Genomic DNA, 115,343 nt, shown 5'->3' on the forward strand with positions numbered 1-115,343 from the left:
ATTCCTATAGTAATGTTAGCAACAACAGGGCTAATTGCTAAAAAGTTTAATGGAGATTCTGTCAAACAAAACTTTGCTAAGTTCGGATATGCTATTATACCACTAGATATGGCTGCCCATATAGCTCATAACCTTTTCCATCTACTAGCAGAAGGGAAATCAATTCTCTATGCTTTTGTGGGGTTATTTGGAATTGAAATGCAAGGTTCAACAGCAATATTGGATACTCCAACAATACAAACTCTTCAATATATCCTAATTGTTCTTGGAACTATAGGTTCAATATACACTGCATATAGACTTGCTAAAAATAATTATGGTGGTAAGAGTAGTAAGTCCCTAGGAACTTCAATAGTATATGGCATTTTAATACTGATATTAGGTATTATAAACATAATACTATTCATGCTTCCAATGGCAATGCGTATGTAACTTAGATGCTGTCAGAAAACATTTTTCTGATAGCATTTTCTTCATAAAATCTACATATTAATTTTGTAAAATATGATTAAGTTATTACCTTAATAAGAGTTAAATTTTATAAGGTCACAGAACCTTTTAGCCATTTTTCACACTTTTAAAAAACAAAAGAAACCATACATTCTATAAAATGAGAATGTACAGTCTCAATATTTTTGTAATTTACATACCATACTTCTCCTAATATAGTATTGCCTTTTATATTATTTTAATTTAACTTTTTTTCAAACGATACGACTTTTTTTAAAGTTTCACAATGTGAGTTATAATTAATATTGTCATAAAATACTGGTTAAAATATATGTTTTTATATTTTGAAGCTGTCACAATTTATAAGTATCTTTGCCACAATCCTATTAATTATAAGATAAAATGCCCTATTCTGTATTTAGCAATTTCACAATATACAATTAATCAATCCTTACAGGCTTATAATTATAAGGATATCAGTATAAATACTTATGTGAATAAATAAAAATGGCAAATCAATGCCCTTAAAAATACTAAAAAAGTTATTGCGTTTAATAAGAAGATTCCAACTTAACTTTGCCTCAAATCGGGTACATATCACCATGTCAACAATCATAAAATTGTTGATATTATTTGAAGCCCATATGATTTACAATAAAATGTGACATAAATGAGCTTAGAAGTGAAGTTAGATTAATTATATTTAAGATGAAATAATCCTACTAATACTTAATGGGGCGTAATTTCACTTTTTACAAAGTTACTATTTGTGCTAAATTTACTTACAGGCAGATTTAACTTATATATTAGTGATAAAATTCTTATAATAAATATAATTGCACAACAAATATATAAAGATATTATCTCTGGAAAATATCTATGGATATAATAGAAACATAAAGCCCCTGTTATTGACGCCATGGCATAAATTTCTTTTTTAAAAATGAATGGAACATTTTTAGCAAAAACATCCCTTAACATCCCTCCCCCAACTCCTGTTATCAGCCCCATAGCAATTACTATAAAAGCACTATTTGCACCATGTACAATTGCAGTATTACAACCAACCAATGTAAAAATTCCAAGCCCTAAGGCATCTGATATTATTATTATGTTTTTAAACTTGTTTATTTTTTCATAAAATAAAAACACTATAAGTGCAGTTACAATACTTATTATACAAGATGTGGGATCTACAAAGGCATCTGGAGGCGTTCGTCCTATTATTATATCTCTAAATATTCCACCTCCTACAGCTGTTGTAATAGCCAAAAAAATAATACCGAATAAATCAAGCTTTTTTTCAATTCCAGTTAAAGCACCTGAAATAGCAAAGGCAATAGTGCCTATTATTTCAAAAGAATTTATTAAAAACATCTGCACACCTCTTTTATTGTCTTATTTGTAAAAATTATATTTTAGGAATTAAAAGTTAAAAAAATCTATACAAAATTGGACACTAAAATCCAATCTTGTATGGCATAAAAGGAATATAACTTATATAAAGTCTGATGATCATATATGATGTCACCAAACTTTATATAAGTTATATTTTTAATCTTAAATAAAACAGCTAATATCTTTTTGAATTTATCCCCCTTCTATCAAGAGGGCCTATAGAGTAATTATTAATTAGACTTGATTATAGAAGCAAAATGCAATAATTCAAGCCATATGCTAACAAACAAAATCTCTTAACAATTATTTAAAAGCACCTTAAATTTAGGTGGCTATTCGAAAAACTTATTTTGAGATAACTGTCATATAAGAATCCGCATATACTAAAACGAATTATTTGTTACAGGCTTACTACATCTTAAATTATTATATCCGGATCCGGATCACTTTTTAAACGTTCTGAAACGTCTACATATTTTTCATCAGAATAAATTTTTAGCATTTTAAAATTTGTTATTGCATAGCCTATTATAATTATAGGTGTAATGTACAAAAGTATAAGGTATGGAATGAATGCTCCCGCAGAAACTCCCAGAACTGATGCAGCAAAGACCGTATTAGAATTCCATGGAAAAAATAATGCTCCATATGTTCCTCCAGCCTCTACATCTCTGCAACAACATAATACTTGAAGATTATATCTTTTATATATCGGAGCCATTAAAGTTCCTGTCATTACAATTGCGAAGTTCTGACTTAAAGCAATGGCGTTTCCAAGGAATCCCAATAAAAGGGTAATAAATGTTAGTCCTACAGTAGTATGTACTCGTTTTACCATTGCCTCGGCAATCGTTTCCAGTACCTTCATATGTTGTAGCATCCCAGCAACCGCAAAGCCAAACAAGGTGATTCCTGCCAACGACCACATGCTGTCAATTCCTCCGCGATTTAAGAGAGTTTGCATAACTTTACTTTGAGTTTCCAAACTATATCCGCTATAAAATATATTAAATGCTCTTGCAACTGGAACCCCTTGATAAAAAATAGAAACAAAGATTGCTGAAACTGAACCTGACAATATTGCTATTAAAGCAGGTTGCTTTTTCGCCAACAAAATACCTGTTATAACCAACGGAGTAAGTGTAATAATTCCAAGATGAAAATTTGATTGCAGCCCTGTCACAATCTCTCTTGTTGTACCTGGATCTATACTTCCCCCATACCTGAAACCAATTACTAGAAAGAAAATGACTGTAATCAGATAAGCTGGCACTTGATCGTTCAATGCAAATTTAATATATTTAAAAATATTTATTCCTGTAGTTGTAGATGCAAGAATTGTGGTATCCGCCATTGGAGATAATCTATTCCCAAAATAAGCTCCGCAAATAACTGCACCAGCAGTGATTGCAGGTGGAACATTAAGACCAGAACCAATACCCATCATTGCAACTCCAACTGTTCCCATTGTTCCATAGGCAGACCCAGTAAACATGGAGAGAGCTGAGGACAATAGCAATGTCGTAACAAGGAAAACTTTTGGATTAATTATTTTAATACCATAATAGATAACTGCGGGAGTTGTACCAGCCGCAATCCAAGTTCCTATAAGCGATCCAGCTGCCAGCAAGATAAAAATGGCAGGAATAGCTTTTTGTATAAAATTGAAAGAAGACTTAGTAAGTTCATTACTGTCATATCCAAAGAATACTCCAATTGGTATTAGGAATAACCAACAAATAAAAAACATGGATCCCATGTCACCTTGAAACACGGCCTTTTGTACAGCAATTGCTCCAGCCACTAATACGAATATTAAAACTGCCACACCAACGGACATTTCGCGTTTTTTATTCTGATTTTTTTTTCCTTCCATAAAGTTGACACCCACCTTTTATTTAATTATAAATACTACATAATATCATTTTAAAGAGTTATATCATACTTTTTCTGCAAAAGTTTGCTGAACTCTTCCATGTTTGCTTCACACTCAGGTACTTCACCCACATATTTAGAAGTATTTGCCGTATCTTTTACTCCGCTTGCTGTTATCAGCATCACAACTTTATCCCCACTCTTTATTTGTCCAGATGCAAGTAACTTCTTTACACCAACCAAAGTTGTCGCAGATGCAGATTCACAGTAAAGTCCTTCCTTTTGGGCAAGCTCTAACTGAGCTGAAGAAATTTGTTCATTGTTATCCATAACAGCTGTTAATCCATTGTAATTGCGCACGGTATAAAGAGAATGATAAGTTCCATAAACAGTTGACATAGATGATGCAATACTTCCCCATCCTTTAATAGGTTTAATGATTTTAGAGTTTTCTTTAATCGCATTATGGATTGGTCCATAATCTTCTACAGCAACCATCTGTGGCATTTTTTGAATAAATCCCATGTTCATTAATTCTTCAAAACCTTTATTTATACCAAATAATGCATCTCCATAACAAATAGGTACTACAATTTTATCTGGTAGTTCTTCCATATCAAGAAAGAGTTCATAAGCAATAATTTTGTAACCTTCAATAGCCCAAGGATTACTACCTACGATTGGAACTGTATAATTAGTTGCAGGATACCATCCAAACTTATCAACACATTCTTTTAAGATGTTCCATCGATCTGAAGTAGTTTTTACTCCAACCACACAAGCTCCATATGCCTGCATAAAAGTATCCAACGTCTTATTAACACCTTTTACAGTTAAAATAATGCATGGCAAGCCTGCTTTTGCTGCATAAGCTGAGCCAGATGCTCCGTTATTGCCAGTAGATGCATAAATTACCCCCGGAGCCTTCTTTTCTAGTGCTTTATTAATAAGAATTACATTTAGTCTATCCTTGTGTCCCCAAGTTGGATTTCTCGTTTCATCTTTCGCATATAACTTTATATTCAATTCGTTGCTGATTGAATTTAAATATGTAAGAGGTGTATTCCCTTCATTTAAAGAAACTAAATTTGTACCGGCCTTAAATGGTAGAACAGGAATATATTTTTCGATTCCTTTACCAGAAAAAATATTATTAAATTCCTGCTTTGTTCCATTAGTTTTAGGGAGATCATAAATAGGTGTTATATTAGAAACAAAAGAGTCAGTTTTACAGAATGGGCATCCCTCAAATATTGATTCATCTTCAAAAATGTGCCCGCAATTTAAGCACTTTGATTTTCCTGTATACATAAAAATTCCTCCTAAGTATAATAATGATATAGCCACTAAGGACTATTCTTTTCTTAATAAATTTCTAAAATAAATAACGGAAGAAGGATTTCTTCCTTTAATCAGATGTTATTTGTATAATTTAATATGTCTGACGGTTCATGATAGACTCCATACTTTTCATAAAGTATAATCTTCAAGGTGAACTTCGAATGGTATTTTCCTAATATTCGAAAAGCTTTTCAAAAATTGCTGAAAAAGTCATTCACTCCATGGCCTTAATCAGTATTAGTAAAAGTAACGATGGTTCTACCAAAAATTCTATACTTCGAGACTACTATCTTTTAAAATGTAAGAGCAAGCCTAAAATGGTGGCTCCTAGAGCTGTTATCCATAAAGTTTGCTATATTGTATTTGCCATTCTCTGTGATGAAAAAGCATTTGAAATCATCACCCCAGAAGAACACCAAAGGAATTATCGCAAAGCGAAATATGGCTTCGCTGCTTAGTATAATTCCATAAAAATAACTTTTTTGATAGTTAGTCAAAAGGCTTATTAAAGTTACCCTTTTTTAGGCTCATAAAAACAACAATTATTTTTTATTGACATTTGTTAGTTGGACTTGATATTTTCTATACCTACTTTCTAGCAATTGCCTCTATCTCTATACGTGCTCCCTTCGGAAGTGCTGCTACTTGAACACAAGATCGTGCTGGCGATACATTTTCAAAAAATGTAGCGTATTCTTCATTCACTTCTGCAAAATCATTTAAATCTGCTACAAAAATAGTGGTTTTTACGATTTTATTTATATCACTTTGGGCTTCTTTTAAAATAGCTGAAATATTGTCCATGCATTGTCTTGTCATATCCCTAATATTACCTTCTAATAAATTCCCCGTTGTTGGATTAATTGGAAGTTGTCCAGATACGAAAATTAAATCTCCATGGATGATCCCCTGTGAATAAGGTCCAATTGCTGCTGGTGCGTTCTTTGTTATGATATTATTCATGATATTCCTCCTCTTTATTTAACTATTGTTTAGTTTATGATATATCACTCACTAAAAAAATAGAGCAATATCCATGCCAATAGATATTGCTCTATTTTTTATGTATTTTGCAAAGTATTTTCTAAAAAAGCCCTTCGAAGGTCTCAATTTAAGAACTTTAAATCTTAACTTGAGAATTAGTTCGCATTTTGAGATTTTATATTATATTCTTTAAGTTTTCTATATAATGTGGCTCTACTGATACCTAATGCTTTTGCAGCATCAGTCTTTCCTTCTTTTGTATGTCCATATTTGGCTAATGCTTTCTTTATTTCTCTCTTTTCCAAATCTTTAATAGTCATGACTTCTTCATTTTCCAGTACATGTTCATTTAATTTATTTACCTCAGTAGCTTTTTTTGAATTTTTTATATTTTCATTACCATTGACTTGTATTTTCCCTTTGACATCATTAAAAGATATTATTTCATTTGAACTAATGCAGCACAAATATTCAATAGTGTTTTCAAGTTCTCTAACGTTGCCCTTCCATTCATAATTGATTAACGCTGTCATTGCTTCATCTTCTATCTTCTTTTCAGTAATTTGCAGTTTATCACAGTACTTAGCAATAAAGTGATTAACCAAAAGAGGTATGTCATCTTTTCTTTCTCTTAAAGGTGGAATAGTTATTTCAAAAACATTTAGTCTGTAATATAAATCTTCCCTAAACTCCTTATTCTCTATCATCTTTTTTAGATTTTTATTTGTTGCTGAAATTACTCTTGCTTTTATTGGGATTGCTCTTATTCCTCCTATTCTTTCTACTACCTGTTCTTGCAAAACTCTTAGCAGCTTAGCTTGAAGATGAAGAGGCATATCCCCTATTTCATCAAGAAAAATCGTTCCTCCATTTGCAAGTTCAAATTTCCCTGGTTTTCCTGACTGCTTAGCGCCTGTGAAAGCACCTTCCTCATATCCGAATAATTCCGATTCAAGTAATGCTTCAGGAATTGCAGCACAATTTATAGCTATAAATTGTGATCTATTTTCCCCAATATTGTAATGTATAGCTCTAGCAAATAGCTCTTTTCCAGTACCGCTTTCTCCTAATATTAATACATTTGAGTCAAAACCAGCTATTTTCTTTCCAAGATTGACAGATTCGCAAAATGCTTGAGATTGACCTATCATATCATCAAATTTAAATATTCTCTGTTCATGGATTCTTCTATAGATTGCAGTTTCAATATTTTTAGGCTCCATCAAAAGAATAATTTTGCCATTAACCGCATTATTAGCCTCTATTTGGCTTATTGAGCACAATAGGATTTCTTTCCTATTCTTAAGTTTAATTTCGTTTAACTTTGTGGTCTTTTGCTTTTCATTTGTGTATTTCATATCAAATTTTTCAAAAACATCTTTAACATTTTGTCCTATCAGAGTTTTTTTTGACACTTTTACTAATTTAAATATAGAATCACTGCAGTTCACAATATTACCATCAACGTCTGTAATTAATATACCATCATTAATAGATGAGAAGATTGCATTTAATTGACTATTATTAAGTTCTAATCTTCTTACAATCTCATATTCCTTAATCTTAGAAGCCAATAATTCGGCTATATTTCTAACAAACTTAATTAAAGACTCTCTCTTACTAATAAAAGTTTCTAACTGCTTCTCTGTAATAAAAGTTAGCCCTATACCACCCAACAAATTTTTTTCATCCATTATCGGTACGCCAATATTCACTTTTTCTTTACATATATTCTTCTCAGGGCATTCAGCGCATACTTCACTTTTGGAGGTCTCTTGTACAAATTCTTTTCCTGTTCTAATCATTTCAGATAAATGATAGTATGATGGTATTTTTGTTCTAGCTCTACTTTTGTATTTACCAGCGGCCGCAATTCTAATTAATTCTCTGTTTACAATAACAGTATCAACTTCCAAAGCATTAGATATTGCTTCTGCGCACTGTTGGGCAAATTCATAAAAATCATTCACCAAACTATTTCACCTCAATCAAAATTCAATTTTCGATGTTTGTAAAAACGCATACTCTTACAAATATAGGATCTTTGTTACAAGAACAAATTATTTCTCACAGCTTATGTTAGCATTTAATTGTAAAAAAATACTTAAGCACTCCACTAAAAAAGGATTTACATCTCTATGATATCATACAAACAGCTTTCATTTACAAATATTTTGTCAATAACTATGGAGACTTATTCGCATGTTACCAATAAATTAAAACAGGATAGTGTGGATAGATTTAAAGTAATCATTTCTTCTACAAAATAAACTTCCGCCGTAAATACTCCTTATAAATTTAGCACAAATTATCGTCATCATTTACTACATTGTTGACACTTTTCTATCAGGCTATTTAGTATATTTTCATTTGCTTTTGGATATTATCTTTCCAAAGTGACTCTAAAATTGTCATTTTAATAAAACCTGTTTGTGAATAATAATTTACCTTTGCGAATTAACTTATGAGTAGATTATATCATTTTATACAATATCTTGTATCTATTGATTTTCAAAAAATTCATGATTTCACCATATAAAATAAGAACTTGATATACTTAATTCTTGAGTATATCAAGTTCTATATTTAAATATTCTCTATACTAACTATAAATAATACTTAATTTAAAATTTTTAAATATCATCAACACTATTATTGTTAAACATTTAGCACTATTTTAGTTTCCAACTTTATTTATAGTTCCCGATATTATTTATAGTTTCAAACATTTTTTATACAAAACACCCCTATAGAGTAAAAACTCAATATACTTAACTTTCTAAGTATATTGAGTTCTACATCCTAATGTTCCATATTTAATATTTTAATGACATTATATCTAGTTTAAAACTTTTTTAGAAAATCTATTCTTGATCAGTTTAAGACTTTTTTAATCAATACATAACTTTTTTAGACAACTACAAAATATCTTTTCACTACCTAATTATCTATTCTACCGTAACTGACTTGGCCAAGTTCCTAGGCTTATCCACATCGCAGCCTTTCTTTATAGAAATATAATATGCTAAAAGCTGCAGAGGAATTACGGAAAGTACTGGTGCAAATATATCATTTACCTTTGGAAGATATATTATAGAATCAACTGCTTTGCTAACTTCGTCACTGCCTTCAAAAGCAAAAGCCAATACGTTAGCTCCCCTTGTAGTTACTTCCTTAATATTACTTATCATCTTCTCAACTAAATATCCTTGAGTAGCTCCTACAATTACTACAGTTCCATCCTCAATAAGAGCTATAGGTCCATGCTTTAATTCTCCACCAGCATAAGCTTCAGAATGAATATAAGATATTTCTTTAAGCTTTAAAGAACCTTCTAATGCAACGGCATAATCCAATCCTCTTCCAAGGAAAAATACGTCCTGCTCTTTATAAATCTTTTCTGCGGCTTCCTGTATAATGTCCTTATTTGAAAGAACTTTTTCTGCCTTAATAGGAAGTGTAAGCATCTCATTTTTTAGTTCTTCCATCTTTTCTTCACTTATAGTTCCCTTGCTTTGCGCAAAGAACAATGCAATTATATACATTGCAATAAGCTGAGTTACATAAGCTTTTGTGGATGCAACTGCTATTTCAGGTCCAGCCCAAGTGTAAAGCACGTCATCTGCTTCTCTGGATACAGAACTTCCCACTACATTTGTTACAGCTATTACTCTAGCACCTTGTGCTTTTGCTTCTCTCAAAGCTGCTAAAGTATCTGCTGTTTCTCCAGACTGGCTTATAATTATCATAAGTGTTTTTTCGTCTATTATAGGATTCCTATATCTAAACTCTGAAGCAATATCTACTTCTACAGGCATTCTAACCAATTTTTCTATTACATATTTTCCAACTATTCCTGCATGGTAAGCAGTTCCACAAGCTACTATATATATTTTATTTATATTTTTAATTTGCTCTTTAGTTATCTTTATATCATCTAACGTTATAGGCTTTCCCGGCATAATTCTTGATGTCATTGTATCTTTAATTGCCTTTGGCTGTTCGTGTATTTCCTTCATCATGAAATGGTCAAATCCACCCTTTTCAGCTGCATTTGCGCTCCATGTAACGTGGTATACATCCCTCTTTATTTCTTTTTTATCTTCTGATAAAAGTTTTACACCATCTTTAGTTATGACAACAAATTCATTGTCATTTAAAAGGTATATATCTCTAGTATGATTTAATACAGCAGGTATATCTGATGCTATATAATACTCATCTTTTCCAAGTCCTACTATAAGAGGGCTGTCCTTTCTTACTGCTACTAATTTTCCAGGTTCTTTTGAGCAGATAACTCCTACAGCATAACTTCCCTTTATCTTAGATATTGCACGCATAACTGCTTCAACTATATCCCCTTTGTAAAAATATTCTATGAGCTGTGGAATAACTTCAGTATCAGTTTCAGATACAAATTTGTATCCCTTTGAAGTGAGCCATTCTCTAAGTTGTACATAATTTTCTATTATACCATTGTGAACTACGCTTATAGTTCCATCCTGGCTGTTATGGGGATGAGCATTTAGATCAGATGGTTTTCCATGAGTTGCCCACCTTGTGTGACCTATACCTACTATTCCTTTTAGAGGATGTTCTGACAATTTATTTTCAAGGTTTTTAAGCCTTCCTTTACATTTTACTACATTGATATGATCATTATCTATTATGGCAACACCTGCAGAGTCATAACCTCTGTACTCAAGTTTGCTCAATCCTTCAACCAAAATAGATGATGCTTGTTTCTTTCCAACAAATCCAACAATTCCGCACATAATCAATTCTTCCTTTCACATTTTAATATAATAAATTATAATCTACCTATAAAACACTGCAACTTTATTGATAAAAAATTTCATAAGCAAATAAAACCTGCATTGTTATTAAAATTTTACAGGTAAATATATTTTTGGAATCATATATTTTGATTCCTATTAAAGGTTTTAACACCAAACTGATGTTGTATCAGAAATCACTTCCTGGTTTTATCAGTTGTTAACGGTAGTGCGATACCGTGGGGCACCCGCCGAAGATTCGATACTCCCCATCCTCGTCAGCTCAAAGTGTTGTTTAAGTTAAGCCTTGAGCTCTGGCGCTTTATATTCACATTTTTCTTAAATTCAACCACCTTCTTTTTAAAATATAACAGTATTAAAAACCTGTCAATCTATTATATTCTTTAATCTTATTTTATGTCAACTAGATAGCTAAAATTAACTTTTTGTTCTTATTTTCATATTATGGAATTGAGATTGAAATGTGCTATATACCCTCAAAATTGCAAATATATAATAAGCCGCCTTTAAATTTTACTTTAAAGGCGGCTTTTTTTAACTGTGTTTTTTAAACACTATTAAATCATCTTCTAATTTATCTTGATTTCCAAGTGTAGCATAATGTCTTTGTAAAACTCCTGTAAGTTCCCAATCTTCCTTACCATACTTATTTAATTTTTCTTCTAAGTTTAAATTATCAGTTGAATTTAAAAAACGCTCCACTGTAAATATTCTATATTGCCACGACATTGGACTCACTCCTCTAATAATTTATATCTCAATTATTAGAGTGTCCAATTTCTAATATATTTAAAACATTTAATTTTTACAAATAAGAAATGCACTGTTAAATTCAATTACAGTGCACTTTTATATTTTTAATTCACTTTTGATTCAATAAGTTCAGCCAATTTATGCGCAATTTTATCTATTTCACTTTGATTTTGACCTTCTAACATAACTCTTACTAATGGTTCCGTTCCCGAAGGTCTTATAAGCACTCTTCCACAACCATCTAATTTTTCTTCTATCTTCTTTATCTCAGATATTATTTCTTCATCTTCTGCATATATATTCTTTTTATCATTTGGAACATTAGCATTTGCAAGTACTTGAGGTAAATTTTTCATCATAGAAGCACATTCAGATAACTTCTTTCCAGTCTTTTTTACTATAGAAGCTATTTGCAGTGCTGTTACAAGCCCATCTCCTGTAGTATTGTAATCCAGCATAATTATATGACCTGACTGTTCCCCACCTAATTTATAGCCTTGTTTTTTCATTTCTTCAAGCACATACCTGTCTCCAACTTTAGTCTTTACAGTACTCATTTGCTCTTTTTTGAGTGCTATATCAAGTCCAAGATTACTCATTACAGTAACTACTACCACATTTTTATAAAGTTTTCCTTCATCTTTTAAATGTTTTCCTATTATAGCCATTATAAAATCTCCATTTATGAGATTTCCCTTTTCATCCACTGCAAGACATCTATCTGCATCTCCATCAAAGGCAAGTCCTAAATCATAACCTTCTTTTACTACAGTTTGCATAAGTTCTTCAGGGTGAGTTGAACCACATTTTCTATTTATATTTATTCCATCAGGCTCATTATTTATAACTTTCACTTCAGCTCCCAATTCCTCAAAAGCCTTCACAGAAGTTACGTAGGATGCTCCATTTGCACAATCTAAAACTACCTTTAATCCTTTTAAATCTATATCTATAGTGGATTTTGTAAATTCTACATAGTCTTTTAGTGCTTCTCCTGTTTCCACTACCTTTCTTCCAATTTCAGCTCCAATAGGCATAGATACATCTTTAAAATTACTTTCAATTACTTTCTGTATCCTATCTTCTAATTCATCTGAGAGTTTATATCCCTCACTATTAAAAAATTTTATTCCATTATACTCTACAGGATTGTGTGAAGCAGATATAACTACCCCTGCATCCATTTTATATTTTCTAGTCAAATAAGCAACTGCTGGAGTTGGTATTACACCTACACAAACAGCTTCTGCTCCTACAGAAAGTATACCCGAAACCAGGGCACTTTCTAGCATATCTCCAGATATTCTTGTATCCATTCCAACTAATATCTTTGGTTTATGTGCCGTTTCTGTAAGCACATATGCTCCTGCCCGTCCTAATTTATATGCTAGTTCTGCAGTTAACTCCTTGTTTGCAATTCCTCTTACTCCATCAGTTCCAAACATTCTCTGCATATTATTAATACCTCTCTTATTAAAAGTTAATTTTTCTATAGGTTATCACACTAAATCTAAAATCTGTGCTCCTCTCTTACTTTGAAAATATTCATCTTTTATTATATTACATTAAAAATTTTTCCACAACGCAATTTTTAGCGATGTTTTGCTTTAGCAAAACAAGCTTAAAAATAAATTAGTTTTCTGACGTAGGGAGGAAAACTCACCTTCATTGTCCTCTGTCCTCTGTCAATTGTCCTCTGAAAAATTATTTTGCAAAGTTTTCATATTAAGTCAAGTATATATGCAAAAGTTGAGTTAATTATATTTATAAAAGTGGACTGTATTTTTGTATTATACTCTCTGCAGTTTTTAATCCATCTACTGCCGCTGATATTATACCTCCTGCAAAACCTGCACCTTCTCCACAAGGATATAACCCTTCTAAAGATACACTCTCAAAGTTGCTGTTTCTCATCATTCTTATTGGAGATGAGGTTCTACTTTCAATGGCTGTCATTACACCATCCCCTTTAGAAAACCCTTTTATCTTTTTTTCGAAATCAATAAATCCTTCTTTTAATGCAGATGAAACAGCGGATGGCAAACACTTTCTAAGATCTCTAAATTCATATCCAGGTTTGTAAGTAGGTTTTACTTCTCCAACTTTATTTGAAACTGTATCATTTAAAAAATCTTTAATTAACTGTACTGGAGCAGCATAATTGCCTCCTCCTAACTTATAGGCCAGGTTCTCATAATGCCTCTGAAATTCCATTCCTTTTAAAGGGGAATTTCCTTCAAAATCCTTTTCTCCTACAGTTACAACTACTGCAGAATTTGCATTTTCAAAATCTCTTTTATAGTAACTCATTCCATTTGTTACAAGCCTATTTTCCTCTGAAGCTGCCGCAATTACTTCCCCTCCGGGGCACATGCAAAAACTGTAGACTCCTCTTCCCTCTTTACTATTATAAGCTAGCCTATAATCTGCAGTTTTTAATTTAGGATGGTCTGCAAATTTCCCATATTGATTTACATTTATCATATGCTGGGAATGTTCTACTCTAACTCCTATAGCAAATGCCTTAGGTTCTACCACAACATCTTTTTTTAATATCATTTCATAGGTATCTCTTGCACTATGTCCTATAGCTAATATTAAATTGTCACAGCCTATCTCATTTCCATTTACTAATACTGCCTTTAATTTTTTATGCTCTATTATTAAATTATCCAACTTACTATCAAATAGTATATCTCCGCCCAGTTCAAGTATTCTATTTCTTATATTCTTTACGATTATTTTCAAATTATCCGTTCCCAAATGGGGCTTTCCATTATAAATAATCTCTTCTGGAGCTCCATACTTTGCAAAAACTTTCAATATAAATTGGCATCTCTCATCTTTTATCCTGGTAGTTAATTTTCCATCTGAAAATGTCCCTGCTCCACCTTCTCCAAACTGTATATTGGATTCTAAATTTAACTTTCCACTTTTCCAGAATTCATCTACAGTTTTTGTTCTATCTTCAACTTTTTGTCCCCGTTCTATTATGATTGGCCTATAACCATTTTCCGCCAGCAAGAGACCTGCAAACATACCTGCAGGTCCCATGCCAACAACTATAGGTCGGTATTTCATTTTTTTTGTACCTAAAACTAATTTTTCTTCTACTACCTCTTCTTCTATCTTTATATTCCCATCTCTAATTTTTGATACAATTTTTCTTTCTCCATCACAGGTTAATTCAACAGAGTAGTTAAACCTTATATTGTTTTTCCTTCTGGCATCCAGAGATTCTCGAAGTATTTTAAACCTCTTAATATCCTTCTCACTTATTTTAAGCTTTTTTGCAGCTTTATTTTTTAATTCATCTATACTTTCATCTATGTTTATGCTTAAATTATTTATTCTAATTGCCATTTTGTCCCTCCGACGTTTTTTTCTTAATTTCTATGCTAATTTTTTGTGGGTCTTGTGATACTAAAGACACTCCCTGAGGCATAGATACAACTACATTTACCGTATGAGTGCCTTCTGATAAAGAACTTGCATCCACAAAACAACTTATATTATTTCCATTTAGACTATTTATATTATTAGTAGGTCCATTAAATACTGCAGATACACTGTTACTGCCTAAGCTAGCCGTATACCCGGCATTTAAATTTCTAACCTGTATATTAAGATTCATTGTCTTTTGGCCACTTTTATCGGAAGAAGCCGCAGCCTCATTATTTATATTTACCCTCAATTCTACCGTTCCTGCGTTATTAACTAATTTTACCCCTTTAGGTACTACTAACTTAACTTCTATACTACTTGAACTACCAATTTTACTTAAATCAACTGGCTCTGTATCTAAACTACTTATACCCTTTATTACATTTTCATCCCCAGATACATCTACTTTATCTGGATTACTTACTATTGAATTAGGAACTGATCCATTTCCTGTATTTCCTTGAATTTTTACGTTTATAGGTACAGTCTTTACTTTTCCTATTGGTACAGTAACTTTAATAGGAGAGGGACTTATTGTAACATCCTTTACCACATTTCCAAATGAGTCCTGAGCCTGAAGTTTAACAGATGTATTTACATCACTTCCAGCATATTTTACATCACATGTGGCTGCAGCATACTTTACACTATTTACCGCATCTGCTGCTCCGCTTATTTCCACTTTATCTGTATTTAAGACAGGATCTAATGCATAGTATCCTTCTTTTGGTTTACCTACTACTCCTATTCTTACAGGCACACTTTTCTGTTTTAATTCATCAAGTTGTACCTTTATCCACAAATTTTCATTATTTAATATACTTATGTTATCAGGGCTTTTCTTTACTTCTACAGGTATATTATTTTCCCCTTTTTTCATAACATAAGCATTTAAATCTGATTGTAATTTAAAATCTGATGGTTTTACTGAATATACATTGGAAGCATTGCCCTTTATTAAAAGAGATATACTAGCGGATTGATTATCTATTTGTACAAGTTTCGATTGAGCAAGTGCATCTTTATTCACTATAGTAACAGGTACCACAATCTTTCTTTCCCTCATAGGATCTTCTACGTTGAATATGTACAGCCATAGAATAAATGACGCTATTACACAGCATATTTTTACTAGGATTTGGTTCCTTTTATTTTTTCTTTCCACCCAATCACCCTCTCTCTCCATGTACTCTTTTTCTGAAATCTATTTTTCATTATATTTATAAGAACTTTTTTCAACCTATCCTTTGTATAATTCCTTGTAATTTTTCCATTCATGGCAAGAGAAATAGTACCAGTCTCTTCTGAAACCACTATGATAAGTGCATCGGAATTCTCTGATATACCAATTGCAGCCCTATGTCTTGTGCCTAACTTTTTGTTTAAATCGTTATTACTAGTAAGCGGCAAAAAACATCCTGCTGAAACTATTCTATTATTTCTTATTACAGTTGCCCCATCATGCAGTGGAGTATTTACTACAAATATGTTTTCTAGAAGAGCAGATGATACCAAAGCATCTATCTTAGTACCGGTATTTATTATATCTCCGAGTCCAGTAACTTGTTCTATTACAATAAGTGCCCCTGTTTTGCTTTCAGATAAATTGCCTACTGAATTTGTAATTTCTGTTATAACCTTTTCCATAGTCTCTTCGTCTTCTAAAATATGCTTATCATTAAAAGCGGTTCTTCCTAACTGCTCCAGTGCCCGACGAATTTCCGGTTGAAATATAATAACAATAGAAAGGACGCCTATGGTCAAAGTCTTGGTAAGTATCCAATTGAGCATAGTTAAATTAAAAAAGCTGCTTATTGGTATAAGAAATATTATAAGAATAATTCCCTTTAAAAGCTGTTCAGCTCTAGTTTCTTTTATAAGCATGTATCCTTTATAGAGTATATATGATACTACTAGTATATCCATAACGGAGGATATACTTATATTTCTTATTGAATTAGCTGTCATTTGCAATAATTCCACCCATCTCACCACCTGTCAATAAATATATATTTAAATTATACACTATTTGATATTGTTTATATCACGTAATAAATTATTTTATAAAATTTTAATAAAATACATTTTTATCGTATTTTATTTTTTTATATGGGTACAATATCATTAGCCTAAGTTTTACTAAAAACGCGGGGAAACCAGTAACATTGGGGTGAATCGTATTTACGTAGGTTATGCCTTTACCGAACCCGTCAGCTAACCCCGTCGGTAATAAGGAGAGGATTAGATTGAAAAAAATTTTTTGTTTAATACTGTTTTCTTTACTGTTACTTATTCCTTTTTCTAAAGTAACTGCAAAGAATTTAGACAGTACCAGTTCCAATTTATTTAATGGTCAAGAAGAAGTCGTGCAAGTGTTTAATTACTCTGATCAAAAGATATATATAACTCAAAATGATGTTGATTTAATGGCTAAAGTTGTTTATGCTGAAAGCAATTCAGAACCATTTGAAGGGCAGGTAGCAGTAGCTTCCGTAATACTAAACAGATTAAAATACCCTGAGTTTCCAAAGACAGTAGAAGGTGTTATAAAACAGAGGGGTGCTTTTTCCTGTGTCAAAAATGGTACTATAAATGTATCTCCAAATGAAAGCAGTTATAGTGCAGTTTCTCAGGCTCTAAAAGGTATAGATCCTTCAGGTAAATCTATTTTCTTTTATAATCCCCAAATAGCCACATCTCAATGGATGAAAAACATAGATAAAAGAAATATGAGAACTATAGGGCATCATGTATTTTTTGTAGCTAATTAAAAAAATCCCCCTCATCTTTTTTTAAGATGAGGGGGATTTTTTAATTAATTTTTATCAATGTAAAAGACAGCATTTAGTGCTGCTACCTGTCCCTGTCCTGCGGCTTTCATATACTGATAAGGTCTCCCCACACAATCTCCTGCTGCAAAACAACCTTCAATATTAGTCTTCATATCCATATCTACTTTTATATGTCCATTTTCCATAATAAGTCCCGGTACCAATTTATCTGGTGCTATGCTATCTTTTAAAACAAACACTCCATCTGTAACTATTTCCTTACTTTTCAAAATTACCTTTTCTACTTTATTTCCTCCAGATATCTCTACGACCTTATCTCTTACTACTTCTATATTTTCACTTAAATTTAAGCTTTCTTTATACATTGGTATATAGTATGTTTTTTTAGACAGTTCATTTACATAATTGGCTTCTGCTTCAGCTTCTTTATTATACCCTATTATAGTAACAACCTTTCCTCTATAAAGAGGCGCATCACAGGTAGCACAATATCCGACTCCTCTCCCTAGGAATTCTTCTTCCCCCTTTAATGCTTTTGTATATTCAATGCCAGTTGCCAATATAACTGCACTTGCTTCATACATTTTTTCATTTACAGCAACACCAAAATACTGTCCCATAGCATATATAGTATTTATTCTTTCATAAGTTATATTTATCCCCATGTTTGCCACATGCTGCTGAAATCTATCTTTTAACTGTATTCCTGTTATACCAGGAAGCCCTAGGTAATTATCTATTTTAGGTGCTTTTATTAATTTGCCACTGAGCTCGCTGCTTCCAAAAACAATTATATTTTTATTTCTTATTTTTGCATTAATTGCTGCTGACAGTCCCGCAGGGCCACTGCCTACTATAGCAATATCATATCTAGTGTCCATGCTACCACCTCCAATTTTTATTTTCTAATTTCATAGTTAAAATGACAAATCAACTAAATTGTCAATTTGTCATTTTAACAAATAAATATAATTTAAACTATATATGTTTTTTCAAAGCATCTTTTATTGCATCCTTTGGTCTGAATCCAACAAATTTATCTACCATATTTCCGTTTTTAAATACCATTACAGTTGGAATACTTGCAATTTTAAATTGTGCTGCTGTAACAGGATTCTCATCTACATTTAACTTAAAGAATTTTGCCTTTTCCCCCAACTCATCTGAAACTTCTTCTATTATAGGAGAAAGCATTTTACATGGTCCACACCATGAAGCCCAGAAATCTACAACTACAGGAGTAGGTGCATTTTCAATTGATTGTGAAAAATCTTGATCTTTTATTTCCTCTACCATTATTTGCCCTCCTTATACCCCGTAGGGGTATTATCTTTAATTATATTTTATAATATATTATCTACTAGGTCAACGTTTTTAGTCTATAAATTTAATGAAAAATAAAAATTTTAGTCATTTATCAAATTACTTATTATAGAATTATTGTAAATTGAATTAGGATATTTATCTACCAAGCTTTGAGCATATTTTTTTGCTTGTGACTTATCCGTATCTTTATATATAACGGCAAGTCTGTACAGTACAGTTTCTTCATAATCTCCATCAGAGAAGCCTTTATCATATTGGATATAATAATTTATAGCATTTTTTGTATCTCCTGAGGAATCTAAGGTTGTGGCAAGCATATATATTATGTCCGCATAAAGATAATTTTCACTTCCAAACTCATAAGCTTTTGTCAGATAAGCTTTGGCATTATTATAATCTTTACTATTTAAATAATTGGTTCCTAACTTATAAAAATAGGCAGATCCGTCTTGCTTTAAGAGATTTGAACCTTCTGAAAGAAGTGCTCCTTCATCAGTACTTAATTGTTTATCTTTCCACTTTTTAACCTCTATATATATAGAATCATAATCTTTATTTTGTATATAACCTTTAAACTTTTCCTGTGGGAAAACTTCTTTAGTGGTTTCGACTTTCGGTTTAGCCTTATTACTTACACCTGAAGCCTTTTGTCCACTATTTTTAATAGTAGAAGTTTTTATCTTTGCAAAATTTTTATTAAGCAAACTTTTATTTTTAATACCATTAAAAATTAATACAATTAAAACTACCGAACATATTACACCTGCTGAAATGCAAGCTACCTTTTTAAGTGGGAACTTTTTCTTTACTACATTTAAATCTTCAAGCATCTTCATGGTCTTTTTAGCTTCATCATTGTTTACATCAACTCTTAATACATTATTTAATTTTTCCAATGCACTTTTATACTCTCCCTTTTTTATATAACAAAGGGCACTGTAATTATTTACTTTAATATAATTAAAATCGCTTTCAGCACATTGTTCCAGTAACTTAAGTGCTTCATTTATTTTTAATTCTCTAATTAACCTTAAAGCCTTTACATACAAACTGAATCGAACATCATCTTCCTTTAAAGAACCGAGATATTTTTCTGAAACCCCATCTCCATTAACTTGATGGTTCATCTTCCAAAGTTTTTGAGCTTTATCTAAATCACCCTTAAGATAAAATAAAAGTCCCTTAAGATTAATAGATGCCCTATTTTTTATATTTAAAGATATACTTTCTTCACAAAGTTCTATTGCTTTATCTATATACCCATCATTATATTTTTTTAGAGCTTTATTGTATATTTTCTGAGACTTATCCATTTATCGTATATACCACTTTCCCATTAGAATTTTTAACTTCCATCTTATTATTTAAATTTGTGCTAAAAGAATTTATAGTCCAATTTTCTACATGACATTTATTATACACATCATCATCATATACATTGACTTTTAAATTTACAATATCTCCATTTTTCTCTGCAGACACTATCTGTTGTTTTTTACTTGGCATCTTTATTAATATTTCATTATCCCCTGTATCTACATTTAGCATATAAAGATCTCCACCTTTTGAAATGGATCCATTTGAATATCCTATAACCACCAATAAATTTTTATCATCAGCCCATTCCAAGTATTTCGGAGATAATTTAGTGTTGTTTTCAATTTGAAAGCTATAAACTTTCTGAGAACCTTTTATGATTATTTTCCCTGTACCCTCTTCTAATGCTTCACTGCCTTTTCCTTCTATACAGGCATTATAAGTTCCATTTTTGTTACTTTTCCAGGTAGTGTTAAAACTAACTGTAGAATTATTATTCATTTCTTGCTTTATAAATTTTATTTCACTTGAACTTTTAACAGCAGTAGAAGAAGTTTTCATTTTCTCCTTTGGCTTTTGAGTTTCTTTATTATTATTTGCATTGCTTGAGTCTATTTTTTTACTATTAGTACTACCGCTGCTTTGAGTGGAAGTAGAATTGCCTTTGCTGCCAAAACAGGCTGTAAGTCCTAAAGTAAAAATAACTAATAATGAACACATTATAAAACTCAATCTATTATTTTTCATGTATAATATATTCCTCCTTGTATAAAATTATATTGTTATTTTTGGGGCTATGCAGTCTTAGGCATTTTCAAATTAATAATCAATCAGTACGTTAGCCTATTTTTTATCATACTAACTTAATATTTAATTAAATTATACCATAATAATTCTATGCTAAAAACTACTGGTATGCTATTCTACCAGTAGTTTTTAATGTTACTTTTTCATTATAAGTTCTTTTGCCTTTAATATAGAGGAAGCACTCATAGAGAATTCATCTAATCCATATTCTACTAAAGTTTCAACAGCATTTTCATCTCCAGCCATTTCTCCACACATTCCACATATTTTTCCCTGTTTATGTGCAGCTTCTATGGTCATCTTTATAAGTTTCAAAACTGCTGGATGCATTGGATTGTAAATATAAGCTACTTTTTCATTCATCCTATCTGCTGCTAAAGTATATTGTATTAAATCATTAGTTCCAATACTGAAAAAGTCCACATACTTTGCAAGTTCATCTGAATTTACTGCGGCTGCAGGTATTTCTACCATTATTCCTGTTTGTAAATCTTTATTAAAACTCTTTCCCTCTTTAGTAAGTTCATCCATACACTCTTTCAATATTTCCTTGGCCTTTAAAAATTCTTCCAAAGAACTTATCATTGGAAACATTATTCTTAAATTTCCGAAAACAGATGCTCTCAAAAGAGCTCTTAGCTGGACTTTAAATATATCCGTTCTATCCAAACAAAGCCTTATAGCCCTATACCCTAAGAAAGGATTCATTTCCTCCGGTACAGGTAAATAGGAAAGCTTTTTATCTCCTCCTATATCTAATGTTCTTATAATTACAGGTCTTTTACCCATTTTCTCCACTACAGTTTTATAAGCATTAAATTGTTCCTCTTCTCCAGGCATACTATCCCTATCCATATATAAAAATTCGGTTCTAAAAAGTCCTATACCCTCTCCCCCATTTTTTAGAACCTGATCTACATCTTCTGGCTTACCTATGTTTCCAAAAACCTCTACTCTGTTTCCATACTTTGTAAATGTTTCTACATCTATTAAAGCTTTAAGTTTCTCTCTTTCTTTATTATAATTTTCTTTTTTTATCTTATAAGTATTTAAAGTATTTTTATCCGGGTTTATTATAACTTCACCTTCTACTCCATCTACTATAATAAGGTCTCCATCTTTAACTGAATCTGTTATATCGTTTAGGCCAACTACTGCTGGTATTTCAAGGGTTCTAGCCATAATTGCACTGTGAGAAGTTCTTCCTCCAATGTCTGTAACAAAGGCTATTACTTTACTCTTATCCAGCTGTGCTGTATCTGAAGGAGTTAAGTCATGAGCTACAACTACCGTATTATTTTCCATGTCAATTATGGAAGAGTTATTTCCTGTAAGGTTTGCAAGTATTCTACTACCTACATCCTTTATATCTGCTCCACGTTCTCTCATATACTCGTCTTCCATAGCCTGAAAGGTTTTCATATATAAATCTACTATATCATAAAGTGCACTTTCTGCATTCACATGATCATTTACTATCTTTACTGTTACTGCACCTGCAAATTCTACATCATCTAAAAGCATAATATGACTTTCAAATACTTCTGCCTTATCTTTACCTACTTCTTTTTCAGCTTTTGCCTTAATTTTCTCCAATTGACTTTTTGATAATTCAAGGGCTTTTTGAAACCTTTCTTTTTCCTGTATCACATCATCTATATGCCTTTTTTCTATACTTATTTCAGTTTTCATTTTTACAACTACTTTTCCTATTGCATAACCTTTAGAAGCCGATATACCTTTTTTCATTTATTTTCCTCCTAAAATCGTATATTTATACAAAGTTATATATAAATGTTGCTATAAATATTTATTTTTTACATAATTATATCTCATATTCAAAAATTTTTAAATATATGTACTGTAAATTAATCATTTTAATATAAAATATTACAATTTAGAAAATAACTGTCTAAGTTATGCATAAATAGTATCTATTTAATTAAATCCTGAAATTGACTTGAATCTTTTACAGGATCAAAATCTTTCTCTTCTCTAGCAATAGATTTAATATCTGGTGACATATTTACGGCTATTTTTAAAAATTTAACTGTATTTTCAACATCTCCACGTCTTCCATATATGCTAGCCTTTCCATAATAACTCCAAATATAATTTTCTATCTCCAAATCTTTATCATACCAATTAAGTGCATCATCGTATTTGGCATAAAGTTCATAAGCCAGAGCTTTATTGAACCTGGCATATCCAAAATTAGGGTTAATTTCAAGTGCTTTATCTATATTTTTCATACCTTCTTCATAGTTATTACTGTAACATAATGCTATACCCTTTATATTATAAGCTTTATAAAATTCCTTATCCTCATTTATAATTTCATCCGCTTTAGCAATAGCATCAGAGTACTTTTTATTGCTAAAAAGCTTTTGTGCTTCATCATATTTTTTCTCTTCATCCTTTTTTCCATCTGCAGGTTTTATAACTGAATTTTTTTCTACATTATTATTAGATTTTTGTATAACGTTTTCATTTTTTTTATTCATATAGATGTCTTTTCCTATAAGTGCTATGGAAAATATACAAAGAACACAAAATATTATCACTTTAGTCTTTAAAGAAAATTTCCCGAATAATCTGGAGCCCATTCTTTTTCTATTTTTAAAAGCCATCTATTTCTCCCCCTAAAAAGCCTTATGAAGTTTATTCTTTACAATGTCTCTTCCTCTATCAGAATTTAAAAATTGCCAGGTAGATTGTGGAACAATTTTCTCTATTACATCCATTCTACCTGCACATAAAAGCTTCCTTACCTTGGAAGCACTTATATATTCTTCATTATACTTTTCTCTTTCAATTTCTACAACCTCTACATTATAGATAGGCATAATTTTTTTCAAGGTTTCATTATAAGTGCTAGTAACATCACAATAAGGTTCCTTTCCTACAAATCTTTTTTTTATATTAAACCTCTTACAAATATACTTCCCAAATATGCCGCTGTCTATTTCTTCATAAGCCTGTAATCTTTCATCTGTTTTTTTTATGAAATAATTGGGGAATGTAGCTTGAGATATAATGTATTCTCCTGCTGGAATTACTTTAACATTTTTTAAATCTTGTGTTCCTGTTTTCACCATAGTATATCTATCAGAAAATGGGAAGTCAGATCTATCCTCCTCCACCAAAAACAATAAAACTTGATTACAGTTTTTTGCAGCTTCTTCTACCAAATACCTGTGTCCTTTTGTAAAAGGATTGCAATTCATCACTAAAGCAGTACTTTCTATATTATTGTCTATAGAATATTTTTCACTTATACTATCTAAAAATTTATCTATATTATATATACCATACTCTAAAAGGGCAGCTTTTTCTGCTCTATATAAAAGTTTAAAGTTCAAAGAAGTAAACACATTGATTCTATCTGGTTTTGTAAATATAAAATTATGAAATATTCCTTCATTAAAACTCTTGTCAATTAAATGGGATATAAGTGATGAAGTTAAATTTTCCCCTCTCATGTCTTCTGACACTGCAAAACATTTGAATATGTTGCCTGCCTTAGAACAAGTTGCCTTTATGCTTCTATTATTGTCTCTAAGTACTACAGTGTAGTCTACATCTTCGTCCAGTGTTAAATCAAACTTTTGTAAAAAACAAATTACCTCATCTTTTTCCTGCTCCGAACTCAAATCTATACTTTCAAGGGATAAATCGTACATAACTTCATCCTTCCTTCCCATCTTTTTGTAAAATTAAGATATAACTTTTCTAACTACATCAATTACAGTTCCATCTCTATACTCAACTACTGCTACTATTTCATCAGAAGTTTTTATAGCCTCTGGTTTTCCTGTCATCTTCTCAGCTGTTTCCTTTAATTCTTCTATAGTCATAACTGGCAAATTAGCTTTCTTTAATTTTTCTATTAAATCTTCTCTTTTTGGATTTACTGCTATTCCTCTATCTGTTACAACTACATCTATACTTTCTCCTGGTGTGGTTACTGTAGTTACCTTGTCCTTTATTATTGGTAGTCTACCTTTTATAAGATTTGTAACAACTATGGCAAGCTTTGCTCCTGCTGCAGTATCGCTGTGTCCACCTGAACCACCCATTATCATACCATCTGATCCTGTTGTTACATTTACATTAAAATCTGTATCTATTTCTGTAGCTCCTAGTATCATCACATCTAGATTATTTACTACTGAGCCTCTGTTATGTGGGTTTCCATACATAGAACCTGACATTGTCTGGTGTTTTGGATTGTCTCTATAAGATTCCACTGCTTTTAAGTCAAAACACTGTACATCAAAAATGTTTCTAAACAGTCCTTCTTGAAGCATATCAACTATATATCCTGTTATTCCTCCTGCTGCAAAACTGCCTGTAACTTCTTTTTTCTTCATTATATCTTTCAATTCCATAGCTACTGCAAGAGAAGTTCCTCCTGCTCCTGTCTGAAAAGACATTCCTTCTTTTACAAGTCCTGATGCTTCTATTACCTTTGAAGCCATCTTTGCTATTTTAAGTCCTACAGGATCTTTTGTTATCCTGGTAGTTCCTGATACTATTCCTTCAGGGTTCCCTATGGAATCCATTTTTACTACATAATCTACATATTCCTGACTTATTTCTATTGGACATGCAGGATAAGGTACTAAGTTATCTGTAACTGCTACAACTGTATCTGCATACTGGGCATCTGCTATTGCATATCCGAGAGATCCACAAGCAGATTTTCCATATACTCCATTTATATTTCCATAGGTATCTGCTGTAGGTGCACCAATAAATGCCACATCTATATGAAGATCACCACTTTCAATTGCCCTTGGTCTTCCACCATGAGTCATCATGATTGAAGGTTTCTTTGAATACCCTTTTGATATTGCTTCTGCTACTGGCCCTGATATATAATCCGCTATAATCTGGGTAACTACTCCATTTTTCATATGCTCTACCAGCGGTTCATGTATTGGAAATATACTACTTGCTGCTACAGTTATATCCTTTATTCCTCTTTTGGCAAGTGCATATATTACATTGTTAAGTACAAAATCTCCATTTCTCAAATGGTGGTGAAATGACACAGTCATCCCATCCTTTAATTCTATCTTATCAAGTACTTCATCTATACTATTTAATACCTTATCTTCTCCAGGTTTTACACTTTTTATTTTTACTCCTGCCTTTTCTCTTAATCCATAGTTTGCAAAGGCACCTTCAAAAGGCTTTACCTTGCCATAACCTTCTATGTAATCAGGAATTTCTCTTCCAACTGAATTTTTCACTGTAATCCCTCATTTCTACTTATTATTCTCAATTTATCTAATTAAATAAACAGAATTTTTGGCATCAGATAAATCCAAGTAATTTTGCTAGTTCTACAGTAGTTACTGCTCTGCTTATTACTGGGGCATCTACCATTTTCCCATCTAACGAAAATACTCCAAGTCCTTTTTGTTGTGCTTCATCTCTTGCTTTTAGCACTCTAACAGCATGGTCTATTTCTTCTTTTGCAGGTGCAAATACTTCATGTATACTGTCAATTTGCCTTGGATTTATAGCTGCCTTTCCTGTAAATCCTAACTTTTTCGCTGTTGTTGTATCTTTTTTCAATCCTTCATAATCATTTGTATCTGTAAATGGTGTATCTATAGCATCTACCCTAGCTGCCCTACAAGCTGTAGAAACTCTATTTCTTGCGTAGAATATTTCCTGACCTTCCTTTGTTCTCTTTATTCCAAAATCAGAAGTCAAATCCTCTGCTCCTAAGAGTACAGCTGCCACTCTTTTTGATGAGTTTATTATGTTATATACGTTTTCAAGTCCATAAGCAGTTTCAACTATAGGTATTAATTTTATTGAACCTTTTTCAAATGATTCTTCTTCCTCTATGCCAGTTAATATTTTATCTATTTCTTCTAATTGTTTTTCAGTTGCCTTTGGAATCATTAGCGAATCAGGTTTAACTCTAGCTATAGTATCTATATCCTTTGGTCCATATTCTGTATCTAAAGGATTTACCCTAACTACAAGTTCTACCTTAGAATAATCTACATTGCAAATGGCTTCTTTTACAAGCAATCTTGCACTATCTTTTTCTGTAAGACTTACTGCATCTTCCAAATCAAGTATGACAGAATCTGCTCCAAGTATAGGTGCATTTTGAAGCATACCTGGATTGTTTCCTGGCATAAAAAGCATTGTTCTTCTCAATTTTTTCATTACAATCACCTCTCTATAATGCTCTTCTCAAAGCTGTTTCAACTCTTGCTTTAATAGTATAGTCCAGTGCTCCCTTGTCCTGAGCTTTTATCACTGCACTTTTTACTCCCAGTTCATTTACTTTATCTAATATGGTCTTTTTTATTTGTTTTCCAAATTGTTTCATAACTACACTCTCAAGTTCAAGTTCTATACCATCCTTGTCATTTGGCATTACCATAATGAGTATATCATTTGACTCAAGAGTGCCTGCCTTTGCTGGTTTATTTATTTTCATAAAATGCTACCTCCTTAAAATATGGATTATCCTGCATAATTGCAACATAATCCACATCAATTGTTTGCTTCTAAAATCTATCAATGAATCCTACTTAGACTGGTCCACAGAGTCCAAGTACTCTTTTCGTCCTGATTCATATAAATTATTGCCCTCTGAATCTATTACTACAATTACAGGTAAGTCTTTTACTTCTAATTTTCTTATAGCTTCAGAATCCAAATCTTCATAAGCTACTACTTCTGCTTTCTTTATGGATTTTGCTACAAGTGCTGCAGCCCCGCCTATTGCAGCAAAGTAAACAGCTTTATTTTTCTTCATGGATTCTATAACTTCTTTTGAACGAAGGCCTTTTCCTATCATTCCCTTTAAACCTATATCAAGCAGTCTTGGTGCAAATGGATCCATTCTATAACTACTTGTTGGTCCTGCTGAACCTATTACATGGCCTGGTTTTGCAGGACTTGGTCCTGCGTAATATATTATTTCATCTTTTACATTTATAGGAAGTGATTTACCTTCATCTAATAATTCAACTAATCTCTTATGAGCAGCATCTCTAGCAGTATATATTGTCCCTGATATTAAAACACTATCCCCTGCTTTTAAAGTTTTAACCTTTTCTTCCGTTAACGGAGTAGTTATCTTTTTTTCCATATACATGCCGTTAAATAAAACGGCTTTTCAACTCCTCTCTGAATTTCAACTTGAAATTTAATATTACAATTCTATTTCCTTATGTCTTGTAACGTGACAATTTATATTTACGGCTACAGGTAATCCTGCTATATGGGTAGGATAAGTTTCTATATTTACTGCAAGAGCTGTAGTCTTTCCCCCTAGTCCTTGAGGTCCTATACCAAGGAGATTTATTTTGTCTAAAAGTTCATTTTCTAAATCTGAATAAAACTTATTTTTATTTCTTTCAGATAATGGTCTTACAAGAGCTTTCTTTGCAAGATTTGCAGCCTTGTCAAAAGTTCCTCCTATACCTACTCCTACAACCATAGGAGGACATGGATTTGGTCCTGCGTCCTTTACTACTTTTATTACAAAATCTTTAACACCCTTAAGACCATCTGCTGGTTTAAGCATTTTTATCTGACTCATATTTTCTGATCCAAATCCTTTAGGAGCCACTTTTATGTTAAGTTTATCTCCTGGAACTATTTCATAATATATTACTGCAGGAGTATTGTCCTTAGTATTAACTCTATTTATAGGATCAGAGACTACAGATTTTCTTAAATACCCTTCTACATACCCCTGGCCTACTCCCTTATTTATTGCGTCTTCTAAACTTCCTCCTACTATATGAACATCCTGGCCAATTGTTATAAATACACAAGCCATTCCTGTATCTTGACACATAGGCACATCTTCATTTTTAGATATATCTATATTTTCAAGTATTTTACCTAAAATGTCTTTTGCAGTAGGCCATTTTTCGTCCTCTTCACATTCTTTTATCTTTTTCTTAACATCCTCCGAAAGATAATAATTGGCATCTATACAGAGATTTCTAACAGCTTTAGTTATAGTGGATACATCTACTTCTCTCATAATTTAACACCATTCTCCTTAATTGTATTTTTAATGTATAACAAGCTCATTATATAAGGTTTTAAAGCAAAAAATCAACTCGTTTTACGTATACTAATTTTTAATTACTAAAATATATCTAAAAGTTAATAAAACATATTTTAGGTCCAATAAAGTATATATGAAAAGGCAGTTTAAAAAACCGCCTTTTCATATATTTTCTATTTTCTTCTATTTACTAATGCAACTACTCTATTCATTTCATTATTAACTATCATATATCCTTCATCTACACCCATACCTGGTTTTGCAAGAACTTGTTTTGCACCGCAAGCCATTCCTATGTTAGTTGTAACTTCTGCGGATCTGTTTGTTTCATTACAAGTTCCTCCACAATAAGCTCCCATATCATGATCTTTACAATACATGATAGCATCAGCTATATTGTTAACTCCACCTAAATCCGGAGTTTTTATTTGAACCATATGACCTGCTTTATTATCTGTAAAGAATTTAACATCATCTACTGTATTACACCATTCATCTGCTACTAATTCTGCATCTATTTTTCTACTATCTATCTCTGCTCTCAAATCCCTTAGAGCTTCCATCTGTTTTTGTCTATCTTCTACATCCATTGGTCCTTCAATTCTCAAATGGAATGGATTTGCTGCTTCTGCAAGTGAAGCTATATAGTCAGCCATAGCTTTTGTATCATATTTAAAGGCAATACCTATAGTTCCATATACATCAATGTGGAATATTGGGCTGTAATCTTTAGAAGTTCTAAGTTCTATTACTCTATTTCTAAGCCACTTAACATATTCTAAAAGTTTTTCTCCATGCATTCCAAGTTTTTCTTCTACATTGTTTATAAGGGCATGTGGCATAACATCTGCACCTTTTATTATCATCTTGTCTACATTATCATATCTATCATCACCGGATTGTGTAAATATTGGAACTCTCTTTATTTCACCTTTTGGATTATATTCATTTCTTATAACTTCTGCCATTGTTATTTTCTTTGATTTTGCTACAGCATCTAATATAGCTTGTGTTATACCATATCTTATAGCTGTATGAAGTCTCTTACCATTTACCTTCATACTATCAAATTCTTCTGCTAATGACTTAAACTCGTTTAATTCTCTTCCTATTAATTTGGGAGCTATTTCCTTTTCTATAACTGGTATAAAATCTTTAGCTAAAAATAATGGATCTCTTCCACCTGCACCTGAATATTGAACAGCAGCACAATCACCATAAGCTACCTGTCCATCTTCTAGTACTAGCATTACGGATATAGCTTCTCCTGCCTGTCTAACTTTAGCAAATCCATCTGTTACAGGTTCGCCCACATAAGTAAATCCATTATGTTTAGCTCCTTTTTTTATAGCTCTCTGATCATCAAAATAAAATCCTGTTTTTCCTTCTGAGCAAATTACGTCAACTATTTTCATTTTAAGTCCTCCTTGAAAATTAAACTGTTTTTTAATTATTTTTCTTTTGGTCTTCCTATAAGTACTCCCTGTCCAACTGCAAATATATCATCTATAGTCATTTGAAAGCTTACTTCTCTATTTTCAAATTTTCCTCTTTCCTGTAACTTTCTCTGATTAAAGTCTTTTAATTCCTGACTAAAAGGAACATTTCCAAAGTGCAAATATCTAACTGCTCCTGTATTATCTCTTGCTGGCATCATCTTGCCTGCATTATATTTACTTGGTGCAAATGGTACATCTATAACTCCAGTTTCAAATGCTTTTACTGTTCCTACAGCTAAATCTCCCTTTCCAAGTTCAAATACTTTATCCAATATGCATTTTACTTCTGCTTTAATTACTGATATTTCATCTTCCAGATCTTTTGACATAGGAAGTCTCTGTCCACTTAACATATTTAAAGCCATTTTTGTAGCTTTTATTCCTGCTGCATTAGCTTCTTTGGTAGGGATTCCTATAGCTTCATGAGGTGTCTTAACTATAACTTTTGTTGCTCCTGCAAGGGCTGCTGTAGCCGCTCCTGTAGATATAACTCCAAAAGCTTTTGCTTCATCTGCAGGGAATCCTCCCATCCACTGATGAAATACTGTAGTTATATAAACATCATTGTATCCGTACTTTTTCAAATATTCATCTATCTGCTGCTCTAATGCTTTCATAGCTGCTACATCCTGAATTACATTACCACACTCACCATATCCTACAGTTATATTCTTAACACCCTGTTCTGCTGCAAGTAACCCCTCTATTATAGCTACTGCATTTGAAGTACTTGGTGGTACTAATGTTCCTGTAAGCGGTCCAAACGGTTCTCTATTTATGGATACTCCATTTTCTTCATAGAACCCAACTAATCTATCACAATACTGCCAATCTACAAGTGACTTAGCTATTGAAACATTCTTTGCATAAGGCACATTATAGGATATACATCCTCCTTCATTTGAAGTAAATCCACCTGCATGAATTATTTCTGCTAAAAGTCTTGAATCTGGAGTACCATGTCTAGCCTGTACTGGTAAATCCAATGCTTCTACTACTTGTCTGCATCCCTTGACTCCGTGATTTACTCCTGGGAATCCATTTAAAAGTGACCTTCCCTGAGATTTACTTTCTTTTATACCTACTTCACATTCATCATATCTATTTTGTCTCGTATAACTATCTATAGTTGTTGGAAGGAGATCAGCTCCTCCTTCATCTTGTAAATGTTTTAATAATTTAATATGATCATCTATAAGTGCAACTCCAGCTCTTGGTTGAGCTAAAGTAATTCCCTGTTCTTTTGCCTTTATTAACTTTTTAGGGAAGCTTTTATGCTCAGGCAATTTCTTTAAATAATCTACTGCTTCCTTAAGATCAACTTCCTTACCTGTTGGCCATTGACTTAAAACTTCTTCTCTAACTTTAAAAAATTGTTCTTCTGACCATTTTTTATTTTTAAGTTCCATATCTTTACCCCCTTATATTTTCTATTTTGTTATACAACATATTTTTTTAGTGTTAACTAAATATTTTTTCATTATTCTAACTGCTATATCCGGATACTCTTCTGAAAGCAGTCCCATAGCAGATAATATATAACTTCTATCTATTAAATACTCTGGATTCTTTGGCTTCAAATGCATAGGATCTTCTGTAGTAAAAATTCCCGCTTTTAATATTTCTTCAGGATTCTCACTATGAACCAATACTCCACCTGTTCCTATGAGGTATTTGGTATTCAAAAGATCTTTTCCTATCTGAGAATATACAACTCCACAAGGGGTATACACACTAGTTAAAACTCCAACATGTCTTTCCATAGCCATTTCCGTAGCTACCTTTGCCATTGCTTCATCAAATTTTATATCTCTTTCATTATCAGGAATCATTTTTATATTTTCACTTCTATATTTACAGCCAGCCTCTATATCTATGCTTTTATCATCTAAATATTTGAGTACCCGTTTAGTACTGGCAGCTTCCCACAAGGACACTGCGGAATATCTCATTCCCAGATCTCCTTCTACAGTTCTCTTTGCAAAAGGCTCCTGTAATCCTCTTAAAGTCACTGCTGGTTTTGTAGGCTCTCCGTCAGCCAAAGAATGTACATCCGTAGTAGCTCCACCTATATCCACTACTACTAAATCACCTATACCCTCTTCTTTATCACTTCCAAGGCTCAAAGTTTTAGCAGCTTTCAATACAGCAGCTGGTGTAGGCATAAGGATGCCATTTATATAGTTTTCAGCATTTTTCATACCTTTGGCTTCAACTATTTTTTCCATGAATATTTTTCTTATTTCTTCCCTAGCTGGTTCAACATTCAAAGTATTTAGCTTAGGCATTACATTTTCAGCTACTTTATAAAACATTCCTGCATCTTCTAATATTTTTGATATTTCATCTTCTGCTACTTTATTTCCTGCTACAACTATAGGAATGTCCATTCCACTTTTAGCTAGCAATTTAGCATTGCCAATTATGCACTCTTTATTTCCACCATCTGTTCCACCGGCTAAAAGTATCATGTCTGGCTTTGAATTTTTTATCTCTTCCATTTCTTTTGAACTCAAATCATAACTATAAACATGCATAACTCTTGCTCCAGCACCAAGTGCTGCTCTTTTAGCAGCTTCAGCAGTAAGCTCTGGTACAAGGCCTATAGCAACCATTTTTAGTCCACCTGCAGCAGACGAGCATGCTAGTTTTTTTACAAAATCAACTTTTTTATCTTTTAATTTACTTTGTAATTCTGCATAGGCTTTGTTAAAACCTATCATTATGTCATCTTCCACTGTAGTTATAGCTTTAGCTGTGCCTAAAATCACTTCATTTTCTATATCTACAGCTGTCAACTTTGTATAGGTACTTCCAAAATCTATAAGCAAATATCCTTTCATAATTAACCACCTCTGTTCTCATAAAGAGGATTCAATAATTAGATTACTTTTATACATTTAAATCTTTTTTCAAATCATTAATTGTAACTTCAGGTAATGTTCCTGGTGGATATATTCTATCAAATCCCATACTCTTAAACTTATTATATACATCTTCCCACTTTTGTTTTCCAACTACTAAATTTCCGCCTGCATAAATTAGTATACCTTTAAGACCTGATTCATCACATTTTTCTCTAAGTCCCCTGCAGTCCATTTCTCCATGTCCATAAAGTGATGATACTAAAATAGCATCTGCTTTAGTTTCAATTGCAGCATTTATAAAATCTTCTTGTGGTGAAAGAACTCCTATATTTATTACGTTAAATCCAGCTTCTGTAATGGCATGATCTAATATTTTATTTCCAACTGCATGACAATCAGATCCAATTACCCCTAAAACTATGGTTTTCATTATAAAACACCTCCAAATTGCATAAATACCAATTAATTAAAATCTTTATTAGCATATATTAATCATATATTAAAAAATAAATAATATTATTTATTTTCAATCTTATTAAATGTCAATTTGCATACTCTAGTTTAATTATTTTGATTGAGTTCAACTATTTTCGATTTTAAATCTTTAATTGAATTATCATCCAGATTATATAAAAATCTCATTATATGCTTCTTGTCCACATTATGTGACTCAACATCTTTATATCTTCCTGGTGAAACTATCAATATATCTACATTATTTATAACTCTTTCAAGTTCCTGATCATTAAAAGTATTAGTAAACTGAATATCAATATCCCCAAGCCCTGCTCTTTCAAGTGCTCCTCTTGCTTTAAACATAAACTCCTTAGAAATACATACAAAAGCAAATTTAGTATTACTAGGATATCTAGCAATCTTAACTATTGTTGCCAAATCTACATTTATGGCTACACCTATTACTTCTTTGTGTAATCCTTCCGTTAGTTTAATTACTTCATTCACATGGTTAAAAGTTGCTATTATAACTTGGCTTTTTTCTATAATCTCCCTAGTCTCGCTGCTTATATTCCTTATGTCATCAAGGGTAAAAGGCACTATATTCATGTCTGTGCTTTCCATAAGCTGTTTACTAAACATTCTAGATTGCTCTATGTTACATTCCACATATACTGCACTAATTTTACTTATAAGTTCTTTCTTTTCCCTTATTCTTTGAGTGACAATTTCTAAAAATACATCTGGATCTATACCCGATTCAATAGCTTCTTCAAACGCAAGATCTATAAACTTTGTTATTTTTTCCTTTGTATTTTGAACTTTCCAAGGATTTGCTTCTTCTGCTACAAAAGTTCCTCGTCCCTGGTAAGATTTTAAAACGCCATCCTGTTCCAATTCATTATAAGCTGTGCTTATAGTATTTCTACTTACATTAAGTTTTTCAGATAATTCTCTTTCTGTAGGCATTTTTTCGCCTACCTTAATGAGGTTACTTTTAACTAAATCCATTATTTGGCTTTTTACTTGTAAATATAATGGTACTCCACTATCTTTATTTATTTTAATGTTTATGGCAATCACCTCAAATTATTGGATTAATGGATTAATCCATTACTTTACCTAAAGGGTACCATAATGCAGGATTAAAATCAATAGCTTTTTGTAAACTTTCAATTTTCAGAAAATTCTTATGAAATTGTTTTCAAAATGTGTTTTTAAAGGATTAGAGACTAAACAAACTCCTTCTTCAATTAGTCTAAATTCAAGGATGGCTACCATTAATTAGTCCAATTTTACTTGGCCCAACCTTAAAGTCCAATTTTGAGAAATGTATCCTAAAATAAGATATCTGAACAATTCCCCTTTAAGAATTGCATATCCCTATGCAATTCTTAAAATTATCTCCCTATAAGGGTTATTTTATTGTAAATATTGGGGAACAAAATTTTTTCCAATATAGATATGCTAAATTTTTTATTTAATTATGATTTTCCTTAACAACACTATTCTTTTTTTTAGTTACATTTTTATTAATGCCAAATACATAATAACAGATAATTAAACCTGCTATCCAAATAGGTCCTAACACAACTGCTATTACAGTATCTGGGTTAAATGCCATCATTATAAATACAAATACTAGATATGCTAAACTAATATAACTTACATAAGGATACCCTTTAGCTGGAAATTTTAATTTTCTTATTTGTTCATGTGTAAGAGTCTTTCTAAATTTCATTTGTCCAAGTACAATCATAAACCAGGCAAAAAGTCCTGCAAAAGTTGCAACAGATGCAATATATGTAAATACTCGTGCTGGAAGAAAATAATTAAGTATAACACCTATAAGCATACATGCTGCAGAACCTAATATTGCATTTTTAGGTACTTTTGTACTACTAAGCTTGCTAAATATTTTAGGTGCCCCACCTTGAAGAGATAAATTGTATACCATACGTCCTGTCGTATAAATACCACTATTACATGAAGATAGTGCTGCAGTAAGTACAACAAAATTTATAATTCCAGCTGCAGCTTTAATTCCTATTTTATTAAATGTTAAAACAAAAGGACTTCCCATTGTTCCTATTTTATCCCAAGGATAAAGTGACATAATTACTGTTAATGATCCAATATAAAATATGCAAATTCTCCAAAAAACCTTATTAATGGCTGACGGTATGGTTTTTTCAGGATTTTTTGCTTCTCCTGCCGTAATTCCTATAAGTTCAGTTGCGAAGAAAGCAAAAGTAACTAGTGGAAGTGCTTTTAGTAAACCTTTTATTCCATTGGGAAAAAATCCTCCATTACTCCATAAATTTTTAAATCCTACTATCTTTCCTCCATTTCCTATCCCAGTAAATACCACAATTAAACCTAAAATTATCATGGCAATAATAGCAACAACTTTTATAATTGCAAACCAAAATTCAAATTCTCCATAAGCTTTTACATTAATTAAGTTTATAGTTATCATTAAAGCAAGTGCTACAAAAGCAGATACCCACCTTGGAACTGATGGAAACCAAAAATTTATGTAAATACCAATAGCCGTAATTTCTGCCATACAACATGAAATCCAATTCAACCAATAAGTCCATCCTGTTAAATAACCCGCAAGTGGTCCTATATACTCATTAGCATAAGCACTAAAAGAACCTGCAAGCGGCTGTTCCACTGACATTTCACCAAGTGCTCGCATGATAAAAAATAAAATCATTCCACCTATGGCATAATCCAGTAGAATTGAAGGCCCTGCCATATTAATAGTACTTGCAGATCCTAGAAATAGTCCAACTCCAATGGCACCACCCAGTGCTATTAACTGAATATGCCTTTCTTCCAATCCACGATTGAGATCTTCATGTAAACCAGAATTTTCATTGCCCATGTAAAATCCTCCCTTTATTTTTATATTTATAAGTCATATCTTCTTATATCTCTATATAATGTAGACACACTTATTCCTAACTCTTTTGCAATCTTTTGTTTTGCTAAAAAGGTATTACCATATTTAAGTAATAACTCTTTAATAGAATTTTTTCTCATTAGTTTCAAACTACTAAACTGATTATTTTCTTTATTACTGTTTAGATTATTGTTAAGCTTTGCTGGAATACAATCTGGCATCAATATATTAGTACTGGCCATATTAACTGAGTATTCGATAACATTTTCTAATTCTCTTACATTTCCCGGCCAATTATATAATAGTAAATGTTTTTTTACTTCTTCTGATATACTAACAATATTTTTTTTAAATTTTTCGTTATATTTCCCCAGGAAATATTCAGCTAACAATATGATATCCTCAGGACGTTTTCTAAGAGGTGGTATCATTATCGGTATTACACATAATCTGTAGAAAAGATCTTCTCTAAATTCACCATTTTTCATCATCTCTTCAAGGTCTTTATTGGTTGCTGCAATTATTCTTACATCTAATCTTATTGATTTTACACCTCCAACCCTTTCTAATTCACCCCGTTCAATAACTCTAAGTAATTTAGGTTGTAAATGCAAAGACAAATCTCCAACTTCATCAAGAAAAATGGTTCCACCATTGGCAAGTTCAAATTTACCCGGTTTTCCTCCCTTATTAGCTCCTGTAAACGCACCCTTTTCATATCCAAAGAGTTCGCTTTCGAGAAGGTTTTCAGGTATAGCGGCACAGTTTATTGCTATAAAAGGTTCATTTTTTCTTCTACTCATCTTACAAATTGCCCTAGCAAATACTTCTTTTCCTGTACCACTCTCACCTAAAATTAAAATGTTAGATTCACATCCTGCAGCTTTTGTAGCAAGGCTTTTAGCCTCATTGATAAGTTTGCTATTTCCCTTTATGCTGTCAAAGTTTATATTCAAATGTGAAGCATCTGCTAAAAGTTTATAAGCTATATTTCCTAATTCTTTCTTTTTCTTAAATACAAAGAGAATATCTATTTTTTCATTACTGTTATTAATAAACTTTACGCTTAAAAACATTCTATTATTAGGAATTGGATATTTTAAAACTACCTCAAATTCCTTATCATATTCTTTTGCATCTTTCATAACATATTCAAAATAATTTTCCGAGAAAATATTCTGAATATTTTTCTCATTTTTTAACATTCCCTTCATAACACTGTTATAAATAAGTATATTCCCTGAAGAATCAGTTAATACAACACCCTCACTTATAGAATTTAAAACTGTCAATAACCTATCTTTTGTCTCTTTTTCTTTTATTTTAATTAAAATGGTTTCTCCTAATTTTTTAGCAAATATACTCAGCTTATCTCTCATTTTAATTTGTTTTTCTTTAAGCTTTGGTGTAAGAGATAAAATAGTAATAGCTCCTATACACTTTACATCATTTTTTATAGGATAATATATGGAATATTCATTAAAGCACTTCCCATATGCACTAATGGGGCAAGTTTTACAAATGTCACTTCCATTGGGGCTGTCAATAACTAGAGGTTTACCATTTTTAATAACATAGTCATTGGCACATCCCTTAGGAAGAGCTTGACCAATCGATTTTTTGAATAATCCGCTTGCTGCAACTCTTACTAAATGGCTGTCTACAACATAGATATCAAATTCAATAACTGAACTCGTTGTCTCTATTAAATTTTGTATAAATTCTCTTATCTCATACATTGAACTATACATATTATTTCACTATCCTGACTAAAACTGTATGTTGTTTGATATTAATTAGCATACCATAGTAATAACTAAGAACTTTCCACCATAATGATTAACAATATATCATAAATATAGTTTATACTTAAATATAGTTAAAACTACATAATTATACTTAAATATACTTTATGCATAAAATATACAATTAGGCTATAGTAACCTTACCTTTTCTAGAAACCTTATTTTTTCTACATGCCTCTATAAATGCCTTAAAAATAAGGAGCTGTTCACCATGTTTTTCTTCTAACATTTCAGGATGCCATTGCGTTCCTAATATAAACCTATCTTCTTTCATTTCAATAGCCTCTACTACTCCATCTGGTGACATTGCAGCAACATTAAAAATACTAGCAACATCTTTTATTGCTTGATGATGATAGGAATTTACTTCTAGTGTATTTCTATTTAAAATTTTATGCAATTTGCTCTTTTCATTAACTAAAACTTTGTGTACAGTATTATACTTTGGCGAACCTATTACAGAATGATTTATAGTAGAATTGTTTTTTAAGTTCGATGAAACTTGGCACAAATCCTGATAAAGTGTTCCCCCACAAGCGACATTTAATAGTTGATATCCCCTACAAACACCCAAAATAGGAACATTACTTTTATTAATAATTTTTTTTGCCAAATATAGCTCCTGTGCATCCCTTTCTGGAATAACTTCTCCTATTTCAGGTCCTATTTCTTCTCCATAATACTTTGGTTCAATATCAGCTCCTCCTGCAAAAATTACGCCATCTACAATATCTATAGCATTTTCAATGTTACCCCTATTGGTGAATACAGGAATAATTAAAGGAACTCCTCCGACTTCTTCTACTACCTTAACAAAATCATTTGCTGCAATTTGCCAGTTCAACTTACTACCAAGACCATTATAAATTTCATCCAACCCATAGCAATAATCTGCACATATACCTATAATTGTTTTCATACTTTATTTCCTCCTATAAAAAATATTAATATATTTTAAATATGACAATTTAATTTATTCATTAAATGTAATTCCTCTCCTTTAGTCATTTTATTAACTAACCTCATAAACAAGCAATAATTATACCAACAATAAATCCTACACTATATAAGGCATATGAGCATACTATAAAAATACTATTGTCATAATGAGAAATCATTATGACAATAGTATTTTTATGATTTTTTCAGTACACTGTTCACTTTTATTTTAGAAATAAAACTCATTTTGACAGTATATTTGTCAAAATGAAAATTACTTCTAATTTGGCAAAAATAAAGTAGACTTTGCTCTTATCACAAAATCTACTTTATTTTAGTTGATATTTAATTAGAAGAATAATATTCTTTCACTGATCTAGCTATAGAATCTGCTATTTTACTCTGATACTCATCCGTAACCAATTTACTTTTTTCCTGGGCATTAGATAGGAATCCACATTCTATCAACACAGAAGGCCTAGTATCTTCACATCTAAGTACCTTATAAGAATTTTTTGCTGCTTTTTCTTTTCTATTATTGTTCTTGTCAAGATCATTAACTAAATTTTTTTGAAGAATATAAGCTAACTTTTTACTATTATCATTTTTAGAGTACCACACCTGGGCTCCATAGTATTTAGTCTGAGGGAACATATTTAAGTGTATACTTATAAACATATTACACTTTGTACTTTTTTTCAATTCACACCTATTATTTAAATCTTCAACTTTCTTTTTTCTTATTCTACCATCATCTGTATACAGACCCTCATCTTTTTCTCTAGTCATAACAACTTTAAACTTCTCTTTTAGTAACTTGTCCTTAAGTTTATTACTTATTTTTAAATTTATTTCCTTTTCCATTATTCCATCTTTTGATATTGCTCCACTATCTATCCCTCCATGACCAGGATCTATAAGTATAGTACTACTTTCTTTAGTAACATTTTCATTACCTAATACTAGAAATGGACATACCATATTTATGCTACATATTGCCAATATCAACAATATAACTCTTGCTTTTTTTATGTTCAATATACACTCACTCCTTATAATTATTTAGAGCCTTAATATATATTTACCCAAAACATAAAAAGTTATTAAATTATTTTCAATAATAAAAAAATAGCTTATACATACACAAATTTTGTATGTATAAGCTATTTTGAACTCTGACATTATCTCTTTGAAAATTGTGGAGCTCTTCTTGCTTTTTTAAGACCATATTTCTTTCTTTCTTTCATTCTTGGATCTCTTGTTAAGAAACCAGCTTTTTTAAGTTCCGGTCTTAAATTTTCATCTGCTTTTAAGAGAGCTCTTGATATTCCATGTCTTATAGCTCCAGCCTGACCTGTAAATCCTCCTCCATGAACATTTACAAGTACATTAAACTTTCCTTTAGTTGAAGTCAATTCCAATGGTTGGTTAACTATAACCTTTAAAGTATCCAATCCAAAGTAATCATCCATATCTCTCTTATTTATAGTTACTTTACCTTCTCCAGGTACAAGTCTAACTCTTGCTATTGACTTTTTTCTTCTTCCTGTTCCAAAATACTGAACCTTAGCCATTTTTTATCCTCCCTCCAGCTCTAACCTAATATTTTAATTCTAATACTTCTGGCTTTTGAGCTTCATGATTGTGCTCAGCACCTCTGTATACTTTTAACTTTTTGAACATTTGTCTTCCTAGTGGACCATCTGGAAGCATTCTTCTTACAGCTTCCTGGAATACAAATTCTGGTTTCTTTGCTAAAGCATCTCTATAAGAAATTTCCTTTAATCCACCTGGATATAAAGAATGATGTCTCAACATCTTTTGATCTAATTTTTTACCAGTTAAAACTACTTTTTCTGCATTTATTACTATTACAAAATCTCCTGTATCAACATGTGGTGTATATATTGGTTTATTTTTACCTCTTAATATTGAAGCAATTTGACTTGCTACTCTTCCAAGGGGCTTTCCTGCAGCATCAACAATGTACCATTTTCTTTCAATTTGTTCAGGTTTTGCTATATATGATTTCATGGCTTTCCCGTTATACAACTAACGGTTTTCAACTCCTCTCTTATTCTAGTTTCTTCTAATCTATAAAAAGAAACTTCTAAATTTTCATAAACGATTCTCTATATAAAGACCCGGGGCTGGTGGGTCCTTTATATCCAAAATACAAACAATTTATATTATAATACAATGTGCCTGGTGTGTCAATCTAGTAAAATATTTTTTCCAAACAAAGGCCTAAGGCTGGTACAGGCTTCCCGGCTTTTGACCTATCCTTAGAGTCTAAGATGTCTTTCACATATTCCGGTGTAAACCTTCCTAACCCTACTTCTAACAAAGTGCCTACTATTATCCTTACCATATTGTACAAGAATCCATCTCCAACTATACTAAATTTAATCAAATTGTCTTCTTGTGCAATAGTTAACTCTTTCACTGTTCTAACAGAAGATTTAGCAGAACTTCCTTTTTTCTTAAAAGCAGAAAAATCATGAGTACCTATAAAGTACTTACATGCATTTTTCATTTTATCAATATCCAATTTTCTCCTAAAGTAATAAACATATTGTCTTCCAATAACAGGCCTATTATTTCCCGTTACTATTGTATAAACATATTTTTTACCTAAGCTGTGATACCTAGAATGAAAACTATTATCAACTTCTCTGGCGTTTAATACAACTATATCTTTAGGTAATACTCCATTTAACGCCATTTTAAAATTAGGACTTGGCATTTTACTATTAGTAAAAAAGTTGCATACAAATCCTCTCGCATGAACTCCTGCATCAGTTCTGCTTGCACCTATAACTTCAGAAAAATTCCCTGTAATTTTTTTAATAGCTTCCTCTAATCTTTGCTGAATTGTCATAGCATTATTCTGTCTCTGCCATCCCGAATAATTTGTACCATCATATTCTATTGTAAGCATTACATTCTTCATTAATGCCACCATACTCTACTGAATATGGACACACACACCAATGCAAAAACACACACTGATGCCGTAAAGTCTTTATTAGTTAACTTAAGCTGTTTCATTCTAGTCCTACCTTCTCCACCTGTGTAACATCTAGCTTCCATCGCCATTGCTAGTTCATCTGCACGCCTAAAAGAACTTATAAAAAGTGGCACAAGGATTGGGATAAGATTCTTAGCTCTCTGAATTATGTTTCCAGATTGAAAATCCGCTCCTCTTGCCATTTGAGCTTTCATTATTTTATCTGTTTCATCCATTAATGTTGGTATAAATCTAAGTGCTATAGTCATCATCATAGCCAATTCATGAGCAGGTACCCCTATTTTTTTCATTGGATTTAAAAGTTTTTCTATTGCATCTGTGAGTTCAATAGGAGATGTAGTTAATGTTAGTAATGAGGTTCCTATAATTAAAAATACAAGTCTAACTGCCATAAATGCAGCCATAACTAATCCTTCTTTGTAGACAACTAAAAACTTCCACTTAAATAAAGGTGGATTAACTCCTGTTGTCATAAATATATTTAACACTGCAGTTATAATAACTAATATGAATATTGGCTTAAGTCCTTTATAAATATATGAAAACTGTATCTTAGATATAAGTATTGAAATTATAGTGAATAATACTATAAATATATAGCCTTTAAAGCTGTTTACTATAAATAAATCTACAATATATATTAAAGATATCAATATCTTAACTCTCGGATCCAACTTATGAACAAAAGAATTCCCAGGTACATATTGACCTATTGTAATATCTTTAATCATTTACTAGCTCTCCTAACTTTTATTTAATATCTTAAGTATTTCTTCTTTTGCCTGCTTTACTGTAAATACATCTTTTGATATATTTATACCCTTTTCCCTAAGCTTTTTTACCATATATGTTACTTGAGGTACTGCAAGTCCTACACTTTCCAAAGTGTCAACCTCATTAAAAACTTTTTCAGGAGGGCCATCAAGTATGCATTTTCCCTGATGCATTACAATTATTCTACCAGCCAGCTTAGCTACATCTTCCATACTGTGAGATACAAATATTATAGTCATATTGTATTCTCTATGTAAATTTTTTATTTCTGAAAAGATGTCATCTCTTCCCTTGGGATCAAGACCTGCTGTTGGTTCATCTAATATGAGTACTTTAGGTTCCATAGCAACCACTCCTGCTATAGCAACTCTCCTCTTTTGTCCTCCGCTTAATTCAAAAGGAGATTTATCTTTGTAATCTTCATATTTTAACCCCACCATATTCATGGCTCTCTTTACTCTTTTATTTATATCATCATCACTCAATCCCAAATTTTTGGGACCAAAAGCAATGTCTTTTTCTATAGTTTCCTCAAATAACTGATATTCAGGATATTGAAATACGAGCCCTACTTTTTTTCTTATAAAATTCAAATTTATTTTTTTATCAGTAATATCTACTCCGTCTACTATTATCTTGCCTGAACTTGGCTTTAAGAGTCCATTTATATGTTGAATAAGTGTTGATTTTCCAGAACCAGTGTGCCCTATCAAAGCAACAAATTCTCCATCTTCTATTTCAATATTTATATCATCTAGTGCTTTTTTTTCAAAGGGTGAACCTTTCATATATATATGAGTTAAATTTTCTATTTTAATCGGCATAATTCATTCACCATCTCATCTATAGTTAATATATCAGGTTTAATATCTACACCACTATTCTTAAGTTCATAGGCTAATTCTGTCATTTGAGGTACATCAAGTCCTATTTTTTTCATCTTAGATACCTGACTAAATATGTTTCTAGGAGATCCTTCCATTATAATTTTACCTTCATCCATAACAATTATTCTATCTGCTTCTACTGCTTCTTCCATATAATGTGTAATTAGAATTACTGTCATATTGTACTTGCTGTTTATATCTTTTATTGTACTCATTACTTCACGCCTACCAGACGGATCAAGCATTGCAGTTGATTCATCAAATATTATACAATCAGGTCTCATAGCAAGTACTCCCGCTATAGCTACCCTTTGCTTTTGTCCACCTGAAAGTAAATGAGGTGCATGTCTCCTATATTCATACATATTTACTCTTTTTAAACACTCATCAACTCTTGCTCTTATTTCTTCTGATGGAACTCCTAGGTTTTCTGGTCCAAAAGCAACATCTTCTTCTACTATAGTAGCAACTATTTGGTTATCTGGATTTTGAAAAACCATTCCTGCCTTATTTCTTATCTTCCAGGTATTTTTTTCATCTGAAGTATCTATATCTTCTACATATACTTTTCCATCAGTTGGAACTAAAAGAGCATTTATATGTTTAGCCATAGTAGATTTTCCAGATCCATTTCTTCCAAGCACTACAAGGAATTCTCCCTTTTTTACTTGAAAATTCACATGATCTACAGCTAATTTTTCATTTCCATTATCATTGTCCTTATATTTATAGCTTACATTATCACATAATATCATATCTTTTTCCATAGAAACACCTCACTAATTTGATGAGCAACAAAATTGAAACAGCATTTTATAGAAAAACAGGGATTAAGCTAGTCTTTACTTAATCCCCTTAATTTTATACTAACTCTAGTATAACTAATTCGGCTCCATCGCCTCTTCTTGGACCCATTTTATACATTCTAGTGTATCCACCATTTCTTTCAGCATATTTAGGAGCTATATCTGTAAATAAATTTTTTACAACTTCTTCTTCAGTTACAAAAGAAAGTACCTGTCTTCTAGCATGAAGATCTCCTCTCTTTGCAAGAGTAATCATCTTTTCTGCTAAACTTCTTGTTTCCTTTGCTCTAGTTACAGTTGTTTGTATTTTACCATGCTTCAAAAAGTTAGTAACAAGACTTCTAAGCATTGCTCTTCTTTGGTCAGATGGACGTCCTAATTTACGATACTGTGCCATTTATATCCCTCCTTACTGTAGGTAATAAGTTTATCCGTTCGTTATTTTAACAAATTCTATTCTTCACTTTGCTTTAATGATAATCCTAAGGCATCAAGCTTTTGCTCAACTTCTTCTAAGGATTTTTTACCTAAATTTCTTACCTTCATCATATCATCCATTGTTCTTTCTGTTAACTCTTGAACTGTATTTATTCCAGCCCTCTTTAGACAATTATAACTTCTCACTGAAAGGTCTAATTCTTCTATTGTCATCTCAAGAACTTTTTCCTTTTTATCCTCTTCCTTTTCAACCATTATTTCTACATTATTAGCATGATCAGTAAGAGTCATAAATAGTTTGAAATGTTCTATGAGAATTTTAGCTGATAAACTTACAGCTTCATCTGGTAATATAGTTCCATTAGTCCATACTTCTAATGATAATTTATCATAATCAGTTATTTGACCAACTCTTGTATTCTCTACAGCAAAATTAACTCTTTTAATAGGAGTATATATTGAATCTACAGGAATAGTACCTATTGGCATGTCTTCAGACTTATTCTTTCTTTGAGAAACATATCCTCTTCCTCCGTTGACTGCAATCTCCATATAGAGTTTGCCATCATCATCTAAGGTAGCTATATGTAAGTCTTTATTAATTATTTCAACATCACCATCTGTTTTTATGTCTCCTGCAACAACTTCTCCTGGTCCTTGTGCATCTATATATATAGTTTTAGGACCTTCTCCATTCATCTTTAAAGCTAATTCTTTTATATTTAGAATTAGCTCTGCAACATCCTCTTTTACTCCACGAATAGTTGAAAATTCATGAAGTACACCATCTATTTTTATATGATTAGCAGCAACTCCTGGAAGGGAAGAAAGAAGAATCCTTCTAAGTGCATTACCAAGAGTAATACCATAGCCTCTTTCAAGGGGCTCCACTACAAACTTTCCATAGTTACCATCTTCACTAGTTTCAACACATTCTATTTTGGGTTTTTCTATTTCTAACATGAATATAACCCTCCTTCTATTTATCTAATAATGTATTCTGAGGGCAACTGATTCTATATTAACTACTTGCTGTATAACTCTACGATTAATGTTTCGTTAACAGGAACATCTATATCCTCTCTTGTTGGCTGTCTAAGAACTTTTGCTTGAAAATTTTCTACATTTCCTTCTAACCAACTTGGTAAAGTTTTTGGGTTTTCTGCAAAAGTTTTAAATTTCTCTGATGACTTGCTTTTATCACTTACAGTTATATTATCATTAACTGATACCTTAAAAGAAGGTATATCCACTTTTCTTCCATTAACTAAAAAATGGCCATGAGTTACCAATTGTCTAGCTTCTGCTCTTGACTGTCCATATCCTAATCTATAAATTACATTGTCAAGTCTTGTTTCAAGTAAAACTAACAAATTTTCACCTGTTATTCCCTTTTTCCTATCAGCTGTTTCATAGTATTTTCTAAATTGTCCTTCTAATAGTCCATATATTCTCTTAGCCTTCTGCTTTTCTCTCAATTGTAAACCATAGTTTGATACTTTTTTTCTTCTTTGACCATGTTGTCCTGGTGCATATCCTCTTCTTGAAAATGCACACTTATCTGTATAACATCTATCCCCTTTAAGGAATAATTTTAAGCCTTCTCTTCTGCAAAGTCTGCATACTGATCCAGTATATCTTGCCATTAAAACTTACACCTCCCGTTACTAAACTCTTCTTCTTTTTGGTGGTCTGCATCCATTATGTGGAATTGGAGTAACATCTTTGATCAATGTAACTTCAAGTCCTGCTGCCTGTAATGACCTTATTGCGGCTTCTCTACCAGCACCAGGTCCCTTAACATATACTTCGATGCTTTTTAATCCATGTTCCATAGCTGCTTTAGCTGATGTTTCAGCTGCCATTTGTGCAGCAAATGGTGTGCTCTTTCTAGAGCCTCTGAACCCTAAACCACCTGCACTAGCCCAGGATAAAGTATTTCCCGCAGCATCGGTAATTGTAACTATAGAATTATTAAAAGTTGATCTTATATGTGCACAACCATGCTCAACATTTTTTCTTTCTTTTTTTCTCTTAGTTGTCTTTCTAACTTTTCCAGCTGCCATCTTTTTACCTCCTTATATTATTTTCCTACTACTTTCTTCTTGCCTGCTACCATTTTCTTAGGTCCTTTTCTTGTTCTTGCATTTGTCTTTGTTTTCTGTCCTCTGACTGGCAGACCTCTTCTATGTCTTATTCCTCTATATGAACCTATCTCTATCAATCTTTTTATATTAAGAGCAATTTCTCTTCTCAAGTCACCCTCAATTGTTACATTTTTTACGTAATTTCTCAAAGAGTTAACTTCTTCTTCTGTTAGGTCTTTAACTCTAGTGTCTGGATTTACTCCAGCTTCTTTTAGAATTTTTTGAGAAGTTGATAACCCTATGCCATATATATAAGTTAGACCTATTTCAACTCTTTTTTCCTTTGGTAGGTCAATACCTGCTATTCTTGCCATTAAAATTTACACCTCCTAAAATCTGATTGGTAAGGATTAATTTACTTTATTTATATTATATTAAGCTTTAAAGCCAGCAAAGTAAATAACTTTACATTGCTGCAGCCGCACCTTAAAACGTTATTAACTCATAAATCATACGTTAAGTATTAGTAACGTGTTTTACTAATACTTACTTTTTATTAGTTTAGCCTTGTTTTTGTTTGTGCTTAGGATTTTCACAGATAACCATTACTCTTCCTTTTCGCTTTATGATCTTACACTTTTCACACATAGGCTTAACTGATGGCCTTACTTTCATAGCTAACCCTCCTTATTACTTCGCTCTCCAAGTTATTCTCCCACGAGTCAAATCGTAAGGAGAAAGCTCTACTGTAACTTTATCACCTGGTAATATTCTTATAAAATTCATTCTTAATTTACCAGATATATGTGCTAATATCTTATGTCCGCTTTCTAATTCTACCTGAAACATAGCATTTGGTAAAGCTTCTAAAACAGTACCCTGAATTTCAATAACATCATCTTTTGACATAAGGTATAATCAAACCTCCTTGTTATTGCTGACTGCAAAAATCTGTTTAGCACCGAGCTTATAATCACTTTCAACGTAGCAGTAAATTATGCTTCATATACTTACAGTCCATATTAATCCATAATACTAACACTTTAAATTAAAGTCAATATTTCCGGAGTATTTTTTAAAACACTGTTGTCTTAATATGTACTCCTCTGAAATTCTATCCAATTATTCAGTAGTTATTCTAGATTTTACTGTATCATCAGCTTTTGCTTGGTTTTCAACTTACAGGTTCCAGCATATCTATCTCTATTTGTGTCAAATTATTTACAAATAGATTTTAAACTTTCTTTTACTCTTTGAAAGACCTCATTTATTTCTCCAGTTCCGTCTACTATAGAAAGTGCTTTCTGCTTTTTATAGTACCCAATCAGAGGTTGAGTTTGCTTATCATATACATCTAATCTATCTTTAACAGTTGACTCAGTATCATCTTTTCTTTGTATAACATCATTATGACACACATCACACTTGCCCTCAACTTTAGTAGGATTAAATTTTACATGATAACTTGCGCCGCAAGATGGACAAACTCTTCTACCTGTCATTCTTTCAAGAATTAATTCTTTAGGAACATCTATAAGGAGAGCTGTATCTATCTTTTGCCCTTTATTATTTAAAAATAAGTCTAGAGCTTCAGCTTGATTTACGGTTCTAGGAAATCCATCTAATAAAAATCCTTCTTTGCAATCATCCTTGCCTAATCTATCTTTAACTATATTTATAGTAACCTCATCTGGTACTAATTGTCCGTTATCTAAATACTTTTTTGCCTCAACTCCAAGTGGAGTCTTCTCTGAAATATTTTTTCTAAAAATATCTCCAGTTGATATATGAGGTATGGAATATTCTTCACTAATAAATTTAGCTTGAGTCCCTTTTCCAGCTCCTGGAGGACCTAATAAAATTATTCTCAACAGCACCATCTCCAAAAATATTTTATCAATTCAAAAATCCATGATAATGACGCATTACTAGTTGCGATTGTAATTGCCTTATGGTTTCAATAGCTACATTTACTATAATTAACAGCCCTGTTCCGCCAAAATATATGCCTTTAAAACTAGTATACGTTTCTGCTACTATAGGGGATATTGCTATTATTCCTGCAAAAGCTCCTCCTAATACTGACACTCTGGCTAAAACTCTTTCAATAAATACAGCCGTAGGTTCTCCTGGTCTTATGCCAGGTATAAATCCTGAAGACTTATTCATATTCTCGGCCATTTCTTCTGGCTTCATAGTAACTTCGGTATAAAACCATGTAAAGAAAATTGTAAGCAAGAAATAAAGCACTAAATATGTCCAATTGCTTTCTTTAAATGGACTATACACACTTCCTGTTATAAACTTGTTAAAAGCTGAGTCCGGCCAAAATTGCCCTATAGTCATTGGAAACTGCATAACTGATATGGCAAATATGATTCCAATAACAGCTGCTCCATTTACATTGATTGGAATATTAGTGGATTGCCCTTTATACATTCTTCCTGCATTTGTTTTCCCTGCATACTGTATAGGGATTCTTCTTTCAGATAAACTTGAAATTACAACTCCTAAAAATAGCAAGAATATAACTGCTGCAAGTCCTATTACTTCCACAAAGTTAACAGTTTCAACTTGTTGCATTTTGAAAATTCCAGATACTGCAGAAGGAAATCTCGAAATAATGTTTATAAATATTATAAGAGATATTCCATTTCCAATACCATGCTCAGTAATCTGGTCACCAAACCACATGAGAAAAGTTGACGCTACAGTCACAGTAAATATTATCATAAATATATTGAATTTATCAGATGGATTTGCAAGTGCACCTGCTCTATTTATAATAACATATATGGTTATTCCTTGAATTACACCTAGTGGTACTGAAGCATATCTAGTGTATTCCTGTATCTTCTTTCTACCTTCTTCTCCTTCTTTAGATAATTGCTCTAAACGAGGCAAAGCGACTGTAAGAAGTTGGAATATGATGGAGGAATTGATAAATGGAATAACTCCCATAGCAAATATACTAAATCTGCTAAATGCTCCTCCTGCTAGAAGATCATAAAAGCCAAACAACGAGCCATTGCTAGTTAAACTACTTAACTTTGTAGTGTCAATTCCTGGAACAGGAATAAAATTTCCCATTCTAAAAATTATTATCATAAATAAAGTAAATAGCAATCTTTTCCTTAGTTCAGGAACTTTCCAAGCATTACGCAAGGTTGATAGCACTTTATATCACCTCTACTTTTCCTCCAGCTGCCTCTATCTTTTCCACTGCAGTTTTAGTAAATTTAGCTGCTTTTACTGTGAGTTTCTTTTGCAATTCACCATTCCCAAGTATTTTTAAACCATCTTTAGACTTTTTAATTACCTTTTTCTCTAAAAGTAATTCTGGAGTAATTTCTGTTCCATCTTCAAATGCATTTAATCTTTCAACATTTAATTCATAATATTGTTTTGCAAATATATTAGTGAAGCCTCTTTTAGGAAGTCTTCTATACAATGGCATCTGTCCGCCTTCAAATCCTATTCTTACTCCACCACCGGATCTAGCTTTCTGTCCATTTTCACCTTTTCCAGCATTTCTTCCCCAACCAGAACCAGTACCTCTTCCAAGTCTTTTTGGTGATTTTCTTGATCCTTCTGCTGGTTTTAATTCATGAAGTTTCATTCGTACTTACACCTCCTTTGTATTATGCCTCTTCTACCTTTAAAAGATAGCTAACTTTTTGGATCATTCCTCTGATTTGAGGATTATCCTCATGCTCTACAACTTTTCCTATTTTTCTTAATCCAAGAGCATTTACAGTTGCTATATGATCTTTTTTTCTTCCTATTAAACTCTTTTCTAGAGTTATTTTAAGTTTAGCCAAGGTCATTCACTCCTAACCTAAAATCTCTTCGACAGTTTTTCCTCTAAGACTAGCTATATGTTCTGCTGTCTTTAATCTTGATAAACCGTCAATAGTAGCATTTACCATATTTCTTGGATTATTAGAACCAACTGATTTTGCTCTAACATCCTTTAATCCTGCAAGTTCAAGAACTGCTCTAGAAGGTCCACCGGCTATAATTCCAGTACCTTCAGGAGCTGTCATTATAAGTACTCTTCCTGTTCCAAATTGACCAGCTATACTATGAGGTACTGTTGTACCTATAATTGGAACTTCGATTAAATTCTTCTTAGCATCTTCTATTCCTTTTCTGATTGCTTCAGGTATTTCTATAGATTTTCCAGTTCCTACGCCTACGTGGCCATTTTCATCTCCCACTACAACTAGGGCACTAAATCTAAAATTTCTACCACCTTTAACAACCTTAGCAACTCTGTTTATGAATACAACCTTCTCTTTAAGATTTAAAGCGCTAGGATCGATTCTCATTTATTTCCCTCCTTATTAGAATTCTAAGCCAGCTTCTCTTGCACCTTCAGCAAGATTCTGTACTCTTCCATGATATATATATCCGCCTCTATCAAAAACTACTTCTTTGATTCCTTTTTCAATAGCTTTCTTAGCTATTGTCTGACCAACAACTTTTGCTGCTTCTTTATTACTTCCAACTCCTTGAAAATCCTTATCTACACTTGAAGCAGAAACTAGAGTTGTTCCCTTTACGTCATCTATTATTTGAGCATATATATTTTTTGCACTTCTATATACTGCAAGTCTTGGTCTTTCATTTGTTCCAGAAATTTTTCTACGAACTCTAAGATGACGCTTTGATCTTAGTTTTTTCTTATCATCTTTTTTAAACATAAGGTTCACTCCTTTCTACTACTTCTTACCTGTTTTTCCTTCTTTACGTCTTATAACTTCATTTTCATACTTAATTCCTTTTCCCTTGTAAGGTTCAGGTCTTCTCCAATTTCTTATATCTGCTGAGACATCGCCTACTAATTCTTTGTCGATACCTTTTACTATAACTTTTGTAGGTGCAGGTGTTTCAAAAGTTATTCCTTCAACTGCCTCTACTTCAATTGGATGTGAAAATCCTAAGTTTAAAACTAACTTTTTTCCTTGTAACTGAGCTCTATAACCAACACCTACTAATTCTAATGTCTTTGCATATCCTTCAGTTACACCAATAACCATATTATTTATTAATGCTCTAGTCAATCCATGAAGAGCTCTAGATTCTTTTTCATCATTATTTCTTTTAACTACTATTGAGTTATCCTCAACAGCAATATTCATATCTTTTCTCATAGCCTTTACAAGTTGGCCTTTAGGTCCTTTTACAGTAACAACGTTGTCTGGTGTTACTGTAAAGGTGACACCACTTGGAATAGCTATTGGAAGCTTTCCTATTCTTGACATCATTACACCTCCTGTATTCCTAATAGGTTCATAATAAATATCATTTACTACTAATCTTAGTTCATTTCTAAAACTACCATATGTAGCAAAGTACTTCTCCACCTACTCCTAATTTTCTTGCGTCTCTATCTGTAACAATTCCTTTAGATGTTGATATTACTGCAACTCCAAGTCCATTTAAAACCTTAGGAATTTCTTCTTTTCTACAATAAACTCTTAATCCAGGTTTAGATATTCTCTTGAGTCCTGTTATAACCCTTTCTTTATCTTTACCATACTTCATTGAAAGTCTTATCATATTTACAGAACCATCTGTATATTCCTCTACATTCTTTATATATCCTTCTTGAAGCATTATATTTAATAGTGCCTTCTTAATAGTTGAAGAAGGTACTTCTACTATTTCATGTCTAACAATATTTGCGTTTCTTATACGAGTAAGCAAATCTGCTATAGGATCAGTCATTACCATTTATTGTGCCTCCTTTCATCAATAACTAACATTTACCAACTTGCTTTTCTGCAGCCAGGTATTTCACCCTTATACGCAAGTTCTCTAAAGCATATACGACATATACCATATTTTTTTAATACAGCATGAGGTCTTCCACATATTCTACATCTTGTGTAAGCCCTTGTTGGATATTTAGGTTCTTTTTTCCACTTTTCTATCAAAGCTTTACGTGCCACGTTTTTCCCTCCTTATTTTTGAGCAAATGGCATTCCAAGAAGTTTAAGCAACTCTCTTGCTTCTTCATCAGTATTTGCAGTAGTGACAAAGATAACATCCATACCTCTGACTTTGTCTATCTTATCATATTCTATTTCAGGGAATATTAATTGCTCTTTAATTCCTATGGAATAATTTCCTCTACCATCGAAAGACTTATCTGGAACTCCTGAGAAATCTCTAACTCTTGGTAGTGCTATATTAATTAATTTATCTGCAAATTCATACATATATTGTTTTCTTAAAGTAACTTTACATCCTATAGCCATATTTTCTCTTATTTTAAAGTTTGCTATAGATTTTTTTGCTCTAGTTAAAACTGGTTTTTGTCCTGTAATTAAAGTTAAGTCACTAACTGCTGATTCTAAAACCTTTGGATTATCCTTAGCTTCTCCTACACCCATATTTATAACTATCTTATCAAGTTTTGGTGCCTGCATTATGTTCTTATATTTAAACTTATCCATTAAAGCAGGAATAACTTCCTTTTCATATTTCTCTTGTAACCTTGAACTCATATTTTTGCCCTCCTTTCAAAGATTAAAATGTTTCTCCGCACTTTTTACATACTCTTACTTTTGTTCCATCATCTAATATTTTGTGACTTATTCTAGTTACACTTTTACATTTGTCACAATATAACATTACTTTTGAGCTATATATAGGAGCTTCTTTTTTAATTATGCCGCCCTGCATATTTTGCTTATTTGGTTTCTGATGTTTTGAAACTACATTAACATCTTTAACAATGACTTTACCTGTTTTAGGCATAACCTTTAAAACTTCTCCTGTTTTTCCTTTATCTTTACCGGATATAACCATGACTGTATCCTTTTTTCTAACGTGTACCTTTGCCATTATAGCCACCTCCTTATCTTATAGAACTTCAGGCGCTAGTGATAATATTTTTGTATAATCTTTATCTCTTAGCTCTCTCGCAACTGGTCCGAAGATACGAGTTCCCTTTGGTTGCTTATCATCTTTTATTATAACAGCAGCATTTTCATCAAACTTTATATATGAACCGTCTGCTCTTCTAAGTCCTCTTACAGATCTGACGATAACAGCCTTTACGACTTCTCCTTTTTTAACAACACCGCCTGGTGTTGCACTTTTAACGCTAGCAACTATTGTATCACCGATGTTTCCCCATTTTCTCTTGGATCCACCTAAAACTCTTATACACATAATTTCCTTAGCTCCGGAATTATCTGCAACTTTCAATAATGTCTGTTGCTGAATCATTGAAAATACCCTCCTTTCAGCTATTATACTATTTAGCCTTTTCTACTATTTCCACAAGTCTCCATCTTTTATCCTTTGATAAAGGTCTTGTTTCCATTATTAATACTCTATCATTATTCCTTGCTTCATTGTTTTCATCATGAGCTTTAAATTTAGTAGTTCTGTTAACTGTTTTTCCGTACAGTGGATGACGTACTTTAGTTTCAACTGCAACTACTATAGTTTTATCCATTTTATCTGAGATAACTCTTCCTGTTCTTGTCTTTCTGTATCCTCTTTCCACAGAATAAACCTCCTTTCAAACTATTGTTCAAATGATCTTAGCTCTTCTTCCCTAAGGATGGTTTTAATTTGGGCTATAGATTTTTTGACTTCCTTTATTCTCATTGGATTTTCTAATTGACCTGTAGCCAACTGAAATCTCAAATTAAACAATTCTGACTTAAGATCTTGTACTTTTGCCTGTAAATCTTGAGTGCTGCTTTGTCTTAACTCTTGCAATTCTCTAGCCTTCATTGCTTTCACCACCCACTTCTTCAAAATCTTTTCTTGTAACGAACTTAGTCTTTATAGGCAATTTATGTGATGCAAGCCTCATTGCTTCTCTTGCTACTGGTTCAGGAACACCTGATAGTTCAAATAATACCCTACCTGGTTTAACAACTGCTACCCAATATTCTGGTGATCCTTTACCTGATCCCATACGTGTTTCAGCAGGTTTTTCTGTAATTGGTTTATCTGGGAAAATCTTTATCCAAAGTTTTCCTCCCCTTTTGATATATCTATTTATAGCTATTCTGGCTGCTTCTATCTGATTTGCTGTTATCCATGCACATTCTGTAGCCTGTATAGCGTAATCTCCATATGCTATAAAATTACCTCTTGTAGCTTTGCCTTTCATTCTACCACGTTGTACTTTACGATGCTTAACTCTCTTAGGCATTAACATATGCTATTCCTCCTTCCCTATGCTTTAACTTCTTCCTTGTTTTCAACAGGTTTTTTAGCAGGGAGCACTTCTCCTCTATATACCCATACTTTTACACCTATTTTACCATATGTGGTATTTGCTTCTGCAAATCCATAATCTATGTCGGCTCTTAATGTCTGGAGTGGAATTGTACCTTCATGGTATGACTCAGCTCTTGCAATTTCTGCACCACCAAGTCTTCCTGAACATGTAGTCTTAACACCCTTAACGCCAGACTTCATAGCTCTCTGTATTGTTTGTTTCATAGCTCTTCTAAAGGAAATTCTCTTTTCCAATTGCAAAGCTACATTTTCTGCCATAAGCTGAGCATCAGCTTCTGCCTGCTTTACTTCAACAATGTTTATAAGCACAGTTTTTTCAGTAACCATTTTTTGAATTTCAGCTTTTAAAGCATTAATTCCTTGGCCGCCTTTTCCTATTATCATTCCAGGTTTTGCTGTAAATACATTTAGCTTAACTCTTTTTGCTGCTCTTTCAATTTGAATCTTTGAAACTCCAGCAATAGCAGTTTTTTCTTTTACAAATTTTCTAATTTTATTATCTTCAACTATATTGTCTGCAAAATTTTTCTTATCTGCATACCATTTAGCATCCCATTCTTTAATAACACCAACTCTTAGGCCATGTGGATGTACTTTCTGTCCCATCTGTTTCCCTCCTTCTTATTACTCTCTTTCCTTAACTACCAAAGTTATATGACTACTTCTCTTATTTATTCTAAATGCTCTACCTTGAGCATGTGGTTGAAATCTCTTTAATGTTGGGCCTTCACAAGCATAAGCTTCTGAAACATATAGATTATCCTTATCTAAATCCAAATTATTCTCTGCATTAGCAACTGCTGATTTAAGAACTTTATTAACCACTACAGCTGCATCTCTTGGAGTATATTTTAATATAGCAAAAGCTTCATTTACATTTTTACCTCTAACTAAATTAAGTACAACTCCTACTTTCATTGAAGACATTCTAACATATCTAGCTATAGCCTTAGCTTCCATTTATTCTACCTCCCTTCCTAACTACTTTTGAGAAGCAACACGAGTTGTTTTTTCAGTTTTGTCTGCAACGTGTCCCCTGTATGTTCTAGTTAGTGCAAATTCTCCTAATTTGTGTCCTACCATATCCTCTGATATATATACAGGAACATGCTTTCTTCCATCATGAACTGCTATAGTGTGACCTATCATCTGAGGAAATATCGTTGAACTTCTTGACCAAGTTTTTACAACTTTCTTCTCACCATTTTTATTTAATTCATTTATTTTCTTTAAAAGTGCTTCTTGGACATAAGGTCCTTTTTTTACTGATCTGCTCATTCATTTTGCCTCCCTTCATACAATTTGCATGATATAACTTTTTTGTTTATAGCTAAAAGCGACTAGTTTATTAAATAGAAATCAGTGAAGAGAACATATATTCTCTTCAAACTATTTACTATTTCTTCTCTTAACTATAAATCTGTCTGAATACTTATTATGTTTTCTAGTCTTATATCCTAATGCAGGTTTGCCCCAAGGAGTAAGTGGTCCTGGATGACCTACTGGAGCCTTACCTTCACCACCACCATGTGGATGGTCATTAGGGTTCATAACAGAACCTCTAACTGTAGGTCTTACTCCTAAATGTCTCTTTCTTCCTGCTTTACCTATATTAACTATCTCATGAGTTAAGTTTGAAACTGTTCCAATTGTAGCTCTACATGCTATTCTTACATGTCTCATCTCGCCACTTGGAAGTCTTAATGTTGCATACTTTCCTTCTTTAGCCATAAGCTGAGCTGAAGCTCCTGCAGATCTTACAAGTTGTGCTCCCTTTCCTGCTTGTAATTCTACATTATGAATTATAGTACCAACAGGTATATTTACTAATGGCAAACAATTTCCAACTTTTATATCTGCATCTGGTCCTGAAACTACAGCATCTCCAACTTTTAATCCAACTGGAGCTATTATATATCTCTTTTCTCCATCTGCATAAACTACCAAAGCTATATAAGCTGATCTATTAGGATCATATTCTATAGTAGCAACTTTTGCTGGTATACCATCTTTATTTCTCTTAAAATCTATTAATCTATACTTTTGCTTTGCCCCGCCACCTATATGACGAACTGTTATTTTACCGTGAGCATTTCTACCACCACTTCTTTTTAAAGCTGCAAGAAGTGATTTTTCTGGTACATCTGTAGTTATTTCTTCAAATGTACTTACAGTCATATTCCTTCTTGAAGGTGTAGTAGGTTTAAATCCTTTAACTGCCATAACGGTATTCCCTCCTTTTTTCGCTTATCTGGATTTCTCCAATAACTGCTTTAATTATTGTTCCATTCCATCAAAAAATTCTATTGTCTTACTATCTTCTTTAAGTTTTACAATAGCTTTTTTGAAATCCGCTCTTTTTCCAATATGAACGCCAACTCTTTTTTTCTTTCCTATATATCTTGCTGTTGTTACATTTTCAACGCTTACTCCGAAAACATCTTCTACAGCTTTCTTTATCATTGATTTGTTTGCATGTATGTCAACTATAAAGGTGTATTTCTTCTCATTCATACCAGCCATGCTCTTTTCTGTTACAACAGGCCTTCTTATGATATCATAATTAGTATATTTCATTATGCATACACCTCCTCAATTTTTGATACAGCGTCCTTTGTTATTATAAGTTTTTCATACTTTAATAAATCATAAACATTTAAATTGTTAACAGGTATAACTGATACGCCCTGTATATTTCTACCTGATACATATACGTTTTTATTTGATTCAGCTGTAACAATCAATGCCTTCTTTGCATTGAATGCGTCTAACATCTTTACTATTTCTTTTGTTTTTGGAGTTTCTAATTCTAAGTTTTCCAAAACAACCATTTCGTTATCTGCTACTTTACTTGACAATGCTGATTTCATAGCTACTCTTTTAACTGATTTTGTAAGTGAAATTCTATAGTCTCTAGGTTTTACAGCAAAAACTATACCACCGTGAATCCATTGTGGTGCTCTTATAGATCCTTGTCTTGCTCTACCTGTTCCCTTTTGTCTCCATGGTTTAATTCCACCTCCAGAAACCTCAGCTCTAGTCTTTGCTGACTGAGTTCCCTGTCTCTTATTAGCAAGTAATGCTACAACTACTTGATGAACAGCATTTTCGTTTACTTCAACTCCAAATACTTTATCTGATAATTCAAAATCTTCTACTTTTTGACCTTCTTTATTAAATAATCCTACTTTAGGCATTCTGCATCCTCCTTTCTACTAAGACTAAGCCTTAACTGTATTTCTTATTGCTACAAGTCCTTTGTTAGGTCCCGGTACTCCACCTTTTATTAAAATAATGTTTTTCTCAGGAATAACTTTTGCAACTTCTAAATTTAACACTGTTGTGTTTCTATTTCCCATATGTCCTGCCATTTTCATATTCTTGAATGTTCTGGACGGATCTGAGCAAGCTCCCATTGAACCTGGTGCCCTGTGAAATTTAGAACCATGGGACATTGGTCCTCTTTGAGCATTCCATCTTTTTATTGTACCTTGGAATCCCTTACCTTTAGAAACTCCAGATACATCAACTTTATCTCCTGCTGTGAAAACATCTGCCTTTATTTCCTGGCCTTCCTTGTATTCACTAGCATTTTCAAGTTTGAATTCCTTTATAAATCTCTTTAATGTAACTCCTGCTTTTTCAAAATGTCCCTTCATTGGTTTGTTTACCAACTTTTCTCTTATATCGCTAAAACCAACCTGTACAGCCTCATATCCATCTTTTTCTACAGTTTTCTTCTGTATAACAGCACAAGGTCCTGCTTCAATTACTGTAACAGGAATTACCTTTCCATTTTCATTAAATATTTGAGTCATACCAAGCTTTCTACCTAATATAGCTTTTTTCATTTACATACACCTCCTAAACATATTAGCGGATCGCCAAAACGGTCATAATAGTTAGTAATAAACCACTTATTACAATTTTATTTCAATATCAACACCTGCTGGTAAGTCAAGTCTCATTAACGCATCAACAGTTTTTGGTGATGGGCTTATTATATCTATCAATCTTTTATGAGTTCTTATTTCAAATTGTTCTCTTGAATCTTTATATTTATGTGGGGCTCTCAAAATTGTAACCACATCTTTTTCTGTAGGCAGTGGTACTGGTCCTGCTACTTTTGCCCCTGTGGACTTAGCAGTTTCTACTATCTTTTCAGATGATTGATCTAATATTGTATGATCAAAAGCCTTTAATCTTATTCTAATTTTTTGTTTTGCCATTGTTATTTCCCTCCTTTTCATGCACGCTATGCTTCTTACGTACAACAGCGGATATATTCTGTAAACTGTTCCAGGCGTTTCTTTTATTTTATGAAAGCACTGTCTTTACAAAATCACCGTCGCCTAAGTTCAAGACCTAGGCATACTCAGTCAAGAATTACCCGGAAGCCCGGCAACCTCTTGCCTCATCGCTGTTATAACATCACAACTTCTTAATTATACAATAAATTTATATACATGACAAGTAAAAATTTATATTTCTGCCTATTAAAAAGGAAAGAGTGCACTCTTTCCCTTTTAATACAACATATTTAGTAAATTTTACAAGCAATATATTTCTAGTTTAATTACTCAGTTATTGTAGTAACAACACCTGAACCAACTGTTCTTCCGCCTTCTCTTATTGCAAATCTTAATCCTTCATGCATTGCTACTGGTGTTATAAGTTCTACGTTCATGTCTATGTGGTCTCCTGGCATTACCATTTCTACTCCTTCTGGTAAAGCGATTGATCCTGTTACATCTGTTGTTCTGAAGTAAAATTGTGGTCTGTATCCATTGAAGAATGGTGTATGTCTTCCGCCTTCTTCTTTCTTAAGTACATATACCTGACCTACAAATTTCTTATGAGGATGTACTGTTCCTGGTTTTGCTAGTACTTGACCTCTTTCTACTTCATCTCTCTGTATTCCTCTTAATAGTACTCCGATGTTATCTCCTGCCATTGCCTGGTCTAGAAGTTTTCTAAACATCTCTACTCCTGTACATGTTGTCTTCTTCTTTTCTTCCTTTAATCCTACTATCTCTAATTCGTCTCCGATTTTTAATACTCCACTTTCTACTCTTCCTGTTGCTACTGTTCCTCTTCCTGTTATTGTGAATACATCTTCTATTGGCATTAAGAAGTCTTTATCTGTTGGTCTTTCTGGTGTTGGTATATATTCATCTACTGCATCCATTAATTCATGTATGCATTTTGTTGTTTCTGGATCATCTGGGTTCTCTAATACCTTTAATGCACTTCCTACTATTATTGGTACGTCGTCTCCTGGGAATCCATACTCACTTAATAACTCTCTTACTTCCATCTCTACTAATTCTAGTAATTCTGGATCATCTACCTGGTCTGACTTATTTAAGAATACTACTATATACTGTACTCCTACTCTGCTTGCTAACAATATATGTTCTCTTGTCTGTGGCATTGGACCATCTGCTGCACTTACTACTAGGATTGCTCCATCCATCTGTGCTGCTCCTGTTATCATGTTCTTTACATAATCTGCATGTCCTGGGCAGTCTACATGAGCATAGTGTCTCTTGTCTGTCTCATATTCTACATGCGCTGTATTTATTGTTATTCCTCTTTCTTTTTCTTCTGGTGCTTTATCTATTTCATCATACTTTGTTGCTGCTGCTTTTCCCTCTTTTGACAATACCATTGTTATTGCTGCTGTTAATGTTGTCTTACCATGGTCTACGTGTCCTATTGTTCCTATGTTTACATGTGGTTTGGTTCTTTCATATTTTTCTTTTGACATTACTCTTCCTCCTTAAATACACTAATATATTAATTAAAATTAGCTATTTCTCTCTCCTACAATTTTCTCTTGAATACTCTTTGGCACTTCTTCATAATGGTCAAATGTCATTGAATAAACTCCTCTACCTTGTGTTCTAGATCTAAGTGTAGTAGCATATCCAAACATTTCAGACAATGGAACAAAAGCTCTTATAATTTCAGCTCCTGATCTTGGATCCATTCCTTCGATTCTTCCTCTTCTGGAATTTATATCTCCCATTACATCTCCCATATACTCTTCTGGTATTGTAACTTCAACTTTCATCATTGGCTCAAGTAAAACTGGGTCTGCTTTATTCATAGCATTCTTAAATGCCATAGATCCAGCTATTTTAAATGCCATTTCTGATGAGTCTACATCATGATAAGATCCATCATATAACTTAACTTTAAAGTTTATAGTTTCATATCCTGCAATTACACCATTTTGAGCAGCTTCTTGAATTCCATTATCAACTGGTCCAATGAATTCTTTAGGAATTGCTCCTCCTACAATGGCATTTTCAAATGTATATCCTTCTTCTGAAGGTGACATTTCTATGGAACAATCACCATATTGTCCATGTCCACCAGACTGTCTAATAAATTTACCTTGTGCTTTAACAGTTTTTCTAATAGTCTCTTTATAGGCAACTTGTGGCTCACCAACATTACATTCTACTTTAAATTCCCTTTGAAGTCTATCAACAATTATTTCTAAGTGAAGTTCTCCCATACCTGCTATAATTGTTTGACCTGTCTCTTGATCTGTATAAGTTTTAAATGTTGGATCTTCTTCAGCAAGTTTAGCTAAAGCTATACCCATTTTCTCCTGACCAGCCTTTGTCTTTGGCTCTATAGCTACACGTATAACTGGTTCAGGGAATTCCATACTTTCAAGTACTATAGGACTGTTTTCATCACAAAGAGTATTACCTGTAGTAGTATCTTTCAATCCTACTATAGCACCTAAATCACCTGCACGAAGTTCGTCAACTTCCTGTCTATGATTTGAATGCATCTTTACAAGTCTTGCAATTCTTTCTTTTTTTCCTTTTGTTGAGTTATATACATAAGTACCACTCTTCATAATTCCTGAGTAAACTCTTGTAAATGCTAATTTTCCTATAAAAGGATCTGTAGCAATTTTAAATGCCAATGCAGTTAATGGTGCATTATCATCAGCTACTCTTTCTTCTTCCTCTTTAGTATCCGGATTAGTACCCTTTACAGGTGGTACATCAAGAGGTGATGGCATAAAATCAACTACAGCATCTATCATTGGCTGAACGCCTTTGTTCTTATAAGAAGATCCGCATAAAACTGGAACTATTTTATTTTCAATAACACCTTTTCTCATAGCAGCTACTATTTCTTCTTGTGTTATTTCTGCTCCATCTAAATATTTCATCATTAAATCTTCATCTACATCAGCTACTGCTTCAATTAAAGCTGTCCTATACTCTTCTGCCTTATCTGCTAATTCATCAGGTATTTTAACTTCATCCATAACAGTTCCAAGATCATCTTCGTATATTATAGCTTCATTTCTAATAAGATCTACTATACCTTTAAATTTATCTTCTGTTCCAATTGGGATTTGGATAGGAACTGCATTACAGTGTAATCTTTCTCTCAAAGTATTTATACACATGTAAAAATCTGCTCCTACTGAGTCCATTTTATTTACATAAACCATTCTTGGTACACCGTAATTATCTGCCTGCCTCCATACAGTTTCTGTTTGTGGTTCAACACCACTTTTGGCATCTAAAACAGTAACAGCTCCATCAAGAACTCTAAGTGATCTTTCAACTTCTACTGTAAAATCTACGTGTCCTGGTGTGTCTATTATATTTATTGCATGGCCTTTCCATTTACAAAAAGTAGCAGCAGAAGTTATAGTTATTCCTCTTTCTTGCTCCTGAGCCATCCAATCCATTGTAGCTTCACCATCATGTACTTCTCCTATTTTATGGGTTATTCCCGTATAGAAGAGTATACGCTCCGTAGTAGTAGTTTTTCCGGCATCGATATGTGCCATTATTCCTATATTACGGAACTTCTCTAGCGGATATTCTCTTTCCACTTAAATTTCCTCCTCGCAAGTGTAAATTTAGGATTTGACAAAACTGCTTTAGTAAAAATACCAAAACAGTTTTTAATATTAATATCTATAATGTGCAAAAGCCTTGTTAGCTTCAGCCATTTTATGAGTATCTTCTCTCTTCTTAACAGCTGCACCTGTATTATTTGCTGCATCCATTAATTCTGAAGCAAGTCTTTCTCTCATATATTTTTCATTTCTTTTTCTTGATGCAATAAGAAGCCATCTTATTCCTAAAGTCTGTCTTCTCTCTGGTCTAACTTCTATTGGAACCTGGTATGTTGCACCACCAATTCTTCTTGCTTTTACTTCTAGTAAAGGCATTATATTGTTCATTGCCTCTTCAAAAACTTCCATTGCCTCTTTATTTGTTTTTTCATGAATTATGTCAAAAGCTCCGTAGCATATTTTTTGAGCTACTCCCTTTTTACCATCTTCCATTATACTGTTTACTAATTTTGTAACTACCTTACTATTATATACTGGATCTGGTAATACATCTCTTTTTCCTATATGTCCTTTTCTTGCCACTTTTCTTCCCTCCTTAACAATTAAAATTTAAGTTCATCGGTACTCGGCTTTAATAAAGCCGCAAAGTGCTTTGTACTCCTGCAAAATATGATAAAGTACTGTAAATATATATAAACGCTGAAGACATAGCACTAATACTCAACTTAATTAATCAATTACTTTTGTTTTGGCTTTTTTGCGCCATATTTTGATCTTGACTGCAATCTGTCAGCAACTCCAGCTGAATCCAATGCTCCTCTTACAATATGATATCTGACACCTGGAAGGTCTTTAACTCTTCCTCCTCTTATTAGAACAACGCTGTGCTCTTGTAAGTTATGTCCTATACCTGGGATGTACGCACTTACTTCATATCCATTTGTCAACCTAACTCTGGCAATTTTTCTAAGTGCTGAGTTTGGCTTTTTAGGAGTAGTAGTTTTTACTACTGTACAAACTCCTCTTTTCTGTGGACATTCTTTTAGTGCTGGTGCTGTTGATTTTGTGCTTATTGTCTTTCTGCCTTTTCTTACTAATTGGCTTATTGTTGGCATATCTACACCTCCTCTTTTAATTAAAATATCTTACAATTTATATTAATTATTCTTGAAAGCTTATTTAGTATACTGTATATTTAATCTTTTAATACAGCAGCTGTAGCAGCTCCTACATCTATACCACATAATTTTCCCAATTCTTTCATAGTATCTATATAAATCAACTCAGGGGAATTATCTTCAATTAACACTTTCACTGACTGTATTAACTTATCGTCAGCATCTTTAGCTATATAAACAGTTTTTGCAGTGCTATTCTTTATTGCTTTAACTGTTTGCTTTAAACCGACAACCTTGTTTCCTTTTAGTCTGTTAACCATTATTTTATTCCCTCCTTCAATTCTATATAAATAAAGTACATGATACTTTGTTCTTGAAAAAACATACAGATGTATTTTATCATTTTAATATTGCTATGTCAATAAATTATATGCTACACTTCTGCCTCATCACTTACCTGTTTTTCTTCAGATTTATCTTCTGTATTAATTCTTACAGACCTATACCTGGTCATACCTGTTCCTGCTGGTATAAGTTTACCTATAATTACATTTTCCTTCAATCCTAGTAATGGATCTATTTTGCCCTTTATAGCTGCATCTGTAAGAACTCTTGTAGTTTCCTGGAACGACGCTGCAGAAAGGAAAGATTCAGTTGCAAGTGCTGCTTTAGTTATACCAAGTAAAGCTACCCTTCCTTTAGCTGGTTCTCCACCATTAGCTTCTACTTTTTCATTAGCCTCTTCAAAATCAAACATATCAATCATAGTTCCTGGAAGCAATTCTGTATCTCCCGATTCCTCTATTTTAATCTTTCTTGTCATCTGTCTTATTACTACTTCTAGATGCTTATCATTTATATCAACACCCTGAAGTCTGTAAACTTTTTGAACTTCAGACAAAAGATAATTTTTAGCTCCCTGAACACCTTTTATTCTTAAAATATCATGTGGATTTACAGAACCTTCTGTTATCTCATCTCCAGCACTTATTGTATCTCCATTAGATACTTTAAGTCTTGAACCAAACGGTATATCATAGCTTACTTCTTCTCCAGTATCCATAACTATGGAAACACTTCTCTTCTTTTTGGTTTCTTCCATTTTTACAGTACCTGAAACCTCACTTACTATAGCAAGCCCCTTTGGTTTTCTAGCTTCAAATAATTCTTCAACTCTAGGAAGACCTTGAGTTATATCAGATCCTGCAACTCCTCCAGTATGGAAAGTTCTCATAGTGAGCTGTGTACCTGGCTCTCCTATACTTTGAGCTGCTATTATACCTACAGCCTCTCCTATATCAATTTTCTTTGCAGTAGCCATATTCATACCGTAACACTTTGCACATACTCCATGTTTTGACTTACAGGTAAATACGGACCTAATCTTTACTTTTTTAATTCCAGAAGCTTCTATTTTCTCAGCTATTTTTGGATCCATATAAACATCTTTTGGTATTATTATTTCTCCAGTTTTAGGATCTTTAATATCTTCAGCAGAATACCTACCAGTAAGTCTTTCTGCCAAACTTTCTATAACTTCATTTCCCTCTTTTATTTCAGAAACGTCGTATCCTTCGTGAGTTCCACAATCTTCTTGTCTTACTATAACATCCTGGCTTACATCTACAAGCCTTCTTGTAAGATAACCAGAATCAGCAGTCTTTAATGCAGTATCTGCATTACCTTTTCTAGCTCCGTGAGTTGATATGAAATATTCTAGTACATCCAAACCTTCCCTGAAAGATGCTCTTATAGGAAGTTCTATTATCTTTCCTGAAGGATTTGCCATAAGTCCTCTCATACCTGCAAGCTGCTTGATCTGACTTTTAGATCCTCTAGCTCCTGAATCCGCCATCATAAATATTGGATTGAATTTATCTAGATTATCCATAAGTGCATCTGCAACATCTTCTGTAGTTTTAGTCCATTTCTCAATAACTCTTTGATATCTTTCTTCCTCTGATATAAATCCTCTTCTATACATTTTTTCTATTTTATCTACTGCTGCATCTGCTTCGCCCAAGAGCCTTTTTTTAGCTTCTGGAACCACCATATCTGAAGTGGAAACTGTTATACCACTTATAGTAGAATAATGATATCCTCTAGCTTTTATTTTATCAAGCATTATGGAAGTTTTAGTAGCACCATGCTTCATATAGCACTTATTTATTATCTTACCTAAGTTTTTCTTAGCTACAAGAAAATCAATTTCAAGTTTAAACTCGTTCTCAGGTTTACTTCTATCTACAAATCCCAAATCTTGAGGTATGGATTCATTAAATATTATTTTACCTGGGGTGGCATCAATTATACCACTTATAGTTTTTCCGTCCTTAACCTTAGTAAGTCTAACCTTTATTTTGGCATTAATATCAACCTGTTTTAACTGATATGCCATTATTACTTCGTCCGGTGAAGAAAAAATTCTGCCTTCTCCTTTAGCTCCATCCTTTTCTATAGTTAAATAGTATGAACCAAGTACCATATCCTGTGTAGGCACAACTACCGGCTTTCCATCTGAAGGTTTTAATATATTATGTGCAGCAAGCATTAAAAATCTAGCCTCTGATTGAGCTTCAACAGATAGAGGAACATGTACCGCCATTTGGTCTCCATCAAAGTCTGCATTATATGCAGTACATGCTAATGGATGAAGTTTTATAGCTCTACCCTCTACAAGTACAGGCTGAAATGCCTGAATTCCTAATCTATGGAGAGTTGGAGCACGATTTAAAATTACTGGATGGTCTGATATTACTTCTTCTAATACATCCCATACTTGAGTCTGTACTCTTTCTACCATTCTCTTCGCACTTTTAATATTGTGTGCTAAGCCACTTTCTACTAATTTCTTCATAACAAATGGCTTAAATAATTCAAGTGCCATTTCTTTAGGCAGACCACATTGATACATTCTAAGTTCAGGTCCAACTACTATAACAGAACGCCCAGAGTAATCTACACGTTTTCCCAGCAAATTTTGTCTAAATCTACCTTGTTTACCTTTTAACATATCAGATAATGATTTTAAAGGTCTATTTCCAGGTCCCGTTACTGCTCTTCCACGTCTACCATTATCTATAAGAGCATCTACAGCTTCCTGAAGCATCCTCTTTTCATTTCTAACTATTATATCCGGCGCACCTAAATCTAATAATTTTTTAAGCCTATTATTTCTATTTATTACTCTTCTATAAAGATCATTCAAATCTGATGTAGCAAATCTTCCTCCATCTAATTGAACCATAGGTCTCAAATCAGGTGGGATTACAGGTATTACATCTATAATCATCCAATCAGGCTTATTACCAGATTTTCTAAAAGATTCAACTACTTCCAATCTTCTAATTATCCTTACCTTTTTTTGCCCTGTACTGCTCTTTAGGTCTTCTTTTAGGGTTACAGATAACTGGTCTAAGTCTATTTCTTCTAATAGTTTCTTAACAGATTCAGCACCCATACCTGCTACAAAATTTTGCTCACCATATTTGTCTGCAGCTTCCCTATATTCTTTTTCAGTTAAAAGTTGCTTTTTTAACAGTTGAGTTTCTTTTGGATCTAAAACAACGTAAGACGCAAAATATAGTACTTTTTCAAGAGCTCTAGGTGACATATCCAAGATCAATCCCATTCGGGATGGTATTCCTTTAAAGTACCATATATGGGATACAGGAGCTGCAAGCTCAATATGTCCCATTCTCTCTCTTCTAACCTTTGCCTTAGTTACCTCTACACCGCACCTATCGCAAACTATACCTTTGTATCTTATCCTCTTATACTTACCACAGTGACATTCCCAATCTTTAGTTGGTCCAAAAATTCTTTCACAGAACAGTCCATCTCTTTCAGGTTTTAATGTTCTATAATTTATTGTTTCTGGTTTCTTTACTTCACCTCTTGACCATTCTCTTATTTTTTCTGGTGAAGCTAAGCCTATTTGAAGTGCATCAAAATTATTTAATTCAAACAAGGGTACATCCTCCCTTCCTAATGTTCATCATTAAAATCATCTATTTCTAAATCACTCTGCAAATCATCTAAAGTAAGATCTTCATAATCTAAATCAAGATCTTCATCGCTGTCATTTTCACTATCATTGTTTTCTTCTTGCTCAGTATTATAGTCATCATTTTGTTCTTGAGGTAAATCAGTAGAATCTTCTTTTCCTTCAATATTTACATCTAGTTTTTCCATCTCTTCGTCCACAGACTCTTTAAGTTTGATTTCCTCTTTATTATCATTTAATACTTTTACATCCAAGCATAAAGCTTGAAGTTCCTTTATCAGAACCTTAAATGATTCTGGAATTCCCGGTTCTGGTATATTTTCACCTTTTACAATAGCTTCATAAGTTTTAACTCTTCCAACTACATCGTCTGACTTAACTGTCAATATTTCCTGAAGTGTATGAGCTGCTCCATATGCCTCTAATGCCCAAACTTCCATTTCACCAAATCTTTGGCCACCAAATTGAGCTTTACCACCCAATGGCTGTTGAGTTACTAACGAATATGGTCCTGTAGATCTTGCATGGATCTTATCGTCAACCAAATGTGCTAATTTTAAGATATACATATATCCTACAGTTACAGGCCTATTAAATTCTTCTCCTGTTCTACCATCATATAGTATTGTTTTTCCGTCTTCTCTATACCCTGCTTTTTTCAAGCATTCCAATATATCTTCTTCTGTGGCTCCATCAAATACTGGAGTCGCTACATGCCATCCTAATTTACTGGCAGCCCATCCTAAATGAACTTCTAATACCTGACCTATATTCATACGTGAAGGTACACCAAGTGGATTTAAGCATATCTGAAGAGGTCTTCCATCTGGTAGGAAAGGCATATCTTCCTCTGGTAGTACTCTAGAAATAACACCTTTATTTCCGTGTCTTCCTGCCATTTTATCTCCTACAGATATCTTTCTCTTCTGAGCTATATAACATCTAACTAATTTGTTAACTCCTGGTGAAAGCTCATCTCCATTTTCTCTTGTAAATACTTTTACATCTACAATTATGCCCGCTTCACCATGTGGTACTCTAAGGGACGTATCTCTAACTTCTCTGGCCTTTTCGCCAAATATTGCTCTTAAAAGCCTTTCTTCTGCTGTAAGTTCAGTTTCCCCCTTAGGTGTTACTTTACCTACTAATATATCTCCTGCTCTAACTTCTGCACCTATTCTTATAATTCCTCTTTCATCTATATCCTTTAATGCATCTTCTCCTACATTTGGTATATCTCTTGTAATTTCCTCTGGTCCTAATTTTGTATCTCTAGCCTCAGATTCGTATTCCTCTAGATGTATTGATGTAAATACATCTTTTTTTACTAACTCTTCAGATATAAGCATTGCGTCTTCATAATTATATCCTTCCCAAGTTGTAAATCCCATTCTAATATTTTTTCCAAGTGCTATTTCTCCAAGATCTGTAGAAGGTCCATCTGCTAAAACTGTTCCCTTTTTAACTACTTCCCCTTTTTCAACTATAGGTCTTTGATTGATGCATGTGCATTGGTTAGATCTCTGGAACTTAAGAAGTCTATAAATATCTGTTCCTCCATCTGAGTCTCTCTTAACCCTTACTTCGTTAGCACATACATAAGAGACAACGCCTGCATTTCTAGCTTTAGGAAGTACTCCTGAATCTACTGCAGCCTTGTATTCAATACCTGTTCCTACAATAGGTGCTTGTGGTTTCAAAAGTGGAACTGCCTGCCTTTGCATATTTGATCCCATAAGTGCACGGCTGGCATCATCATTTTCAAGGAATGGTATCATAGCTGTAGCTACAGAAACTAATTGCCTTGAAGACACATCCATATAATCAACGTCTTGACCAGGTACTACAATAACATCTTCTTTATCTCTAACTGTAATTTTATTATCTATAAAATTACCATTTTCATCAATAGGCTCGTTTGCCCTACCTATTAAATATTCATCTTCCTCGTCTGCTGTCATATATACAATTTCATTTGTAACTCTCTTATTTTCTTTATCTACTTTTCTATAAGGCGTTTCTATAAAGCCATATTGATTAACTCTTGCATATGTAGCTAGAGAGTTAATAAGTCCTATGTTAGGTCCTTCTGGCGTCTCTATTGGACACATTCTTCCATAATGTGAGTGATGAACATCCCTGACTTCAAATCCAGCTCTTTCTCTTGAAAGTCCGCCTGGTCCTAAAGCAGATAGTCTCCTCTTATGGGTAAGCTCTGACAATGGATTAGTTTGATCCATGAATTGAGAAAGTTGAGAACTTCCAAAAAACTCTTTTATAGACGCAGCTACTGGTCTTATATTTATAAGAGCTTGAGGTGTTATAACTTCCTGATCCTGTATGGTCATTCTTTCCTTAACCACTCTCTCCATTCTTGAGAGACCTATTCTAAATTGATTTTGAAGTAATTCACCAACAGATCTAAGTCTTCTATTTCCAAGATGGTCTATGTCATCAGTATGACCTACTCCATATGCTAATCCCAACTCATAGCTAATGGTAGCATACATATCATCTCTAACTATATGTTTTGGAATTAATTCATGGATGTTCTTTCTTATTTGTTCCTTAATACTTTCCTCATCACTATAATTATCTAAAATTTTCTTTAAAGTGGGATAATGAACACTTTCTTTTATATTTAAATCATCTATATCAAAGTCAATAAAACTACGTATGTCTACAAAGTTATTACCTATAACTCTTAAAACTATATCTTCAATTTGGATATCTACTACATTTATTCCACACTGTTGGATTTCTACTGCCTTTTCTCTATTTATCTTTTCACCTTTTTGGATAAGAATTTCTCCTGTATCTGGATTAACTACATCCTGTGCTGCTATCTGATTAGCAATTCTTAGGTGTAATGATAACTTCTTATTGAATTTGTATCTTCCAACTCTTGAAAGATCATATCTTTTCGCATCAAAAAATAAAGATTCAATTAGTGATTGGGCACTATCCACTGTAGGAGGTTCTCCCGGTCGTAACCTTTTATATATTTCAAGCAAAGCCTCTTCATGAGTCTTTGTATTATCTTTTTCAATTGTGGCTTTTAGCCTTTCATCCTCTCCAAAGAAATTAGTAATTTCTGCGTCTGTACCATAACCCATGGCTCTAATAAGAATAGTTATGGGTAACTTTCTAGTTTTATCTATTCTAACGTATATTACATTGTTAGAGTCAGTTTCATATTCTAGCCAAGCTCCTCTATTAGGTATTACAGTTGAAGAAAAAAGATTTTTTCCTGTTTTATCAACTGAAAGATCATAATATACACCTGGTGATCTTACAAGTTGGCTAACTATAACTCTCTCTGCACCATTAATTATAAAGGTTCCTTGCTCCGTCATAAGAGGGAAATCTCCCATAAAAACTTCTTGCTCTTTAACTTCACCAGTTTCTTTGTTAATTAGCCTTACTTTTACTTTTAAAGGTGCTGCGTAAGTTGCATCTCTTTCTTTACATTCCTCTACAGAATATTTGATATTATCCATATCTAACTTATATCCTACAAATTCCAAATTAAGGTTAGCAGTATAATCTTGAATAGGATTAATATCATCAAATACCTCTTGTAATCCTTCTTTCAAAAACCAATTGTAGGAATCTAGCTGAACCTCAATTAAATTAGGCATGTGGCCTATTTCTTTAAGTCTGGAAAAGCTCATTCTTGTTCTTTTACCAACCTGGACAGGATGTACCATTGATTTTTCACCCCTTGCATAAACTAAAAATAACCAAAAACATTCACAATGTATATATATGTACTATATGGATGTTTATGGATTTATTAATTGCCATTGTAATAGTATAACCTATTTTTTTATAATTAATTCAATTTGTGTTAAATAATAAAGTATTTATGTTTTCTGCATAACTAATCAATGCAATTTATTATGTTATCATAATATCAAAAAATTGTCAACAATAAAATTTGTAAACTTATAATAAAAAACTATAAAAGGGGCACTTTAAATTAAAGTGCCCCTTTTATAAGCCTTATATTAATTTATTACTTTAATTCTATTTCAGCACCAATTTCTTCAAATTTAGCTTTCATAGCTTCAGCATCTTCCTTGCTTACAGCTTCTTTTAAAGTCTTAGGAGCTCCATCTACTAATGCTTTAGCTTCTTTCAATCCTAATCCTGTTGCTTCTCTAACTGCTTTTATAACTTTTATCTTTTCTCCACCTGCAGCTTTAAGTACTACGTCAAATTCAGTTTTTTCTTCTGCTCCAGCTGCGGCTCCTGCTCCTGCAGCTCCTGCTACTGCTACTGGTGCTGCTGCACTTACTCCAAATTCTTCTTCACATGCTTTTACTAATTCATTTAATTCTAAAACACTCATCTCTTTTATTGCTTGAATGATTTCTTCTTTACTCATTAATGAACACCTCCAAAATTTCTCTCTTTAAATTATTAAGCTTCTTCTGATTTTTGTTTTTCTTCAATTGCATTTAATGCATATACAAAATTTGATAATGGAGCTTTGAAGCTTCCAAGTAATTTTGCAATAAGTACTTCTTTCGGTGGTACTGTAGCAAGCTCTTTAACTTTATTTTCATCAAAGATTTCGCCTTGAACAATTCCTGCCTTTAGTTCTAAAACCTTATGATCTTTTGAAAAATCATTAAGAATTCTTGCTGGTGCAGTTGGATCTTCATATCCAAATGCTATAGATATTGGACCTATAAAGTAATCTTCTAATTGGTCAAATCCCAATTCTTTAGCAGCTCTTAAGGCTAATGTGTTTTTGTAAACTTTATATTCTACACCTGCATCTCTTAATTCTTTTCTAAGTTTAGTATCCTCTTCTACAGTTAAGCCCTGATATTTAGCTAATATTACGCCCTGAGCCTTTTCCATTTTTTCCTTAATCTCTTGAACTCTAGCTTCTTTTACTTCTCTATAATTCTTTTTCACTGTGTATCCACCTCCTTGCAGTCTAAACTACAATACATAATAAACACATATAAATTAAAAAGTCTCTCCATAGACACAGAGAGAGACCAACTATACTTTCTATTGGAATCCTTGATAGGTTGGTTACACCGTTATGCTATCGCACCTATTGTCTACGGAATATTTACATATTTAATTTTTGCATCACATACAAGTTAATTTAATCTAAAACTTTTGTTGAATTTATCTTTATTCCTGGTCCCATAGTACTTGATATTACTACAGACTTCAAATATTGACCTTTAGATGCTGATGGTTTTGCTTTTACTACAGCTTCCATTAATGTATGAAAGTTATCTAATAACTTTTGTGATTCAAAAGATTTCTTTCCTATTGGAACATGAACTATACTAGTTTTATCTACTCTATATTCAACTTTACCAGCCTTAATCTCCTCTATTGCCTTTGCAACATCAAAAGTAACAGTACCAGATTTAGGATTTGGCATTAATCCCTTAGGTCCAAGCACTCTTCCTAATCTTCCTACAACTCCCATCATATCTGGGGTTGCTACAACAACATCAAAATCAAACCAATTTTCTTTTTGAATCTTATCAACATATTCTTGTGCACCTACGTAATCTGCTCCTGCTTCCTGAGCTTCTTTAACCTTAGCGCCTTTTGCAAATACAAGTACTTTAACTTTTTTTCCTGTTCCATGAGGAAGAACTACAGCTCCTCTAACTTGTTGATCTGCATGTCTTGGATCTACTCCAAGCTTTAATGCTAATTCTATTGTTTCATCAAACTTTGCTTTTGATGTTTTTAAGACAAGTTCTATAGCTTCTGATGGTTCATATAATGTACCTTTATCAATAAGCTTAGCACTTTCTACATACTTTTTTCCCATGTCGAAATCCTCCCTTGTGGTTTTAACGGTTTATACCTCCCACTTATTTTGGTTAACTAGTCTTCTACAGTTATTCCCATACTTCTTGCAGTTCCTGCTATCATCTTCATAGCAGTTTCAACTGATGCAGCATTTAAATCTGGCATTTTTGTTTCAGCAATCTGTCTTACTTGCTCTTTAGTTACTTTAGCAACTTTAGTTTTATTTGGTACACCAGATCCACTTTCTATTCCTGCTGCTTTCTTTAGTAATACTGCTGCTGGAGGAGTCTTTAGTATAAAACTAAAAGATCTGTCCTGATATACAGTAATTACTACTGGAATTATAAATCCTGCTTGTTTAGCAGTCTTAGCATTGAATTCCTTACAAAAACCCATAATGTTTACACCATGCTGTCCAAGTGCTGGTCCAACTGGTGGTGCTGGGCTTGCTTTTCCTGCAGGAAGTTGAAGTTTTATCATTCCTACTACTTTTTTAGCCATAATATACACCTCCTATATGTGGTTATGTATAAATACATCTCCCACTTACTATAAACTTTTGCTTTATGCATTATTCTATTTTTTCTATTTGATTAAAATCAAGTTCAACAGGAGTTTCCCTGCCAAACATGTTAACTAAAGCTTTAATTTTTCTTTTCTCAGTATTTATTTCCTGGATAACAGCTAAGAAGTTCTCTAACGGTCCCGATTTCACCTTTACATTTTCTCCTACTGATATATCTACATTTACTGGTTTTTCGCTAATTCCCATATCCTTTACTTCTTCATCAGTAAGTGGAACAGGTTTAGAACCAGGTCCAACAAAGCCTGTAACTCCTCTAGTATTTCTAACTATATACCAAGAATCATCAGTCATTATCATGTGTATTAAAACATATCCTGGGAATACTTTTTTTAAAGTTATTTTCTTTTTTCCATCTTTAATTTCAACTTGCTCTTCCATTGGAACCTGAACATCATCTATCCAATCATAAAGGTTCCTATTTTCTATGGTTTTTTCAAGATTAACTTTAACTTTATTTTCATAACCAGAATATGTATGAACTACATACCACTTAGCTTTATCTGACATAACTCTAGGGACAAAACTATTTCTTAGTCCCTACCTCCTTTTTATTTCATAATAATCTTAGCTAAAGAATTAAATCCAAAATCTATAACTCCAACAATCACCACATAAATAGCACAAAATACAATAACGGCAATTGTAGCTTTTTTTGTATGTTCTTTAGAGGCCCAAGTTATCCGTTTGAATTCTGATACTAGTCCTTTAAAAAAATTAAAGAACCCACCTTCAAGTGCTGTCTGCTTATCAACTTTTTTCATATCACCGTTTGCACCCATTTGCTCACATCCTCAAAACAATTTAATATGTGCCTCTACAATATTATCTAGTTTCTTTATGAACTGTGTGTTTATGACAAAAAGGACAATACTTTTTCATTTCTAATCTATCTGGATCATTTTTCTTGTTTTTCATTGTATTGTAATTTCTTTGTTTACAATCTGTACACGCTAGTATCACTTTTACTCTCATTATTCTCTAACCTCCTAATATAGCTCACAAACATAATCAATTAGAAATTTATTTTGAAAATCATGCATTACTTAACTAAATTATCACAACTTAGTTTTTATGTCAATGGCTTAAAATATAAACAGGTACTACCTAATTTTTTACTTTCAAAGGGACTGGATTTAGAAACCCAGTCCCTAAAATATTACTCAGTTATTGTAGTAACAACACCTGAACCAACTGTTCTTCCGCCTTCTCTTATTGCAAATCTTAATCCTTCATGCATTGCTACTGGTGTTATAAGTTCTACGTTCATGTCTATGTGATCTCCTGGCATTACCATTTCTACTCCTTCTGGTAAAGCGATTGATCCTGTTACATCTGTTGTTCTGAAGTAAAATTGTGGTCTGTATCCATTGAAGAATGGTGTATGTCTTCCGCCTTCTTCTTTCTTAAGTACATATACCTGACCTACAAATTTCTTATGAGGATGTACTGTTCCTGGTTTTGCTAGTACTTGACCTCTTTCTACTTCGTCCCTCTGTATTCCTCTTAATAGTACTCCGATGTTATCTCCTGCCATTGCCTGGTCTAGAAGTTTTCTAAACATCTCTACTCCTGTACATGTTGTCTTCTTCTTTTCTTCCTTTAATCCTACTATCTCTAATTCGTCTCCGATTTTTAATACTCCACTTTCTACTCTTCCTGTTGCTACTGTTCCTCTTCCTGTTATTGTGAATACATCTTCTATTGGCATTAAGAAGTCTTTATCTGTTGGTCTTTCTGGTGTTGGTATATATTCATCTACTGCATCCATTAATTCATGTATGCATTTTGTTGTTTCTGGATCATCTGGGTTCTCTAATACCTTTAATGCACTTCCTACTATTATTGGTACGTCGTCTCCTGGGAATCCATACTCACTTAATAACTCTCTTACTTCCATCTCTACTAATTCTAGTAATTCTGGATCATCTACCTGGTCTGACTTATTTAAGAATACTACTATATACTGTACTCCTACTCTGCTTGCTAACAATATATGTTCTCTTGTCTGTGGCATTGGACCATCTGCTGCACTTACTACTAGGATTGCTCCATCCATCTGTGCTGCTCCTGTTATCATGTTCTTTACATAATCTGCATGTCCTGGGCAGTCTACATGAGCATAGTGTCTCTTGTCTGTCTCATATTCTACATGCGCTGTATTTATTGTTATTCCTCTTTCTTTTTCTTCTGGTGCTTTATCTATTTCATCATACTTTGTTGCTGCTGCTTTTCCCTCTTTTGACAATACCATTGTTATTGCTGCTGTTAATGTTGTCTTACCATGGTCTACGTGTCCTATTGTTCCTATGTTTACATGTGGTTTGGTTCTTTCATATTTTTCTTTTGACATTACTCTTCCTCCTTGTTGGTTATACACATCTTATTTAAGTAAACTCATCCTGGTGTGTTGTAAAAACTTTATACATCATTATTGGAGCCCATGACCAGGATTGAACTGGTGACCTCCACCTTACCAAGGTGACGCTCTGCCTACTGAGCTACATGGGCAATTTCTCTTGGAGCGGGAAACGGGACTCGAACCCGCGACGGCCAACTTGGGAAGCTGGTGTTCTACCACTGAACTACTCCCGCCAATAAACTTCAATTAAATATCAAAAGTAACATATCAGTTATTAATTCTAATACAAGTATATTTTTTTGTCAATATACTATTTTTTATTTATGAATTAAACATTTTTCCAATTTTCTTTTAACTCTCTGTAAAGCATTATCTATAGACTTGGCATGTCTATCTAAATCACATGCAATTTCTTGATATGACTTCCCATCCACATAAGACATAAGTACTTCCATTTCTAAATTTGACAACACTTCTCCTATTTCACTTTGTATATGATTTAGCTCTTCCCTTCCAATTACAAGTTCTTCGGGATCTGCCACCTTAGTTTCAGACAAAACATCCAATAAAGTTCTATCTGATTCTTCATCATATATAGGCTTATTTAAAGATATATATGTATTTAATGGAATATGCTTCTGTCTAGTAGCAGTTTTTATAGCAGTTATTATTTGACGGGTCACGCAAAGTTCTGCAAAAGCTTTAAAAGATGATAACTTATCTGGTTTAAAATCTCTTATAGCCTTATATAAACCTATCATACCTTCTTGGTAGATATCCTCCTTATCCGCACCGATTAAAAAATATGACTTTGATTTTGATTTAACAAAATTTCCATATTTATTTATCAGGTACTCTTGAGCACTTACATCCCCTTTTTTTGCTTCAATAACTATTTCTTCATCTAATTTTTCTTCAAAGGGGGAAACTTTCCTAGCATTATAACTCCTATTATCCAAGGTATCCCCTCCAACATAATTATAAACCACTGCTACAATTATACATTAAAAGTAAATTTATAGTCAATACATTTTAGTCACTTTTACGAATCTTTTCAAGTATTTCCAATACATCCTCTTTTATGCTATCCTCCAAAGTATTTCTTTGCTCGTGATATTTCTTTTCAATTTTACTTTTTATATGGTTCTCAACATTATTAACTTCATGATAAAATTCAATAGAAGACATCCTAACAGCGCCCCTTTGAAATGTTACTTGCTGTTCCAGCGAATCAGAAGTTACTACAAATACCTCATTTTTACGTCCTATATTGTTTACAGTTCTTTCTATAAAACTATCTGCCGTCTCATTCTCTTTAGTAAATACTACTACAACATTTTTATTAATTTTTTCTTTTTTTTCTAAGCTTCCCGATACCATATGGGCATCAAATACTATAAAAACTTTATAGCCCTTATATACCGAATAATTGCTTAAAGTTTCTATAAGCGACTGTCTTGCGGTTTCAAGGCTATAATTTTTTATATTATTTAACTTAGGCCAACTATTTATAACATTATATCCATCTACAAAAATATTTCTCAACTTCTACCACATTTTATTCTTTGCTTTAATATTTCATACATCAATATGCCACCTGCCACAGAAGCATTTAAGGATGATACTCTTCCTACCATAGGTATCTTTACCAGCACATCACATTTTTCTTTAGTCAATTTAGCTATTCCTCTTCCTTCACTTCCTATTATTAAAGCCGCAGGTCCCTTAAAATCGACATCAAAGCAATAATTTTCTCCACTCATATCAGCCCCATATACCCATATACCATCTTTCTTTAATTTTTCTATTGTAGTATTTAAATTTGTAACTTTACATATTTTCATATACTCTGCTGCTCCTACAGAGGATTTATATACTACAGGCGTAATTCCCACATTTCTTCTTTTAGGTATTATAATTCCATGAGCACCGCATATTTCAGCAGTTCTTATTATTGCACCAAAGTTATGGGGATCTTCTATTTCATCTAATACAATTATAAAAGGAGCTTCCTTTTTTTCTCTGGCGTATTCTAGTATATCCTCTACTTCACAGTATTTATAGGGAGTTATCTGTGCAATTACTCCTTGATGTGCTCCTGTTTGGGAAATTTTGTCTAACTTTTTTCTATCCACCTGTTTTACAACTATATGCTTCTCTTTAGCTTTAGCAAGTATTATATTTATAGAACCTGACATATTTCCCTCTGCAAGAAAAATCTGTTCTATAGTTGTATTACTTGATTTTAAAGCTTCAATAACTGCATTTCTGCCTTCAATTAAATCCTCTCTAAACTCAGTTTTATCTGTCAAGTTCGTTGATTTTTTATACTTATTTTTCATAATCCTACCCTTTATACCTCAATTTCTTATTTACTTTTTTCGTCTACCTTATATTTCTTTCGTATCTCTTATAATTTTCCACAAGTCATTTTCCCTTCCGAGCAATATCCATTTACACAGGAAGGTCCACAGTTCATAAACAGAGTTCTTGGCATCAGATGGAGTTTTGACTCCACCTGATGCTTAGGAATCGTTATCCAGGGACGTAGCTACTCTTTAATCCCACTTGGAGAAGTGGGATTATTAGAGCAGGTAGTCATCGGATAAACAAATTAGGCGTATATTCAATTAGCTTAACCTTTAATGCCAATTAAAATCCCCCTTTATTCTTCAAGTTTATTATAAACCTAAATAAATAATTTAATCTATCTCGGTTACCTATTAAATATAAAAAGCCAATTAATGTTTCAAATCCAGTTGCAAATCTATACTCCTGTACATCTGCATTTTTAGGAACTGTCCCTGACTTAGCGTTTCGTCCTTTTTTAAAAAAATACATTTCTCTATCAGATAACTCTTGTTCCAGTTTTTTTATAACTTCACTTTGAGAATGTGCCTTTACAAATTTTATAGCTTCCACATGCAAATTGTGTACAGACATATTTCTGTGTTCACTGGCTAAGTAAGTTCTTACAAACACCTCATATACAGCATCTCCAATAAACGCAAGTGCAAGGGGACTCATCTGTCTTACCTCTGCTTCACTCATTCTTATCTCTAACAAATCATTTTCCATCTTTATCCCCCGTTAAATTATAATCTCTATACTCTTTTCCATCTTACTCCTTCTGGTGTATCTTCTAATACTATTCCCTGCGCCTTCAAATCATCCCTTATTTTATCGGAAAGTGCCCAGTTTTTTTCACTTCTAGCTATTTGTCTCTTCTCTATTAAAGCTTCAATTTCTTTTTCAATGCTTCCTCGTTTAGATTGCTGTAGTATTCCAAGTGGAGCTCCCAGTTCCCTTATTAAATTGAGCGAATCCCTAATTACTTCCACAGAGGAATCCTTATTTATGCTTACATTTATATCCTTTACCAGGTCAAAAATTACAGATATAGCATCTGCTGTATTAAAGTCATCATCCATCTTTTCAATGTATCTTTGCTTGTACTTACCTAATTTATTTCTATACTCTTTTTCATTTTCTGAAATTGGTATGTCTTCTTTATTATCTAAAAGATTTTCTAAATTTGTTATTGAATTGTACAATCTATCTAACGCTGATTTTGTAGAATCTAAAAGTTCCATACTAAAATTTATTTGAGTTCTATAATGACCTGATAGCATAAACATTCTTATTACGTCCGGTTCGTACTTTTCCAGAATTTCCCTTACAGTAAAAAAGTTGTTTAATGATTTTGACATCTTTTGGTTATTTACATTTACAAAAGCAGAATGCATCCAATACCTAGCAAATGTTTTACCGGTCCTACCTTCACTTTGAGCTATTTCATTCTCATGATGGGGAAACATTAAATCAGACCCTCCTGCATGTATGTCTATAGTTTCTCCTAATAAATCATGCGCCATACAAGAACATTCTATATGCCATCCCGGTCTTCCCATTCCCCAAGGGCTTTCCCATGCAGGTTCACCAGGTTTTTGCCCCTTCCAAACTGCAAAATCCATAGGATCTTTTTTTCTCTCATCAACATCTATCCTAGCTCCTGCTCTAAGATCATCTATATTTTGTCCGGAAAGTTTTCCATAATTGCTAAATTTTTTTGTACTAAAATAGACATCCCCATCTATCTCATAGGCATAGTCTCTATCTATTAAATCTCCTATAAATTCAATTATTTTTGTTATGTATAAAGTAGCTCTAGGATTTACAGTAGCTCTTTTTATATGCAAGGCATCCGCATCCTTATAATACTCTTTTATAAACTTATCTCCCAGTTCTTTTACAGTTATATGCTCATCTTGTGCTTTTTTTATCATCTTATCATCAATATCCGTAAAATTTTGCACGAATCTTACTTTATATCCCTTGTACTCTAAATACCGTCTAACCGTATCAAACACAACAAAAGTTCTTGCATTGCCTATATGAAAAAAATTATATACTGTAGGGCCACATACATACATTTTTACTTCATCGGAATCCAATGGAACGAATTCTTCCTTTTCCCTGGTCATTGTATTAAAAATTTTCATGATATTTTGGCCTCCTTGTTTAGTTTCTCTATTTATATAAGCTAAATTAAAAATATAAATAAAGTTTTTTACACCAAATAAAATCCTTAGAATTTCTCATCTGCAATAGATAGCTATTGGATAAAATTTTTACTCTAATTTCGATTTAAATTCCCTAAATATTTTATCACATTATTATAACTTATTTAAGTGCTATTAATATTTTTATCCCCATTGCTTTAGATAAGGAAGACCTATAAGTATCCATAACATCATGGAAACTTATAGGTCTTTAACTTACTTTAATATTTTTCAACTATACTTTCAGCTATATTTAAATCTTCTGGTGTGGTCACTTTTATGTTTTCATAGTTACCTTCATACAAATAAACCTTATTTCCATAACGCTCTACTACCATAGTATCATCAGTAACACACATTTTTTCATTCATTAATTTTTTATGACAGTCATAAATTAAATCATATTTAAAACACTGCGGAGTTTGAACTGCAAATAAACTTTTTCTCTCTAATGTAGAAGAAGAAAATCCACTTTCTTCCCTAACTTTTAGTGTATCCTTAGGCCTAACTCCACAAGCACAAGCCCCATACCTATTAGAATATTTTATTCCATCATCAATAATTTTACTAGTGACAAAAGGTCTAGCCCCATCGTGAATTAGAACAACACTACAGTTTTCTTTTTCTAAAACTCCTAGTCCATTAAATACCGAATCCTGACGTTCTTTACCCCCAGCAACTAATTTAATTACCTTCTGAAGCCCATATTTATCTACTACTTCTCTTTTACAATATTCTATCTCAGTTTCTGCACATACCAGTATAATTCCATCTATAAGAGGATTTATGGAAAATGCCCTTATGGAATAATATAATATAGGCTTACCCTTAATTTTAATAAATTGCTTATTAATAGTAGTTCCCATTCTTTTTCCCTTGCCGGCAGCTACAATAATAGCATAATTACCATTCATAAGCTATAGATCCCCTTTTTGTCTTGCAAATATCATTCTCCCTGCTGCTGTTTGCAGAACAGAAGTTACTACCACACCTTTTGTATCTCCTATATACTTTTTTCCACCTTCTACAACTATCATTGTTCCATCATCTAAATATGCAATACCCTGTCCTGATTCTTTTCCGTCCTTAATTATTTGTACATTCATTTCTTCTCCTGGAAGTACAACAGGTTTCACCGCATTAGCAAGTTCATTTATATTAAGTACTGGTACTCCTTGGAACTCTGCAACTTTATTTAAATTGTAGTCATTAGTCACTACTTTTCCATCTAAAACTTGTGATAGTTTTAAAAGCTTGGCATCTACTTCCGGTATGTTTGGAAAATCTTTTTCATATATCTGGACGTCAATATTTAACTCTTTCTGTATCTTATTTAATATATCTAATCCTCTTCTTCCCCTAGTTCTCTTTAACCCATCTGAAGAATCAGCTATATGTCTTAATTCTGCTAGTACAAAGTTTGGAATTACAAGTGGCCCCTCTATAAATCCTGTTTGGCATATATCAAATATTCTTCCATCTATTATTACAGAAGTATCTAAAACCTTAGGGTAACCTTTATGTGCATGTTGGTGCTCCCCTTTAGATTTTTTTTCTCTAGTTCCCTGAAGTCTTTTAGTTGCTACACTAGTTGCTATATTAGAAAACATGGACATTAATTCTTCCCTTTTTCGTATGGCAATATTTGCACCTAATGCAGCCATAAGTATAGCTACTATTACTGCAAGTACAGTCCCCACAACTGGTATCTTTTCTAACAAGTTAAGAAATACTGCTGATATTAGAAGTCCTATTAATGCTCCCAAAACACCTAATAATATTTCTACTGCAGGAAGTTTTTGAAGGCTCTTTTCGATATAATCCATAGTTTTCATAATAATTGAATTAATCCACGGTGATATTAAAAATAAAATGATTCCAAAAAACAAAGTTAATATAGATAAAAATAAAAATTGTTTAACCGGACTATTGGCTAGATAAAACATTTTAGCAAAATAGTCAGAACTTAACGCACTCTTTCCTAACAAATATCCTAATATTAAGCCTATTATTGTAAAAAGTCCTCTCAGTATTTTTTTTAACAATAGACTCACCTCCCCTACATTGATGTTTTTTCATTACACTTACTATATATTAATAAACTAGATTTTTCAATAAAACCAAATTTATTTAATAAATTATTTACTTTACGTCCTTAATTTAACAACCTCCTTTTAGATAATTATACCAAAAAATAAAATTTATAAACATTTTTGTCCATTATTTCACATGACAATCCCCCTATTCATAAATTTATTCTTGGTTTATTATATATGCATAGAGCAATTTTACTTAGTACTAACTAAAGTTTACAAATAATATCCTAAATATATAAGGAGTTGAACTTGATGAAAGATATAATTTTTGATAATTTTCAAAACGCAGTAAGTGAATCTTTATTAAGGCATAAGAGTATTTTAGATATAATTACGAAACTTCAGGAGTCAAATGCTAGAATAAATAGAGCTGTTGCAAAATCTATTACTAATTGCGGATGTATAGAAGTTTGTGGTAAGAAACAACATATTCCATCCGAAGATAATACTTTGGATATTGAATCCCTAAGATCTTGCTTAAGTACACATGTAAAAGGTAAGCTATGTGACAACTGTAGAGATGTAATACAAAACGAAATAGGAAATAATTTATTTTATCTTACTTGTTTATGTAATACGCTGGATATAAATCTATATGACATACTTTTAAAAGAGTATGACAAAATAAATACCCTAGGTAAGTATTCTTTCAGATAATTTCTAGCACAAAATAATACCAGTCATATTATTTTGTGCTTAAAACTTATTGTCTATCATGATTTGTTCTCTAAGCCTTCTCAATCCATTCTTTATAGCTCTGGCCCTAGCTTCTCCTATTCCTTCAACTCTATCAAGCTGCTCATAAGATGCTTCCATAACACCTTTAAGCTCCTTAAAATTTTTCACTAAATTTTCTATTACATTAGTTGGTATTCTAGGAATTTTATTTAACATTCTGTATCCTCTTGGTGATATCAATGTATCAACTAGAGGAACTCCTGCATATCCTAAAGATTTAGAAATACAATCAAGATTGAATAGTTCACTTGAACTTATTTCTTGAAGTTGCTTATATATTTCATCATAATCCATACCACTTTGACAATAGTCTCTTATCATAAATATTCCGTCTCTCTCAACGCTTTTAATTAATTCATTTAATTGCATTGAAATTAATCTTCCTTCATTGCCAAGTTCACATATGTATCTTTCAATCTCTGATACTATTCTCATTACCATTTCAGTTCTTTGGATAGCCGTCATTACGTCAAATAATGTTACTATGTCTTGAAACTCTAAAATATTAAGATTGTTAACAACCCCATCAAGTACAGAGACGTACTTTTCTAAAGTTTGTAGTGCTTGATTAGCCCTTCCAAGCATAACACTACTATCCTGTAATACATATTTAATGTATCCTTTATATACGGTTATGACATTTCTCCTTTGAGAAATAGCAATAACTATAGCCCCTGTTTGTTTAGCCACTCTATCTGCAGTTCTATGCCTTGTTCCAGTTTCAAAAGTTGGAATAGATGAATCTGGAATAAGTTGAGTATTTGCATATAATATTCTCTTTAAATCACTGCTCAATATTATAGCACCATCCATTTTTGCAAGCTCATATATATAAGAAGAACTGTACTCAGAATTAATGGTAAATCCACCGTCTACCACTTTCATTATCTGTTCACTATCTCCTAAAACTACAAGTCCACCGGTTTTAGCTCTCAAAATATTTCTAAGACCTTCCCTAAGTTGAGTACCTGGTGCTAAAAGTTTTAATATACTTTTAAGTTCTTTATCTTTTTCTAATCTCAAAATCATCACCCTAATTAAAAAACTTTATTTAATGCCTCCTTTAGGGAGGATACACCTATAACATTTATATCTTTAGAATTTACCTTTTCCTTATTTCTATCTGGTATTATTATATTCCTAAATCCCATTTTTTTTGCTTCATTTACTATTCTATCACAAAATGATACTGGTCTAACTTCACTTGTAAGTCCAACTTCACCTACTGCTAAAAGATTATCTAGTCCAATTTCCCTAGATTTAGCACTAGATATAAGTGCAAGTGCAAGCCCTAAATCTCCGAAAGTTCCTTCTATCTTAAGTCCCCCCACTACATTTACATAAACATCACAATTATAAAATGTAATTCTAAGTTTTTTCTCAAGTACCGCTAAAATTAAATTTAATCTAGAAATATCTACTCCAACGGCTGTTCTTCTTGGCATAACTGCTTTAGTTTCGCTAACCAACGCTTGTATTTCTACTAGTATAGGTCTTCTTCCTTCCATTATACCAATAATTACAGAACCTTCTTTTTGAAATTCTCTATCTTCTAAAAATGCTGCAGAAGGATTTAATATTTCTTTAAGTCCGCTTCCTGCCATTTCAAATACACCAATTTCACTGGTAGTACCAAAACGATTTTTTACAGTTCTTAAAATTCTTAGCTCTCCAGTTCTTTCTCCTTCAAAAGACAGTACAGTATCCACCATGTGCTCTAGTACCCTAGGTCCTGCTAGCTCACCCTGCTTTGTAACATGTGCCACTATAAAAAAAGATATATTATTAGACTTCCCTATACGCATAATATCGTTAGAAGTTTCCCTTACTTGAGACACACTACCCGGTGCTGAGCTAATAGATTCTTTAAATAAAGTCTGAATAGAATCCACTACTACAAATACGGGTTTAGTTTGTTCTATATGAGCTTTTATTTTATCAATATTAACTTCTGAAACTATATAAAGATCATTAGACAAAGAATCAAGTCTATCTCCCCTCATCTTTATCTGTTCTTCTGACTCTTCTCCTGAGACATACAGCACTTTCCCATATTTTTCAGCAATATTGCTGGCTGTCTGTAAAAGCAGAGTTGATTTTCCAATACCAGGAGCCCCGGATATAAGTGTTATTGAACCTTTTACAATACCTCCTCCAAGAACTCTATTCAATTCCATTATACCAGTATCTAGCCTTTCGTATTCACCAGATTTTATATTATTTATACTTTTTGGCGTGCTGCTAAATTTCATATTAGAAAATGTTACTTCCTGAGGTGACTTAATCTCTTCTATCATGCAGTTCCATTTATTACAGTTAGGACATTTACCAAGCCACTTTGGGGATTCATATCCACATTCCTGGCATACAAAAACCGTTTTTTTCTTTACCATTGAATCATCTCTTCCTGTATAAATCGATAAAAATAGCTAAATTTATATAAAAATTAAACTTTATACTGTAAAAAGTATAAAGTTTAATTTTATGTGAGTCAATCATTAATTGACTTTATTAAATGATAATTCTCCTTTTTCTACAACTACTTTAACTTTATCTCCTTTTTTAACATTACCTCTAAGCATTTCTTCAGAAAGTTTATCTTCTACAGTTTTTGTAATTGCTCTTCTAAGCGGTCTTGCACCATAAGTTAAATCAAAGCCTTCTTTTGCCAAAAGCTCCTGCGCTTTATCTGTAAATCCAATTTCTATTTCCTGATCTTTAAGCCTTGAGGAAACATCTTTTAACATGAGTTTTACTATTTGTTTTAAATCTTCCTCTTCTAACTGGTGGAAGACTATAATATCATCTATTCTGTTTAAAAACTCAGGTCTAAAAGAATTTTTAAGTTCCTCCATTATATTATCTTTCATCTTTTCATATTGACTTTCCTTGTCATCACCTTTAGCAGCAGTAAATCCCATAGATTTTTGTTTTCTAATGGTAGCTGCTCCTACATTAGAAGTCATTATTATTATGGTATTTTTAAAGTTTATTGTTTTTCCTTTTCCATCGGTTAATCTTCCATCTTCAAGTATTTGAAGTAATATATTAAATACTTCTGGGTGTGCTTTTTCTATTTCATCAAACAATACTACTGAATAAGGATTTCTTCTTACTTTTTCAGTAAGCTGTCCTCCTTCATCATAGCCTACATACCCTGGAGGCGATCCTATAAGTCTAGATACTGTATGCTTTTCCATATATTCCGACATATCAATTCTTATCATATTGTTTTCGTCGCCAAACATAGCCTCTGCCAAAGCTTTTGACAACTCAGTTTTTCCAACACCTGTAGGCCCCAAAAATATAAATGAACCTATAGGTCTCTTTGGATCTTTAAGCCCAACTCTAGCCCTTCTTACTGCCTTAGAAATGGATTTAACTGCTTCATCTTGACCTACTACTCTCTTATGAAGAATTTCCTCTAGTTTGAGCAATCTCTCTGATTCTTTTTCAGTTAACTTCTCTACAGGTATATTGGTCCACTGAGATACCACTGATGCAATTTGGTCTTCTCCTACCGTAAGTGTTGATACTTCTTTTTTAGTCTTCCAGTTAGTTTTTAATCCTTCTAACTTATTTTTTAATTCCTTTTCTTTATCCCTTAAACTAGCAGCTTTTTCAAAATCCTGTACTCTAATAGAATCCTCTTTTTCCTTAGTTGCCTTTTCTAATTCTTCTTCTAAATTTTTTAAATCTGGTGGGGCAATTAAATTTTGTATTCTAACTTTAGCAGCTGCTTCATCTATAAGATCAATTGCCTTATCAGGTAAATATCTATCTGTAATATATCTATCTGATAAATTTACTGCTGCATCTATAGCTTCATCTATTATTTTTACTCTATGATGAGCCTCATATTTATCTCTAAGACCTTTTAATATTAAAACTGCCTCCTCCTTAGTAGGTTCTCCTACTATTATAGGCTGAAATCTTCTTTCAAGTGCAGCATCCTTTTCAATGTATTTTCTATATTCATCTATAGTAGTGGCTCCTATGCATTGTATTTCTCCTCTAGCTAAAGCTGGTTTTAATATATTAGATGCATCTATAGCACCTTCTGCTGCTCCCGCTCCTATTATAGTATGAATTTCATCTATGAATAATATTACATTACCTGATTTTCTTATCTCTTCCATAACTTTTTTAAGTCTTTCTTCAAATTCTCCTCTATATTTTGATCCCGCTATCATTGAAGAAAGATCTAATGTTACTACTCTTTTTCCCCTTAAAAGTTCAGGTATATTACACGATACTATCTTTTCTGCCAATCCTTCTGCAATTGCAGTTTTACCTACACCAGGGTCTCCTATTAGACAAGGATTATTCTTAGTTCTTCTACTTAGTATTTCCAAAACCCTCTGAGTTTCTTTATCTCTTCCTATAACAGGGTCCAACTTTCCCTCTTTTGCCATGTCTGTTAAGTCTCTTCCAAACTGATCTAAAGTTGGGGTTGGCTCTCCATTTTCTTTCTTAGTACTGTTTGAATTCATTGATGATTGCTCTCCCGAAAGTGAATCCACAAGTTCCTTCCTCAGCTTATTAAAATCTACTCCCAAATTATTTAAAATAGTAAACGCAACTCCCTCTGCTTCTCTTATAAGTGCAAGTAGGATATGCTCTGGACTTATATAGTTATGGTTTAGATTTCTGGCTTCAAACAAACTTAGCTCTAAAAGCCTTTTTGTCCTTGGAGTAAGAGGGATTTCTTTATTGTACAAATTTATTTCTCCCCTACCCTCATATTCTTCTATAAAATTTCTTACTGTTTCAATGTTTACATTCATATCACTTAAAAGATTCCTGGATATTCCTTCTTCTTTTAATATTCCCAAAAGTATATGTTCTGTACCTACATATCCATGTTGAAGTGCTTGTGCTTCTTCTTGAGCATAAACTAATACTTTTTGTGCTCTTTCCGTAAATCTTCCAAACATCATAGTATATTTCACCATCCTTCTTATTGAACTTTATCAATATTTAATTTTTCTTTTACAATTTTTGCCCTATTAAGATTCATTTCAATGGCTGATAAAATTTTCTCATTTCCATCTTGTATTGTAGCAGGCTGTGTACTTACTAAAAGATTATTCAAAGTTGCCTTGCTTATATTCTTAATTATTCCCATTTCAACGCCTAATCTTACATCAGACAAAAGTTTGAAACATTCATTTACATTTAAAATCACTGCTGATTTTAATATACCCAATGCTCTGTAAATTTTATCTTCTACCTCATATTTAAATTTTTTCATAAGATTTTCTCTAGAAGCCTTTTCTTCATTTGTTACCTGAACAACTACAGCTTTTAAATTGCTCAGTATTTCCTCTTCGCTTCTACCTAAAGTAACCTGATTGGAAATTTGATATATATTCCCTATGGCCTTTGAACCTTCACCATACAATCCTCTAACAGTCATTCCAACTTGAGATAATGCATTTAAAAATCCATTCATCTGATTGTTTAAAGAAAGTGCTGGCAAATGCAGCATAACAGAAGCTCTAAGTCCCGTTCCTATATTAGTAGGACATGCTGTAAGATAACCTAACTTTTCATCAAATGCATACTTTAAATTTCCTTCCAATAAATCATCTATTTTATCACTTACATTATACACTTCTTCTAAATTTAACCCTGCTGTTATACATTGAATTCTAATATGATCTTCTTCATTTATCATAATACTTATAGTCTGCTGATTATCTAGTATAAAAGCAGATTTGTGGCTGTTATCTATCAAATTTTTGCTTATAAGGTGCTTTTCCAGATAATTTCGCTTCTCATTATCAGTTTCTTCCCACAAATAATTGGTCTTAAATGTGTCCTTATTACTAGAAGGTGTATAAAAAGCATTCTCTACTAGTTTGATTACCTCTTTGCTTTTTTCTTCATTTAATTTATGTGGAAATGGAACTTCAGCCAAATTTCTAGCTAATCTTATCCTGCTACTTATTACCAAACCGCCGTTGCTGTCATCACAAGTAGTCGTCCAATTATTCAAAGTTAACCCTCCTTCCTATTTTCGTTGCTCACATGAACTTGTTTCTCAATTTCTTTTATAGCATCTCTTATAGTTGCTGCTTTTTCATACTCCTCTAAGGATACTGCCTTTTGAAGATCTGACTTTAACTTCAAAAGCTTATTTCTTTCAATAATACTTTTTCCCTGATTTTTAGGTATTTTACCTGTATGACCTAAATTTGCTTGAACCCTCTTAATTACAGGTCCTAAAATATTACTAAAATTTTTATAGCACTCACTGCATCCTAAAAGACCTGTTTTTTTAAATTCACTATAAGATGTACCACAAGTTTTACAAGATATATCAAAGGTTTTATGTTCTTCATTATTGCCACTTGTCATATAATCCATGATTCCACTTAAAATATTTTGGAATCCAAATGGAGAAACAAAGTCTATTTGAGGTACAAAATTAAGTTCTCCCTTTTCCATAGCACATTTTTCACATAAATTAATATCCTGCTTGGAACCATTTATTATTTTTGTTATATGAACTGTAGCTTCATTCTTCTTACATATATCACAAATCATATCATCACTCCTATGCATATATGATTAACATTTAATGTAATTTAATACAATAAATATTATATCATATATTTATCTATCTATTCATACCAAATTTAGGGCTTCTAAATATAACTACTATAATTGATTTTAATATATCTGCCCTCAATTTATTTTTATTATTCAATGCAATATTTAGTGTCCTATCATTTATTATAGTCTTTAATATTATGTTTTCTCTTTCCGTTATAACTTGCTCTTCAAGTAGCGTTTCTATAAGCTGTGCAGCAGTATTGTATGTTATGGTATCCCCTATTTTTTCTATTATACTTTTAAGTAAATTCTCATTACAGTCAAATTCTACTTTTCGTATAATTATACATCCGCCGCCGCCCCTCTTGCTTTCTATGTAGTAACCTTTATCCATAGTAAATCTAGTAGTCAATACATAATTTATCTGGGAGGGCGCACAGCTAAAATAATTAGCTAGTTCGTTTCTGCCAATTTGAAGTTTAGTCTCCTCACTATTATTAAGCATTTCTTTTATAAAGTCTTCTATTATATCTGATAATCTTGCCAATTTACCACCTTCTTGACTTTGACTTTCTTTGACCTTAAATTAATAATATTATTAATTTAGGTTTTATTCAACTTCTATATTTCACTAAATATATTTGTTTTATACATAAATACTAAGTTCAAATACTATTTTCTCCATTTTTCTAATACATACTATTGTATACTGTTTATATGTGTTAAATAAGAATAGTCACCCTGTAGAATAATTTAATCCTCATTCTTAAATGCTTTTATACAATACTTTCCTCCATCACAGGGCCTATTTGGATTAACAGTAAAATACTTATTTTTTAACATATTGCATACTATCTCTACATTTTCATTTTCATTGCTATCTACAACTATAGTTAATTTATCATTTTTATTTACTATTGCTATATAATCATATATACTACTATAATCCTCTAAAGTAATTTTACCTTTTATGCTCATTTTATATTCAGACATATAATCTCTCCTTAATTGAAAAGTTCATCTAATGATTAATAAAATTATTATTCATTGTAGTGAATTAAAATATACACAATATTTAGTTTTAAAAAGCCTCAATAGAATTATATTCTATTGAGGCTGAAATTTATTCTTGCCTAACTTTTATTTTATTTTTGCTTTCTATTATCTTATTTGCTTGAACATCTGGGACTTCTTCATATCTTTCAAATTTCATATTGAAACTTCCTCTAGCTTGAGTCATGGACCTTAAATCTGTAGCATATTTAAACATTTCTGCTTCAGGTACTTCAGCTATTATTATCTGATTCTTGCCGGAAGTTTCCATTCCCAGTACTCTACCTCTTCGTTTATTTATATTCCCAATTATATCTCCCATATACTCTTCAGGGACACATACTTCTACATGTAAAATTGGTTCTAATAATACAGGATCAGCTTCTAAAATTCCTTTCTTATAGGCTAAAGATGCTGCTACCTTAAAAGCCATTTCTGAAGAGTCTACTGGATGATATGATCCATCATGTAATGTAGCTTTTATCCTTATTATAGGGTATCCAGCTAAAACCCCATGACTAATACATTCTCTAAGCCCTTTTTCAACTGCCGGTATATACTGTCTTGGAACTACTCCCCCTACTACTTTATCCACAAATTCTAAATCATCTTCATTATCATTTCTTGGCTCAAACTTGATTTTTACATCTCCATACTGTCCATGTCCTCCTGATTGCTTTTTGTGTTTGCCCTGTACATCTGAGGTTTTCCTTATTGTTTCTCTATAATGTACTTTTGGTTCTCTCAGAATAACATCCGTCCCAAATTTAGACTTTAATTTAGATGATATCACGTCAATATGAACTTCACCCTGTCCAGAAATTATAGTCTCTGCATTTTCTATATCTCTAGATATCTTAAAAGTAGGATCTTCCTCTAACAATTTACTTAATCCATTAAATATTTTATCCTCATCATTTTTAGATTTAGGTAGCATGGCCATCGAAATTACTGGTTCTGGAAATTCAATATCTTTAAATACGACCAAAGACGATGGATCACATAAGGTATCCCCTGTGCTGGCAAATTGTAGTTTAGCAACAGCACCCAAATCTCCAGCTCCTATTTCCGATACAGGTATCTGCTGTTTTCCCTTTAAAAAATATAAGGTTCCTATTTTTTCACTTTTATCTTTTTTTACATTATATACTGTCATATCTGATTTAAGCTTACCAGTCATAACTCTAAATAGAGATAACTTACCTACAAAAGGGTCAGCTATAGTTTTAAAAATAAAAGCTGAAAATGGACTTTTTTCATCTACTTTAACTACAACCTGTGATTTTTGTTCTAAATTAACATCAATTACCTCTGAAGTTTCAGGAGATGGGAAACATTGGATTATATCTTCTAATAAAGTATCTATTCCTATCCCATTTACAGCAGATCCGCACATTACAGGTGCAATTTCACCTCTTGAACAGCCTCTTACTAATCCTTTGTAAATGTCCTCATCACTTAAAGTACCCTCACTAAAATATTTATCTAAAAGTTCCTCATCTGTTTCTGCCACAGCTTCCATAACCATATCTCTACATTTTGTGATTTTATCCAAAATATCTTTTGGTATAGTAGTTTCCTCTGCTATGTTCTTATTATTCATTATTTTAGCTTTTCCTGAAATAACGTTTACAATTCCTTTAAAATTATTTTCCGTTCCTATAGGATATTGAATTGGTACTACAGACATACCAAACTTTTCTTTTAATTCTGCCAATGTTTTATCAAAATTTGAATTTTCTCTATCCAACTTATTTATATAAAAAGCTCTAGGAAGTTTACTTTTATTGACACCACTCCAAGATTTCTCAGCTCCCACTTGAATTCCAGATACACTTGATAAAACAATTATAGCTACATCAATTGCCCTCAGTCCTTCCATAGTCTCTCCTATAAAGTCAAAATATCCTGGCATATCAACTAAATTTATCTTTGTATTTTTCCATTCACAAGAAGCTAAAGATGAAGCTATGGATATTTTTCTCTTTTTTTCTTCAATATCGTAATCACTAACAGTACTTCCATCTTCAATTCTTCCAAACCTATCAATAACTTTTGTGTAATAAAGTATTGCTTCTGTTAATGTAGTTTTACCAGAACCGCTATGCCCAATAAATCCTACATTTCTTAAATTATTTACTGAATATTTTTTCATAAGCAATCCCTCCCCTTACTTTTCGATTAATTATATATTCTATTTGCTAATTAAAATTCCTCCTACAATTAATTAAATTTTCAAAATAATTTTACTTTTATATTATTATCTATGAAAACAAGTACCTAAAATATGCACTTCATAAAAAATAAACCAAAGGTGAGCTACCTTTGGTTTATTTTTACTAATCTATTTTAATTAAATAAATTCAAAAAATAAAAATGGCTCCGTGGAGAGGGCTCGAACCTCCAACCCTTCGGTTAACAGCCGAATGCTCAACCATTGAGCTACCACGGAACAATCTATGCAGTGTATTTCTTTAAAAAACGAGTAACAAAATGTTACTCGTTTTGGTGGAGATAAAGAGATTCGAACTCTTGACCCTCTGCGTGCAAGGCAGATGCTCTCCCAGCTGAGCTATACCCCCGCATGGTGGACCTTCAGGGACTCGAACCCCGGACCCACCGGTTATGAGCCGGTTGCTCTAACCAACTGAGCTAAAGATCCTTATTACCTGGCAGCGACCTATTCTCCCACAGAGCCTCCCCTGCAGTACCATCGGCACCCTGAAGCTTAACCTTCCTGTTCGGTATGGAAAGGGGTGTTACCTTCACGTCATTACCACCAGATATTTTCTTATCACAGTTTTATATTATACAGTGCTTTTAAACAACTGTCAATACTAAACATGAATTTAACTATAAAAATTTTATAGTTAAAGAAGAACTTTGTCCTCTCAAAATTGCACAGTAAACTTTTTTTCTTTCGTTTTTATTTGGTCAAGCCCTCGACCTATTAGTATCAGTCAGCTTAACAAGTTGCCCTGCTTACACCTCTGACCTATCTCCTCGTGTTCTTCGAGGGGTCTTACTAGCTTACGCTATGGGAAATCTTATCTTGAGGTGGGCTTCACACTTAGATGCTTTCAGCGTTTATCCCTTCCCAACTTGGCTACCCAGCTATGCTCCTGGCGGAACAACTGGTTCACCAGCGGTCGGTCCATCCCGGTCCTCTCGTACTAAGGACAGCTCCTCTCAAATTTCCTGCGCCCGCGACGGATAGGGACCGAACTGTCTCACGACGTTCTGAACCCAGCTCGCGTGCCGCTTTAATGGGCGAACAGCCCAACCCTTGGGACCTACTTCAGCCCCAGGATGCGACGAGCCGACATCGAGGTGCCAAACCTCCCCGTCGATGTGAACTCTTGGGGGAGATCAGCCTGTTATCCCCGAGGTAGCTTTTATCCGTTGAGCGATGGCCCTCCCACGAGGTACCACCGGATCACTAAGCCCGACTTTCGTCCCTGCTCCACCTGTTTGTGTCGCAGTCAAGCTCCCTTCTGCCTTTGCACTCTTCGAAGAATTTCTAACCCTTCTGAGGGAACCTTTGTACGCCTCCGTTACTTTTTAGGAGGCGACCGCCCCAGTCAAACTGCCCGCCTAACATTGTCCCGTCTCCAGTTTCATGGAGCCCGGTTAGAATTCCAGTACTATCAGGGTGGTATCCCAACATCGACTCGGTAATGGCTGGCGCCACTACTTCCTAGTCTCCCACCTATCCTGTACAGACAATACCGAAATTCAGTGCTAAACTGCAGTAAAGCTCTACGGGGTCTTTCCGTCCAATCGCGGGTAGCAAGCATCTTCACTTGCACTTCAATTTCGCCGGATTTGTTGTCGAGACAGTGCTCAAATCATTACGCCATTCGTGCGGGTCGGAACTTACCCGACAAGGAATTTCGCTACCTTAGGACCGTTATAGTTACGGCCGCCGTTTACTGGGGCTTAAGTTCTGACCTTCGCTTGCGCTAAGTCTTCCCCTTAACCTTCCAGCACCGGGCAGGCGTCAGCTCCTATACTTCAGCTTTCGCTTTAGCAGAAACCTGTGTTTTTGATAAACAGTTGCTTGAGCCTTTTCTCTGCGGCCACTTGCGTGGCTCCCCTTCTCCCTAAGTTACGGGGTTAATTTGCCTAGTTCCTTAACAACAATTCTTCCGATGGTCTTAGGATTCTCTCCTCACCTACCTGTGTCGGTTTGCGGTACGGGCACATAAAAACTCCATAGAGACTTTTCTCGGCAGCGTGAAATCAGGTACTTCCCCTTGCGGGTTCCCCATAACACCTCATCATTGATATACCGGATTTTCCTGGTATACCTGACTCGATGCTTAGACATACATCCATTTGTATGCACACCTTATCCTCCTGCGTCATCCCTTTTGTCAAACGCTTTTATGCGGTATCGGAATTTCAACCGATTGTCCATCACCTACGCCTTTCGGCCTCGGCTTAGGTCCCGACTTACCCTGGGCGGACGAACCTTCCCCAGGAAACCTTAGGTTTTCGACCAATAAGATTCTCACTTATTTCTCGCTACTTATGCCAGCATTCTCTCTCCTGTACAATCCACCGTTCCTTCCGGTACGACTTCTACTCATACAGGATGCTCCTCTACCACTCTTTCGAGTCCACAGCTTCGGTGGTAAGTTTTAGCCCCGGACATTTTCGGCGCATGATCTCTTGACTAGTGAGCTATTACGCACTCTTTAAATGAGTGGCTGCTTCTGAGCCAACATCCTAGTTGTCTTAGAAATCACACATCCTTTCCCACTTAACTTACACTTTGGGACCTTAGCTGGTGGTCTGGGCTGTTTCCCTTTTGACCACGGATCTTATCATTCGCAGTCTGACTGCCGGAATTCAAGTATATGGCATTCGGAGTTTGATAAGGTTCAGTAACTGTTGTCAGCCCCTACCCCATTCAGTGCTCTACCTCCATTACTCATTTCCGACGCTAGCCCTAAAGCTATTTCGAGGAGAACCAGCTATCTCCGAGTTCGATTGGAATTTCTCCGCTATCCACAGCTCATCCCATGGTTTTTCAACACCAACGTGGTTCGGTCCTCCACGGAATTTTACTTCCGCTTCAACCTGGCCATGGATAGGTCACTCGGTTTCGGGTCTACAACATACAACTTTTCGCCCTTTTCAGACTCGGTTTCCCTCCGGCTCCGTACCTTAAGTACTTAACCTTGCTGCATATCATAACTCGCTGGCTCGTTCTACAAAAAGCACGCCGTCGTACTTTACGTACTTCGACTGTTTGTGGACACACGGTTTCAGGTTCTATTTCACTCCCCTCCCGGGGTTCTTTTCACCTTTCCCTCACGGTACTCCTTCTCTATCGGTCACCAGGTAGTATTTAGCCTTGGGAGGTGGTCCTCCCTGTTTCCCACAAGGTTTCTCGTGTCTCGTGGTACTCTGGATTAGATCTGACTGCTCTTTGTTTTCATTTACAGGGCTTTTACCTTCTACGGCGGAGCCTTCCAGCTCTCTTCAATTAACACTTCACAGTTTTTATGATCTATCCGCAACCCCAGGAACAAGTTCCTGGTTTGGGCTCTTTCCCTTTCGCTCGCCGCTACTTAGGAAATCGATGTTTCTTTCTCTTCCTCCGGGTACTTAGATGTTTCAGTTCCCCGGGTTTGCCTCTACAAACCTATGTATTCAGTTTGCAGTACCTAGCGTTGTCTAGGTGGGTTTCCCCATTCGGATATCTCTGGTTCTCTGGCTATTTGCGCCTACCCAGAGCTTTTCGCAGCTTATCGCGTCCTTCTTAGGCTCCTGGTGCCAAGGCATCCTCCATGCGCCCTTTGTAGCTTGACCTTTATTATTGAAAATTACTTTTAGTAATTTTCTTTGTATCATCTTAAATCTTTAAAATGATATTAAAGTTTATTCTACAAAGGTTATATTATAACCTTAGCTTTACTTTATTTCTTATTTACTGTGCAATTTTCAAAGGACAATTTTTCAATTTACATTCCTAATTGCTTGTAAACTGAAAGAAGAATCTATCTGATCCTTCAAAATTAAACAGAGTAGACTTTCTAACTTACTTAAACCATCAATTTATAAGATAGATTATACTCTATCTTTCGACTCCCTAGAAAGGAGGTGATCCAGCCGCAGGTTCTCCTACGGCTACCTTGTTACGACTTCACCCCAATTACTAACCCCACCTTCGGCCGCGTCCTCCTAAGTTAGACTACGGACTTCGGGTGTTGCCAGCTCTCATGGTGTGACGGGCGGTGTGTACAAGGCCCGGGAACGTATTCACCGCGACATTCTGATTCGCGATTACTAGCAACTCCAACTTCATGTAGGCGAGTTTCAGCCTGCAATCCGAACTGGGGGCAGTTTTTGAGGTTTGCTCCACCTTGCGGTCTTGCTTCTCTCTGTACTGCCCATTGTAGCACGTGTGTTGCCCTGGACATAAGGGGCATGATGATTTGACGTCATCCCCACCTTCCTCCGCGTTAACCGCGGCAGTCTTGCTAGAGTGCTCAACTAAATGTTAGCAACTAACAACAGGGGTTGCGCTCGTTGCAGGACTTAACCTAACATCTCACGACACGAGCTGACGACAACCATGCACCACCTGTATCCCTGCCCCGAAGGGTTTCTCTTATCTCTAAGATATTCAGGGTATGTCAAGTCCAGGTAAGGTTCTTCGCGTTGCTTCGAATTAAACCACATGCTCCGCTGCTTGTGCGGGCCCCCGTCAATTCCTTTGAGTTTTAATCTTGCGATCGTACTTCCCAGGCGGAGTACTTATTGTGTTTACTGCGGCACAGAAGGGGTCGATACCTCCTACACCTAGTACTCATCGTTTACGGCGTGGACTACCAGGGTATCTAATCCTGTTTGCTACCCACGCTTTCGTGCCTCAGCGTCAGTTACGGTCCAGAGAATCGCCTTCGCCACTGGTGTTCTTCCTAATCTCTACGCATTTCACCGCTACACTAGGAATTCCATTCTCCTCTCCCGCACTCTAGATATCCAGTTTGAAATGCAGTGCCCGGGTTAAGCCCGGGTATTTCACATCTCACTTAAATATCCGCCTACGCACTCTTTACGCCCAGTAATTCCGGACAACGCTCGCCACCTACGTATTACCGCGGCTGCTGGCACGTAGTTAGCCGTGGCTTCCTCCTTGGGTACCGTCATTATCGTCCCCAAAGACAGAGCTTTACAATCCGAAAACCTTCTTCACTCACGCGGCGTTGCTGCATCAGGCTTTCGCCCATTGTGCAATATTCCCCACTGCTGCCTCCCGTAGGAGTCTGGACCGTCTCTCAGTTCCAATGTGGCCGATCACCCTCTCAGGTCGGCTACGCATCGTCGCCTTGGTAGGCCGTTACCCTACCAACTAGCTAATGCGCCGCAGGTCCATCTCAAAGCGGATTACTCCTTTAAATCAGTCTCCATGTGAAAACTGATTATTATGCGGTATTAATCTCCCTTTCGGGAGGCTATCCCCCTCTTTGAGGTAGGTTACCCACGTGTTACTCACCCGTCCGCCGCTAATCCACTCCCGAAGGAGCTTCATCGCTCGACTTGCATGTGTTAAGCACGCCGCCAGCGTTCGTCCTGAGCCAGGATCAAACTCTTAATTTAAAAGTTTGTATTGACTCTTCTTATTACGAAATTACTTTTTTAGCTGCTCTCGCAGCTCAAAAGAATTGCTGGTTTATTCTAAATAAGTTGTACTTATATCTTCCTCTGTTTAATTTTCAAGGATCATTTTGCTGCCTCACTTCGACAGCTTTTATAGTTTATCATGTATTTTTTTCTTTGTCAACACATTTTTTAATTTACTTTCAACAAACTGTGTGACTTATTTACGTGACAACAGTTGATATAATACCATACCTACAATTTTCTTTTATATACTTACATATTATATGCATCATTTATCTAAATAATACTATAAATTTCTATAAAAATCTTTAATATTCACATACCGATACACGAGGAAACGTTATTACAATAAATTTGGCAAAAAAAGAGAAATTGCTTCTTTATAACAACTTCTCTTCTCATGTATTCTAAAAATTATTTATTATATCCTTAAACGCATTGCCCCTAACTTCAAAATTAGGGAACATATCAAAACTAGCACATGCAGGTGAAAAAGTCACAATATCACCATTAGTTGATAACTCTTTAGCAACATTTACTGCGTCTGTTAGTGAATCTACAGATACTATAGGCACGTCAATTCCCTTTTCACACTTAAGTTTCTCAAATGATTTTTTAATTTTATCTTTTGTAGCTCCCATAAGTATTAAAGTTTTTATTTTTGAATATCCTTCCTCCGCCAAAACATCAAAAGGTATCTTTTTATCATATCCACCTGCTATTAATATTACAGGTTTATCAAAAGCTCTTAATCCTGCCAATGTTCTTGTAGGGCTAGAGGCAATAGAATCATTATAATATTTAACTCCATCTAATTCTCTTACAAATTCACACCTATGCTCTACTCCCTCAAATGTAGTAGCAACTTTTTTCATATTATCTACAGAAACATCCTCTTTAATTGCAGAAAATGCAGTAAGCAAATTTGCAACATTATGCATTCCTCTAAGTTTAACCTCACTTATCTTGCATACTTTTTTCCCATCAATACATAAAATGTCTCCCTTTAAATATCCACCAGAAGTTAATTCTTCTTCAATACTAAACTGTCTTACTTTTCCTTTAGCTTCTTTTACCATAGCATTAGTACACTCATTATCTCTATTAAGAATGACCACATCCTGGTTTCCTTGATACTTAAATATACTTTTTTTTGCATTCACATACTCTTCCATATCCTTATGAATATCAAGATGATTTGGACTTATATTAGTAATCACAGCTACCTCTGGTGATACATCCATACCCATAAGTTGAAAGCTTGAAAGTTCAAGAACTACCTTATCCTCAGGATCTATTTCTTCTATCCTGGAAAATAATGGGGCACCTATATTTCCGCCAACCCAACTTTTATATCCCTGTTCCTTTAACATATTGTATATAAGCGTAGTAGTTGTAGTTTTCCCATCACTGCCAGTTACTCCATATATCTTAGCAGGACAATATTTAATAAACTCTTCCATTTCTGAAGTTACATATGCCCCATTTTGTTTAGCTTTTACAAGTGCAGGACTATCTATTCTCATAGAGGGAGTCTTAAATATTACATCAAAATTATCTAAATATTCGAGATAATTTTTGCCTAATACTAAATTCACTCCTCGCTTTTTTAATTCCTTGGCAACTTCACCAAGTTCCCCTTCATCTTTTTTATCAAAAGCACTTACCTGTGCACCTAGTCCCAATAAAAAATTAATTAAAGGTCTATTACTTATTCCTATTCCAACTACTGCCGTCTTTTTATTCTTTATAAACTTTTTAAAGTTATCAAAATCTTCCTTCATTAAAAAAACCTCCAAAAATAAATCTGCTAATTATAATCACGCTTATATCATAACATAATTTTCTATAAATTTGTATGAAGTAGATATATCGTACTAGAATAACTCCGACGGTATAGATCTTAAACAATATTTAGCTTATTCGCCCTAATATACTATTAAAGTCTAAATTGTGAGAAAATATTTAATTTAATGACTTTATATGACTCTATTGAAAATTATTATTGTGTTATGTTATACTATATTCGTGCCGTAAGGAAACATTAATATAATTCCCCAAGTTTTAATTAAACATATAACATATCCCCATGATTAAACCCTAATTTACCGGATCTTTTGATTCGGTAAATTTTTTTAATAAAAAATATAGAGTACTGCTATTCCGAACAAATAACCGCAGAATAACAAAAGGTGTCATATAAATTTTCTCAAATTTATATGACACCTTTTTACTAAAACTGCACTTTAAAACTGCACTTTTTCTTGTATAAATGCCGATAATTCTTCTATTTTTATTCTAAACTGCTCCATGGTATCCCTATCTCTTACAGTAACAGTATTGTCATCCATTGTATCAAAATCTACTGTTATACAATAAGGCGTTCCAATTTCATCTTCTCTTCTATATCTCTTACCTATACTTCCTGCATCATCATACTCCACATTAAAATCTTTTCTTAAAATGTTGTATACTTCTAAAGCTTTTTCTGATAACTTTTTACTAAGAGGTAAAATAGCTGCTTTAAATGGAGCTATAGCAGGGTGAAAATGTAGTACTGTCCTTACATCTCCTCCTTCTAATTCTTCTTCATCATATGCATCAACTAAAAATGCAAGTACAGCTCTATCAGCTCCTACAGAAGGTTCTATACAGTATGGTATATATTTTTCCTTAGTTACCGTATCTAAATAAGTCATATCCTTACCAGAATGCTCTTGATGCTGTTTTAAATCATAATCCGTTCTATCTGCTACACCCCAAAGCTCGCCCCATCCAAATGGAAATAAATATTCAATATCAGAAGTGGCATTACTATAATGGGAAAGTTCCTCCTTATCATGATCTCTAAATCTTATATTTTCTTCTTTTATTCCAAGACTCAATAAGAAATTCCAGCAATACTTTTTCCAATAATCATGCCATTCTAAGTCAGTTCCCGGTTTACAGAAAAATTCAAGTTCCATCTGTTCAAATTCTCTAGTTCTAAAAGTAAAGTTTCCTGGAGTTATTTCATTTCTAAAAGATTTACCTATTTGTGCTATTCCAAAAGGTATCTTTTTTCTACTTGTTCTTTGAACATTTTTAAAATTTACGAATATCCCCTGTGCAGTTTCAGGTCTCAGATATATTTCTGATTTTGAATCCTCTGTAACTCCTTGAAATGTTTTAAACATAAGATTAAATTGTCTGATATCAGTAAAATTCTTCTTTCCACAGCTAGGGCAAACAATATTGTTGTCGTCTATGTATTTCTCTAATTTTTCATTGCTCCATCCATCAGCACTAGCCTTTTCTACTCCTTGTGCTGTCATATGTTCTTCTACCAACTTATCAGCTCTAAACCTAGCCTTGCATTCTTTACAATCCATAAGTGGATCAGAAAAGTTCCCCACATGACCTGAAGCTACCCAAACTTCATTATTCATAAGTATGGCACAGTCTATTCCTACATTATGTTCACTTTCATGAACAAACTTTTGCCACCAAACTTTCTTTACGTTATTTTTTAGTTCTACTCCAATAGGGCCATAATCCCATGTATTAGCAAGGCCCCCATATATATCTGACCCAGGATATACAAATCCTCTACTTTTAGCTAAAGCTACTACTTTATCCATAGTTTTTTCAAAAGACATTATTTTTTCCCCTTTCTATTTTAATTCATTACTTATTATTAAACATTAAATTGGGATTTTAAAATATAAAAAAAGAACCTGCCACATAAGGGACGAATTTTATTTCCGCGGTTCCACCCTCTTTAGCACAAGCTCATCTTTAAATACATAGTTAGCTCAAAAGTTCCTTCATAAATAAAATCCCAGTTGTTTACACCATCCACAACTTCTCTGTAGAGATTTACATTAATACTATTCTTTATCACAGCATATATTAATTTTTTCTATATAGTTTTCATCTTATCCTATTATCTTTAAATGTAAATAATAAGTCTTTAAATATTACAAAAAATGAAATGGCTCCGTGGAGAGGGCTCGAACCTCCAACCCTTCGGTTAACAGCCGAATGCTCAACCATTGAGCTACCACGGAATAACTTACATATAATATTATATCATGGGATTTTAAAAATGCAACATTTTTTTATTTTTTATGTAAAAACATTTTGAAGACCTATGGATTTTAACTGAAATTTCCTTAGGTCTTCAAACAAGTTATATACTTACTGCTGTTGATTTGGCTTCATTGTAGGAAATAATATAACATCCCTTATTGAAGTGGCATTCGTAAGGAACATTACAAGTCTATCTACTCCTATTCCCAAACCTCCAGTTGGAGGCATGCCTATCTCAAGTGCATTTAAGAAATCTTCATCCATCATATATGCCTCATCATCACCTAGTTCTCTTTCTTTTAGCTGCTGCATAAATCTTTCTCTCTGCACTATAGGATCATTTAGTTCTGAATATGCATTACATATTTCTCTTCCAAATATAAATCCTTCGAATCTTTCCGTAAACTTAGGATTTCCTCTTTTCTTTTTAGTAAGAGGTGATATTTCTACAGGATAATCCATTACAAAAGTAGGTTGAATAAACTTTTCTTCGCAAAATTCTTCAAACATAGCATCCAATATATCACCCTTTGAACAATCCTTCAGTTCCTTCTTTAATTCAATATGTTTTCCTTTAGCAATTTCTCTAGCTTCTTCATCGTCTTTCACTTCATCAAAATCTACATTTGCAAATTTTTTAACTGCTTCTACCATAGTAATTCTATTCCATGGTGGCTTAAAGTCTATTTCCGTATCTTCATAAACTACCTTTGTAGTACCAAGGACTTTCTCACATACATAGGCTATCATATTTTCAGTAATTTCCATCATATCGTTATAATCTGCAAAAGCTTCATATAATTCAATAGATGTGTATTCTGGATTGTGCCTTATATCCATACCTTCATTTCTAAAGCATTTACCTATTTCATATACTTTTTCAAAACCACCAACTATAAGTCTTTTAAGATATAGTTCTGTAGCAATTCTCAAATACATATCTATATCAAGTGCATTATGATGGGTTGTAAAAGGTTTTGCTGCAGCTCCTCCAGCTATTGACGAAAGTATTGGAGTCTCCACTTCTATGTAGTCCTTATTATCTAGGAATTCTCTTATTGACTTTATTATGGCAGTTCTCTTCAAGAAAGTATCTCTAACGTCACTGTTTATTATTAAATCCACATATCTCTGCCTATATCTCAAATCTGGATCTTTTAAGCCATGCCATTTTTCTGGAAGCGGTTTGAGAGACTTAGCTACCAGTTCAAAATCTGTAATATGAATTGATATTTCTTCTGTTTTAGTTTTAAATACCCTACCAGTTACAGATAAAATATCACCAATATCATAGGATTTGTACTCTTTTAATTTCTCTTCACCTACATCGTTTATCCTTATATATAACTGTATCTTTCCATATCTATCATACAAATCGGAAAATCCAGCTTTTCCATGAACTCTTTTCGAAATAAGCCTTCCTGCTACAGTTACATCTTTACCTTCTAAAGTATCATAGTTGTCCTTTACTTCTTTTGAAGTATGTGTCCTTTCTACTTTATATACGTCAAAAGGATCTTTTCCTGCTTCTTTAAGGTCTTCAAATTTTTGCAGTCTCTCCCTAATGAGCTCATTAGACTTTTCTTCTAGTGCATGTAATTTCTTTTCGTCTTTTGACATCAATGTTACCCTCCAATTATCTTCTTATACTAAGTATCTCGTACTTACTAACTCCATCTGGAACCTGTACTTCAACTATATCTCCAGCTTTTTTACCTACAAGTCCTTTACCTACTGGAGATTCATTGGATATTTTATTGTTAATTGGATCCGCTTCTGCAGAACCTACAATCAAATATTCTACTTCCTCATTAAAATCATAGTCCCTAACTTTTACAATAGATCCTATGCCTACTACTCCTGGCGGAATTTCTTCTTCATCTACTATAGTAGCATTTTTTAGCATATTTTCAAGTTGTACTATTCTTCCTTCTACAAATGCTTGTTCATTTTTAGCACTATCATACTCTGAATTTTCACTTAAATCTCCAAAAGAAAGTGCTACTTTAATCTTTTCCATAATTTCTCTTCTTTTAGCTGTTTTTAAATATTCTAATTCATCCTCAAGCTTTGTTATTCCTTCATAGGTCATTACATATTTTTTTGATCCACTCATTTAACTATCCCCTTTTAACAATTTATCTAAAATTCTTATAGATAACCCTATTAGCCATCAACGTGCTCTCTTTTACTCATACTAATTATTATTTAAGTAATTATAAAACAGCACTATTATAATGTCAACATTTTGAAAATTGAATTTTCATATTACAATTTCTTCTAGATTATAAAACTAGCATATCCTCATTAAATTTTATTTTATCAAGAAATATTCCATTATAGGATAAAGATTTTTCCACATTTTTTTCATTCATTTGACAAAGTATGGACCCTAAAAGTTCAAAAGATACTCCATTGTACTTACAATCCCATGGAACTTTATAACCAACATCGTTCACTATTACGCCTCCATTACTGGGTATATAACTATTATCTATATACCATACATATGCATCACTCTTTACAGTGATATTCTTAGAACTTATTACAAAATCTGCACTTTCAAAAGAAAACTTCATATCAGATGTAATTATGGGAGTTACTCCATAGTTAGCAATAATATATTGTCCAATATCATTAGTTTTCATAATATCTCTAGAAAGTAATATTATATTTTTAGCTTCTTTAGCCAAATAGCATATAGTATCAAATAAAATTCTCTCTGAAGCATCATAAACAACTATGCAACTATGTCTTATACTCTTTTTCTTAATTCTAAGTATAATTTTTAAACTCTTTATAATACTAAAAGCCATTAGTTCCCTTTGAAATTTATTGTATAAATTATAATCTAAATATCTATATACTTTAGGAGCTAGTTCCATATCTCTTATCCTTGATATCTTTTTCGCCCTTAGAATGTTACTATTATAAGACTCTATATTAATATTTGGCGGAAATTTAACATTTTTTATTTCTAATTTTAGTTCTTTTATAAAGATTTTTTCCTTCAATTTTAACCTAAATCTATCCTTAATTTTTCCCCAAAAGCTACTGTCATTATAGAATCTAATTTTTTGCGGTGTAGTATATAAAATCGATTTCACACTTTTCTTCCTGTTACATTGCTTACAGTAATATCCTATTCCCCTATTCTATTAAAAATTACAGCAAAGATTTATATTCATTTAAAATTTTAAATACATTTTCACTCTTTTTTTCACAATTTATTTTATCTTTTATCTCTTTACTATTTTTTAGTCCTTTTATATACCATGCTATATGCTTTCTCATTTCTCTTACAGCCCTATCTTCACCATTATAATATATTGCCCTTCTATAGTGTTCCATACACAAATTTATTTTTTCTAAAGGACTTGGAAATATAACTGGTTGATGATTTCTGATTTCACATATCTGTTTAAATATCCACGGATTTCCCATAGAACCTCTTCCAACCATTACCCCATCGCATCCTGTATTATTAAACAGTCTAATTGCATCTTCTGCTGTAAATACATCTCCATTTCCGATTACAGGAATGTTGACCTTTTTCTTTACTTGACTTATTATATCCCAATTTGCACTGCCATTATACATCTGTGTGCTAGTTCTACCATGAACAGTCACAGCATCAGCTCCTGATTGTTCCATAATTTGAGCAAAGTCCACTACATTTATATTATCAAAGTCAAATCCTATTCTCATTTTTACAGTAACCGGTTTTGCAGAAGCTTTTTTCACTTCTTTTACTATTTGAGAAGCAAGAGAAGAATTTTTCATAAGTGCAGATCCTTCTCCATTTTTTACTATTTTAGGAGCAGGACACCCCATGTTTATATCTATAATGGCGATATCTTCATTGCAATTAAAAAAATCACAAACTTTAGCCATTATAAGTGGATCACTTCCAAATATTTGAACACCTAAAGGCTTTTCTATAGAAGACACTTTGAGCATCTGTTTAGTTCTATCACTATCATAGAAAAGAGCTTTGGCACTTATCATTTCTGTATAGGTAAATCCGCACTTCATCTCTATGCACAATTCTCTAAAAGCCCTATCTGTAACTCCAGCCATAGGAGCTAAAACCACATTATCTTTCAATTCAAAATTTCCTATTTTCATCAAAGCACCTACTCTTTATTTTTGTCATAGATTATCTTAAGTCCCGTTAATGTCAATATAGAATCTATTTTATCTATAGACTTTGACTCCTCATTTATCAGTTTAGCAAGGCCACCTGTAGCTATTACAAAAGGTTCATCTTCTCCTAAATCTATCATTTCTTTTTTCATTTTCCCAACTATATAATCCACCTGACCTATATAACCATACACTATGCCAGATTGCATACTAGCAACTGTGTTTTTGCATATTACTTTTTGAGGCTTGGTTATTTCCACTCTTGGAAGTTTAGCTGCCTTTTCAACTAAAGCATCTGCAGATATTTTTATTCCAGGGCATATTACTCCCCCTAAATAATCTCCCTTTGCAGTAACTGCACAAAATGTAGTAGCTGTACCAAAATCTATTATAATTATAGATCTATTATACATTTCATGAGCTGCTACAGCATTCACTATTCTATCTGCCCCTACTTCTCTTGGGTTATCATACTTCACATTTATTCCAGTTTTTACTCCAGGTCCAACTATAATTGGAACTATTCCAAAATATATCATTATCATATGCTCTAATGAGTACATTATATTTGGAACTACAGAGGATATGATAACTCCTTTTATATCTGAAGGATCCAGTTTTTCATGTAAGAAAAGTTCCATTACTTGAATTCCATATTCATCTGCTGTCCTTTTAGAATCTGTAGACAATCTACATACTGAAATAAGTTTATTTTCATCATATACTCCTAAAACAATGTTAGTATTTCCTGCATCTAGAACTAGAATCATTAAACAACACCACCCTTCTAAATCGAAATAATAATGATTAATCCCATGATATACACAATTAAGGAGCAGCTTTGTAGCTGCCCCTATAAAACATCAATTTAAGTCAAAATAATAATTTAATTGTATCAATAAAATTTTATTTGTCAAGATTAAATTGCTATCATCCACTTTAAAGAAAATCATATACTCCAAAGGTTCTACAACTTTGGGATAGTCACTTTTATAGTATACATAGGAGTATTAGCACAAGTAGTGGTAATATAGAAAAAGTCCCTGCATACTATCACAGGAACTCTCTACTTAAATATATTCAATTAGGCTTGAGCAAATATTTCTTCAAATTCATTTGCTTCAAGTTTTTCTTTTTCTAAAAGCTGTTTTGCTACTGCATGAAGCTTATTTAAGTTATCTGAAAGAAGCTTTTCTGCTTTATCATAACTTTCATCTATTAATTTCCTTATTTCCTTATCTATCTCAAAAGCTACTTCTTCACTAAAGTTTCTACCCTTGCCTAAATCTCTACCTAAGAATACCTCATCATGTCCTGATCCAAATGCAATAGGACCTAAATCACTCATACCATAATCCATTACCATTTTTTTAGCTATAGTTGTAGCTCTTTCAATATCATTTTTGGCTCCAGTACTTATATCGCCTATAATCAATTTTTCTGCTACTCTTCCTCCTAGAAGACCCACAATTTCATCTTCCAGTTTTGACTTTGACATATAAGAACTGTCCTTCTCAGGAAGGTGCATGGTATATCCTCCTGCCATTCCTCTAGGTATTATACTTATCTGATGAACGGGATCTGAATTAGGTAAAAGTTTCATAACAACAGCATGACCTGCCTCGTGATATGCTGTAAGCTTTCTATCTTCCTCATCAATTACCCTACTCTTTTTTTCAGGTCCTGCTATTACTCTAGTTACTGCTTCTTCTAGCTCATCCATACCAATTAGTGTTTTACTCTTTCTAACTGCTAAAAGTGCAGATTCATTCATAAGATTTTCCAGATCTGCACCTGTAAATCCAGGTGTTCTTTTAGCTAATACATCTAACTTAACTTCATCTGATAAATGCTTATTTTTAGAGTGAACTTTAAGTATTTCTTCTCTTCCCTTAACATCAGGTGCACCTACAAGTATTTGCCTATCAAATCTTCCAGGTCTTAAAAGTGCAGGGTCTAATATATCAGGTCTATTTGTAGCAGCTATCATGATTATTCCTTCATTGACTCCAAATCCATCCATTTCAACTAAGAGTTGATTCAAGGTCTGTTCTCTTTCATCATGTCCTCCGCCAAGTCCAGCGCCTCTTTGTCTTCCAACTGCATCTATTTCATCTATAAAAACTATACAAGGTGAATTTTTTTTGGCTTGATCAAATAAGTCTCTAACTCTAGAAGCTCCTACACCAACAAACATTTCCACAAAATCTGAACCAGATATACTAAAAAACGGTACTCCAGCTTCACCAGATATAGCTTTAGCAAGAAGAGTTTTTCCTGTTCCTGGAGGTCCTACAAGTAAAACTCCTTTAGGTATCCTAGCTCCCATTTCTATATATCTTTTAGGTTGTTTTAAAAAGTCTACTATTTCTGCTAATTCTGCTTTTTCCTCTTCTGCTCCTGCAACGTCTGCAAAAGTAACTTTCTTCTTATTATTGTCTGGCGTGGCCATTTTAGCTCTGCTCTTTCCAAAATTCATCACATTACGATTTCCACCGCCACCTTGTGATTGCTGCATAAACATAAACCAAAATGCTACAAGCATAAGTATTAAAAGAACCGTTGGTAAATATTGTACCCACATAGGTATTGTTGCAGGTTTAGCATACATTTCTTGAACTTCACCATCTTTAGGATGCTGACCTATAAATTGAAATAATCTTTCAGATGGGACTACAGTCTCATATGCTGTTCCATTTTTTAAACTACCTTGAACTGTCATTTTATCTTCTCTAAGCTGAAAACTTTTTACATCATTACTTAACCAATACTTCTGAAAATCATTAAAACTAATAGATGTTGAACTTTCACCAGTTCTTACCAGCAACAATGCTGCAACTATCACTAATATAAAAACTACTGCCCAGGCCGTTGCACTTGAAAATTTTTTCATTAAAGGCCCCCCTCTCTTTCTAGTTTTATACTGTAAAATTGTATCATAATTAAAATTCCTTTACAATAAAATTTATTACTAATTATTTGTAAATTTCTTCTTTTAATATCCCAACATATGGGAAATTTCTATACTTTTCTGCATAGTCTAGGCCATATCCTACTAAAAAATAATCAGGCACTTCAAATCCTATGTATTTTGCATTGACGCTAACCTTTCTTCTATCGGCTTTATTTAAAAGACATGCTATTTCTACACTCTTAGCTTTTCTTCCCTTCAAGTAATCCACAAGATAGGCTAAGGTTATGCCTGAATCTATGATATCTTCTACTATTAATATGTGCTTATTCTCTATTTCAAAATCTAAATCTTTTAAAATTCTAACAACACCTGAGCTTTTCGTAGAATTTCCATAGCTTGAAACTGCCATAAAATCCATGCTACATGGAATAGTTATTTCTTTAAGCAAATCTGCCATAAATGGGACAGATCCTTTCAGAATACCTACAAGGAGCAAATCTTTTCCATCATAATCCTGACTTATTCTTTTCCCTATTTCCTTAACTTTCTTTTTAATCTTACCTTCATCAAGTAGTACTTCCTTGATATCTTCACTAATGTTGGTCATGCTTTCCTAGTTCCTCACTTTCAAATTTTATAGCTAAAATATTTCTAGTATTCTTATCAACTTTAAAAAGTTCGCTTATTCTATATCCAACAATCCATCCAATTTTGTCTCCAAAACATATGATAGGAATATCATTTCTTTTATCTTTTGATACTTTTAAATCTATAAACAGGTCTTTTAATTTCTTACTTCCAGTCATTCCAAGTGGTATAAACTTATCCCCTTCTCTCCTATTTCGTAATGTAACATCTCCTTCTATCTTATCATAATCAAAATACTGTACGAACTTATTTTTCTTACAATGTATATATTCTTTAGCTTCAACTAGCTCTATGTACACGGTAGATTTAATTGGGGAGATATTATTGCATCCAACTTGCAGTATATACTGCTTTTTATAATCTGATACAGCTTTTTTTGTATTTTTACTTATTATAATATTTCCATAGTCGTTTAAAACCAATACATTATTGGGAAGCATCTGTTCCTTACCTGTAGAATGTTTTTGAACTTCTATTATATTTAGAATATGAATTCTTTCAAAATCTTTTAAGTTTCCAGTTACAATTTTTAAGGACATTCTTATTATCCTACTTAATATTGCTTCCTTTTCTAAGAATGCCTCTTTAGATATTATAACCTTTTCTCCCTTTATGTCACAATGTTTTTTAAATTTTTCTTGTGAAATATAGCTTAAATATTCATTATCTATTTTTATTGTATCAGAAAATCTATTTAATACTTTAATTATATCTTTATTAAAGTTCTCCTGTATATATGGTATAAGTTGTAACCTTATTTTATTCCTAGAATATAAAGTTTCTAAATTAGTTTTATCAATTCTAGGATTAAGATTATTTAAGCTGCAGTATTTTTCAATTTCATCTCTAGTACTGCATATCAGAGGTCTAACATATATATTATCTCTTACAGGTCTTATTCCCACTAAACCGTCCAGCCCTGCACCCCGCATAATTCTCATTAAAATTGTTTCAGCCTGATCATTAGCATTATGGGCTATAGCTATTTTTTGAGCTTTTAACTCATCTTTAAGTTTTTCAAAAAAGCTATATCTTACTTTTCTTCCAGCACTCTCACAAGATATTCCTTCTTCCTGAGAAACATGATTTACATCTATTTTTAAGCTTTTAAATTGTATCTTCAAATTTTCACAAAACTTTTTTACATATTCTTCGTCTCCATCTGCATCTTTTCCTCTCAGACAGTGATTTACATGAGCTACACATAAAGTTATGTCTAATTTTTCTCTCAAAACATACAATATGTGTAATAGACATATCGAATCTGGTCCTCCCGATACAGCTACTATTACTTTATCTCCTCTATCAAACATTTTATTTTTTGTGATGGTATCTAATACAGATTCTATCAAAACAAACACTTCCTAAAAATTATTATTTTAGAAACAATACGCTAATTTATTATAACATAAATGAATTATTTTTTGTGCAAGAATGACATAAAAGCTATATTTAGACTGCCTACAGCACCAATTCACAATTCACAATTTCAGAAGATTTTTATCCGCCAGTATTATGAAAAATCTAAAAACTAAGTGGCGTAAACTAACAAAATTACGACATAATATTTTTAAAAAACAAAGTACAAAGTTCAAATATCAAATAAAGATAATTTTCTTCTTAACGTCAGAAAATATTAAAATTATAGATTTCCTGAGGTACGAGGGAAAACATCTTTATCTGTTCTTTGTTATTTGAACTTTGCTATTTTCAAAAGCTTTGCTTCACAATGTTTTTAAACTGTAAACGTTGAATACTCAAAGATAATACCTATCTCCTTTAATAAAGGCTGTATACCTTTTCTACTATTGCTGTCATATCATCTTTTGCCTTCCCTCCAGAAAGTTCTTTTGCTTTATCAGTAATTTTCTTGCACATTTCCTTAGGATCAGTGCAATCTAATTCTTTTAGGAATTCTATCATCCAATATAAATTTCCTGCTGCCTCACTTTCATAATCAATCACTCCATCGCTTACCATTATTAGGAAGTCCCCATTCATTATTTTGTTATTACTAATGTCCACGTCCACTTTATCTAATATTCCTATAGGAAGTGTTTTTGATTTTATTACTATAACATCCTCCCCTCTTTTTATAAAACTAGCCGCTGCTCCTACTTTCATAAAATCTACTTCGCCTTTATATAAATCCACACTGCTTAAATCTAATGTGGAAAACTTCTCATCTTCAGTAAATTTTATACCCATTATAGAATTTACCGTATTGATAGCTGTCATTTTATTGAAACCCGCACTTGTAAATTCCTTTATAAGTTCAACAGATGCACTACTTTCCTGTCCTGCCTGAGGGCCTGAACCCATTCCATCACTTATAATCGTCATATATGTTCCATCTGGCAATTTTCCAAAGCTATAACTGTCACCATTACATTTTTCACCATCCTTACAAACTCTACTCACATAAGCTGCTATATGATATTTAGGCGTTTCTTCAAAAGTTATACTACAGCTATCCATAGAAGAATTTATATTACATCCGTCTTCACTTACACACATTAATTTTTTAGTTACATTGTTTATAAGTGGAAGTATATTTTTAACACACTCCTGTTTGCCGCCGCAAGCTTCCATAGATAAGTTTACAACTAAGTGTCCCTTTTTATTATTAAAACAAAACACATCTTTATAATGTATGTTGCTTTTGTTTAGAATTCTTCGTATATCATTTTCCACCTCAGGATTGAACTTCATATTTAAGTTAAAATCTTCTACTATATCACCTATAGTTTTTCCCATATTCTTTATTTGGGATGCTAGTAATTCTCTACATTCACTGAGTCTGTTCTTTCTCATTTCACTTACAATATAATTATTTACAATCTCTTCCGTATTTTTTATAAGTACCGTTCTTTTAGTACATTTTCTTTGAAGTTCCCCTGGCATATGTTTTTTGTTATCCTCGTAATTTTGTATTAATTCTGCAAAAGCATTATAAGTATAAAAAGCTTCTCTGTTCCAACACATGTGCTTCATATCGCAATCAGAACACACTCTATCTGCCAAATTTTCTATAAGTGCACTACTTTTATTTTTCAAAGCAAGCTTATCATTATCTGCCAATT

At 33.0% G+C, this 115,343-nt stretch carries 112 protein-coding genes, 6 tRNA genes, 3 rRNA genes, 1 riboswitch and 2 other annotated features (2 of these 124 cut by a window edge); of the genes, 3 read left to right on the plus strand and 118 right to left on the minus strand.

Translation table 11 applies throughout. From position 1 onward, the window contains the following. A protein-coding gene (locus CLAU_RS09050; protein ID WP_023162480.1) for a 4Fe-4S binding protein crosses the window boundary here: on the plus strand, nt 1-432 show its final stretch. 963 nt of this gene lie to the left of the window's left edge; only the last 432 of its 1,395 coding nucleotides appear in the window; the start codon falls outside the window, past its left edge; it ends in the stop codon at nt 430-432. 747 nt (nt 433-1,179) lie between these two features. On the opposite strand, the gene CLAU_RS09055 is transcribed toward CLAU_RS09050, so the two are convergent. The 11 genes from CLAU_RS09055 to cdaA form a co-directional block, all read right to left on the minus strand. Then, nucleotides 1,180-1,827: a trimeric intracellular cation channel family protein gene (locus tag CLAU_RS09055; RefSeq protein WP_013240623.1), complete on the minus strand. Its 648-nt coding sequence runs from the start codon at nt 1,825-1,827 to the stop codon at nt 1,180-1,182. A 439-nt stretch (nt 1,828-2,266) separates the two neighbouring features. After that, nucleotides 2,267-3,724 (minus strand): Na+/H+ antiporter NhaC family protein, encoded by a 1,458-nt coding sequence (locus CLAU_RS09060; RefSeq protein WP_013240624.1) that lies wholly within the window; start codon nt 3,722-3,724, stop codon nt 2,267-2,269. Between the two features lie 50 nt (nt 3,725-3,774). After that, nucleotides 3,775-5,034 carry a threonine synthase gene (locus tag CLAU_RS09065; RefSeq protein WP_013240625.1) on the minus strand — a complete coding sequence of 420 codons (1,260 nt, stop codon included), beginning with the start codon at nt 5,032-5,034 and terminating at the stop codon, nt 3,775-3,777. 618 nt (nt 5,035-5,652) lie between these two features. Next, on the minus strand, nt 5,653-6,027 hold the full coding sequence (locus CLAU_RS09070) for a RidA family protein (protein WP_013240626.1): 375 nt from the start codon (nt 6,025-6,027) through the stop codon (nt 5,653-5,655). Between the two features lie 176 nt (nt 6,028-6,203). Next, nucleotides 6,204-8,018, minus strand: a complete 1,815-nt coding sequence (locus CLAU_RS09075) for a sigma-54 interaction domain-containing protein (protein WP_013240630.1) — start codon at nt 8,016-8,018, stop codon at nt 6,204-6,206. A 978-nt stretch (nt 8,019-8,996) separates the two neighbouring features. After that, entirely contained in the window at nt 8,997-10,823 is a 1,827-nt protein-coding gene (gene glmS / locus CLAU_RS09080; protein WP_013240631.1) for a glutamine--fructose-6-phosphate transaminase (isomerizing), read from the minus strand. A gap of 555 nt (nt 10,824-11,378) precedes the next feature. Then, nucleotides 11,379-11,573, minus strand: coding sequence for a DUF4177 domain-containing protein (locus CLAU_RS09085; RefSeq protein WP_013240632.1), 195 nt, complete (start codon nt 11,571-11,573; stop codon nt 11,379-11,381). Nucleotides 11,574-11,701: 128 nt separating this feature from the next. After that, nucleotides 11,702-13,051 carry a phosphoglucosamine mutase gene (glmM, locus tag CLAU_RS09090; RefSeq protein WP_013240633.1) on the minus strand — a complete coding sequence of 450 codons (1,350 nt, stop codon included), beginning with the start codon at nt 13,049-13,051 and terminating at the stop codon, nt 11,702-11,704. Nucleotides 13,052-13,361: 310 nt separating this feature from the next. Next, nucleotides 13,362-14,960, minus strand: coding sequence for an NAD(P)/FAD-dependent oxidoreductase (locus tag CLAU_RS09095; protein WP_013240634.1), 1,599 nt, complete (start codon nt 14,958-14,960; stop codon nt 13,362-13,364). Beyond that, complete coding sequence (locus CLAU_RS09100; RefSeq protein WP_013240635.1) at nt 14,950-16,206, minus strand: CdaR family protein; 1,257 nt, start codon at nt 16,204-16,206, stop codon at nt 14,950-14,952. Before CLAU_RS09100 ends, CLAU_RS09095 begins: the two co-directional genes overlap by 11 nt. After that, nucleotides 16,173-17,024, minus strand: coding sequence for a diadenylate cyclase CdaA (gene cdaA, locus CLAU_RS09105; RefSeq protein ID WP_023162482.1), 852 nt, complete (start codon nt 17,022-17,024; stop codon nt 16,173-16,175). Before cdaA ends, CLAU_RS09100 begins: the two co-directional genes overlap by 34 nt. A gap of 133 nt (nt 17,025-17,157) precedes the next feature. Beyond that, a riboswitch (cyclic di-AMP (ydaO/yuaA leader) is annotated at nt 17,158-17,285 on the plus strand. 2 nt (nt 17,286-17,287) lie between these two features. Here cdaA and CLAU_RS09110 point away from each other — a divergent pair. Continuing rightward, nucleotides 17,288-17,812 (plus strand): cell wall hydrolase, encoded by a 525-nt coding sequence (locus CLAU_RS09110; RefSeq protein ID WP_013240637.1) that lies wholly within the window; start codon nt 17,288-17,290, stop codon nt 17,810-17,812. Between the two features lie 44 nt (nt 17,813-17,856). Here CLAU_RS09110 and CLAU_RS09115 read toward each other — a convergent pair whose 3' ends face one another. The 81 genes from CLAU_RS09115 to CLAU_RS09515 all read right to left on the minus strand — a co-directional run bounded on the left by CLAU_RS09115 (nt 17,857) and on the right by CLAU_RS09515 (nt 84,440). Next, entirely contained in the window at nt 17,857-18,714 is an 858-nt protein-coding gene (locus CLAU_RS09115; protein ID WP_013240638.1) for an NAD(P)/FAD-dependent oxidoreductase, read from the minus strand. A 97-nt stretch (nt 18,715-18,811) separates the two neighbouring features. Next, nucleotides 18,812-19,129, minus strand: coding sequence for a thioredoxin (trxA, locus tag CLAU_RS09120; RefSeq protein ID WP_013240639.1), 318 nt, complete (start codon nt 19,127-19,129; stop codon nt 18,812-18,814). A gap of 110 nt (nt 19,130-19,239) precedes the next feature. Next, nucleotides 19,240-20,472 (minus strand): tetratricopeptide repeat protein, encoded by a 1,233-nt coding sequence (locus tag CLAU_RS09125; protein ID WP_013240640.1) that lies wholly within the window; start codon nt 20,470-20,472, stop codon nt 19,240-19,242. After that, a complete protein-coding gene (locus CLAU_RS09130; RefSeq protein WP_013240641.1) occupies nt 20,465-21,223 on the minus strand; it encodes a DUF4652 domain-containing protein in 759 nt (252 codons plus the stop codon). The genes CLAU_RS09125 and CLAU_RS09130 overlap by 8 nt, the downstream gene beginning before the upstream one ends. Nucleotides 21,224-21,418: 195 nt before the next feature. Continuing rightward, a complete protein-coding gene (gene ptsP, locus CLAU_RS09135; protein WP_013240642.1) occupies nt 21,419-23,032 on the minus strand; it encodes a phosphoenolpyruvate--protein phosphotransferase in 1,614 nt (537 codons plus the stop codon). A gap of 185 nt (nt 23,033-23,217) precedes the next feature. After that, nucleotides 23,218-23,913, minus strand: a complete 696-nt coding sequence (locus CLAU_RS09140; RefSeq protein ID WP_013240643.1) for a tetratricopeptide repeat protein — start codon at nt 23,911-23,913, stop codon at nt 23,218-23,220. A 12-nt stretch (nt 23,914-23,925) separates the two neighbouring features. Then, the gene (gene citC / locus CLAU_RS09145; RefSeq protein ID WP_013240644.1) at nt 23,926-24,966 is read right to left on the minus strand and encodes a [citrate (pro-3S)-lyase] ligase; all 1,041 of its coding nucleotides are present in this window, start codon (nt 24,964-24,966) and stop codon (nt 23,926-23,928) included. A 33-nt stretch (nt 24,967-24,999) separates the two neighbouring features. Continuing rightward, nucleotides 25,000-26,541 (minus strand): citrate lyase subunit alpha, encoded by a 1,542-nt coding sequence (gene citF / locus CLAU_RS09150; protein ID WP_013240645.1) that lies wholly within the window; start codon nt 26,539-26,541, stop codon nt 25,000-25,002. Between the two features lie 64 nt (nt 26,542-26,605). Then, complete coding sequence (locus CLAU_RS09155) at nt 26,606-27,478, minus strand: HpcH/HpaI aldolase/citrate lyase family protein (RefSeq protein WP_013240646.1); 873 nt, start codon at nt 27,476-27,478, stop codon at nt 26,606-26,608. Between the two features lie 13 nt (nt 27,479-27,491). Next, nucleotides 27,492-27,755, minus strand: a complete 264-nt coding sequence (gene citD / locus CLAU_RS09160) for a citrate lyase acyl carrier protein (RefSeq protein WP_013240647.1) — start codon at nt 27,753-27,755, stop codon at nt 27,492-27,494. 90 nt (nt 27,756-27,845) lie between these two features. Next, entirely contained in the window at nt 27,846-28,412 is a 567-nt protein-coding gene (locus CLAU_RS09165; protein ID WP_013240648.1) for a Fe-S-containing hydro-lyase, read from the minus strand. Between the two features lie 63 nt (nt 28,413-28,475). Then, nucleotides 28,476-29,318: a fumarate hydratase gene (locus CLAU_RS09170; protein ID WP_013240649.1), complete on the minus strand. Its 843-nt coding sequence runs from the start codon at nt 29,316-29,318 to the stop codon at nt 28,476-28,478. 200 nt (nt 29,319-29,518) lie between these two features. Then, nucleotides 29,519-30,760 carry a methylaspartate ammonia-lyase gene (locus CLAU_RS09175; RefSeq protein WP_013240650.1) on the minus strand — a complete coding sequence of 414 codons (1,242 nt, stop codon included), beginning with the start codon at nt 30,758-30,760 and terminating at the stop codon, nt 29,519-29,521. Between the two features lie 35 nt (nt 30,761-30,795). Next, complete coding sequence (locus tag CLAU_RS09180) at nt 30,796-32,253, minus strand: methylaspartate mutase subunit E (RefSeq protein WP_013240651.1); 1,458 nt, start codon at nt 32,251-32,253, stop codon at nt 30,796-30,798. A gap of 21 nt (nt 32,254-32,274) precedes the next feature. Beyond that, nucleotides 32,275-33,687, minus strand: a complete 1,413-nt coding sequence (gene glmL, locus CLAU_RS09185; protein WP_013240652.1) for a methylaspartate mutase accessory protein GlmL — start codon at nt 33,685-33,687, stop codon at nt 32,275-32,277. Between the two features lie 49 nt (nt 33,688-33,736). Continuing rightward, on the minus strand, nt 33,737-34,141 hold the full coding sequence (gene glmS / locus CLAU_RS09190) for a methylaspartate mutase subunit S (RefSeq protein ID WP_013240653.1): 405 nt from the start codon (nt 34,139-34,141) through the stop codon (nt 33,737-33,739). 131 nt (nt 34,142-34,272) lie between these two features. Further along, nucleotides 34,273-35,250, minus strand: a complete 978-nt coding sequence (locus CLAU_RS09195; RefSeq protein WP_013240654.1) for a GntR family transcriptional regulator — start codon at nt 35,248-35,250, stop codon at nt 34,273-34,275. 397 nt (nt 35,251-35,647) lie between these two features. Continuing rightward, nucleotides 35,648-37,060, minus strand: a complete 1,413-nt coding sequence (locus CLAU_RS09200) for an amino acid permease (protein ID WP_013240655.1) — start codon at nt 37,058-37,060, stop codon at nt 35,648-35,650. 26 nt (nt 37,061-37,086) lie between these two features. Further along, nucleotides 37,087-38,829 (minus strand): sigma-54 interaction domain-containing protein, encoded by a 1,743-nt coding sequence (locus tag CLAU_RS09205; protein ID WP_013240656.1) that lies wholly within the window; start codon nt 38,827-38,829, stop codon nt 37,087-37,089. A 178-nt stretch (nt 38,830-39,007) separates the two neighbouring features. Beyond that, a complete protein-coding gene (locus CLAU_RS09210) occupies nt 39,008-39,802 on the minus strand; it encodes a gamma-glutamyl-gamma-aminobutyrate hydrolase family protein (protein ID WP_013240657.1) in 795 nt (264 codons plus the stop codon). Nucleotides 39,803-40,167: 365 nt separating this feature from the next. Then, nucleotides 40,168-40,803 (minus strand): N-acetylmuramoyl-L-alanine amidase CwlD, encoded by a 636-nt coding sequence (gene cwlD / locus CLAU_RS09215; protein WP_081442111.1) that lies wholly within the window; start codon nt 40,801-40,803, stop codon nt 40,168-40,170. Nucleotides 40,804-41,003: 200 nt separating this feature from the next. Next, nucleotides 41,004-41,396 carry a 30S ribosomal protein S9 gene (gene rpsI / locus CLAU_RS09220; protein WP_013240659.1) on the minus strand — a complete coding sequence of 131 codons (393 nt, stop codon included), beginning with the start codon at nt 41,394-41,396 and terminating at the stop codon, nt 41,004-41,006. Nucleotides 41,397-41,421: 25 nt separating this feature from the next. Beyond that, nucleotides 41,422-41,856 (minus strand): 50S ribosomal protein L13, encoded by a 435-nt coding sequence (gene rplM / locus CLAU_RS09225; protein ID WP_013240660.1) that lies wholly within the window; start codon nt 41,854-41,856, stop codon nt 41,422-41,424. Between the two features lie 184 nt (nt 41,857-42,040). Beyond that, nucleotides 42,041-42,775, minus strand: coding sequence for a tRNA pseudouridine(38-40) synthase TruA (truA, locus tag CLAU_RS09230; protein ID WP_013240661.1), 735 nt, complete (start codon nt 42,773-42,775; stop codon nt 42,041-42,043). Further along, entirely contained in the window at nt 42,775-43,584 is an 810-nt protein-coding gene (locus CLAU_RS09235; RefSeq protein WP_023162484.1) for an energy-coupling factor transporter transmembrane component T family protein, read from the minus strand. Before CLAU_RS09235 ends, truA begins: the two co-directional genes overlap by 1 nt. A gap of 12 nt (nt 43,585-43,596) precedes the next feature. Then, a complete protein-coding gene (locus tag CLAU_RS09240) occupies nt 43,597-44,451 on the minus strand; it encodes an energy-coupling factor transporter ATPase (protein ID WP_013240663.1) in 855 nt (284 codons plus the stop codon). Then, nucleotides 44,436-45,281, minus strand: coding sequence for an energy-coupling factor transporter ATPase (locus CLAU_RS09245; RefSeq protein WP_013240664.1), 846 nt, complete (start codon nt 45,279-45,281; stop codon nt 44,436-44,438). The genes CLAU_RS09240 and CLAU_RS09245 overlap by 16 nt, the downstream gene beginning before the upstream one ends. 94 nt (nt 45,282-45,375) lie before the next feature. Next, a complete protein-coding gene (gene rplQ / locus CLAU_RS09250) occupies nt 45,376-45,717 on the minus strand; it encodes a 50S ribosomal protein L17 (protein ID WP_013240665.1) in 342 nt (113 codons plus the stop codon). 56 nt (nt 45,718-45,773) lie between these two features. Continuing rightward, nucleotides 45,774-46,721, minus strand: coding sequence for a DNA-directed RNA polymerase subunit alpha (locus CLAU_RS09255; protein ID WP_013240666.1), 948 nt, complete (start codon nt 46,719-46,721; stop codon nt 45,774-45,776). Between the two features lie 62 nt (nt 46,722-46,783). Further along, nucleotides 46,784-47,404: a 30S ribosomal protein S4 gene (gene rpsD / locus CLAU_RS09260; RefSeq protein WP_013240667.1), complete on the minus strand. Its 621-nt coding sequence runs from the start codon at nt 47,402-47,404 to the stop codon at nt 46,784-46,786. A gap of 21 nt (nt 47,405-47,425) precedes the next feature. After that, nucleotides 47,426-47,824 (minus strand): 30S ribosomal protein S11, encoded by a 399-nt coding sequence (rpsK, locus tag CLAU_RS09265; RefSeq protein WP_013240668.1) that lies wholly within the window; start codon nt 47,822-47,824, stop codon nt 47,426-47,428. A 17-nt stretch (nt 47,825-47,841) separates the two neighbouring features. Next, the gene (rpsM, locus tag CLAU_RS09270; protein WP_013240669.1) at nt 47,842-48,219 is read right to left on the minus strand and encodes a 30S ribosomal protein S13; all 378 of its coding nucleotides are present in this window, start codon (nt 48,217-48,219) and stop codon (nt 47,842-47,844) included. Between the two features lie 187 nt (nt 48,220-48,406). After that, nucleotides 48,407-48,520, minus strand: coding sequence for a 50S ribosomal protein L36 (gene rpmJ, locus CLAU_RS09275; RefSeq protein ID WP_007062395.1), 114 nt, complete (start codon nt 48,518-48,520; stop codon nt 48,407-48,409). Nucleotides 48,521-48,535: 15 nt separating this feature from the next. After that, nucleotides 48,536-48,754 (minus strand): translation initiation factor IF-1, encoded by a 219-nt coding sequence (gene infA / locus CLAU_RS09280; RefSeq protein ID WP_013240670.1) that lies wholly within the window; start codon nt 48,752-48,754, stop codon nt 48,536-48,538. Between the two features lie 308 nt (nt 48,755-49,062). Then, on the minus strand, nt 49,063-49,716 hold the full coding sequence (locus CLAU_RS09285) for an adenylate kinase (RefSeq protein ID WP_013240671.1): 654 nt from the start codon (nt 49,714-49,716) through the stop codon (nt 49,063-49,065). Nucleotides 49,717-49,741: 25 nt separating this feature from the next. Then, nucleotides 49,742-51,022 carry a preprotein translocase subunit SecY gene (secY, locus tag CLAU_RS09290; protein WP_013240672.1) on the minus strand — a complete coding sequence of 427 codons (1,281 nt, stop codon included), beginning with the start codon at nt 51,020-51,022 and terminating at the stop codon, nt 49,742-49,744. Between the two features lies 1 nt (nt 51,023). Next, a complete protein-coding gene (rplO, locus tag CLAU_RS09295) occupies nt 51,024-51,464 on the minus strand; it encodes a 50S ribosomal protein L15 (RefSeq protein ID WP_013240673.1) in 441 nt (146 codons plus the stop codon). A gap of 22 nt (nt 51,465-51,486) precedes the next feature. After that, nucleotides 51,487-51,666: a 50S ribosomal protein L30 gene (rpmD, locus tag CLAU_RS09300; RefSeq protein WP_023162486.1), complete on the minus strand. Its 180-nt coding sequence runs from the start codon at nt 51,664-51,666 to the stop codon at nt 51,487-51,489. Between the two features lie 12 nt (nt 51,667-51,678). Continuing rightward, a complete protein-coding gene (gene rpsE / locus CLAU_RS09305; protein ID WP_013240675.1) occupies nt 51,679-52,176 on the minus strand; it encodes a 30S ribosomal protein S5 in 498 nt (165 codons plus the stop codon). Between the two features lie 15 nt (nt 52,177-52,191). Next, nucleotides 52,192-52,551: a 50S ribosomal protein L18 gene (gene rplR, locus CLAU_RS09310; protein WP_013240676.1), complete on the minus strand. Its 360-nt coding sequence runs from the start codon at nt 52,549-52,551 to the stop codon at nt 52,192-52,194. An 18-nt stretch (nt 52,552-52,569) separates the two neighbouring features. Beyond that, nucleotides 52,570-53,112, minus strand: coding sequence for a 50S ribosomal protein L6 (gene rplF, locus CLAU_RS09315; protein ID WP_013240677.1), 543 nt, complete (start codon nt 53,110-53,112; stop codon nt 52,570-52,572). A gap of 73 nt (nt 53,113-53,185) precedes the next feature. Next, nucleotides 53,186-53,584 (minus strand): 30S ribosomal protein S8, encoded by a 399-nt coding sequence (gene rpsH / locus CLAU_RS09320; RefSeq protein WP_013240678.1) that lies wholly within the window; start codon nt 53,582-53,584, stop codon nt 53,186-53,188. Nucleotides 53,585-53,616: 32 nt separating this feature from the next. Then, nucleotides 53,617-53,802: a type Z 30S ribosomal protein S14 gene (locus CLAU_RS09325; RefSeq protein ID WP_013240679.1), complete on the minus strand. Its 186-nt coding sequence runs from the start codon at nt 53,800-53,802 to the stop codon at nt 53,617-53,619. Between the two features lie 12 nt (nt 53,803-53,814). Continuing rightward, nucleotides 53,815-54,360: a 50S ribosomal protein L5 gene (rplE, locus tag CLAU_RS09330; RefSeq protein WP_013240680.1), complete on the minus strand. Its 546-nt coding sequence runs from the start codon at nt 54,358-54,360 to the stop codon at nt 53,815-53,817. Between the two features lie 22 nt (nt 54,361-54,382). Beyond that, nucleotides 54,383-54,700, minus strand: coding sequence for a 50S ribosomal protein L24 (gene rplX / locus CLAU_RS09335; protein WP_013240681.1), 318 nt, complete (start codon nt 54,698-54,700; stop codon nt 54,383-54,385). Between the two features lie 18 nt (nt 54,701-54,718). After that, complete coding sequence (rplN, locus tag CLAU_RS09340; RefSeq protein WP_013240682.1) at nt 54,719-55,087, minus strand: 50S ribosomal protein L14; 369 nt, start codon at nt 55,085-55,087, stop codon at nt 54,719-54,721. A 28-nt stretch (nt 55,088-55,115) separates the two neighbouring features. After that, entirely contained in the window at nt 55,116-55,370 is a 255-nt protein-coding gene (gene rpsQ, locus CLAU_RS09345) for a 30S ribosomal protein S17 (protein WP_013240683.1), read from the minus strand. Nucleotides 55,371-55,390: 20 nt separating this feature from the next. Next, nucleotides 55,391-55,603 carry a 50S ribosomal protein L29 gene (rpmC, locus tag CLAU_RS09350; RefSeq protein ID WP_013240684.1) on the minus strand — a complete coding sequence of 71 codons (213 nt, stop codon included), beginning with the start codon at nt 55,601-55,603 and terminating at the stop codon, nt 55,391-55,393. Next, nucleotides 55,593-56,036: a 50S ribosomal protein L16 gene (gene rplP / locus CLAU_RS09355; RefSeq protein ID WP_013240685.1), complete on the minus strand. Its 444-nt coding sequence runs from the start codon at nt 56,034-56,036 to the stop codon at nt 55,593-55,595. Before rplP ends, rpmC begins: the two co-directional genes overlap by 11 nt. A gap of 17 nt (nt 56,037-56,053) precedes the next feature. Further along, nucleotides 56,054-56,725 carry a 30S ribosomal protein S3 gene (gene rpsC, locus CLAU_RS09360; RefSeq protein WP_013240686.1) on the minus strand — a complete coding sequence of 224 codons (672 nt, stop codon included), beginning with the start codon at nt 56,723-56,725 and terminating at the stop codon, nt 56,054-56,056. A gap of 18 nt (nt 56,726-56,743) precedes the next feature. Further along, nucleotides 56,744-57,079: a 50S ribosomal protein L22 gene (gene rplV, locus CLAU_RS09365; protein WP_013240687.1), complete on the minus strand. Its 336-nt coding sequence runs from the start codon at nt 57,077-57,079 to the stop codon at nt 56,744-56,746. 21 nt (nt 57,080-57,100) lie between these two features. Beyond that, a complete protein-coding gene (rpsS, locus tag CLAU_RS09370; protein WP_013240688.1) occupies nt 57,101-57,397 on the minus strand; it encodes a 30S ribosomal protein S19 in 297 nt (98 codons plus the stop codon). A gap of 111 nt (nt 57,398-57,508) precedes the next feature. Further along, nucleotides 57,509-58,342 carry a 50S ribosomal protein L2 gene (gene rplB / locus CLAU_RS09375; RefSeq protein WP_013240689.1) on the minus strand — a complete coding sequence of 278 codons (834 nt, stop codon included), beginning with the start codon at nt 58,340-58,342 and terminating at the stop codon, nt 57,509-57,511. Between the two features lie 54 nt (nt 58,343-58,396). Further along, nucleotides 58,397-58,696 (minus strand): 50S ribosomal protein L23, encoded by a 300-nt coding sequence (gene rplW, locus CLAU_RS09380; protein ID WP_013240690.1) that lies wholly within the window; start codon nt 58,694-58,696, stop codon nt 58,397-58,399. Beyond that, complete coding sequence (gene rplD, locus CLAU_RS09385) at nt 58,696-59,316, minus strand: 50S ribosomal protein L4 (RefSeq protein WP_013240691.1); 621 nt, start codon at nt 59,314-59,316, stop codon at nt 58,696-58,698. Before rplD ends, rplW begins: the two co-directional genes overlap by 1 nt. A 24-nt stretch (nt 59,317-59,340) precedes the next feature. Beyond that, nucleotides 59,341-59,970, minus strand: a complete 630-nt coding sequence (rplC, locus tag CLAU_RS09390) for a 50S ribosomal protein L3 (protein ID WP_013240692.1) — start codon at nt 59,968-59,970, stop codon at nt 59,341-59,343. A gap of 69 nt (nt 59,971-60,039) precedes the next feature. Next, nucleotides 60,040-60,348, minus strand: a complete 309-nt coding sequence (rpsJ, locus tag CLAU_RS09395) for a 30S ribosomal protein S10 (protein WP_011988802.1) — start codon at nt 60,346-60,348, stop codon at nt 60,040-60,042. A gap of 347 nt (nt 60,349-60,695) precedes the next feature. Beyond that, nucleotides 60,696-61,889, minus strand: a complete 1,194-nt coding sequence (gene tuf, locus CLAU_RS09400) for an elongation factor Tu (RefSeq protein ID WP_013240693.1) — start codon at nt 61,887-61,889, stop codon at nt 60,696-60,698. Between the two features lie 39 nt (nt 61,890-61,928). Then, nucleotides 61,929-63,998, minus strand: coding sequence for an elongation factor G (gene fusA, locus CLAU_RS09405; RefSeq protein ID WP_013240694.1), 2,070 nt, complete (start codon nt 63,996-63,998; stop codon nt 61,929-61,931). Between the two features lie 78 nt (nt 63,999-64,076). Further along, nucleotides 64,077-64,547, minus strand: coding sequence for a 30S ribosomal protein S7 (gene rpsG / locus CLAU_RS09410; RefSeq protein WP_013240695.1), 471 nt, complete (start codon nt 64,545-64,547; stop codon nt 64,077-64,079). Between the two features lie 155 nt (nt 64,548-64,702). Next, the gene (gene rpsL, locus CLAU_RS09415) at nt 64,703-65,080 is read right to left on the minus strand and encodes a 30S ribosomal protein S12 (RefSeq protein WP_013240696.1); all 378 of its coding nucleotides are present in this window, start codon (nt 65,078-65,080) and stop codon (nt 64,703-64,705) included. A gap of 80 nt (nt 65,081-65,160) precedes the next feature. After that, nucleotides 65,161-65,403, minus strand: a complete 243-nt coding sequence (locus tag CLAU_RS09420) for a ribosomal L7Ae/L30e/S12e/Gadd45 family protein (protein WP_013240697.1) — start codon at nt 65,401-65,403, stop codon at nt 65,161-65,163. Nucleotides 65,404-65,516: 113 nt separating this feature from the next. Then, entirely contained in the window at nt 65,517-69,053 is a 3,537-nt protein-coding gene (gene rpoC / locus CLAU_RS09425) for a DNA-directed RNA polymerase subunit beta' (RefSeq protein ID WP_013240698.1), read from the minus strand. A 17-nt stretch (nt 69,054-69,070) separates the two neighbouring features. Next, nucleotides 69,071-72,799 (minus strand): DNA-directed RNA polymerase subunit beta, encoded by a 3,729-nt coding sequence (gene rpoB / locus CLAU_RS09430; protein WP_013240699.1) that lies wholly within the window; start codon nt 72,797-72,799, stop codon nt 69,071-69,073. 308 nt (nt 72,800-73,107) lie between these two features. Further along, nucleotides 73,108-73,479 carry a 50S ribosomal protein L7/L12 gene (gene rplL / locus CLAU_RS09435; protein ID WP_013240700.1) on the minus strand — a complete coding sequence of 124 codons (372 nt, stop codon included), beginning with the start codon at nt 73,477-73,479 and terminating at the stop codon, nt 73,108-73,110. A 35-nt stretch (nt 73,480-73,514) separates the two neighbouring features. Next, nucleotides 73,515-74,018, minus strand: a complete 504-nt coding sequence (rplJ, locus tag CLAU_RS09440; protein WP_013240701.1) for a 50S ribosomal protein L10 — start codon at nt 74,016-74,018, stop codon at nt 73,515-73,517. Between the two features lie 47 nt (nt 74,019-74,065). Further along, nucleotides 74,066-74,194 (minus strand) — a sequence feature (ribosomal protein L10 leader region). Nucleotides 74,195-74,217: 23 nt separating this feature from the next. After that, on the minus strand, nt 74,218-74,907 hold the full coding sequence (gene rplA / locus CLAU_RS09445; RefSeq protein WP_013240702.1) for a 50S ribosomal protein L1: 690 nt from the start codon (nt 74,905-74,907) through the stop codon (nt 74,218-74,220). A gap of 56 nt (nt 74,908-74,963) precedes the next feature. Continuing rightward, nucleotides 74,964-75,389, minus strand: coding sequence for a 50S ribosomal protein L11 (gene rplK, locus CLAU_RS09450; protein ID WP_013240703.1), 426 nt, complete (start codon nt 75,387-75,389; stop codon nt 74,964-74,966). Nucleotides 75,390-75,459: 70 nt separating this feature from the next. Continuing rightward, nucleotides 75,460-75,981, minus strand: a complete 522-nt coding sequence (gene nusG / locus CLAU_RS09455) for a transcription termination/antitermination protein NusG (protein ID WP_013240704.1) — start codon at nt 75,979-75,981, stop codon at nt 75,460-75,462. Nucleotides 75,982-76,022: 41 nt separating this feature from the next. Further along, nucleotides 76,023-76,253 carry a preprotein translocase subunit SecE gene (gene secE / locus CLAU_RS09460; RefSeq protein ID WP_013240705.1) on the minus strand — a complete coding sequence of 77 codons (231 nt, stop codon included), beginning with the start codon at nt 76,251-76,253 and terminating at the stop codon, nt 76,023-76,025. A gap of 43 nt (nt 76,254-76,296) precedes the next feature. Beyond that, a complete protein-coding gene (rpmG, locus tag CLAU_RS09465; protein WP_013240706.1) occupies nt 76,297-76,446 on the minus strand; it encodes a 50S ribosomal protein L33 in 150 nt (49 codons plus the stop codon). 184 nt (nt 76,447-76,630) lie between these two features. Continuing rightward, the gene (gene tuf / locus CLAU_RS09470; RefSeq protein ID WP_013240693.1) at nt 76,631-77,824 is read right to left on the minus strand and encodes an elongation factor Tu; all 1,194 of its coding nucleotides are present in this window, start codon (nt 77,822-77,824) and stop codon (nt 76,631-76,633) included. A gap of 82 nt (nt 77,825-77,906) precedes the next feature. Then, nucleotides 77,907-77,982 (minus strand) — tRNA-Thr (locus tag CLAU_RS09475). A 9-nt stretch (nt 77,983-77,991) separates the two neighbouring features. Beyond that, nucleotides 77,992-78,066 (minus strand) — tRNA-Gly (locus CLAU_RS09480). Between the two features lie 84 nt (nt 78,067-78,150). Next, nucleotides 78,151-78,792 carry an RNA polymerase sporulation sigma factor SigH gene (gene sigH / locus CLAU_RS09485; RefSeq protein WP_013240707.1) on the minus strand — a complete coding sequence of 214 codons (642 nt, stop codon included), beginning with the start codon at nt 78,790-78,792 and terminating at the stop codon, nt 78,151-78,153. A gap of 73 nt (nt 78,793-78,865) precedes the next feature. Next, a complete protein-coding gene (locus tag CLAU_RS09490; RefSeq protein WP_013240708.1) occupies nt 78,866-79,378 on the minus strand; it encodes an NYN domain-containing protein in 513 nt (170 codons plus the stop codon). Further along, nucleotides 79,375-80,175, minus strand: a complete 801-nt coding sequence (rlmB, locus tag CLAU_RS09495) for a 23S rRNA (guanosine(2251)-2'-O)-methyltransferase RlmB (protein WP_013240709.1) — start codon at nt 80,173-80,175, stop codon at nt 79,375-79,377. Before rlmB ends, CLAU_RS09490 begins: the two co-directional genes overlap by 4 nt. A 310-nt stretch (nt 80,176-80,485) precedes the next feature. After that, the gene (locus CLAU_RS09500; protein ID WP_013240710.1) at nt 80,486-80,911 is read right to left on the minus strand and encodes a Mini-ribonuclease 3; all 426 of its coding nucleotides are present in this window, start codon (nt 80,909-80,911) and stop codon (nt 80,486-80,488) included. A gap of 26 nt (nt 80,912-80,937) precedes the next feature. Further along, entirely contained in the window at nt 80,938-82,335 is a 1,398-nt protein-coding gene (gene cysS, locus CLAU_RS09505) for a cysteine--tRNA ligase (protein WP_013240711.1), read from the minus strand. A 281-nt stretch (nt 82,336-82,616) separates the two neighbouring features. Continuing rightward, nucleotides 82,617-83,309, minus strand: a complete 693-nt coding sequence (gene ispD, locus CLAU_RS09510) for a 2-C-methyl-D-erythritol 4-phosphate cytidylyltransferase (RefSeq protein WP_013240712.1) — start codon at nt 83,307-83,309, stop codon at nt 82,617-82,619. A 3-nt stretch (nt 83,310-83,312) separates the two neighbouring features. Beyond that, nucleotides 83,313-84,440 (minus strand): PIN/TRAM domain-containing protein, encoded by a 1,128-nt coding sequence (locus tag CLAU_RS09515; RefSeq protein WP_013240713.1) that lies wholly within the window; start codon nt 84,438-84,440, stop codon nt 83,313-83,315. Nucleotides 84,441-84,743: 303 nt separating this feature from the next. Between CLAU_RS09515 and CLAU_RS09520 the strand changes: the two genes are divergently transcribed. Next, nucleotides 84,744-85,148, plus strand: a complete 405-nt coding sequence (locus CLAU_RS09520) for a nucleoside triphosphate pyrophosphohydrolase family protein (protein ID WP_013240714.1) — start codon at nt 84,744-84,746, stop codon at nt 85,146-85,148. A 39-nt stretch (nt 85,149-85,187) separates the two neighbouring features. Here the strand turns inward: CLAU_RS09520 and disA are convergent, their stop codons facing one another. From disA to spoIIE, 26 genes are all read right to left on the minus strand, one after another. Beyond that, nucleotides 85,188-86,252: a DNA integrity scanning diadenylate cyclase DisA gene (disA, locus tag CLAU_RS09525; RefSeq protein WP_013240715.1), complete on the minus strand. Its 1,065-nt coding sequence runs from the start codon at nt 86,250-86,252 to the stop codon at nt 85,188-85,190. A 14-nt stretch (nt 86,253-86,266) separates the two neighbouring features. Next, nucleotides 86,267-87,622 (minus strand): DNA repair protein RadA, encoded by a 1,356-nt coding sequence (gene radA / locus CLAU_RS09530; RefSeq protein ID WP_013240716.1) that lies wholly within the window; start codon nt 87,620-87,622, stop codon nt 86,267-86,269. A gap of 105 nt (nt 87,623-87,727) precedes the next feature. Then, complete coding sequence (locus CLAU_RS09535; RefSeq protein ID WP_013240717.1) at nt 87,728-90,169, minus strand: ATP-dependent Clp protease ATP-binding subunit; 2,442 nt, start codon at nt 90,167-90,169, stop codon at nt 87,728-87,730. 20 nt (nt 90,170-90,189) lie between these two features. Beyond that, entirely contained in the window at nt 90,190-91,230 is a 1,041-nt protein-coding gene (locus CLAU_RS09540) for a protein arginine kinase (RefSeq protein WP_013240718.1), read from the minus strand. 2 nt (nt 91,231-91,232) lie between these two features. After that, nucleotides 91,233-91,781, minus strand: a complete 549-nt coding sequence (locus CLAU_RS09545; RefSeq protein ID WP_013240719.1) for a UvrB/UvrC motif-containing protein — start codon at nt 91,779-91,781, stop codon at nt 91,233-91,235. Between the two features lie 73 nt (nt 91,782-91,854). Then, nucleotides 91,855-92,337 (minus strand): CtsR family transcriptional regulator, encoded by a 483-nt coding sequence (locus tag CLAU_RS09550; RefSeq protein ID WP_013240720.1) that lies wholly within the window; start codon nt 92,335-92,337, stop codon nt 91,855-91,857. Nucleotides 92,338-92,543: 206 nt separating this feature from the next. Then, a complete protein-coding gene (locus CLAU_RS09555; RefSeq protein WP_013240721.1) occupies nt 92,544-92,783 on the minus strand; it encodes a hypothetical protein in 240 nt (79 codons plus the stop codon). Between the two features lie 130 nt (nt 92,784-92,913). After that, the gene (gene fusA, locus CLAU_RS09560; protein ID WP_013240722.1) at nt 92,914-94,998 is read right to left on the minus strand and encodes an elongation factor G; all 2,085 of its coding nucleotides are present in this window, start codon (nt 94,996-94,998) and stop codon (nt 92,914-92,916) included. Nucleotides 94,999-95,220: 222 nt separating this feature from the next. Then, nucleotides 95,221-95,295, minus strand: a tRNA-Asn gene (locus CLAU_RS09565). Between the two features lie 54 nt (nt 95,296-95,349). Continuing rightward, nucleotides 95,350-95,425: transfer RNA gene (locus tag CLAU_RS09570), tRNA-Ala, on the minus strand. Between the two features lie 3 nt (nt 95,426-95,428). Next, nucleotides 95,429-95,505: transfer RNA gene (locus tag CLAU_RS09575), tRNA-Ile, on the minus strand. A gap of 5 nt (nt 95,506-95,510) precedes the next feature. Next, nucleotides 95,511-95,627, minus strand: a 5S ribosomal RNA gene (gene rrf, locus CLAU_RS09580). Between the two features lie 146 nt (nt 95,628-95,773). Beyond that, nucleotides 95,774-98,663, minus strand: a 23S ribosomal RNA gene (locus CLAU_RS09585). Nucleotides 98,664-98,947: 284 nt separating this feature from the next. After that, nucleotides 98,948-100,457 (minus strand): 16S ribosomal RNA (locus tag CLAU_RS09590). Together the 16S, 23S and 5S rRNA genes with 3 tRNA genes alongside form the textbook arrangement of a ribosomal RNA operon. A gap of 431 nt (nt 100,458-100,888) precedes the next feature. Then, complete coding sequence (gene murD, locus CLAU_RS09595; RefSeq protein ID WP_013240723.1) at nt 100,889-102,265, minus strand: UDP-N-acetylmuramoyl-L-alanine--D-glutamate ligase; 1,377 nt, start codon at nt 102,263-102,265, stop codon at nt 100,889-100,891. Between the two features lie 462 nt (nt 102,266-102,727). After that, a complete protein-coding gene (locus CLAU_RS09600; protein ID WP_013240724.1) occupies nt 102,728-104,119 on the minus strand; it encodes a glycine--tRNA ligase in 1,392 nt (463 codons plus the stop codon). Between the two features lie 85 nt (nt 104,120-104,204). Next, nucleotides 104,205-104,373 (minus strand) — a binding site (T-box leader). 82 nt (nt 104,374-104,455) lie between these two features. Next, nucleotides 104,456-104,530 (minus strand) — tRNA-Asn (locus CLAU_RS09605). A 130-nt stretch (nt 104,531-104,660) separates the two neighbouring features. Further along, nucleotides 104,661-106,172 carry a lysine--tRNA ligase gene (gene lysS, locus CLAU_RS09610; RefSeq protein WP_013240725.1) on the minus strand — a complete coding sequence of 504 codons (1,512 nt, stop codon included), beginning with the start codon at nt 106,170-106,172 and terminating at the stop codon, nt 104,661-104,663. A gap of 16 nt (nt 106,173-106,188) precedes the next feature. Then, nucleotides 106,189-106,668 carry a transcription elongation factor GreA gene (gene greA, locus CLAU_RS09615; protein ID WP_023162488.1) on the minus strand — a complete coding sequence of 160 codons (480 nt, stop codon included), beginning with the start codon at nt 106,666-106,668 and terminating at the stop codon, nt 106,189-106,191. Between the two features lie 169 nt (nt 106,669-106,837). Next, complete coding sequence (locus CLAU_RS09620) at nt 106,838-107,659, minus strand: hypothetical protein (protein ID WP_013240727.1); 822 nt, start codon at nt 107,657-107,659, stop codon at nt 106,838-106,840. Nucleotides 107,660-107,717: 58 nt separating this feature from the next. Then, nucleotides 107,718-108,680: a tRNA dihydrouridine synthase DusB gene (gene dusB / locus CLAU_RS09625; RefSeq protein ID WP_013240728.1), complete on the minus strand. Its 963-nt coding sequence runs from the start codon at nt 108,678-108,680 to the stop codon at nt 107,718-107,720. Between the two features lie 8 nt (nt 108,681-108,688). Beyond that, nucleotides 108,689-109,468 carry a type III pantothenate kinase gene (locus CLAU_RS09630; protein WP_013240729.1) on the minus strand — a complete coding sequence of 260 codons (780 nt, stop codon included), beginning with the start codon at nt 109,466-109,468 and terminating at the stop codon, nt 108,689-108,691. Nucleotides 109,469-109,782: 314 nt separating this feature from the next. Beyond that, nucleotides 109,783-111,591: an ATP-dependent zinc metalloprotease FtsH gene (gene ftsH / locus CLAU_RS09635; RefSeq protein WP_013240730.1), complete on the minus strand. Its 1,809-nt coding sequence runs from the start codon at nt 111,589-111,591 to the stop codon at nt 109,783-109,785. Between the two features lie 82 nt (nt 111,592-111,673). Continuing rightward, nucleotides 111,674-112,219 (minus strand): hypoxanthine phosphoribosyltransferase, encoded by a 546-nt coding sequence (hpt, locus tag CLAU_RS09640; protein ID WP_013240731.1) that lies wholly within the window; start codon nt 112,217-112,219, stop codon nt 111,674-111,676. Beyond that, the gene (gene tilS / locus CLAU_RS09645) at nt 112,206-113,612 is read right to left on the minus strand and encodes a tRNA lysidine(34) synthetase TilS (protein ID WP_013240732.1); all 1,407 of its coding nucleotides are present in this window, start codon (nt 113,610-113,612) and stop codon (nt 112,206-112,208) included. Before tilS ends, hpt begins: the two co-directional genes overlap by 14 nt. Before the next feature lie 427 nt (nt 113,613-114,039). Beyond that, a protein-coding gene (gene spoIIE, locus CLAU_RS09650) for a stage II sporulation protein E (protein ID WP_013240733.1) crosses the window boundary here: on the minus strand, nt 114,040-115,343 show its 3' portion. The gene runs 1,084 nt beyond the window's last position; 1,304 of the gene's 2,388 nt are visible here — the last part of the coding sequence; the start codon falls outside the window, past its right edge — the gene reads right to left on this strand; its stop codon occupies nt 114,040-114,042.

Origin of the sequence: Clostridium autoethanogenum DSM 10061, assembly GCF_001484725.1 — a bacterium.
GTDB lineage: Bacteria > Bacillota > Clostridia > Clostridiales > Clostridiaceae > Clostridium_B > Clostridium_B ljungdahlii.

What these genes read in the sequence shown, in the direction of transcription:
- CLAU_RS09055 (WP_013240623.1), bottom strand. Translation starts at nt 1,827, where the DNA reads ATGTTTTTAATAAATTCTTTTGAAATAATAGGCACTATTGCCTTTGCT.
- CLAU_RS09060 (WP_013240624.1), bottom strand. Translation starts at nt 3,724, where the DNA reads ATGGAAGGAAAAAAAAATCAGAATAAAAAACGCGAAATGTCCGTTGGT.
- CLAU_RS09065 (WP_013240625.1), bottom strand. Translation starts at nt 5,034, where the DNA reads ATGTATACAGGAAAATCAAAGTGCTTAAATTGCGGGCACATTTTTGAA.
- CLAU_RS09070 (WP_013240626.1), bottom strand. Translation starts at nt 6,027, where the DNA reads ATGAATAATATCATAACAAAGAACGCACCAGCAGCAATTGGACCTTAT.
- glmS (WP_013240631.1), bottom strand. Translation starts at nt 10,823, where the DNA reads ATGTGCGGAATTGTTGGATTTGTTGGAAAGAAACAAGCATCATCTATT.
- CLAU_RS09085 (WP_013240632.1), bottom strand. Translation starts at nt 11,573, where the DNA reads ATGTCGTGGCAATATAGAATATTTACAGTGGAGCGTTTTTTAAATTCA.
- glmM (WP_013240633.1), bottom strand. Translation starts at nt 13,051, where the DNA reads ATGCAGAGAATGTTTGGAACTGATGGAGTAAGAGGAATTGCAAACAAG.
- CLAU_RS09095 (WP_013240634.1), bottom strand. Translation starts at nt 14,960, where the DNA reads ATGGCAATTAGAATAAATAATTTAAGCATAAACATAGATGAAAGTATA.
- CLAU_RS09115 (WP_013240638.1), bottom strand. Translation starts at nt 18,714, where the DNA reads ATGGACACTAGATATGATATTGCTATAGTAGGCAGTGGCCCTGCGGGA.
- trxA (WP_013240639.1), bottom strand. Translation starts at nt 19,129, where the DNA reads ATGGTAGAGGAAATAAAAGATCAAGATTTTTCACAATCAATTGAAAAT.
- CLAU_RS09125 (WP_013240640.1), bottom strand. Translation starts at nt 20,472, where the DNA reads ATGGATAAGTCTCAGAAAATATACAATAAAGCTCTAAAAAAATATAAT.
- CLAU_RS09130 (WP_013240641.1), bottom strand. Translation starts at nt 21,223, where the DNA reads ATGAAAAATAATAGATTGAGTTTTATAATGTGTTCATTATTAGTTATT.
- ptsP (WP_013240642.1), bottom strand. Translation starts at nt 23,032, where the DNA reads ATGAAAAAAGGTATATCGGCTTCTAAAGGTTATGCAATAGGAAAAGTA.
- CLAU_RS09140 (WP_013240643.1), bottom strand. Translation starts at nt 23,913, where the DNA reads ATGGCTTTTAAAAATAGAAAAAGAATGGGCTCCAGATTATTCGGGAAA.
- citC (WP_013240644.1), bottom strand. Translation starts at nt 24,966, where the DNA reads ATGTACGATTTATCCCTTGAAAGTATAGATTTGAGTTCGGAGCAGGAA.
- CLAU_RS09155 (WP_013240646.1), bottom strand. Translation starts at nt 27,478, where the DNA reads ATGAAAAAATTGAGAAGAACAATGCTTTTTATGCCAGGAAACAATCCA.
- citD (WP_013240647.1), bottom strand. Translation starts at nt 27,755, where the DNA reads ATGAAAATAAATAAACCAGCAAAGGCAGGCACTCTTGAGTCAAATGAT.
- CLAU_RS09165 (WP_013240648.1), bottom strand. Translation starts at nt 28,412, where the DNA reads ATGGAAAAAAAGATAACTACTCCGTTAACGGAAGAAAAGGTTAAAACT.
- CLAU_RS09170 (WP_013240649.1), bottom strand. Translation starts at nt 29,318, where the DNA reads ATGAGAGAAGTAGATGTATCCACTATAACTAAAGCTGTTAGAAATCTC.
- CLAU_RS09175 (WP_013240650.1), bottom strand. Translation starts at nt 30,760, where the DNA reads ATGAAAATAGTTGACGTAATTTGCTCAGAAGGAAAAACAGGATTTTAT.
- CLAU_RS09180 (WP_013240651.1), bottom strand. Translation starts at nt 32,253, where the DNA reads ATGGAACTTAAAAATAAAAAATGGTCAGAAGAACAATTTTTTAAAGTT.
- glmL (WP_013240652.1), bottom strand. Translation starts at nt 33,687, where the DNA reads ATGAAAGGATATTTGCTTATAGATTTTGGAAGTACCTATACAAAGTTG.
- glmS (WP_013240653.1), bottom strand. Translation starts at nt 34,141, where the DNA reads ATGAAAACCATAGTTTTAGGGGTAATTGGATCTGATTGTCATGCAGTT.
- CLAU_RS09200 (WP_013240655.1), bottom strand. Translation starts at nt 37,060, where the DNA reads ATGGGCAATGAAAATTCTGGTTTACATGAAGATCTCAATCGTGGATTG.
- CLAU_RS09205 (WP_013240656.1), bottom strand. Translation starts at nt 38,829, where the DNA reads ATGTATAGTTCAATGTATGAGATAAGAGAATTTATACAAAATTTAATA.
- CLAU_RS09210 (WP_013240657.1), bottom strand. Translation starts at nt 39,802, where the DNA reads ATGAAAACAATTATAGGTATATGTGCAGATTATTGCTATGGGTTGGAT.
- cwlD (WP_081442111.1), bottom strand. Translation starts at nt 40,803, where the DNA reads ATGGTATGTCCATTTCTAGTATTAGGTAATGAAAATGTTACTAAAGAA.
- rpsI (WP_013240659.1), bottom strand. Translation starts at nt 41,396, where the DNA reads ATGGCTAAGGTTCAGTATTTTGGAACAGGAAGAAGAAAAAAGTCAATA.
- rplM (WP_013240660.1), bottom strand. Translation starts at nt 41,856, where the DNA reads ATGAAATCATATATAGCAAAACCTGAACAAATTGAAAGAAAATGGTAC.
- truA (WP_013240661.1), bottom strand. Translation starts at nt 42,775, where the DNA reads ATGAAGAATGTAATGCTTACAATAGAATATGATGGTACAAATTATTCG.
- CLAU_RS09235 (WP_023162484.1), bottom strand. Translation starts at nt 43,584, where the DNA reads ATGATTAAAGATATTACAATAGGTCAATATGTACCTGGGAATTCTTTT.
- CLAU_RS09240 (WP_013240663.1), bottom strand. Translation starts at nt 44,451, where the DNA reads ATGCCGATTAAAATAGAAAATTTAACTCATATATATATGAAAGGTTCA.
- CLAU_RS09245 (WP_013240664.1), bottom strand. Translation starts at nt 45,281, where the DNA reads ATGGAAAAAGATATGATATTATGTGATAATGTAAGCTATAAATATAAG.
- rplQ (WP_013240665.1), bottom strand. Translation starts at nt 45,717, where the DNA reads ATGGCACAGTATCGTAAATTAGGACGTCCATCTGACCAAAGAAGAGCA.
- CLAU_RS09255 (WP_013240666.1), bottom strand. Translation starts at nt 46,721, where the DNA reads ATGTTAGAAATAGAAAAACCCAAAATAGAATGTGTTGAAACTAGTGAA.
- rpsD (WP_013240667.1), bottom strand. Translation starts at nt 47,404, where the DNA reads ATGGCAAGATATACTGGATCAGTATGCAGACTTTGCAGAAGAGAAGGC.
- rpsK (WP_013240668.1), bottom strand. Translation starts at nt 47,824, where the DNA reads ATGGCAGCTGGAAAAGTTAGAAAGACAACTAAGAGAAAAAAAGAAAGA.
- rpsM (WP_013240669.1), bottom strand. Translation starts at nt 48,219, where the DNA reads ATGGCAAGAATAGCAGGTATTGACCTACCAAAGGAAAAAAGAGTTGAA.
- rpmJ (WP_007062395.1), bottom strand. Translation starts at nt 48,520, where the DNA reads ATGAAAGTAAGGCCATCAGTTAAGCCTATGTGTGAAAAGTGTAAGATC.
- infA (WP_013240670.1), bottom strand. Translation starts at nt 48,754, where the DNA reads ATGTCAAAAGATGATGTTATTGAAATTCAGGGTACTGTTTTAGAAGCT.
- rplO (WP_013240673.1), bottom strand. Translation starts at nt 51,464, where the DNA reads ATGAAACTTCATGAATTAAAACCAGCAGAAGGATCAAGAAAATCACCA.
- rpsE (WP_013240675.1), bottom strand. Translation starts at nt 52,176, where the DNA reads ATGAGAATCGATCCTAGCGCTTTAAATCTTAAAGAGAAGGTTGTATTC.
- rplR (WP_013240676.1), bottom strand. Translation starts at nt 52,551, where the DNA reads ATGTTTAAAAAAGATGATAAGAAAAAACTAAGATCAAAGCGTCATCTT.
- rplF (WP_013240677.1), bottom strand. Translation starts at nt 53,112, where the DNA reads ATGTCAAGAATAGGAAAGCTTCCAATAGCTATTCCAAGTGGTGTCACC.
- rpsH (WP_013240678.1), bottom strand. Translation starts at nt 53,584, where the DNA reads ATGGTAATGACTGATCCTATAGCAGATTTGCTTACTCGTATAAGAAAC.
- rplE (WP_013240680.1), bottom strand. Translation starts at nt 54,360, where the DNA reads ATGAGTTCAAGGTTACAAGAGAAATATGAAAAGGAAGTTATTCCTGCT.
- rplX (WP_013240681.1), bottom strand. Translation starts at nt 54,700, where the DNA reads ATGGCAAAGGTACACGTTAGAAAAAAGGATACAGTCATGGTTATATCC.
- rplN (WP_013240682.1), bottom strand. Translation starts at nt 55,087, where the DNA reads ATGATTCAGCAACAGACATTATTGAAAGTTGCAGATAATTCCGGAGCT.
- rpmC (WP_013240684.1), bottom strand. Translation starts at nt 55,603, where the DNA reads ATGAAGGCTAGAGAATTGCAAGAGTTAAGACAAAGCAGCACTCAAGAT.
- rplP (WP_013240685.1), bottom strand. Translation starts at nt 56,036, where the DNA reads ATGTTAATGCCTAAGAGAGTTAAGCATCGTAAAGTACAACGTGGTAGA.
- rpsC (WP_013240686.1), bottom strand. Translation starts at nt 56,725, where the DNA reads ATGGGACAGAAAGTACATCCACATGGCCTAAGAGTTGGTGTTATTAAA.
- rplV (WP_013240687.1), bottom strand. Translation starts at nt 57,079, where the DNA reads ATGGAAGCTAAGGCTATAGCTAGATATGTTAGAATGTCTTCAATGAAA.
- rpsS (WP_013240688.1), bottom strand. Translation starts at nt 57,397, where the DNA reads ATGAGCAGATCAGTAAAAAAAGGACCTTATGTCCAAGAAGCACTTTTA.
- rplB (WP_013240689.1), bottom strand. Translation starts at nt 58,342, where the DNA reads ATGGCAGTTAAAGGATTTAAACCTACTACACCTTCAAGAAGGAATATG.
- rplW (WP_013240690.1), bottom strand. Translation starts at nt 58,696, where the DNA reads ATGAAATATACTAATTATGATATCATAAGAAGGCCTGTTGTAACAGAA.
- rplD (WP_013240691.1), bottom strand. Translation starts at nt 59,316, where the DNA reads ATGCCTAAAGTAGGATTATTTAATAAAGAAGGTCAAAAAGTAGAAGAT.
- rplC (WP_013240692.1), bottom strand. Translation starts at nt 59,970, where the DNA reads ATGAAAAAAGCTATATTAGGTAGAAAGCTTGGTATGACTCAAATATTT.
- rpsJ (WP_011988802.1), bottom strand. Translation starts at nt 60,348, where the DNA reads ATGGCAAAACAAAAAATTAGAATAAGATTAAAGGCTTTTGATCATACA.
- tuf (WP_013240693.1), bottom strand. Translation starts at nt 61,889, where the DNA reads ATGTCAAAAGAAAAATATGAAAGAACCAAACCACATGTAAACATAGGA.
- rpsL (WP_013240696.1), bottom strand. Translation starts at nt 65,080, where the DNA reads ATGCCAACAATAAGCCAATTAGTAAGAAAAGGCAGAAAGACAATAAGC.
- CLAU_RS09420 (WP_013240697.1), bottom strand. Translation starts at nt 65,403, where the DNA reads ATGGTTAACAGACTAAAAGGAAACAAGGTTGTCGGTTTAAAGCAAACA.
- rpoB (WP_013240699.1), bottom strand. Translation starts at nt 72,799, where the DNA reads ATGGTACATCCTGTCCAGGTTGGTAAAAGAACAAGAATGAGCTTTTCC.
- rplL (WP_013240700.1), bottom strand. Translation starts at nt 73,479, where the DNA reads ATGAGTAAAGAAGAAATCATTCAAGCAATAAAAGAGATGAGTGTTTTA.
- rplA (WP_013240702.1), bottom strand. Translation starts at nt 74,907, where the DNA reads ATGGGAAAAAAGTATGTAGAAAGTGCTAAGCTTATTGATAAAGGTACA.
- rplK (WP_013240703.1), bottom strand. Translation starts at nt 75,389, where the DNA reads ATGGCTAAAAAAGTAGTAGGAATGATAAAACTTCAACTTCCTGCAGGA.
- nusG (WP_013240704.1), bottom strand. Translation starts at nt 75,981, where the DNA reads ATGTCAGATAAAGCTAAGTGGTATGTAGTTCATACATATTCTGGTTAT.
- secE (WP_013240705.1), bottom strand. Translation starts at nt 76,253, where the DNA reads ATGGGTGCAAACGGTGATATGAAAAAAGTTGATAAGCAGACAGCACTT.
- rpmG (WP_013240706.1), bottom strand. Translation starts at nt 76,446, where the DNA reads ATGAGAGTAAAAGTGATACTAGCGTGTACAGATTGTAAACAAAGAAAT.
- tuf (WP_013240693.1), bottom strand. Translation starts at nt 77,824, where the DNA reads ATGTCAAAAGAAAAATATGAAAGAACCAAACCACATGTAAACATAGGA.
- rlmB (WP_013240709.1), bottom strand. Translation starts at nt 80,175, where the DNA reads ATGAAAAATAAGTATAAAAAATCAACGAACTTGACAGATAAAACTGAG.
- CLAU_RS09500 (WP_013240710.1), bottom strand. Translation starts at nt 80,911, where the DNA reads ATGGAAAATGATTTGTTAGAGATAAGAATGAGTGAAGCAGAGGTAAGA.
- cysS (WP_013240711.1), bottom strand. Translation starts at nt 82,335, where the DNA reads ATGAAAATTTTTAATACAATGACCAGGGAAAAGGAAGAATTCGTTCCA.
- ispD (WP_013240712.1), bottom strand. Translation starts at nt 83,309, where the DNA reads ATGAATGGTAATTATGCTATTATTGTAGCTGCCGGCAAGGGAAAAAGA.
- CLAU_RS09520 (WP_013240714.1), top strand. Translation starts at nt 84,744, where the DNA reads ATGAAAGATATAATTTTTGATAATTTTCAAAACGCAGTAAGTGAATCT.
- radA (WP_013240716.1), bottom strand. Translation starts at nt 87,622, where the DNA reads ATGGTAAAGAAAAAAACGGTTTTTGTATGCCAGGAATGTGGATATGAA.
- CLAU_RS09535 (WP_013240717.1), bottom strand. Translation starts at nt 90,169, where the DNA reads ATGATGTTTGGAAGATTTACGGAAAGAGCACAAAAAGTATTAGTTTAT.
- CLAU_RS09545 (WP_013240719.1), bottom strand. Translation starts at nt 91,781, where the DNA reads ATGATTTGTGATATATGTAAGAAGAATGAAGCTACAGTTCATATAACA.
- CLAU_RS09555 (WP_013240721.1), bottom strand. Translation starts at nt 92,783, where the DNA reads ATGTCTGAATATAAAATGAGCATAAAAGGTAAAATTACTTTAGAGGAT.
- fusA (WP_013240722.1), bottom strand. Translation starts at nt 94,998, where the DNA reads ATGAAAAAATATTCAGTAAATAATTTAAGAAATGTAGGATTTATTGGG.
- murD (WP_013240723.1), bottom strand. Translation starts at nt 102,265, where the DNA reads ATGAAGGAAGATTTTGATAACTTTAAAAAGTTTATAAAGAATAAAAAG.
- CLAU_RS09600 (WP_013240724.1), bottom strand. Translation starts at nt 104,119, where the DNA reads ATGTCTTTTGAAAAAACTATGGATAAAGTAGTAGCTTTAGCTAAAAGT.
- lysS (WP_013240725.1), bottom strand. Translation starts at nt 106,172, where the DNA reads ATGTCAAAAGACGAAAAGAAATTACATGCACTAGAAGAAAAGTCTAAT.
- greA (WP_023162488.1), bottom strand. Translation starts at nt 106,668, where the DNA reads ATGAGTGGATCAAAAAAATATGTAATGACCTATGAAGGAATAACAAAG.
- dusB (WP_013240728.1), bottom strand. Translation starts at nt 108,680, where the DNA reads ATGAAAATAGGAAATTTTGAATTGAAAGATAATGTGGTTTTAGCTCCT.
- CLAU_RS09630 (WP_013240729.1), bottom strand. Translation starts at nt 109,468, where the DNA reads ATGATTCTAGTTCTAGATGCAGGAAATACTAACATTGTTTTAGGAGTA.
- ftsH (WP_013240730.1), bottom strand. Translation starts at nt 111,591, where the DNA reads ATGAAAAAATTTTCAAGTGCAACGGCCTGGGCAGTAGTTTTTATATTA.
- hpt (WP_013240731.1), bottom strand. Translation starts at nt 112,219, where the DNA reads ATGACCAACATTAGTGAAGATATCAAGGAAGTACTACTTGATGAAGGT.